The 115,343-nt window shown below is 48.2% G+C and carries 92 protein-coding genes (1 of these 92 only partly in view); 47 read left to right on the plus strand and 45 right to left on the minus strand.

Translation table 11 applies throughout. The features are described from left to right. Positions 1-450: 450 nt before the first annotated feature. Both ACYVF1_RS08095 and ACYVF1_RS08100 read right to left on the minus strand, forming a co-directional pair. On the minus strand, positions 451-1,392 hold the full coding sequence (locus ACYVF1_RS08095; RefSeq protein ID WP_461077383.1) for an NAD(P)-dependent alcohol dehydrogenase: 942 nt from the start codon (positions 1,390-1,392) through the stop codon (positions 451-453). A gap of 65 nt (positions 1,393-1,457) precedes the next feature. After that, complete coding sequence (locus ACYVF1_RS08100; RefSeq protein WP_461077385.1) at positions 1,458-2,543, minus strand: alkene reductase; 1,086 nt, start codon at positions 2,541-2,543, stop codon at positions 1,458-1,460. Between the two features lie 253 nt (positions 2,544-2,796). Between ACYVF1_RS08100 and ACYVF1_RS08105 the strand changes: the two genes are divergently transcribed. Further along, on the plus strand, positions 2,797-3,297 hold the full coding sequence (locus tag ACYVF1_RS08105; RefSeq protein WP_461077387.1) for a cupin domain-containing protein: 501 nt from the start codon (positions 2,797-2,799) through the stop codon (positions 3,295-3,297). A gap of 8 nt (positions 3,298-3,305) precedes the next feature. Here ACYVF1_RS08105 and ACYVF1_RS08110 read toward each other — a convergent pair whose 3' ends face one another. From ACYVF1_RS08110 to ACYVF1_RS08130, 5 genes are all read right to left on the minus strand, one after another. Further along, positions 3,306-4,286, minus strand: a complete 981-nt coding sequence (locus tag ACYVF1_RS08110; RefSeq protein WP_461077389.1) for a helix-turn-helix transcriptional regulator — start codon at positions 4,284-4,286, stop codon at positions 3,306-3,308. A 130-nt stretch (positions 4,287-4,416) separates the two neighbouring features. Next, positions 4,417-5,793, minus strand: coding sequence for a DUF3748 domain-containing protein (locus ACYVF1_RS08115; RefSeq protein WP_461077391.1), 1,377 nt, complete (start codon positions 5,791-5,793; stop codon positions 4,417-4,419). 22 nt (positions 5,794-5,815) lie between these two features. Continuing rightward, positions 5,816-6,463 carry a gluconate 2-dehydrogenase subunit 3 family protein gene (locus ACYVF1_RS08120; RefSeq protein WP_461077393.1) on the minus strand — a complete coding sequence of 216 codons (648 nt, stop codon included), beginning with the start codon at positions 6,461-6,463 and terminating at the stop codon, positions 5,816-5,818. Beyond that, positions 6,460-8,205, minus strand: a complete 1,746-nt coding sequence (locus tag ACYVF1_RS08125; protein ID WP_461077395.1) for a GMC family oxidoreductase — start codon at positions 8,203-8,205, stop codon at positions 6,460-6,462. The genes ACYVF1_RS08120 and ACYVF1_RS08125 overlap by 4 nt, the downstream gene beginning before the upstream one ends. A gap of 534 nt (positions 8,206-8,739) precedes the next feature. After that, on the minus strand, positions 8,740-14,889 hold the full coding sequence (locus tag ACYVF1_RS08130; protein WP_461077397.1) for a putative Ig domain-containing protein: 6,150 nt from the start codon (positions 14,887-14,889) through the stop codon (positions 8,740-8,742). A gap of 616 nt (positions 14,890-15,505) precedes the next feature. Between ACYVF1_RS08130 and ACYVF1_RS08135 the strand changes: the two genes are divergently transcribed. Next, the gene (locus tag ACYVF1_RS08135; RefSeq protein WP_461077399.1) at positions 15,506-19,492 is read left to right on the plus strand and encodes a hybrid sensor histidine kinase/response regulator transcription factor; all 3,987 of its coding nucleotides are present in this window, start codon (positions 15,506-15,508) and stop codon (positions 19,490-19,492) included. Positions 19,493-19,600: 108 nt separating this feature from the next. On the opposite strand, the gene ACYVF1_RS08140 is transcribed toward ACYVF1_RS08135, so the two are convergent. Beyond that, the gene (locus tag ACYVF1_RS08140) at positions 19,601-19,918 is read right to left on the minus strand and encodes a hypothetical protein (protein WP_461077401.1); all 318 of its coding nucleotides are present in this window, start codon (positions 19,916-19,918) and stop codon (positions 19,601-19,603) included. 445 nt (positions 19,919-20,363) lie between these two features. Between ACYVF1_RS08140 and ACYVF1_RS08145 the strand changes: the two genes are divergently transcribed. The 4 genes from ACYVF1_RS08145 (at position 20,364) to ACYVF1_RS08160 (ending at position 26,062) form a co-directional block, all read left to right on the plus strand. Further along, positions 20,364-22,997: a PAS domain-containing sensor histidine kinase gene (locus ACYVF1_RS08145; protein WP_461077403.1), complete on the plus strand. Its 2,634-nt coding sequence runs from the start codon at positions 20,364-20,366 to the stop codon at positions 22,995-22,997. Positions 22,998-23,036: 39 nt separating this feature from the next. Next, a complete protein-coding gene (locus tag ACYVF1_RS08150; protein WP_461077405.1) occupies positions 23,037-23,738 on the plus strand; it encodes an MBL fold metallo-hydrolase in 702 nt (233 codons plus the stop codon). 309 nt (positions 23,739-24,047) lie between these two features. Next, positions 24,048-25,316 carry an MFS transporter gene (locus tag ACYVF1_RS08155; protein WP_461077407.1) on the plus strand — a complete coding sequence of 423 codons (1,269 nt, stop codon included), beginning with the start codon at positions 24,048-24,050 and terminating at the stop codon, positions 25,314-25,316. Positions 25,317-25,435: 119 nt separating this feature from the next. Next, entirely contained in the window at positions 25,436-26,062 is a 627-nt protein-coding gene (locus ACYVF1_RS08160; RefSeq protein ID WP_461077409.1) for a DUF4142 domain-containing protein, read from the plus strand. Between the two features lie 219 nt (positions 26,063-26,281). Here ACYVF1_RS08160 and ACYVF1_RS08165 read toward each other — a convergent pair whose 3' ends face one another. Then, a complete protein-coding gene (locus ACYVF1_RS08165; RefSeq protein ID WP_461077411.1) occupies positions 26,282-26,917 on the minus strand; it encodes a fasciclin domain-containing protein in 636 nt (211 codons plus the stop codon). A 201-nt stretch (positions 26,918-27,118) separates the two neighbouring features. On the opposite strand from ACYVF1_RS08165, the gene ACYVF1_RS08170 reads away from it, so the two are divergent. Together ACYVF1_RS08170 and ACYVF1_RS08175 are read left to right on the plus strand one after the other, a co-directional pair. Beyond that, positions 27,119-27,289 carry a RagB/SusD family nutrient uptake outer membrane protein gene (locus ACYVF1_RS08170; RefSeq protein ID WP_461077413.1) on the plus strand — a complete coding sequence of 57 codons (171 nt, stop codon included), beginning with the start codon at positions 27,119-27,121 and terminating at the stop codon, positions 27,287-27,289. 346 nt (positions 27,290-27,635) lie between these two features. After that, positions 27,636-28,199, plus strand: coding sequence for a DUF308 domain-containing protein (locus ACYVF1_RS08175; protein ID WP_461077415.1), 564 nt, complete (start codon positions 27,636-27,638; stop codon positions 28,197-28,199). A gap of 99 nt (positions 28,200-28,298) precedes the next feature. On the opposite strand, the gene ACYVF1_RS08180 is transcribed toward ACYVF1_RS08175, so the two are convergent. The 4 genes from ACYVF1_RS08180 to ACYVF1_RS08195 all read right to left on the minus strand — a co-directional run bounded on the left by ACYVF1_RS08180 (position 28,299) and on the right by ACYVF1_RS08195 (position 30,909). Beyond that, positions 28,299-29,078, minus strand: a complete 780-nt coding sequence (locus ACYVF1_RS08180; protein ID WP_461077417.1) for an FRG domain-containing protein — start codon at positions 29,076-29,078, stop codon at positions 28,299-28,301. Between the two features lie 122 nt (positions 29,079-29,200). After that, complete coding sequence (locus ACYVF1_RS08185; RefSeq protein ID WP_461077419.1) at positions 29,201-30,064, minus strand: manganese catalase family protein; 864 nt, start codon at positions 30,062-30,064, stop codon at positions 29,201-29,203. A gap of 13 nt (positions 30,065-30,077) precedes the next feature. Beyond that, on the minus strand, positions 30,078-30,428 hold the full coding sequence (locus tag ACYVF1_RS08190) for a hypothetical protein (protein ID WP_461077421.1): 351 nt from the start codon (positions 30,426-30,428) through the stop codon (positions 30,078-30,080). A 121-nt stretch (positions 30,429-30,549) separates the two neighbouring features. Continuing rightward, positions 30,550-30,909, minus strand: coding sequence for an SPW repeat domain-containing protein (locus tag ACYVF1_RS08195; protein WP_461077423.1), 360 nt, complete (start codon positions 30,907-30,909; stop codon positions 30,550-30,552). Positions 30,910-31,160: 251 nt separating this feature from the next. Between ACYVF1_RS08195 and ACYVF1_RS08200 the strand changes: the two genes are divergently transcribed. The 5 genes from ACYVF1_RS08200 (at position 31,161) to ACYVF1_RS08220 (ending at position 34,443) form a co-directional block, all read left to right on the plus strand. Next, entirely contained in the window at positions 31,161-31,931 is a 771-nt protein-coding gene (locus ACYVF1_RS08200) for a hypothetical protein (RefSeq protein WP_461077425.1), read from the plus strand. A gap of 145 nt (positions 31,932-32,076) precedes the next feature. Next, entirely contained in the window at positions 32,077-32,418 is a 342-nt protein-coding gene (locus tag ACYVF1_RS08205; RefSeq protein WP_461077427.1) for a hypothetical protein, read from the plus strand. Positions 32,419-32,465: 47 nt separating this feature from the next. Then, complete coding sequence (locus ACYVF1_RS08210) at positions 32,466-33,620, plus strand: zinc-dependent alcohol dehydrogenase (RefSeq protein ID WP_461077429.1); 1,155 nt, start codon at positions 32,466-32,468, stop codon at positions 33,618-33,620. A 12-nt stretch (positions 33,621-33,632) separates the two neighbouring features. After that, entirely contained in the window at positions 33,633-34,139 is a 507-nt protein-coding gene (locus ACYVF1_RS08215; protein WP_461077431.1) for a hypothetical protein, read from the plus strand. Positions 34,140-34,176: 37 nt separating this feature from the next. Beyond that, the gene (locus tag ACYVF1_RS08220) at positions 34,177-34,443 is read left to right on the plus strand and encodes a hypothetical protein (protein WP_461077433.1); all 267 of its coding nucleotides are present in this window, start codon (positions 34,177-34,179) and stop codon (positions 34,441-34,443) included. Between the two features lie 143 nt (positions 34,444-34,586). Here the strand turns inward: ACYVF1_RS08220 and ACYVF1_RS08225 are convergent, their stop codons facing one another. Further along, positions 34,587-35,063 (minus strand): response regulator, encoded by a 477-nt coding sequence (locus ACYVF1_RS08225; protein WP_461077435.1) that lies wholly within the window; start codon positions 35,061-35,063, stop codon positions 34,587-34,589. Between the two features lie 167 nt (positions 35,064-35,230). Here ACYVF1_RS08225 and ACYVF1_RS08230 point away from each other — a divergent pair, with 167 nt between their 5' ends. From ACYVF1_RS08230 to ACYVF1_RS08245, 4 genes are all read left to right on the plus strand, one after another. Next, entirely contained in the window at positions 35,231-35,644 is a 414-nt protein-coding gene (locus ACYVF1_RS08230; RefSeq protein ID WP_461077437.1) for a hypothetical protein, read from the plus strand. Then, positions 35,641-36,096 carry a hypothetical protein gene (locus tag ACYVF1_RS08235; protein ID WP_461077438.1) on the plus strand — a complete coding sequence of 152 codons (456 nt, stop codon included), beginning with the start codon at positions 35,641-35,643 and terminating at the stop codon, positions 36,094-36,096. Before ACYVF1_RS08230 ends, ACYVF1_RS08235 begins: the two co-directional genes overlap by 4 nt. Positions 36,097-36,200: 104 nt before the next feature. Beyond that, complete coding sequence (locus ACYVF1_RS08240; protein WP_461077440.1) at positions 36,201-37,631, plus strand: S41 family peptidase; 1,431 nt, start codon at positions 36,201-36,203, stop codon at positions 37,629-37,631. A gap of 528 nt (positions 37,632-38,159) precedes the next feature. Continuing rightward, positions 38,160-38,906 (plus strand): 3-keto-disaccharide hydrolase, encoded by a 747-nt coding sequence (locus tag ACYVF1_RS08245; RefSeq protein WP_461077839.1) that lies wholly within the window; start codon positions 38,160-38,162, stop codon positions 38,904-38,906. Positions 38,907-39,008: 102 nt separating this feature from the next. On the opposite strand, the gene ACYVF1_RS08250 is transcribed toward ACYVF1_RS08245, so the two are convergent. Both ACYVF1_RS08250 and ACYVF1_RS08255 read right to left on the minus strand, forming a co-directional pair. Beyond that, positions 39,009-39,869 carry a polysaccharide deacetylase family protein gene (locus ACYVF1_RS08250; protein WP_461077442.1) on the minus strand — a complete coding sequence of 287 codons (861 nt, stop codon included), beginning with the start codon at positions 39,867-39,869 and terminating at the stop codon, positions 39,009-39,011. A 67-nt stretch (positions 39,870-39,936) separates the two neighbouring features. Further along, positions 39,937-40,986 carry an aldose epimerase family protein gene (locus ACYVF1_RS08255; protein ID WP_461077444.1) on the minus strand — a complete coding sequence of 350 codons (1,050 nt, stop codon included), beginning with the start codon at positions 40,984-40,986 and terminating at the stop codon, positions 39,937-39,939. 247 nt (positions 40,987-41,233) lie between these two features. Between ACYVF1_RS08255 and ACYVF1_RS08260 the strand changes: the two genes are divergently transcribed. Further along, a complete protein-coding gene (locus ACYVF1_RS08260; protein WP_461077446.1) occupies positions 41,234-42,517 on the plus strand; it encodes a DoxX family protein in 1,284 nt (427 codons plus the stop codon). Between the two features lies 1 nt (position 42,518). On the opposite strand, the gene ACYVF1_RS08265 is transcribed toward ACYVF1_RS08260, so the two are convergent. Genes ACYVF1_RS08265 through ACYVF1_RS08275 form a run of 3 tightly spaced genes read right to left on the minus strand, consistent with a single transcriptional unit; the run spans position 42,519 to position 44,724 of the window. Next, on the minus strand, positions 42,519-43,319 hold the full coding sequence (locus ACYVF1_RS08265) for a TIGR02757 family protein (protein WP_461077448.1): 801 nt from the start codon (positions 43,317-43,319) through the stop codon (positions 42,519-42,521). Positions 43,320-43,334: 15 nt separating this feature from the next. Then, positions 43,335-43,553 carry a hypothetical protein gene (locus ACYVF1_RS08270; protein ID WP_461077450.1) on the minus strand — a complete coding sequence of 73 codons (219 nt, stop codon included), beginning with the start codon at positions 43,551-43,553 and terminating at the stop codon, positions 43,335-43,337. A gap of 10 nt (positions 43,554-43,563) precedes the next feature. Then, positions 43,564-44,724, minus strand: a complete 1,161-nt coding sequence (locus ACYVF1_RS08275; protein WP_461077452.1) for a septal ring lytic transglycosylase RlpA family protein — start codon at positions 44,722-44,724, stop codon at positions 43,564-43,566. Between the two features lie 287 nt (positions 44,725-45,011). Between ACYVF1_RS08275 and kdsB the strand changes: the two genes are divergently transcribed. Both kdsB and porX read left to right on the plus strand, forming a co-directional pair. Beyond that, positions 45,012-45,752, plus strand: coding sequence for a 3-deoxy-manno-octulosonate cytidylyltransferase (kdsB, locus tag ACYVF1_RS08280; RefSeq protein WP_461077454.1), 741 nt, complete (start codon positions 45,012-45,014; stop codon positions 45,750-45,752). A 135-nt stretch (positions 45,753-45,887) separates the two neighbouring features. Next, on the plus strand, positions 45,888-47,453 hold the full coding sequence (porX, locus tag ACYVF1_RS08285; protein ID WP_461077456.1) for a T9SS response regulator signal transducer PorX: 1,566 nt from the start codon (positions 45,888-45,890) through the stop codon (positions 47,451-47,453). A 99-nt stretch (positions 47,454-47,552) separates the two neighbouring features. Here the strand turns inward: porX and ACYVF1_RS08290 are convergent, their stop codons facing one another. The 3 genes from ACYVF1_RS08290 to ACYVF1_RS08300 are packed head-to-tail and all read right to left on the minus strand — an operon-like array spanning position 47,553 to position 51,826. Further along, complete coding sequence (locus tag ACYVF1_RS08290) at positions 47,553-50,015, minus strand: carboxylesterase family protein (protein WP_461077458.1); 2,463 nt, start codon at positions 50,013-50,015, stop codon at positions 47,553-47,555. Positions 50,016-50,049: 34 nt separating this feature from the next. Continuing rightward, the gene (locus tag ACYVF1_RS08295) at positions 50,050-50,592 is read right to left on the minus strand and encodes a thioredoxin-like domain-containing protein (RefSeq protein WP_461077460.1); all 543 of its coding nucleotides are present in this window, start codon (positions 50,590-50,592) and stop codon (positions 50,050-50,052) included. A gap of 7 nt (positions 50,593-50,599) precedes the next feature. Further along, entirely contained in the window at positions 50,600-51,826 is a 1,227-nt protein-coding gene (locus ACYVF1_RS08300; protein WP_461077462.1) for an ROK family protein, read from the minus strand. A 540-nt stretch (positions 51,827-52,366) separates the two neighbouring features. Here ACYVF1_RS08300 and ACYVF1_RS08305 point away from each other — a divergent pair. Continuing rightward, positions 52,367-55,690 (plus strand): SusC/RagA family TonB-linked outer membrane protein, encoded by a 3,324-nt coding sequence (locus ACYVF1_RS08305; RefSeq protein ID WP_461077464.1) that lies wholly within the window; start codon positions 52,367-52,369, stop codon positions 55,688-55,690. 19 nt (positions 55,691-55,709) lie between these two features. Beyond that, positions 55,710-57,311 (plus strand): SusD/RagB family nutrient-binding outer membrane lipoprotein, encoded by a 1,602-nt coding sequence (locus ACYVF1_RS08310; protein ID WP_461077466.1) that lies wholly within the window; start codon positions 55,710-55,712, stop codon positions 57,309-57,311. Between the two features lie 101 nt (positions 57,312-57,412). On the opposite strand, the gene ACYVF1_RS08315 is transcribed toward ACYVF1_RS08310, so the two are convergent. The 3 genes from ACYVF1_RS08315 to ACYVF1_RS08325 all read right to left on the minus strand — a co-directional run bounded on the left by ACYVF1_RS08315 (position 57,413) and on the right by ACYVF1_RS08325 (position 59,738). Next, on the minus strand, positions 57,413-57,838 hold the full coding sequence (locus ACYVF1_RS08315; RefSeq protein ID WP_461077468.1) for a response regulator: 426 nt from the start codon (positions 57,836-57,838) through the stop codon (positions 57,413-57,415). Between the two features lie 20 nt (positions 57,839-57,858). Beyond that, on the minus strand, positions 57,859-58,680 hold the full coding sequence (locus ACYVF1_RS08320) for a sensor histidine kinase (protein ID WP_461077470.1): 822 nt from the start codon (positions 58,678-58,680) through the stop codon (positions 57,859-57,861). Between the two features lie 683 nt (positions 58,681-59,363). Continuing rightward, positions 59,364-59,738, minus strand: coding sequence for a hypothetical protein (locus tag ACYVF1_RS08325; protein ID WP_461077472.1), 375 nt, complete (start codon positions 59,736-59,738; stop codon positions 59,364-59,366). Between the two features lie 638 nt (positions 59,739-60,376). On the opposite strand from ACYVF1_RS08325, the gene ACYVF1_RS08330 reads away from it, so the two are divergent. Further along, on the plus strand, positions 60,377-60,919 hold the full coding sequence (locus ACYVF1_RS08330) for an RNA polymerase sigma factor (protein ID WP_461077474.1): 543 nt from the start codon (positions 60,377-60,379) through the stop codon (positions 60,917-60,919). 159 nt (positions 60,920-61,078) lie between these two features. After that, positions 61,079-61,561, plus strand: a complete 483-nt coding sequence (locus tag ACYVF1_RS08335) for a DUF1440 domain-containing protein (RefSeq protein ID WP_461077476.1) — start codon at positions 61,079-61,081, stop codon at positions 61,559-61,561. A gap of 23 nt (positions 61,562-61,584) precedes the next feature. Here the strand turns inward: ACYVF1_RS08335 and ACYVF1_RS08340 are convergent, their stop codons facing one another. Next, a complete protein-coding gene (locus ACYVF1_RS08340; RefSeq protein ID WP_461077478.1) occupies positions 61,585-64,692 on the minus strand; it encodes an ATP-binding protein in 3,108 nt (1,035 codons plus the stop codon). 214 nt (positions 64,693-64,906) lie between these two features. Between ACYVF1_RS08340 and ACYVF1_RS08345 the strand changes: the two genes are divergently transcribed. From ACYVF1_RS08345 to ACYVF1_RS08355, 3 genes are all read left to right on the plus strand, one after another. After that, positions 64,907-69,211, plus strand: a complete 4,305-nt coding sequence (locus tag ACYVF1_RS08345; protein WP_461077480.1) for a beta strand repeat-containing protein — start codon at positions 64,907-64,909, stop codon at positions 69,209-69,211. Positions 69,212-69,520: 309 nt separating this feature from the next. Then, entirely contained in the window at positions 69,521-70,078 is a 558-nt protein-coding gene (locus ACYVF1_RS08350) for a type VI secretion system tube protein Hcp (RefSeq protein ID WP_461077482.1), read from the plus strand. A gap of 34 nt (positions 70,079-70,112) precedes the next feature. Next, positions 70,113-73,874: a cellulose binding domain-containing protein gene (locus ACYVF1_RS08355; protein WP_461077484.1), complete on the plus strand. Its 3,762-nt coding sequence runs from the start codon at positions 70,113-70,115 to the stop codon at positions 73,872-73,874. Between the two features lie 199 nt (positions 73,875-74,073). Here ACYVF1_RS08355 and rodA read toward each other — a convergent pair whose 3' ends face one another. The 3 genes from rodA to ACYVF1_RS08370 form a co-directional block, all read right to left on the minus strand. Then, entirely contained in the window at positions 74,074-75,354 is a 1,281-nt protein-coding gene (gene rodA, locus ACYVF1_RS08360) for a rod shape-determining protein RodA (RefSeq protein WP_461077486.1), read from the minus strand. 64 nt (positions 75,355-75,418) lie between these two features. Continuing rightward, positions 75,419-77,368, minus strand: coding sequence for a penicillin-binding transpeptidase domain-containing protein (locus tag ACYVF1_RS08365; RefSeq protein WP_461077488.1), 1,950 nt, complete (start codon positions 77,366-77,368; stop codon positions 75,419-75,421). 170 nt (positions 77,369-77,538) lie between these two features. Then, positions 77,539-78,582, minus strand: a complete 1,044-nt coding sequence (locus tag ACYVF1_RS08370; RefSeq protein WP_461077490.1) for an SMP-30/gluconolactonase/LRE family protein — start codon at positions 78,580-78,582, stop codon at positions 77,539-77,541. A gap of 138 nt (positions 78,583-78,720) precedes the next feature. Between ACYVF1_RS08370 and ACYVF1_RS08375 the strand changes: the two genes are divergently transcribed. The 3 genes from ACYVF1_RS08375 (at position 78,721) to ACYVF1_RS08385 (ending at position 81,113) form a co-directional block, all read left to right on the plus strand. After that, positions 78,721-79,119 carry an iron chaperone gene (locus ACYVF1_RS08375; protein WP_461077492.1) on the plus strand — a complete coding sequence of 133 codons (399 nt, stop codon included), beginning with the start codon at positions 78,721-78,723 and terminating at the stop codon, positions 79,117-79,119. 1 nt (position 79,120) lies between these two features. After that, positions 79,121-79,561, plus strand: a complete 441-nt coding sequence (locus ACYVF1_RS08380; RefSeq protein ID WP_461077494.1) for a DUF5990 family protein — start codon at positions 79,121-79,123, stop codon at positions 79,559-79,561. Positions 79,562-79,673: 112 nt separating this feature from the next. Next, positions 79,674-81,113 carry a Gfo/Idh/MocA family protein gene (locus ACYVF1_RS08385; RefSeq protein ID WP_461077496.1) on the plus strand — a complete coding sequence of 480 codons (1,440 nt, stop codon included), beginning with the start codon at positions 79,674-79,676 and terminating at the stop codon, positions 81,111-81,113. Between the two features lie 58 nt (positions 81,114-81,171). Here ACYVF1_RS08385 and ACYVF1_RS08390 read toward each other — a convergent pair whose 3' ends face one another. After that, positions 81,172-83,634, minus strand: coding sequence for a TonB-dependent receptor plug domain-containing protein (locus ACYVF1_RS08390; protein WP_461077498.1), 2,463 nt, complete (start codon positions 83,632-83,634; stop codon positions 81,172-81,174). A gap of 72 nt (positions 83,635-83,706) precedes the next feature. Here ACYVF1_RS08390 and ACYVF1_RS08395 point away from each other — a divergent pair, with 72 nt between their 5' ends. From ACYVF1_RS08395 to ACYVF1_RS08410, 4 genes are all read left to right on the plus strand, one after another. Beyond that, complete coding sequence (locus ACYVF1_RS08395; protein ID WP_461077500.1) at positions 83,707-84,357, plus strand: oxidoreductase; 651 nt, start codon at positions 83,707-83,709, stop codon at positions 84,355-84,357. A 37-nt stretch (positions 84,358-84,394) separates the two neighbouring features. Beyond that, a complete protein-coding gene (locus tag ACYVF1_RS08400) occupies positions 84,395-84,850 on the plus strand; it encodes a GNAT family N-acetyltransferase (RefSeq protein WP_461077502.1) in 456 nt (151 codons plus the stop codon). Further along, positions 84,850-85,776: a serine hydrolase gene (locus tag ACYVF1_RS08405; RefSeq protein WP_461077504.1), complete on the plus strand. Its 927-nt coding sequence runs from the start codon at positions 84,850-84,852 to the stop codon at positions 85,774-85,776. Before ACYVF1_RS08400 ends, ACYVF1_RS08405 begins: the two co-directional genes overlap by 1 nt. Before the next feature lie 235 nt (positions 85,777-86,011). Further along, a complete protein-coding gene (locus ACYVF1_RS08410) occupies positions 86,012-86,587 on the plus strand; it encodes a dihydrofolate reductase family protein (protein WP_461077506.1) in 576 nt (191 codons plus the stop codon). Positions 86,588-86,807: 220 nt separating this feature from the next. Here ACYVF1_RS08410 and atpH read toward each other — a convergent pair whose 3' ends face one another. From atpH to ACYVF1_RS08435, 5 genes are all read right to left on the minus strand, one after another. Then, positions 86,808-87,347 (minus strand): ATP synthase F1 subunit delta, encoded by a 540-nt coding sequence (gene atpH, locus ACYVF1_RS08415; RefSeq protein WP_461077508.1) that lies wholly within the window; start codon positions 87,345-87,347, stop codon positions 86,808-86,810. A gap of 5 nt (positions 87,348-87,352) precedes the next feature. Next, complete coding sequence (atpF, locus tag ACYVF1_RS08420; protein ID WP_461077510.1) at positions 87,353-87,847, minus strand: F0F1 ATP synthase subunit B; 495 nt, start codon at positions 87,845-87,847, stop codon at positions 87,353-87,355. Positions 87,848-88,061: 214 nt separating this feature from the next. Beyond that, positions 88,062-88,310 carry an ATP synthase F0 subunit C gene (atpE, locus tag ACYVF1_RS08425; protein ID WP_394355941.1) on the minus strand — a complete coding sequence of 83 codons (249 nt, stop codon included), beginning with the start codon at positions 88,308-88,310 and terminating at the stop codon, positions 88,062-88,064. Between the two features lie 133 nt (positions 88,311-88,443). Then, positions 88,444-89,559, minus strand: coding sequence for a F0F1 ATP synthase subunit A (gene atpB, locus ACYVF1_RS08430; protein ID WP_461077512.1), 1,116 nt, complete (start codon positions 89,557-89,559; stop codon positions 88,444-88,446). 436 nt (positions 89,560-89,995) lie between these two features. Continuing rightward, on the minus strand, positions 89,996-90,367 hold the full coding sequence (locus tag ACYVF1_RS08435; RefSeq protein ID WP_461077514.1) for a CoA-binding protein: 372 nt from the start codon (positions 90,365-90,367) through the stop codon (positions 89,996-89,998). A 255-nt stretch (positions 90,368-90,622) separates the two neighbouring features. Here ACYVF1_RS08435 and ACYVF1_RS08440 point away from each other — a divergent pair, with 255 nt between their 5' ends. Continuing rightward, complete coding sequence (locus tag ACYVF1_RS08440) at positions 90,623-91,207, plus strand: HNH endonuclease (RefSeq protein WP_461077516.1); 585 nt, start codon at positions 90,623-90,625, stop codon at positions 91,205-91,207. Between the two features lie 139 nt (positions 91,208-91,346). Here ACYVF1_RS08440 and ACYVF1_RS08445 read toward each other — a convergent pair whose 3' ends face one another. Beyond that, a complete protein-coding gene (locus ACYVF1_RS08445) occupies positions 91,347-95,195 on the minus strand; it encodes a sensor histidine kinase (protein ID WP_461077518.1) in 3,849 nt (1,282 codons plus the stop codon). A gap of 114 nt (positions 95,196-95,309) precedes the next feature. Further along, a complete protein-coding gene (locus tag ACYVF1_RS08450) occupies positions 95,310-95,609 on the minus strand; it encodes a HesB/IscA family protein (protein ID WP_461077520.1) in 300 nt (99 codons plus the stop codon). A 202-nt stretch (positions 95,610-95,811) separates the two neighbouring features. Between ACYVF1_RS08450 and ACYVF1_RS08455 the strand changes: the two genes are divergently transcribed. Next, complete coding sequence (locus ACYVF1_RS08455; protein ID WP_461077522.1) at positions 95,812-96,336, plus strand: DUF7935 family protein; 525 nt, start codon at positions 95,812-95,814, stop codon at positions 96,334-96,336. Positions 96,337-96,380: 44 nt separating this feature from the next. On the opposite strand, the gene ACYVF1_RS08460 is transcribed toward ACYVF1_RS08455, so the two are convergent. The 3 genes from ACYVF1_RS08460 to ACYVF1_RS08470 form a co-directional block, all read right to left on the minus strand. Then, positions 96,381-97,223, minus strand: coding sequence for a hydroxymethylglutaryl-CoA lyase (locus tag ACYVF1_RS08460; protein WP_461077524.1), 843 nt, complete (start codon positions 97,221-97,223; stop codon positions 96,381-96,383). Beyond that, entirely contained in the window at positions 97,220-97,573 is a 354-nt protein-coding gene (locus ACYVF1_RS08465; protein ID WP_461077526.1) for a transmembrane 220 family protein, read from the minus strand. Before ACYVF1_RS08465 ends, ACYVF1_RS08460 begins: the two co-directional genes overlap by 4 nt. 80 nt (positions 97,574-97,653) lie before the next feature. Then, the gene (locus ACYVF1_RS08470; RefSeq protein WP_461077528.1) at positions 97,654-98,493 is read right to left on the minus strand and encodes a tetratricopeptide repeat protein; all 840 of its coding nucleotides are present in this window, start codon (positions 98,491-98,493) and stop codon (positions 97,654-97,656) included. 259 nt (positions 98,494-98,752) lie between these two features. Between ACYVF1_RS08470 and ACYVF1_RS08475 the strand changes: the two genes are divergently transcribed. The 4 genes from ACYVF1_RS08475 to ACYVF1_RS08490 all read left to right on the plus strand — a co-directional run bounded on the left by ACYVF1_RS08475 (position 98,753) and on the right by ACYVF1_RS08490 (position 103,105). Further along, positions 98,753-99,922 (plus strand): galactokinase, encoded by a 1,170-nt coding sequence (locus ACYVF1_RS08475; protein ID WP_461077530.1) that lies wholly within the window; start codon positions 98,753-98,755, stop codon positions 99,920-99,922. A gap of 162 nt (positions 99,923-100,084) precedes the next feature. Next, positions 100,085-100,753, plus strand: a complete 669-nt coding sequence (fsa, locus tag ACYVF1_RS08480) for a fructose-6-phosphate aldolase (RefSeq protein WP_461077532.1) — start codon at positions 100,085-100,087, stop codon at positions 100,751-100,753. A gap of 106 nt (positions 100,754-100,859) precedes the next feature. After that, positions 100,860-101,537, plus strand: a complete 678-nt coding sequence (locus ACYVF1_RS08485; protein ID WP_461077534.1) for a cell division ATP-binding protein FtsE — start codon at positions 100,860-100,862, stop codon at positions 101,535-101,537. Positions 101,538-101,800: 263 nt separating this feature from the next. Beyond that, positions 101,801-103,105, plus strand: a complete 1,305-nt coding sequence (locus ACYVF1_RS08490) for a bZIP transcription factor (RefSeq protein WP_461077536.1) — start codon at positions 101,801-101,803, stop codon at positions 103,103-103,105. A gap of 53 nt (positions 103,106-103,158) precedes the next feature. Here the strand turns inward: ACYVF1_RS08490 and ACYVF1_RS08495 are convergent, their stop codons facing one another. From ACYVF1_RS08495 to ACYVF1_RS08515, 5 genes are all read right to left on the minus strand, one after another. Next, positions 103,159-103,470: a hypothetical protein gene (locus ACYVF1_RS08495; protein ID WP_461077538.1), complete on the minus strand. Its 312-nt coding sequence runs from the start codon at positions 103,468-103,470 to the stop codon at positions 103,159-103,161. 18 nt (positions 103,471-103,488) lie between these two features. Continuing rightward, complete coding sequence (locus ACYVF1_RS08500) at positions 103,489-104,139, minus strand: DUF3298 and DUF4163 domain-containing protein (protein ID WP_461077540.1); 651 nt, start codon at positions 104,137-104,139, stop codon at positions 103,489-103,491. 258 nt (positions 104,140-104,397) lie between these two features. Further along, a complete protein-coding gene (locus ACYVF1_RS08505) occupies positions 104,398-105,132 on the minus strand; it encodes a LytR/AlgR family response regulator transcription factor (protein ID WP_461077542.1) in 735 nt (244 codons plus the stop codon). 122 nt (positions 105,133-105,254) lie between these two features. Next, positions 105,255-106,373 carry a sensor histidine kinase gene (locus ACYVF1_RS08510; RefSeq protein WP_461077544.1) on the minus strand — a complete coding sequence of 373 codons (1,119 nt, stop codon included), beginning with the start codon at positions 106,371-106,373 and terminating at the stop codon, positions 105,255-105,257. Positions 106,374-106,481: 108 nt separating this feature from the next. After that, positions 106,482-107,117 (minus strand): histidine phosphatase family protein, encoded by a 636-nt coding sequence (locus ACYVF1_RS08515; RefSeq protein WP_461077546.1) that lies wholly within the window; start codon positions 107,115-107,117, stop codon positions 106,482-106,484. A 139-nt stretch (positions 107,118-107,256) separates the two neighbouring features. Here ACYVF1_RS08515 and ACYVF1_RS08520 point away from each other — a divergent pair, with 139 nt between their 5' ends. The 7 genes from ACYVF1_RS08520 to ACYVF1_RS08550 all read left to right on the plus strand — a co-directional run. Further along, positions 107,257-107,676, plus strand: a complete 420-nt coding sequence (locus ACYVF1_RS08520; RefSeq protein WP_461077548.1) for a hotdog fold thioesterase — start codon at positions 107,257-107,259, stop codon at positions 107,674-107,676. Between the two features lie 113 nt (positions 107,677-107,789). Further along, positions 107,790-108,581 carry a 16S rRNA (adenine(1518)-N(6)/adenine(1519)-N(6))-dimethyltransferase RsmA gene (gene rsmA, locus ACYVF1_RS08525; protein ID WP_461077550.1) on the plus strand — a complete coding sequence of 264 codons (792 nt, stop codon included), beginning with the start codon at positions 107,790-107,792 and terminating at the stop codon, positions 108,579-108,581. Positions 108,582-108,649: 68 nt separating this feature from the next. Next, on the plus strand, positions 108,650-110,002 hold the full coding sequence (mgtE, locus tag ACYVF1_RS08530) for a magnesium transporter (protein WP_461077552.1): 1,353 nt from the start codon (positions 108,650-108,652) through the stop codon (positions 110,000-110,002). A 99-nt stretch (positions 110,003-110,101) separates the two neighbouring features. Beyond that, positions 110,102-111,031, plus strand: a complete 930-nt coding sequence (locus tag ACYVF1_RS08535) for a nucleoside hydrolase (RefSeq protein ID WP_461077554.1) — start codon at positions 110,102-110,104, stop codon at positions 111,029-111,031. Between the two features lie 62 nt (positions 111,032-111,093). Next, complete coding sequence (locus tag ACYVF1_RS08540) at positions 111,094-112,581, plus strand: capsule assembly Wzi family protein (RefSeq protein WP_461077556.1); 1,488 nt, start codon at positions 111,094-111,096, stop codon at positions 112,579-112,581. 196 nt (positions 112,582-112,777) lie between these two features. Further along, the gene (locus ACYVF1_RS08545) at positions 112,778-113,812 is read left to right on the plus strand and encodes a ScyD/ScyE family protein (RefSeq protein ID WP_461077558.1); all 1,035 of its coding nucleotides are present in this window, start codon (positions 112,778-112,780) and stop codon (positions 113,810-113,812) included. A 212-nt stretch (positions 113,813-114,024) separates the two neighbouring features. Further along, a protein-coding gene (locus ACYVF1_RS08550) for a serine hydrolase domain-containing protein (protein WP_461077560.1) crosses the window boundary here: on the plus strand, positions 114,025-115,343 show its 5' portion. It continues 238 nt past the right edge of the window; only the first 1,319 of its 1,557 coding nucleotides appear in the window; the start codon lies at positions 114,025-114,027; the stop codon falls past the right edge of the window.

Below are 115,343 nucleotides of genomic sequence, written 5' to 3' on the forward strand. Positions count from 1 at the left end.
TAATTACTTGATTTGCAGGTATTAATCACAAGGGCATAATTTGTAATAAAGAGTAGTGATCATTTCCTTTGAGTAGCATCTCGCTAATGCGACTGTTGCAAATAGAAAGGTGGCGGGGCACAATTATTTTGGTGCAAGGTTTGATTTAAATAGCTGCGCTAGCAAACTTAGAAACCCCTAATTCAACTGAATTTATTACACATATGACCCTAAAAGGATTGTAGGTTGTCCAATAATTTGAGTTGTCCAGTAGCCACAATCCTTTTCTATTATCTAGTCAACGTTCGCCTGCTTGCTGTCTAAAATACGAAACCAAAATATCAGGACTATTATAACTCCTGAAGTCGTAGCTTATATCTATGTTTTGTGAAGATACCTTTAATGGGATTACTTGCTGATTTATTCTTCAGAACATTATAGTTGATTAGTAATCAGCCATGAAGGATAGCTTCAGTCAAGAACAATTACTGACTTTCCAATAAGTTTACCCCGACGGGCTTCTCTATAAGCCTCTCTAATGTTGGTGAAGGAATACGTCTTGTCCAGCTCGATCTGCAGATCGCCTTCTGCTAGCTTCGTTAACGTATTGAATCCTTCAACGGATGGTTTCAAGATCAGGATCTTGAATTTTTGCCCGGAAAATAGATTATTAACAAACGAGTAAGCCAGCGACATTGGGGAAGGAAGCGTACTGACAAAAACAGCTTTTGATTTCATCAGACCCTTTGCATCGCTAAACGAAAGTTTAGTCGATAGGTCAATAACTACGTCGAACTGTTGGTTGAGCCGCTTGATATCCTGCTTATTGTAGTCGATTACCGTTTCGGCGCCCCATTTTGCTGCCTCGGTAACGCCTTTCGTACTGACAACCGCGGTCACCTTGGCACCACGTTTTTTGGCAATCTGCACAGCAAACAGGCCAACTCCGCCGGTAGCACCGTTAATTAATACGTCCTGGTCAGCGCCAACGGCCGCCAGTTTGTCAATAATCTGTAGCGCTGATAGTCCGGTTACGGGTAGTGCGGCTGCCTGCTCAAATGAGCGATTGGCTGGTTTAGGGGCAATATCGCTTTCGTTTACGGCAACATAATCGGCTAAGGCTCCGCCTTTAAATACGTCCAGTAGGCCGATTACTGCGTCGCCCACTTTAAAGCTGGTAACGGAACTACCGGTTTGTTCTACAATTCCGGAGAAATCGATGCCAACCGATTTGGGGAATGTAGAGCCTGACATTAATTTCATTTCTCCACCATAAACTTTCCAATCCAGCGGATTAATAGAGACCGCTTTTACCCGGATCAGCAATTGATCTTTCTGTATACTTGGTATTACCTGCTCAGTTAATTCCAATACGCTTTCGTCGCCAAACTGGTTGTACGTTACTTTTCTCATGTTAGTTGAATGTTTGAGTTGAACAATAGGATCGGTCGCAAATAAGAGGTAGGCACGATGGCCGTTTATGCGATTTGTGTCACTTCTTCTAATACAGGATAATCCGTGTAACCTTGCGCATCAGGAGTGTATAGTGTCATGTAGTCTACCTCATTGAGAGAAGCGTTTTTCTCGATTCTGCTCATGAGATCTGGGTTAGACAGGAAGCTTCTGGCAAAGGCCACCAAATCGGCCGATCCATCCTGTAATTTTGCTTCGGCGGTTTCCGCAGTTAATCCGTTACAGTAAATAATTGTATTGGAAAAAGCGTTGCGAATGGCCTGATGCGTTTTTTGAGGTATCGAAGGACTGTCGGAAATGTGGATGTACGCAATGTTCAGGCGACTCAATTCGCTACTCAGGTGTGCATAGGTCTGGTGTACGTCGGCCTCGTCGTATGCAGGCATATCGCTCAGGGTTGAGTACGGCGATATGCGTAGACCCACTTTTTCAGGGCCGATACTAACGGCAATCTTTTCGACGATCTCCAGAATTAAACGGCTGCGATTTTGTATACTTCCACCATAATTATCGGTACGGGTGTTGACATGAGGATTTAGTGATTGTTCCAACAGGTAACCGTTGGCGCCGTGAAGTTCTACACCATCAAAACCAGCTCGAATAGCATTCTGGGCAGCTTTGACAAAGTCATTGATCACATAGGTTATACCTTGTTCATCCAGGGCTACAGGCTTGGAATATTCTTGCAAGCCTTCTTTGTCTGTGTAAATTTCTCCAGTCGCTTTACGATCAGAAAGACCTACCGGCTGATAGCCCACTGGTAGGTTTGCGACATGAGCTATCCGTCCAGTATGCATCAACTGAACAAATATTTTAGACCCATTCTCGTGCACGCCTTTCGTAACCTCCTTCCAGCCTTCAATCTGTGCTTCGGAGAAGATACCCGGAATGCGAGGATAGCCCAATCCTTCCGGACTGGGTGAAGTCCCTTCAGTTACGATCAACCCTGCCCCAGAACGTTGTTGATAATAAGTAGCCATCAACTCATTAGGCAGATTATGCAGCGCCCGACTGCGCGTCATCGGAGCCATTACAACATGGTTTTTTAATTGGAGTCCGCCTTTCGTATAAGGCATTGCTAATTTTTTCATTGCCGTGTGATTTACTTTTGATACGGCAAAGTAGGCGTTAAAAAAGAGCTGAAAATAGCGCTTAAAGCCGGAAAAATAGTCGAATCCGACAGAGTGAGTTTTTCGCTACTTTTTGTGTCATGTTCTACTCTTATGATAACATAGATCTGAAGGCTGTATATTTCGGTTTGCCCGATGCGACTGTTTTATGGTCTTATTGAGATATTTTTCGGCAAGACAGCTCCCGAAATTTGCCTAGTATTTAAATCGAATCATGATGGAAAATCATAAAAAACCAATCGCCGTTGGCGCTGAAGAGGGGAGAAGCGTTTCAGTTGGTGGGAGTACCTACCGAATTCTGGTTGGCGGAAAAGATACAGCAGGCGCTTTCGCCACTATTGACATGCTGGTACCGCCCGGTAGTGGACCTGGGCCACATGCCCACGCGGATTTTGAAGAATCCTTTTACGTAATTGAAGGCGAAATTGAAGTTAAATCAGAGTTTGGTAACTACGTAGCGACAAAAGGGACTTTTATTACTATTCCCAAAGGGGGCGTTGTGCACGGCTTCAAGAACAAGGCTGAGCAAACGGCACATTTGCTTTGCACCGTAGTACCGGCCGGTCTGGAAACGTTATTTGAGGAAATTGGTCAGCCCGTTGCACCTGGCCATTTCCTTCCTCCGCCAGTGCTGGATGCCGCTACCATACAAAAATTACAGACAATCGCCGAAAAGCATGGTCAGCAGGTATTCCCACCTGATTATCTGGGGTGAACTAGTCCCTACGAATTTGAGTATCGCTTAGGATTTAAGCCATAATGCTTTTCAAAAAGTCGGCTAAAGTGACTCAGATTGGAAAAACCTAGCTCATAGCCCACCTCACTAACGGAATGCTTACCCTGTTTCAGAAGGAAGGCCGCTTCTTCCATTCGGGCTTGCTGATAATAGTTGTAGATGGTGGTGCCAAATGTTTGCTTAAACAATTGTTTTAGTTTGGTTTCGCTCATGGCTGCGACCTGAGCCAGCTCACGGATTACCGGTGGCACACTCAGGTCGCTGATGACTTCATTACGTATGTACAAGAGCCTTTCCGCATCGGCGCTGTTGATCGCTTGATGGGCAGCATTTTCGCGTAACGACAATTTATGGAAAACCAGATAGAGTAGTTCCTGCACCTTGATCTGCATGTAGAAATGACTCAAAGGGGCAGTTGTATCGACGGCAGTCAAGTTTTTCAGCAGCAATTTGGTTTCTGCAGTCATACGTTCAAAAAAAAGAAAGGAATTACCGCTGCCAGTAATGGTTTGTAGTACCGAATTAGGCTCGTTGATGGCTAATAATTCGGTTAAACGCGGTGGTTTTATGGCGACAACCACATAATGAATCGTTTGATGGGCAGGAAAACGGATGGTTGAGCTGAGATCGTTAGAGGTCACCTGGATTGCCGACTCATCGCGTTGCGAAAAAAGGACCTGGGGAGCATCATCGTAAGCAATCTCGAGCGTTTGCTCGTTGTTGTAAAAAAAAACGGTGATCAAGTCATTTCCCTGCCCTGATGTATTACGCTTTATGATCAGATCTTCGTTGAGCAGATAGCTGTGAATGGTGATCTTGAAGTCCGCTCCGAATGTTAACTTACGTATGTATCCCTGACCTAAATAATCCGGTATTACTAACAGATCGTTCTGCACCCTTGCTTGTACATGCCGGGCAAAATAAGTCATAAAGTCAAAATCAGGCGAAGCGGAAAAGCTGAATATCATTTGGATGAATCTATTTCGGCAAAACTTCGGCAATATACAGACTGAATATTAACTTCGGTTAACAATTAACCTATTGTAAATGAGTTTATTAGATGGATTATTCTGGGCGCTTATTCATAGGATTAACAGTCTAAAAGCCAGTTAACTGGAATAATTGGATATATCGCCCGGCATCGGTTGAAACGTAGCGGTTGTAAACGATTCGATCCCCTTTGTTGGACCATACTACGCCATTGATCGGCCGCTGCTCATCAGTCGATCTAGGAGTAAGACGCTGGAATTTCCCACGAGCCAAATCGCTCACGAAAATGCTGTTATCAGCCGCATAAGCAACCTGTTTTCCGTCTGGACTGAAGTTGAAGGTTGTTTGGATGGAAAATGGTTGGTGGGTCAGTTGCCGGATCGGACCACCGTTGGGCGATACCCCAAATAGTTGGATCAGACCAGCCGTGTCTTTTGCCAGGAAGCCAATGAGCGAGCCATCGGGCGAGCTTCGTAACCAATGCCGGGGACCTTCAATCCCGTGTTCCGTGAATGTAATCCGACGTTGATGTACGCCAGCGGGCGGATTCGGGCGGGTCGTCGCGGTACCTTCCAGCGGTTGACCAGATACGGCCTGAGTCAGATCCTCCGGCAAATCAACCACAAACACTTCTGTGACGAGTTGATTTTCCTTGTTCCGAACATTCCCCTGAAAGGCTATAGCTCGTTTTTGCCTGCTTCCATCGGCTTTGTGGTACCCATCATTGCCAATCCAGGTCTCATCAAATGCCCGCTCGATCTCGTCGCTACCCTCTTTGGGCTGTTCGGTCACTTGGGCAATAACGGTAGCAAACCACTCGCCATCAAAACTATCCGCATTATTGGTATTATGCACCTTCACGGGGTGAGCCGGCGTTAAAACGCCCACCGTGCGAAGGTCTTTTACCGCTGGGTTCGTTTGGGAAAGCCGTTCCATAACTTCATCGTTATAGGTAAAACTGATTCGCTGCCCGTCGGCGCTCCACTGATGCGCGTGAGTGCCGCCACGTAACGCCCCCGGTACAAACGGAGACGTAACGCATCGACCATCCAGAAAATGAGGATTCTGTGGCTGATCGACAGCAACCAGCACACCAGTTCGTCGGCTCATGGAATACGGGTAGCGGGCATCGGCGTTTCTGAGTCCATGTAAGAACAGAACCTTTGGCTCCGTGGGCGAGAACGTAGCAGCGCCCGCTCCGGGTCCGTATTCGGTCTGATTGGGCGTTCGATAAAGCAGACGGGTTTCTTTCGTGTTCACATCAACCAACTCTATTGAATTGGTTTGGCCCAAACCCGTATCGACATTACGTGTATCATACACAATCCAGCGATCGTCCGGCGAAAAAGCCTGGTTATTGTTAAGGGTATGACCTTTGGGCCCGAAAGTCAATTGTGTTTCGATTGGCATTTTCTGTTGTTCACCAGCGAGCAGAAGCCCTAAAATAAGAGGCCAGCCGGGTATCAAATCTTGAAGAGTGGGCATGCAATTCCTGAAATTTTAATCATCAGCCCATATCCGCATAGTGCACATCTGAGTCAAAGCTTAGACCAAACTGATTCAGTACGTCATTTGGAGGACCGGCCCATTGATGAGGAGTGTTTCCCATGTAACCGAGAGCTGCAATGCCTGCTTTGCTGGTGAAATATCCGGCTGCCGTTAGGTTACGCATGCGCGAAAAGAACGCTACGCCCGGCGAAAATTCAGGTTTGGCTTTAGCCGGGTAAGCAATATCATCCACGATGGCGATACGTTGGGTCGCCGTACATTCCGTAAAAGGTTTTTCGAAACGATGACGACACTCGTGATCCAGCCAGTTCAGTCCTCCACGAACAGGAGTCTGCATATCCGGCTGATCTTTCAGCATAAACTCAATAAACTGTGGAACGCCTACCTGCGAAGCACTGGGTGAGCGGGCATCAGCGGGTAGAATAATATCGCACAGCAACGTAACGGTAGCTAATTCATGGGCTGTCAGGAATTTTGCCGTTTGCAAAGCGCTGTCTCTACGTTGCTCTTCGGGCGACTTACCACCCTTGAACGTAGTGGCAACTGCTTTAGGCAACGGCGCTGCTGGTGAAGCCTCGGGAGAAGCTGCGGCCGGTAAGCTCAACGTAGTGAGAGGAATTGCTTTTAGAATGTCCCGGCGGTTCATAGGGCTTTCGTTTTAATTTGATCGATGATATAGTCTGAGGTACGCATGGATGTAGCCAGAATGGTCCAGGTCAGGTTTTTATCACCCTGCGATGGGAATGCAGCTGCATCGACAACAAACAGATTTTTTACATCATGCGCCTGTTGAAACGGGTTGAGAGCCGAGGTTTTGGGGTCTTTACCCATACGTATCGTTCCGGCTTCATGAATGATACGTCCTGGGGCTTCCAGTCCATAGTTTCGATCCGCACCGGGAGCCGGACCAATCCGATGCCCACCCATCGCGTGAATAATTTCATCGAAAGTTTGCTGCATGTGTTTGGCCTGTTTTATTTCATAATCAGACCATTTGTAATGAAACCGCAACGTAGGAATTCCATATTGATCAACCCGGTTTGGATCAATTTCGCAGTAGTTACTTTCCAGGGGTACCGGTTCTCCCCGGCCTGACATCGAGACAAATGCACCGTAGTATCGAAGGTAATCCTCCTTTAAACCAGCGCCATACCCACCTGCTTCTTTCTTCTTGCCACTGGCGTCGGCAACAAGGCCATTATAAGCTTCTATGCCGGGCATGAAGTTATAATCGGGTATGCGCATACCGCCCCCATATTCGATATGGTACCCTCGCGGGAAATCCAGTTTTTTGTTGTCGAGCCACCAAGGCGTATAAATATGACAGCCTTGAGCTCCATCTTCATTGTAACGTTTGCGATTCATCAGGGCAGGCACGAAACCGGACAGAGACGCTCCGGTTGAGTCATTCAGGTACTTACCGACCACGCCCGAACCATTGGCCAGACCCTGCTGAAATTTGGAAGACTTTGAGTTCAACAGGAGCCGCGCCGATTGGCAGGTACTGGCGGCCAGAACCACAATCTTGCCCTTGACGGTGCGTTCCTGTAAACTGACCTTATCGACGTAGGAGACACCCGTACACAGGCCACTTTGAGAATCCGTCAGTATTTCGCGGGCCATGGCGTTGTTGATGAGCGTAAGCTTGCCCGTTTTCAACGCTGGAATAACCAGCGCCGACGATGACGAAAAATCTGCATACGCCGAACAGGCTCGACCACACTGGGCACAGTAAAAACAGGTTCCACGTTCCTGATTGATGGGTTTGGTCAGTACCGCCAATCGGGAAGGAAAGACCGGTACGCCGATGCTACGTGCTGCTTTGGTAATCAGCATTTCGTGCAGGCGAGGTTTGGGGGGCGGCAGAAAAAAGCCATCGGGCTCATTCGGCAATCCGACATTGGTGCCAAACACGCCGATGAGTTTATCGACCCGGTCGTAATAGGGCTTCATATCTTCGTAGCCAATGGGCCAGTCGACACCAATCCCGGAAAGACTATAGCGCCGAAAATCATCCGGGCCAAAGCGCAGCGAAATACGCCCCCAGTGATTGGTACGTCCGCCCAGCATTTGGGAGCGAAACCAGTGGAATTCAGTACCGGATTGGGCGGAATAAGGCTCGCCATCGATTTGCCAGCCTCCCCAGGCCGCATCGAAATCGCCAAACGGCCGAACCGTATTGGCACCTCGTCTTGGCGACTCATAAGGCCATTTGAGCTGCGTAATGTATTTGGGATCAGCGGGGTCAAAATAGCCTCCTGCTTCCAGCAGACAGACATTGGCACCCGCTTTGGTGAGTTGGTGGGCCGCCATGCCTCCGCCAGCCCCGGAGCCTATGATGATGACATCGTAGGTTGATAATTCTTTGCCGTTCAGATTACAAGACATAAATAATAAGGGCCTCGATAAGGAAAGGCCAGGTTTAGCACAAGCGTGGTTTTAGTTTAAATGCCTCAGTCTCTGGATTTTCAGACTGATTAGTTTAGAATATTGCGGATGTGTAATTCATCGGTTTGCAATATACTACTCAAGAATGGTTCGATCGGGCCTTCCTTTTGCCGAAAAAAATCGTCACAAGTGATTGCAGAACAGGCCGCACGTTCCGGATAAAATCGTTAAGCAACCTGGTGGTGGACGTACTAATTTCTTCTGAATGCTACGTTATGATTGAAGTAGATACCTATCATGATGCTACAGCTAGTCCGTGTTCATTACGTGTGGTGCAGGAAGTACATTGGGAAGGATTACAAGTCTTCTTGAGTAGCATTGTTTGATAAGAGTGTTGTCAAACCTGCCAACGTAAGGATCTAATGCGCCTACGTTAGAACGTACTGGCGTATTCGAGGGCTTGTTTATAACCAGCAAAAACGCCCAACTCTGCCAAGAGTTGGGCGTTTTTACGCAGTATAACTAATCAACACACTATTTGACTAGCACTTTGAGTTGCTGACGCTGGCTTGTTGTCTGTATATCAAGCAGTAACAGGCCACGGCTATTGTTAACGGGCATGCGTAACCGCTCTACCAGTCCGGCCTGTGGAATACGTTGCTGAGCGACCTGCTTACCCTGCTGGTCTACAAGGTAAACCATGACCGATCCTCCTGCCACGCCGTGTATCTCCAACTCCACCTGATCACCGTCAACCGGGTTGCCCAAGACACGTACTTGCAAACGATTCGCCAATTCACCTGTACCGATTCTGGCTGGGGTTGAACAGGCTGCCAGCCAGTTGTAATCATAACTAGCCTGAGAGCCGCCCTGCTGAGCCCGCAACCGCAATGTTGAATTATCGGTATACAACTCCAGGGTGTAGGGACCAGATGCCGTGGTGGGCAATAGCTCATTGACAATCGAGAAGCTCACCGGGCTACTATCCAAACCACTGTACTGCGGAATAAAGGTAACCGACCGACGACCCGCACTTAAACTCACGCAACTCAACGTCTGCACCCCCGTGATGGCAAAGCCTACCGGCGCATTGGCCGGCAACACCGTCAGCGAGAAAGTGGTGCTTACACTCAAGCCCGCCGGGTCTGTGGCCGTCACTGTCACACTGCTTACGCCACTCACACTTGGTATGCCCCCAATCTGAGTCGGTGGACTGAAACTCATGCCCGCTGGTAAGCCGCTCACACTGAGTACCAAACTTTGCGGTGTTTCATTATCCGTAAAGGTCAGCTGCGGAATGGTGTAGCCAAATGCCTGACCCACCCGCGCCGTCTGATTCGTCAGCGGAATGTTCACCCGTGGGGCTGAATTGGGTTGAGGGGGCGTACCGCAACTTGCCAGCCAGTTGTAGGTGAAACTAGATTCGTCCGCACTGCCCTCCTGACGAGCCTTCAGTACAATGGTCGGATTGTCGTTGTAGAGTTGCAACGAATACGGGCCCGGCGCTGTCGTGGGTACCAACTCATTCAACACCCAGAAATTGATCGGCTGACCATTAACACCTGAATAGCGGGGTGTAAAGCTGATCTCATAGCGATTATTGGCCACTTGGGTACAGGTGATTGGGCTTACCCCCGTGATAGCAAAAGGCGCACTGGCCGTCACTGATGTGGGCTGGATGGTCAGCATAAAGCTGGTCGTAGCACTGAGTCCCCCTGGATCGACCGCTGTCAGCGATACCATCGAGGTACCACTCACCGACGGTGTACCCGAGATAAGCGTACCCGCCAGCGTCAACCCAGTCGGCAATCCACTAGCTGTCAGCACCAGGGCATTGGGTGTCTGGGCATCCGTGAACGTATTGGATACATTCAGACTAAAGGGTTGCCCCTGAATACCCACCTGAGCCGAAATGGGATTCACCAGCGTGGGGGGCGTGTTTACGGCGTTGGGCTCAACAACCGTTAGGATAAAGCTGGTGCTGACGCTGAGACCCTGGGGATCGGTAGCCGTCACGGTTACCGAACGAACGCCCGCTACGGTGGGCACACCGCCAATCTGGGTGGGTGGCGTGAAGCTGAGTCCGGCTGGTAAACCACTTACCGTCACGACCAGGCTTTGGGGCGACTCATTGTCAGTAAAAGTCACCTGGGGTAGGGTGTAGCCGAAACCTTCTCCCACTCGAGCTATCTGATCCGTCAGTGGCTGATTCACGCGGGGAGGAGTGTTGGGCTGGGGTGAGCTACAGGCCGCCAGCCAGTTATAGACATAGCTCACTTCACCCAGTGTTCCAGCTTGCTGCGCTTTGAGGGTAATCACCGGGTTATCGGTGTAGAGTTGCAGCGTGTAGGGCCCCGGTGCGGTGGTGGGGAAAAGTTCATTGACCACCGAGAAGCTGATGGGCTGCCCATTGGTACCGACGTAAACCGGCGTGAAGCTGATCACGTAGCGGTTAGCCGAAATCTGCTGACACGTATTGGCTGTCACCGCCGTGATGGCAAATGGGCCAGCCGGAGGAGTATTCTGGATGACCATGACCGAAGCCTGCGCCGAACAGTTACCCGTCGTGCCCGTCACCGAAAACGGACCAGCGGAATTCACCACAATTGAGGTAGTAGTGGCGCCCGTAGACCATTGATACGTAGTGGCCCCATTTGCTGTAAGCGTAGTACTCTGCCCGTTAGCAATTGTCAGCGACGGATTTGCACTAATGCTAACCGAAGGTACTGAGTTGTCCTGACTCACCTGTGCTGAAGCCGAAGCCTTACAGCCATTTATTGCCGTCAACGTAACGGAATACATTCCGGCCGCCGTGGCCGAAATCGAGGACGTAGTGGCACCCGTATCCCACAAGAACGTACCAGTACCGATGGCACTCAGACTCGCCGACGACGTAGCACAGTTTAACGTAGCAGAGCCTGGACTGATGCTGACCGTAGGCTGGGTAGTATCCTGACCCACGGTGGTCGTCGCCGTTGCTGAACAGCCGTTGCTGGCCACCACCGTCACTGAATACAGGCCTGTCTGGCTGACAAGAACCATGTTGTTAGGGCTGGCAATAGGACCATTGGGCCCGCTAAAGCTGTAGGAGCTCCCCCCACTGGCGGTTAAGGTCACGCTGGTCTGGGTACAACTAAGTGGACCATTGTTTTGCAAATTTGCGGAAGCAGGAAACAGTACATTCACCACCGTAATATTGTTAGCCTCTAGCCCGTTTGCCCGAATAAATAGTCGGTAAAAGTCATTCTCGGAAGGGCTTGTCGGTATGAGGGTCTGACTGAAGAGGGGATTGCTGGAGGTGCCCATAACCGTTCCAGCGCCAGCATTGGTCAGCGTGTAGTTATACGTTCCGGTTACATTGCCAATCAGGGCTGTAAAGGTCAAGGGACTACCGGTGCATACCGAGCTGGAAGTAGCTGTAAAGCCGGTTATGGTGAGGGGCAAGACATCAACCACCAGCGTATAGGTAGCACTCACCCCTGAACAACCATTGGCATCGGTGGCCCGAACAGTAACGGGGAACGTACCGCTCTGGGTAGGCGTTCCCGACACCACACCGGTAGCCGGGTCCAGACTCAGCCCATCGGGTAAGTAACCCGTGGCCAGCGTGAAAGTGAGGGGCGATGCGCCACCAACTGCGGTAAAGGTCTGACTGAAGGGGGTGGATAGGGTGGCCGCTGTGGTGGCAGGGTTGGCAACCAAGATAGTAGCCGTATTACTGCTCACTGCGGTGCTGGTGGTGCTCACGCCACAGCCATTGGCATTGGCCACGATGACCGAATAGGTGCCCGGACTATTGACCACCAGGGTATTGGTACTGCCTGGGGTGCCTAGGGTGCCGCTGCCATTCACAAAGGTATAGCTGGTGCCTCCCCCTGCCGTCAGGGTCAGCGATGGATTTGCGCAGGTCAGGGTGCCCCCCTGACTGGCTGATAAACTGGCCGTGGGGGGGGCATTGACCGTCAAACTAGTCGATGCCGAAGATATTTGTATACCTACAGTAGCCACAGACATCGTAAACGTCTGTGGTCCCACCACAGTCGGGGTCAAGTCCGCTTCGATCGTCGGATTACCGGCCAGCACGTTAACTACGCCAATACGTGTGTCGGTGCCGTTGGTTAATTGATAGTTAACGAGACCAAGCACACCGGTGGGTAGGGTATAGGTAAAATGAACGGAACTTCCCAAACAGACGATGCTGGGGGTGGCTGTCAAGCCAGAGCCGGTGGGGGGGACCGCCTGAATTTCCAACGTAGTGGTTGTCGTAAACTGGGGGCAGGCTCCACTAACCGCTACGGTGTAGGTCACCGTGTAGTTGCCCGGTGAACTGCTGGCAGGCGTAATCTGGCCCGTGCCAGGGTCGATGCTCAACCCCGATGGAGAGGCTGTATACGTACCACCTGCCGTACCTGTGCGCGTTACGTTGATCGGTGCGGCTGTGGTGGAGAATGGTGAACCGGCATAAGCAATGGTGGCGCTGGGCGGAGTCGTACTACCCGCGATGACCTGCGAATCGGTGGCGGTACAGCCATTAGGCGCAGTGACAGTTACGGAGTACGTACCAGAAACCGTAACGCTACGTACTGCGGTCGGTACGTTATCGTTCCACCGGTAGTTTCCTCCACCCGTCGCCGTCAGACTGAGACTCGGCGTACTACAACTCAACGTAGCACTGGCCGGGGTGAGAATGCTGGCGGTGGGTGGTGCAGTATCGCTATTGATTACCTGAGAATCACTAGCGGTACACCCATTAGGCGCTGTTACCGTCACTGAATAGGTACCTGCGGCCGTGACGCTACGTACTGCTGAGGTGGTATTATTGTTCCACCTATATGTTCCCCCACCCGTCGCCGTTAAGTTGAGAGCAGTCGTAGTACAGGTCAACGTAGCACTGGTCGGAACAAGAATATTGGCCGTGGGAGCCGTATTATTAATGGAGATAACCTGAGAGTCAACCGCCGTACATCCGTTGGCATTGGTGACCGTCACCGAATACGTACCGCCAGTGGCAACGCTACGTACTGCGTTTGTAGAGTTGTTGTCCCAGCGATACGTTCCCCCACCCGTCGCCGTCAGACTTAAACTCGGGGTGCTACAGGTCAGCGTAGTGCTGGTCGGAGTGAGAATGTTGGCCGTAGGCAGTGCATTCACTGTTACGTTAACACTGTTCGTTGCCAGACAACCAATCGCATCACTGACCAGAATACTAAAACTGGCTATACCTGCTGTTGTGGCTGTGGCTGTTGTTGGGTTAAGATTGGCATTGCTCAGAAAAGTACCAGTTGGGGCTGTCCAGGTATAGCTGTAGGGAAGATTTAGGGAATTACTGGCGGTTGCCTGCAAACGAGTTGGGGTGAATGCACAAACCGGATTGGGCGTTGCCGAAGCACTAACCGCAACAGTATAGGGAGTACCATCAAACTCAGCCGCCCCAATATCAATGGTACGTGCTTTACGAGGTTTGCCCAGTACGTCGGTTGCGGTTGAATTGGCGGCATTATTGCCTGCATCAATGGCCGTGGCGCAGGGCAACAGTTGAGGTCCCGTAGCATTAGCAAAAGGCGTGCGGCTGATGATCTGGTTGTTACCGCCATCAGTATAATCGCTCACTCCCGACTGCAAAACCGAATAGCGGACGTTAATTATAGATGTAGAAGGATATCTAAGAAGAGCCCCTGCTCCCGCATTATTCCACAGAATACAGTTTACGAAATTGAACGTAGCATAATTACTAATTACTGCTCCTGCCGGGTTACTACGAAAAGTACAGTTAGTCAGGTTGAGTGTATTGTTAACTGAACCTATGGAGAACGAGCCCCCTGAACCACCCGTAAAATAGCAGTTAACTATATCTACATCAGCCAAAGCTGTATAAATATCCTTACCAAAGGAAGAACTGTTATCGATAAACTGACAGTTGATTAACTTGGTTGGTTGTGTCTGCTCTTGCTGAAAGAAGGCCCCGCCACCGTTGTTGTTTTCGCTGGCCGAGTTCCGGATAAATATGCAGTTTAAAAAACTAGGAGAGGCCAGCCAATTAAATACGCCACCACCACGGACGTCATAGACAGTCGATCCATTATAACCATTCGCATTCCCTCCTGTTATTACGACCCCATCCAAGATAGCGGTATTATCAAGGCCATTTAAAGAATGGTAGAAAACATGATAACAATTGTCGCTTGGATCGTTGGGAGTTCCAATATCACCCGATAACGTCGTTGAAGAAGGCATGGCCGTGCGGGCATTTGTATTTCCTTCCGTACCGCTTACACCAGTAAAGCCGCCCAGTACGCTCACGCCGTTCTTGAGCGAAAAAGAAGATGATCGTGTCGTACCAGGCTTATAGGTACCGCCAGCAATCCAGACCTGATCACCAGAAGCCGACGCATTGATCATAGCCTGCAAATTGCCGGATGCCTGACTCCAGGAGGAGCCATTACCCGTTGCCCCTGCCTTTACGTAGCGAATGGTGGCCGCCAGCGCTCTGGCTGAGCCCGTGCTGATCTGATGTTGTTTACTCGTAATTCCGGAGGGGGTTGGGAGTAGAGACGGAAATTTTAAAGTGCTGGATTGATTGGACTGAGCCTGACTTGACAAACTAGCCCATACTATAGATAGGAAAAGAACAAAGCATTTTTGCATATCCTGGCGGATGGCCAGGAATAGTAGAAAAGGTTTCATAAAAAATCAGTTTTGTTGAGGGAAAGAGGACTAAATGGGAAAATCAAGAGCGGCTGAACGCTAGCCCGGAGGATGGCTGGCAGCCATAAGCAAAGTAGAATAGATGAGACATGAAGGGCTACAAAAAAGAAGAGCTGGGCGAGGCATCTGTGAGCAGAAAACGTGTTTCATAATCGAGTAATTAATGGTAGGAATGCTTAAACAAGCGAACTAGAATCCCTGACTGGCATGCTCATTGCTAGTTGTATTCGTGGATGATAAACAGGTGTTAGTCAACATCTGGGTGACCTGTTCGTAAGATGGATATCTAGCGAGTTTGTTTTCAATTAAAAACTCACTAGTTTATATGTTATTAAAATTGAAAACACAGTATATTCAATATGACAAAAGTCTTAACTATAGATTATGTGCACTGTTAATTCCGTCTCAAATGTTGTTAATCCTGTCTCAGATTGTCGATATTAGCCACAAATGCTGCCATTTTTTCAGCACAACATTTGTAGGAAAGCTCTTTACAGTGTCGATGGTGTCACCGCTTTGATTGCCTGCTAACACCGAATGACCGACCAAAACCCGTTAACTTTTCTCTTCGTAACTCAACATAATCAGACCTGGCATGGGCCTGTATAACCTAACTCGGCATTGTCTTTTACTACTGGTAAGTTGGTCTATCAATCTAATTGGCAATTCTTCTTTAGCCCAGTCGTCGGCTTTACCTCCGCCCAGGGTAATTAATGATCGGCAAGGGTTGCCCCAGGCTTACATCACGGGCATCGTTCAGGATCGGCAGGGGTTTATCTGGATCGCTTCCCGCGACGGACTTTGCCGGTACGACGGCCGGACATTCCGGATTTTCAGGCCAGCCGCTAATGGAAAGCCATCACTTTCCTATCCCGGATTGATCCGGCTCGTACTGGACCATCATGGTATGATCTGGATCGTGAGTGAACGAGGGGATCTGGATCGATTTGACCCACGTACCGAAACGTTTACTAATGTTTCTCAACTCCCTGCCTACAAGAAAGCATTCCAGCAGCCGGGCACGATCTGTCTGGACCGGAAGGATCGACTCTGGATTGCTTTCGTTAATCAGGGAATTGGTTTATATGACACTCGTACTGGACGATGTCAGCTTTTTCGTCATCAGAAAGATCAACCGAATGGATTGCCTAATAACGAGGGAATTGGTGTTGCCGAAGACAAGCAGGGGCGCATCTGGGTCGCCACTCGGCTAGGGCTTAGCTATTTTAACGAAGCCCAGCAGCGTTTTGTGTCTCCTACCTTTCCGGTGCCTCACGATGACTTAAATGGCCTCTACCGAGCTCCGGACGGGCAGTTTCTGATTGGAACCAGCCAGCATTTGATCCGGCTCAATCCGCTCACGGGTCAAACGCAACAGTATCCCCTTCCCCGCTTGCAATACATATGGAATCAAATGCAGTTCGCAACCGATAGCAAGGGCGTGATCTATTTTCTGCGAGAAGGTTTCTTGTACCGATATACCAATCAGGAGGGAGTCCAGCCGCTTAGCTCTCCCGCCACGCTCTCTCATATTGAGCATGGTAGAAGTTTGTGGGTCGATCGCTCAGATGTGCTTTGGGTAGGGACGAATGGGGGAGGTATCCAAACGTATGATCTGCGGGGAAACCCTTTTCAGACAGCGCCTTATCAAGTTTCCTTTCATGTTGATTTGCTTCGGCGTTGGTTAGGTGTTCAGCAGCCCCTGCCGCCCTCCTTTGTGGCTAACCGCACTAGTTACGACTTTCGGTACACCATCGATCAACATCAACGACTTTGGTTTAACGTAGCTCGTGAACCATTTCAACGGATGGACTTAGCCAGTGGTCAGCTAACAACTATACCAGCGCCCGCGAAAGGAGCCAACCCCTATCCGATGGCCACCGATCCAGCCGGGCAGGTATGGGTTGCGCATGATTCGTTAGCCTGGTATTACCAGCCCGAGACGAATAAATGGATTCCGTTTGGGCATAAGATACGTATTCCAGGTGCTGGAGTTCAATTACAATTGGTGGTTGATCAACAGGCACTGTGGATTGCTAGTTTAGCCAGGGGCCTGATTCGGGTTGACCGACGAACGGGCGTTCATCGGCAGTTTACACATGTGCCTGCCGACCCGGTATCGATTAGTAGTAATACGCTATTTTGTTTGTCAGCCGACCCGACCGATCCGAATCGTTTATGGATCGGTACGTTCGGTGAAGGTCTCTGCGCCTTTGACAAACGTACTGGTCAAAGTCGACGTATTACCGAAGCCGACGGGCTTCCCAATAATGTAATTTACTCGGCCATCCCGGATCAGCAGGGGTATCTTTGGATCGGGACCAACAAAGGATTGGTACGTATGCATCGAAAAACCTTTCAGATGCGCACTTACACGCACGAAGATGGGTTGCTGGCCGACGAATTTAACCGCTTTCATTTTTTGTACCTTCCCAAACGAGGTACTGCTGATGAGCAAATTTATACGGGAGGGCTGGAAGGCATTACGGCTTTTTCGCCCCGTCAGATTCAGGATGACCGCTTTTCGCCTTCCGTTGAAATCACTCAGATTCAGGTTAATAACCAGCCATTATCGCTGAATAGACAGGCTGATAGTGTGGCTACACCCTTCCTGCCCGTTCAGACATTACAAGAATTAAAACTGCCTTATGACCAAAATTTCCTGACAGTTCAATTCGCGGTTGCCCAGTACAACAAACCTGAAAAGAACCGGTTTCGGTATCAGCTAGAAGGGCTTAAAAATCAATGGGTTGAGACGAATCAACCGCTGGCTATTTATACGAATTTAAGCCCCGGTCACTACGTCCTCAAGCTGAATGCATCCAATACGTCGGGCCAATGGAGTTCGCACGTACGTACCCTGTCAGTAATTATTCATCCGCCATTCTGGGCAACCTGGTGGGCGTATATACTATATGGACTCATCATTTTTGGCATAGCCTACGTAGTGCTACGTTCCTATACCAACCGATTACGCTTACAGCAGCAGCTTGCTCTTCAGCAGCAAAATCTGGCATTTCAGGAACGCGAAACGCAGCAGCTGCGCCAGATTGATGAGATAAAAACGCGTTTTTTCTCGAACGTAACGCACGAATTCAGAACTCCATTGACGCTGATTTTAACGCCTGCTCAGCAGTTAAAACAAAAACACACCGATACCGACGATCAGCGACGGCTCGGCGTTATTGAACGTAACGCTTACCAGCTGCTGGAGCTCATTAACCAACTGCTCGATTTGTCGAAGCTGGAAGCGAACGCCATGCCGGTCCAGAAGTCGGTCGGGAATTTAAGTGAGTTTATTGATGAAACAGTACGTTCATTTGGGGAGGAAGCCGAACGGGTGGGTGTTACGTTAAGCTATCAACCCCAACTCACGGGCGATTTTTTGTTTGATCGGGCTAAATTGGAACGTATCATCTATAATCTGGTGTCCAATGCGATCAAGTTCAGTCGAGCGGGCGGTCAGGTGATGGTTACGTTACAGCAAACCGCTGATGAACTGGTTCAGATCATTGTGGCTGATACCGGAATAGGTATTGCCCCGGAGCAATTGCCCTTTATTTTTAATCGCTTCTATCAGGCTGACGACTCCCCAACCCGTTCGCAGGAAGGAACCGGCATTGGTCTGGCCTTGGTTAAAGAATTAGTAGACGTACAGGCAGGTACTGTTCTGGTTAATAGTGAGCTTGGTGTAGGAACGACCTTTACAATTCGGCTTCCGTATCAACCCGCTTTCCGTGAGCAGCCGGCACAGGAAACTACCCATGACCAACCAACCGGCCAATTACTTACTACCTCTCAACCGAACATCGAATCGCCACTTATCCTGCTGGTGGAAGATAATAACGATCTGGCCGATTTCATCAGCGAAAGTTTACCAGCCTGGTATCAGGTAGTACGTGCCAGCGACGGTGTTCAAGGACTTCGTATCGCTATCGAGCGGATGCCCGATCTGGTTCTCAGCGACGTACTGATGCCCGTTATGGATGGCTATACATTGTGTGAAAAACTGAAGGCAGATCCGCATACCAGTCATATCCCAGTGATTTTACTGACGGCAAAAAGTTCGCTGGCTAATCGGGTCAACGGGTTGAGGGTCGGTGCTGATGATTACATCGCGAAGCCTTTCCATCTGACTGAACTACAGCTTCGAGTTGGAAATCTACTGGATAATCGGCGCCGACTGCGCGAATGGGTACAACAAAGTTTTACCCAGCCAGATAAGGTTTTATCCGATGAGGAGTTGAGTGAAACCGATCCGTTCCTGACCCAGTTTTATACTATACTGAATGAAAATCTGGATGACTCAGAATTTGGGATCAACCAATTGTCTCGTAAGATCGGTATGAGCCGGGCTAGTCTCTACCGCAAACTGGAAGCACTATCGGGTTTAGGAGTGAATGAATTGATTCAAAACTACCGACTGAAGCGGTCAACGGAGTATTTGCGGCAAGGCCAAACCATAACTGCAACGGCGTACCTGGTCGGTTTTTCGAACCCGTCTTATTTCTCGCAGTGCTTTCGTAAGCTTTACCAGCTCACTCCCTCTGAATTCATGAACCAGCGCCAGCAAATAAATTAGTCTGCTCTTGCAAGACATACACTAAAAGGGCCAGCATAACTATACTACGTTTCGCCAAGGTTCAGTATTTAGCACAAACGGTACGTAAAATATCGGGATTCCGGACCTTTATTTACTCCGAAGGGTAACTTCTGGACTAGCATGATCGTCCTGACGCGGTTCTTTTCCCACATCAAGCACCAACTTTATCAATTTAGCCTGCAATTCGGTATCTACCTGGTCAATATATTGCGTAGCAACCATAAAGACGTAGTGTTCTAAAAGGGCTTCAACGGGTTGATTTTTGTCAGTCATTAACATTGAATCAGACCTGAGTAAAAAGGTTACAGTACTAAAAGCGCTATCATCCCTGCCTGTATTTATAAAAACAAGCAGCCTTTTAAAAATCAGAGAATTACTTAGCTGAATATGTAATCCCGTTAGCATCGTTTTTAGCGCCGTTTTCGCTATCCATAACTAAAATAGCCAAGTTGCTGAGCGCTTATTTGTTGAGCAAATGAGATAACCTCTAAGCGTATTACCGTTGGCAACATAGTGCTTTAAGTCCACCAAAGGTCGCGGCTCCTTATGAAGTGGACTGTCAATTCTGTCTCAAAAACTATTCATTCTGTCTCAAATTAGTCAATCAACCCCCTAATTTTAGTTCCAGGCGTTACGAAATGCTTTACTAGTCTTCTTAGCCCGTCTGTTAATACTCAACGGGCGTCACCATTTTAAGACCATGCGCTTACACGCTAATTTCTCTAGATAACTTCTACTATTTTCAACGACGATCCGTTACTTAACATAGTTAGGCGCTTATTTTTAATAAGTGTTTTTACGCTTATTAGTAACTTCGCTTCCCTTGCCCCAACGGCCTGCTACCAAGCTTGTGAACTTCCTTACGCAACCCAATGCTGGTCAGCCAGCCGATGTACCTGCCGGAATCAATAATGCAATTCTGGTGCTCCAGATCACCACTGACCTTGTTACCACGTATCAGGTAATACAGGCGAATGAAGCGGCCCAGCAACTAGCAGGGTCTGTTTCGTTGCAGGGCGCTTGGCTTGAGCAATTACCATACCCGTTCAATTCGGCTGAAATAGCCAGCCAGCTTAACCGGCTTGATGAGCAAAAAAGCAACACTAGCTTTCAATTGCAACCTTTCGACCATCCGGCCTCTGGTGCCGCCTGGTATGAGTGCCATCTGGTAAAAGCTTCCTCAGGAATCGTTGTCCTTTCGCTGCTTTGGCAAAAGCCGAATACTGATCAGTTGGGTTCTCTCGAGCAGGTGATTAATGCTATGCCTGCTGGGTTGATTGTGTTTCGGGCGATACGTAATTCAGTCGGGCAAATTGCTGATTTCCAGGCTGTGCTGTGCAACCCCGTGGGCGCTGCCATTACGAATCAACCCCGAGATTATATATTAACCCAGCCTATCAGTGAGCGTTACCCTAATATGCAGGCGTATGATTTATTTCATCGCTACGTAGGAGTAGTAACTACAGGGCAACCTCATCAGCAACTGCTTTATTTGCCAACCAGAGAACTCTGGCTCGACGTATCGGTCGCCAAGTATAATGATGGCCTGCTGGTTTGTTTTCAGGATGTAACAAGAGGGCAAAAAACGACCGCTCTGCTGGAAAGTGTAATGAGCAGTTCGCCAGCCTCTGTTCGCTATTATGAGGCCATTCGGGATTCAGGCGGCCGTATTGTGGATTTCATGACCAGTACGGGTAATGAGCTGGCTGCTTATCGCCCCTTTCGGCCCGCTGATTCGACCGTCGGCAAGCGTATGCTGGAACTTTACCCTTACCTGAAACACAATGGCTTGTTTGAACGCTACGTAGCCGTCGTTGAATCGGGTCAGCCCGATCAGTTCGAAACCACGCATCAGTTGGCTGCCCGTACGATCTGGTTCGACTGTCGGGCGGTGCGGCATGGCGCTGGGTTTGTGTTGACCACACTGGACATTACGGCGCAGAAAGAAGCGCAACAAGCGCAGCAGCGGGAAGCCGAGCGGTTGCAACTGGTGCTGGACCATTCGCTAACTGGTATTGCCTGGTTGAAAAGTGTGTTTAACACTGATGGGCAACTGGTGGATTTTATCCTGGAAAAAGTCAATGCTACCCTGGCGCAAACACTAGGTTACCCTGCCGAAGCGCTGGAAGGCAAAAGCTTATCCGTGCTCATGCCGCATCAGTTGGTCAATGGGCTATTTGAAAAGTACGCGACTGCTGCGCAAACGGGTGTCGATCAGCGCTTTGAGTGGAGTAACAAAGCGGCTACCATCTGGTATGAAATAGCGGCCGTAGCTGTACCGGGCGGGGTGATTGTTACGTTTATGGATATATCCGCCAGTAGAAGGGCGCAATTGGAGGGTCAGCGTCAGGCGGACTTAGTTCAGGGCGTACTCAACAGCTCGGTCAATAGTATTGTGGTTATGGAACCCGTAGTTGATGAGATGGGGCAAGTTGCTGACTTTCAAATTCCGCTGGCTAATCCAGCTACCATGGGTTTATTTTCGCCATTTTTTGACCAGGCTATTACGCAGGAAACGATAAATGGTCAGACATTACTGACCCTTTTTCCGGCTGTCAAACAAAGGGCGCTGTTTGCGGCACTGGTTTCGGTGGTGAATACGCAAGTTCCCATCCACACCCCCGTCGAGTATCCAGAGTTGGGTCTGACTTATGAGTATGACATTCAACCCTTCCGGGGGGGTATTCTGATGATTACCACCGATATTACTCCCCTGAGGGTTTATCAACAGAAACTGGAAGCCAACAATAGGGCGCTAAGTCGATCCAATGCTTATTTGCAGCAGTTTGCCTCCGTAGCCTCGCATGATCTACAGGAACCCTTGCGAAAAATCGAAGCCTTCGCCGATTTGCTGCTCAGTCATCATGCCGAAAATCTGGATGAAACCGGACAGGATCTGCTACGTCGTCAACAGAACGCAGCCCGACGTATGCAAATTCTCATCAGGGGTCTGCTGGATTACTCCCGGCTATCGACCCCGTCGCTTCCGATCGAACCAGTATCGCTTCAAACGCTGTTTGCAGACGTATTGAGTGATTTGGAAGCTACTATTCAGCATACAAACGCTCAGGTAAGCAGTACGCCCTTACCAACATTGATGGGTAATGCGATTCAGCTTCGCCAACTGCTACAAAACTTACTGGCGAATGCGTTAAAGTTTACCAAGCCAGGGCAACCGCCCCAGGTTCGGGTAGATAGCTTCCCGGTTTCTGCTGATCAGTTACCTCAGCCCCCCTCAATCGTCAAGCCCGAAAGTTGGATTGCTATACGGGTTGCCGACGAAGGGATAGGCTTTGATGAAGCATCGCAGGAACGCATCTTTGAATTATTCCATCGGTTGCACGGGCGTAATCAGTACAGTGGAACGGGCATTGGCCTGGCGATTGTCAAAAAAGTCGTGGAAAATCATGGGGGACAGATTTCGGTGAGTAGTCAACCCGGAGCGGGGGCCGTCTTTACCATCTATCTGCCAGCTCACGCATAGACGTTCAGTATTACCGCAGAAACGCTAACAAAGAACGGTATGGCTAGTATACAGCGCATTACCTCTCGGCTGTATCAACTACGGCTGGGCGCCGTCAATGCATTCGTGATCAAAGATGATGGACTAACGCTGATCGATACGGGTTACCCCGGCAGCCTGGCAGCGATATTCTCTCTGCTGCAAAAGAATGGCGAAAATCCATATGCCATTAAACAAGTGATTCTGACTCATGCCCATCCCGATCACGCGGGCAGCGTGTCGGCCATAAAAGCCAAACTGGGTGTACCTGTGCTGGCACACCAGTTAGAGGCTCCTCTGCTGGAAGAAGGATCCAGCGGCCATTCACCAGTTTATCCATCACCGGGAATCGTCAACTGGCTGATTTACCAGTTGTTGATAAAAGGAGGGAGCGGGGCGATTCCGCCCGTGAGCGTTGACGAGCGACTGGGCCATAACGATGTGATCCCTGTAGCCGGTGGTCTTCAGGTGCTCCATACGCCAGGGCATAGTATCGGCCACATCGCTTTATGGCTTAAGGAAGAAGGCGTAATGATTGCGGGCGATACCTGTGCCAACATACTGGGTTTGTCCTTTAGCATGGTCTACGAAGACCGGTTGTTAGGCCTTCGGAGCATTCTGGAGATGGCCGATTACAGTTTCGACCAGGCTGTCTTTGGGCATGGTACCCTTTTGAAACCGCAGGCTAATCAGAAATTGAAGGCCAGATTCAGCACTTTATAAGCCTACCGTCAATTTGCTATAAACAGAAAACAGGCCATGGAGACACGTAGCCGGTGTTACGTATGTTGCTAGTCAATCCGTAGCCAGAGTTGTTGAACTGTGCCAGTTAACCAGTAGACCATTGGCTTACTTTCATAACATGCCCTATTGTTGGTGAGTTAAACCTTCACCACAAAAAACACTACGTCAGGGCAGAAACGGTAACTAGTGCTTCCTAAGTTGCCGAATAGCCCACATCTTGATAAACAGATTTGTACTAAAACGACGTAGTAAGCCGGCTTCTTAAAAGAGAATTGACAAATTAACGTAATGAGCAAGGGCTTTTCTTTACTACTTATTTTCGCAATTACCCTGTTTGACATCATTGCCGCGAATGGCTTAGGCGCTTTAATTGCCGATTACGTTCGAGACTTACCCGCCCAGCCCGTTCTGCTCACGGCCGGAACAGCCTTAATGCTGGGTATACAACTCGCGTTTGCACCTGCCATCGGTCAATGGTCCGACAAGCGTGGTCGAAGACCGGCCGCTATTGCCACTACGATCGCTTCCTGGTTTACAACTCTGCTGTTGCTGCCGGTGCAAACCTGGGGATACGTAGCCAATCGATGTTTAAAAGGAGCAACCAACGGCTTGTATTCGGTGATGCGTTCTTCGATGGCCGATCTTGCGGAAAAAGATGAATTGCTCAGATACTCAGGTATTTTAAGCTTCATTGTAGGGGCAGGCCCGATCATTGGGCCGATGGGGGCGGGTGTGCTCTTGTTGATGACAGATACCGGACAAATCACGCCGTTACGTACTGTCATATTGCTGTTAATACTAGGCCTTCTGAGTATTGGCATGGCTCTTCTGTTCAAAGAGACCAACCCGAAAAAAGAACCGGTTGAAGTGAAAGAGCTGGCTCAGAAATCGCTTAATTCCCTGAAAATAGTTTCGCTGTGGCAGCAGCTTGCCGATGCCGAGAAAGAGCTACCGGGGATCAAACCTGTTTTTATTATGAACATGCTGGCTACGCTTGGCATGGGTTATTATTCTTTTTTTGTTGCTTTCCTGACAGATAGCTACCTGACGATGACCCCCCGCGAGACGGCCCGTTTCTTTCTTTTTTTTGGCGGGTTGGCCCTGATAGCCAATATCGTTTTCTTCACGTTTATTGCGCACCGTGTCAATAAACGCAAGGTCATTCTTTTTCTGGCTCTGCTCAGTGTGGTGTTGCAGGGGTTTTATATTTTCTCTGATAAATCTGAAACGCTTCTCTACGTAGTGGCGGGAGTGGATGCGCTAACAGTGTCGCTAATGACAGGCGTAACGGGTAGTCTACTTTCCATCATGATTAAAGAAGGAGGGAGTCAGGGCGAGATGTTCGGCAACATTCAGGCGCTGGGCGGACTGGCCAGTTTTGTATCGGCGTTGGTGAATAGTCTGCTTTCGGGTATAAGCACAATGGCTCCTTTTATCTTTTGTGCGCTGAGTATGATTGCCGTTTTTGTCTGGACAAATCGCTTACCCAAAGAAGCCCAGAAGTTTACGGACCGTAAATCAGCCAACGACTCAGAGGCTGAACCGGCTAAGTCCTGATCCGTAAGGACTCGTTACCTAACAATATCTGGAATACCGCAGGAGTGGACAAACACCCCATTTAGACAAACCGTTAAAATGATCTAAGCTTAATTTGTTAAAAGAAACAAGTTCACGTTATGAAAACGAAATCGATTACAATGGGCCTGATGATGGCTCTGATGACAGCCGGCGCTACGTTCGCGCAGCAAAACAGCGGCAACATGAACTCGGGTACGACGATGGTCGGCAAAGAAACCAAAGCCGAGTTTGATAGCCAGAATCAGAAAGGGGCTGCAGCGGTGGGAGCCGTATCGGCCACTCCGGCAAAACTATCCAGCGCCGACCAGAGCCTGATGATGGAAGTAGCCAAAGGTGGCATGATGCAAATGGCTGTTAGTCAGGTGGCTGTGCAAAAAGCTACTAGCCCTGAAGTGCGCGAATATGCGCAGGCCGAAGTAGATGAGCAAACGGGTTTGTCTACGAAATTAAAAGAGATTGCCAGCGCCAAAGGCATTACGTTGCCTTCTAGCCCCGACTCCGAAACACAGGCGATGGTTTCGAAACTACAGGGCATGTCGGGCGCGTCGCTTGATAAAATGTACATGGATGAAATCGGTGTGAAAGGTCACCAAAAACTCGACGGCGTTATGTCGAAAGTGGAGTCCAGCGCATCGGATCCAAGTCTCAAAGGTGTAGGCAGTGCGGCTCATCCACTGGTGAAAACGCACCTGAACGTAGCGAAGGATATTAAAGGTAAAATGTAGAACTCAATAAAAACCAGGCTATTATCAATTGATAATAGCCTGGTTTTTATTGAAACTATTTGCTTAATCAATCGTCGCGTAGCGACCCAATGTTTATAGCAGAAACGCCCAAAGTCAAATCTTCGTCGCGTAGCGACCTAACCAATTTGAGTTTACTGGTTAGGTCGCTACGCGACGATTGGCTAAGAGAAAAATTTGGTCTGACTTAATCAGAAGTCATTATCGAAAATCAGTAGCTGCATTTTTGGGCAGCAAAACCGCAGCTACGCCATACACAACTCCGTTTGCCTGTCGCTTTTCGGTCGAGTTGACAGACATCGATTTGCCCTGTTCATCTTTGAGCGTCAGTTGGCCATCTGCGCCAAGTTGAGCGGTAAGAACACCGCCCCCTACCGTCTGGAGTTGGGCTTTACCGCCACCAGCTTTTACTCGTTTGGCCAACTCGGCTTTATCAACTACGCCGTTTAACAGGTGATAGGCCAATAATTGCTTCAATTTTTCGCGGTTCCTGCCTTCCAGTAAACTCGACTGCATGGCGGTCGGTAATTTCTTAAATGCCTCGTTCGTAGGAGCAAACAACGTGTAGGGGCCACTGCCTGCCAACGTAGCATATAGGTTTACGGCCTGAAGCGCATTTTGCAACGTAGTATAGTTTGGCGATGACGCAATAAAGTCGTGAATACTGCTATTCCGTTCGGTACTACCCGCAACTACGGCCGGCTCTGGCGATTTTCGGGCACCTCGTACGGCGGCTCCTGTTCCTGTTTTTGGAGAAGTGGAGCCAGATTCCGTTTGCGCCAGACTAATCGCCGGAATCGATAAGAAACTTAGGGTTATAATGGTAAGGACGCGCATGAGAAATAGAGTGTAAGTATTGCGTTAATCAACCAGTTGTACGGCCCTTTGATTAAGACTGCTCACCTAATTGTGAGGGAGTGGAACGTGAAATCCGGCCTCAAAAAGGCGCCGATCAATTCGCGAAATAGTAACCTCCATTAAAGCCAAACTGCGTAACGGCCCGGCCATACACAAAGCGCCCGACGCTGGTTCGATCTGTTGCGCTACGCTCGGCAAACCATAGCGACGCCAAACGTAATACATCCGGTTACGGTGCTGGACATTATTCAGCAAGTACGTAGCACGCGGGATATTAATTATTTACTGTTCCCCTTTCCTCAAACGGAGATCAATAACAACGCTTTATTGCAGCAAAATCCGGGGTTTTAATACTAATAAATTGATCTGTTTGCGATAGTGACAACGTAACGTGAACAACGGATAAGTTAACGTATTGCCGACGCTCTTGACGTAGGTAACACGTTAGCTTATTTGACAGGTTTTATTAACGTTGACCCATTTATGTGAAACGACGAATTTACCCAGCCACAGGTGTAGGACTTTAGAAGTAGGTATTACGTGGAAAAAGGGCATCTATAGCCAGATTTTATAGTGCCTAAGCATAAGGAAGTTGAGTCTTTTCATCTGAACCGAACCGCTTCCCAACTTCCCGATAAATAAATCAACCCACAGCTTCCAACAAGGTTCTACTCACAGAACAACTAAATACAACGTTATGGAAAGGACCGATTTTGCAAGGCAGCGGGGACTATTAATCAGCCGGGGAATTTTTTATGTCATTATTGGCGTCAGCCTATTTTTGTTTGCCAATTCATTTTCGAGTATGGCCGCTCAATTAATTGGCGGCTTCACGATCGTAGCGGGCGTTTTAGGTGGTATTTACGCCTTTCGCAACTTGCAAACAGACCGAAATAGCCTGTGGGAGCTTCTTCGTAGTTTGTTTGACATTGGTTTTGGTATTGCCTTTATAACGTATTCGCGGGGGTCGGTCGATTTGTTTCTGGGTACGCTGGGCTTCTGGGCGGTTCTATATGCTTTTCTGGAAGCGATACAAGCCATGTACATATTCATGCTTTCGACCAACAAACAACCCACTGCCTATTCCGGAAATTTCCTGCATTTTCTGTCTGTTTTAATCGCCGGAGCACTGGCTTATTTGCTGGTCATGGTACCCGGCTTTTTAGAGAACGTATCAATTCTGCTCGGGTTATTTCCTGTCGTCCTGGGGGCCATCATCATCCTGAGAGCCATACGGCAAAGTGATGCCAAGTCGGCCTGAGAAAGACTTTGAGAGAAGTTGTAGAGTTGTAGGGTTATAAAGTTGTAGAGTTATAGAGTTAGCGCTGCAACTAGTTCAACTCTACAACTTTATAACCTTTCATAGCTGGACGTACTGACGCTTTAACCATCGACTAAGACCGTCTAAACCCGGAAACAATACTCGTTCATTGATATTGGCCTGATCCAGCTTGTCGCGAATTTCCCATTTCAACTCGTTCGCAATATTTATTTTTCGATATAAATCGGGGCGCTTTTCGAGCCAGCTTGTCAGACCCATCGTCGGGTTGGAGACGACCGAAAATAGAGCGTATTGATTAACGATACGGTCATCTATAGACGGCGGCTCGAAGAACAGCGCAAACGGCTCTTCTGACTGACTATCAAATTCTCGTAACGACTGTAGGTGGCTCAACATCTCGATGGTAAATACATCTGCCCCTTCATTTTCAAGTAAATAACGTAGTGAATCAGGAAGCTGCTGATGTGCTTTTTTGTAATCCAGACACCAGATAACCCCGTCGCGGTCGTAAAACTCGGTCCGGGCTGTCACAAAATGCAGCGCTACATAGGGCGAAAACGTCCAGTCCATCAGCCGGGTAGGCAGGCCGTGATGCTGCGCTACGGAAAGCCAGTACCAGAATGAATCGCGCTCGACCACGTTACGTAGTGCGTACTTTTTGAAGTTACGTAGCAAATGCCCTTCAATTTGAGCGTAGTTGCCGCCCAACCGCATCAGGGACGTATTGAGCGTATACGTAGCATCGGGCAAACCCCGAAAGGCAAACGACGGACGAAATCGCTGGAGGGTTGGCATCCAGGCATTTTCATACAAACACTCCATCAATTGGCTCCATGTGGTAGCACGTATGGGATGCATAACGGATAATAAAAGAATGACTAATCGGGCCAACAATGGCCGGGTAAAATAAAACAGGTTGAGACCACAGATCTGTCCGAAGACCGACGAATGGCTCAACCTGTTATTGGACGCATGAACAGTTAGTATTTCTGCCCGGCCTTTTCAATCTGTTCCGTTTGCGCGTGGCCTTCCGGCATCGGCGGCCCCAACTGAGGCTCATCGCCCACTGGCTGCGCTTTCATCTCCCGGAATTCGCTACGTCCGTCCATGGATGGCCCTTGCGTCCAGCGACGATTCTGGCCGACAGATGGCGAATCGGGGTTGATGTTGGTATCGACAAATACGTAGCTGAACTCCTCACGCTCCTGACTCTGCGGGAAACTATTCGGAATGGGATGTACACCGCGTATATCGCCGTGCCCCAATTCTTCCAGTACGGCCAGCCATTGTTGCTGGTGCATGGTGTCGCGGGCAATCAGAAACGATAGCATGTCTTTCATTCCGGCATCGTCGGTCATTTCATACAGGCGCGTGGCCAGCGTTCGACCCGTTGATTCGGCCATGACGTTGGCGTACATGTCAGAAGCTATATTTCCTGAACTGACAACCCACGAGCCGTTAAACGGAACTCCGTTGGCATCGGCAGCCAAAGCCCCCATACCGCCCGACAGAAAGTGCCGTGGGTCGCCACCGCCCATGATTTTTTCCATAATTGGATCGTCGCCAACGATTGATTCGATGACACTGCTCGACGAACCTTCCAGGTTCAGACAAACGGCCGTAGCCAGCATCTCGATATGAGCAATTTCTTCCGTACCCGTATTTAGAAGCATGTCCCGGTAACGTACTGGCCCGCGCGAATTCCAGGCCTGAAATAAATACTGAAGGCAGACACGTATTTCGCCTTCAATACCGCCAATAGCCTGCTGTAAAGCCCTGGCAAACTGCGGGTTTGGCTTGTCAACTTTTACTGTATACTGAAGTTTCTTGTCGTGATAAAACATATGTACTAGGGAGTTATTGGTTTTGCTTTGGTTTGTTGGCACTGCTGCTACTCGATCCGCTGGTAGTTGGCACACCAGCCGCCTGTTTATTCATCGTTCCTGACTTATGACCTCGCTGGGGCGTAGCACCACCCAACTTGTTTCCTTCGTTGCCTGAGCCTGATTGTGAAGAAGTTGAGCCCGCGCTCATTGTCGATTTTTTACCTTGCCCCGACGTAGTAGGTTGAGAACCTGCTTTCGAATCCGGCGTACCTTCGGCGGTGGGTGTGGGGCGTCTGCCCGGTGTGCTACCATCCGATTGCGCCCATGTACTTCCAGTGGCTACTGCTACCAGCAGAGCGACCGTCATTACCATTTTTTTCATACGTTGATTGGTTTTAGTTGTACCTGTTCAACGGACTAATTCACGGCAGTAGCCCTAATAAAGTTGATGAAATGAGGTAACGGATGAGGAAGTGAGGAAACGGTTAAGCGTTACGTTTGCCTCATTTTTTGTTGCGAACGGGTTTGCGTTGCGTCAGAAAACCGGCTCCTACCTCAAGTAAGCCAAAGGCAATGTGCGGCCAGCAGATACGTTTCGCGAAGCCAAATAACCAGGGTGAAGCCGCTACCAGTACACCATTGACTTTATCGACAGTCAGGTGCGTAGTCATCGGAATTTGTTTTGATACACCGGCTTCATAGTTGGTAAGTGCCGATAGACCCAGCACGGCTACCCCCGTACCAACAGCTACCCGGCGAGCCGCGCCATCATTGGCAAAACCGAGCAGCCAGGGCGAAGCCAGAAATAATGCCCCGGTTGTGTAATCGAGCAAACCGTGGACTTTCGTTGGAATTGGTTTCATAACGTAGAAGAGTTTTTCAGGAGGGTCGTTCCTGCTGAATATGTTTCCATTAACCCCGCTACGTTCGTTCCGTCGCAACGTAGCGGGTATGAATTAGGCAATGGAGACGCAGCATCTGGAGGTGGGCCGTTCGCTTATAGTCAACAGGCCATATCCTCACAATAGCGACGTTTGACGTCGACAGCCGTGAAATCGTCAGTTATAAGTCCACTCAATCTGTCAATAAGCGACTAACTTTTTTAACTACGATTATGAAAAAATTAAACGTATTACTTCTGGGGCTGGGCCTGACGGCTTGCGCCAATCAGGAACGTGATGCAATGAGTACAGGTAGCGGAGCCGGCGAAGGCGATTCTCATTTAGGCCGACGGGTGACGGGCGTTTATTTACTCAGCACAGATTACCATTACGATGAACCCTGTAATTACCTGCCCGAAGAATTCGTGCGAAATCTGTTTCAGGTAAGCGAATCGGTAGAATTTGAAAAATCCAGTGAACTCCACAGCTGCGAATTTCGATGGGGTTCGAACCGAATCGGGTTTCATCTGGAAAGCGAAAAGCCTTTTGAGTCGGTCTTTCAGTCAGAATATCATTTTAACAAATTGTTTCAGCCCAACGCCAAACCGGTTACGCAACAGGATACCATAAAGAAACCCGTTCTTTCCGGCCCTGATCCGCAAGGTACTGGCGCAGAAGTATCGGCCCGCATGGAAGACACAACACCCAGGCAGGATTCGACCCGTGGCGCTGACCCATCCGGACCAATTGAGGGCATGACCAGCCCTGCTCCGCCACTGGTCGAACCGGCGAAAAACACCGCTACTGGTCAGGCGGTAAACCGGGTGGGCGATAAAGCCATCTGGGAACCTGGTAAGAAGTCGCTGCACGTATTGTTCAACAACCACGTATTCAGCGTAGTAGCCAATATGCCCGGTGATACGGCTAAAATAAAACAGGGGGCTATCGGTCTGGCCAGACAAGTTATCTACATGCTCAACGATAATCGGGACCCCAGAGAATAACGTAGCAACTTTCCGCTACGTTGGAAAATGGTTTCCAGGTACGTAGCGGGTGCCGTTTCCTTACTTCTTTCCGAAAGAAACGGCCTGTGTACGTCCTGATTTGTTACAGAGAGACGTATCATGATCAAAATCGATAACTCAACGTATGAAAAAGACCGTAGCTATTCTCAGTTTTCTTTTGCTGGCCGGAGTGGTCAGTGTGAACGCTCAATCCGACGGAGCAGGGAAAGGGCAGGAAGGTGCCGGACCCGTTAACAATGCCCGCAAAGCAAAATCAGGGCTGACAGAAGGGAAAGGCCTTCCTTATTCGAAAGAGGGTAAAAAACGTCCGAACTCAAACAAACCCATTCCGCCTTCGAAAGTGGGCACCGAATCGGACGTAACAGCCCGGGCCGCTGGCAAAATTTCGCCGGGTAGTCATAACCAGCAACGCGACCGGAAAGCAGGTGTCAATGCAACCAAGCCTACTAGTCAATCGACGAACTAGTCGTACTCTGGAACGTAACACAAGCATTTCACGCAATTCCAATTCTTATGTTAGCTATGAATTACCGGGGCCCCCGGCGGGTCCGCATCGATTCTAAACCCCTTCCCGAAATCAAACATCCGGAAGACGCCATTGTGCGGGTAACCCGTTCCTGCATTTGTGGGTCTGATCTGCACCTGTACAACGGCAACGTACCAGATACGCGCGTTGGCTCTACGTTTGGCCACGAATTCATTGGCGTGGTGGAAGAAGTTGGGTCCGATGTCCACAAACTTAAAGTAGGTGATAACGTACTGGTTCCCTTCAACATCGCCTGTGGTAAATGTTCGTTCTGCCAGCAGGGTCTGTACGGCAATTGCCACGAATCAAACCCGCAGGCTACGGCCGTAGGGGGCATCTTCGGCTACTCACATACGGCGGGCGGTTTCGATGGCGGGCAGGCTGAATACGTGCGGGTGCCATATGCGAATTTTGGCCCAACGGTGATTCCGCCAGACATGGACCCCGACGATGCTGTGCTCCTCACCGACGTAGTGCCAACGGGTTATCAGGCCGCCGAAATGGCGGGTATTCAGCCCGGCGATACGGTAGTAGTGTTTGGTGCAGGCCCGGTAGGAATTATGGCTGCCCGTTGTTCGTGGCTGTTCGGCGCGGGCCGGGTCATCGTGATCGATCATGTTGATTACCGGCTGGAGTTCGTCCGAAATTACGCACCTGCTGAGGCCTATAACTTCAAAGAAATGGACGATCCGGTGCTGTTTTTAAAGAAAGCAACTGATTGGCTGGGCGCCGATGTCTGTATTGATGCCGTAGGAGCCGAAGCGGCCGGTAGCGCTTTACAAACCATTACCGGACGCAAATTATTGATTCAGGCGGGTTCGGCAACGGCGCTCCACTGGGCCATCAACTCGGTGAAAAAAGGCGGAATTGTCTCAATTGTAGGGGTTTATGGTCCAACCGATAACCTGGTTCCGATTGGCAACGTAGTGAACAAAGGTATCACCATTCGGGCTAATCAGGCGTCGGTAAAACGGCACCTGCCCCGGCTCATCGAGCATATACAGAATGGTGTTCTCAATCCTAAAGCTATGGTTACCCATCGGGTGCCACTGGAAGAAATCGCCGACGCATATAACATCTTCGCCAACAAACTGGACAACTGCATTAAACCCGTTCTTATTCCGCCTTCAGCCAGGGCGTAACGTCAACGTAACATGGAAACAAAAGAAGCGCTCGCAGAAAAGTATTCGCATATTCTGGGCTGGGGGGTGGATATCGACCCCAAAAATGACCCGACCTATCCGTTAAAGGATCGTACCGATGCTGAACAGAAGGGCTATACCTGGGAGCGGCCTGTGCAGCAACCCGTTGATGTTGAAATACTTCACTCCAACGAACGTCCCAACGTAAGTGCGGTTTTCGGTACGTCTACTCCGCCATCCGGCCTCAGTGGTCAGATCCGTCGGTTTGCGTTTCGGTTTAGCGAATCGGAATACGGTCACTGGTTGCCGTTGCTGCTCGCCGACCGCGTCAACGTAGTAGAAGGCATTGTCGATGATATCAGGCAAGGGCATTTCCCCAATATTTTCGCGGAAAAGGGCATGAAAGCCGAGTGGAAATACAATCGTAAGGGGCTGTTAACGAAAGCATTGGTTGGCGTCGTGGTTACGTATGCTGTTGTAAAGCTTTTGTCCGGTAAGGACCACTCGGAGGAGGATTAGGCATTAAAATTAAGTATTCAATTTAATCAGTTCATTTATGACAACGTTAGAAAACATCAATCCGGAACACAAAGAAGGCCCTGTAGCTAAAGCCATTGAAAAACAGACTGCTAAACTGCCATCCGACATATTTCTGTGGGCAGCACTGGCTTCCATGGGCGTTTCTGCCTATTTGCAAACCACCAGCGACCGCAAAAGAAGTCTGTTCGTAGGTCAGTGGGCGGCTCCGTTTCTGCTACTGGGTCTGTATAATAAATTGGTCAAACTAGAAGGAAGCGATTCTAAAGATTCATCAAAGCGTTAATAAATCAGCAAATTAGTATATTTACGCACTTTCCTATTGGAAGTAACAAATGTTAATCAAAAACCCCCGGTCAGTTTCGTTGATCGGGGGTTTCGTTTATTCATCATTATTGGTTGTAGTCTTTCCTCAACCGACCTGCTAGTTTAAATTCTATAGTGCACTGGTGGCAGTGTAACCGTTTCCCACCAGTATGTACGTAACTCACGAAAACAAGCCAGCCAATCGTTAAAGTCAGTAGGCTTGACCATATATGCCGAAATGCCAAGTTGGTAAGCTTCCTCAATATCAGCAGCGTTGGTCGACGACGTGAGCATAACAATGGGCGTCCAGCTTATAGGTTCGGGCATCGCTTTAATCTGTTTTAGCAAATGCCAGCCATCAGCGTTTTTAGGCAGATAGAGATCCAGCAAAATCAATTTTGGGATCTCCCATTCCTGTTGTTCCCATTCATTTAACAAAGTGATAGCTTCTTTAATTGTAGCTGCCCGGAGGGCCTTTACCTCATTGAAATACTGACGTAAGGCCTGTTGAATAATCAGCCATTGATCGTCATTATCTTCGACAACGAGTAGTTTAGGGCTTTTAAAATTGGCGTTGATTGTATTTTGAGCACTTTTCATGATTATTAGGGAGGCTAGATTACTTAATAAACCACTTACAGCCAATCTTGATTAAAAGGTATGTACTTGTTTTACGTTTTTTTCAGATCGTACAACATTCGTGCAACCTTGGTTACTTTTAGCCTACATCGCAAAAGCAGAGAAACAGACAAAATCAACGGATTATTATGAAATCAGTGGCCGCTAAAATGGGTATCAAATCGGGAATACGTGCTTTTTTTATGAACGCGCCAGTTGAAGCTATAGCTGCTATAGAGCTGCCTGCGCTTGATAGTAAACCCGTGCTTGAAGGTACTTTCGACTACATTCACCTGTTTGTAACGTATCAGCGGGAGATGCACGAGCAGTTCGCTACCCTTAAAAAGCATCTCAACACGACGGGTACACTTTGGGTGTCGTGGCCGAAAGGAGGCCAGAAGGGAACCGATCTCACGCTAACCAAAGTCATTGAAATTGGCTACGAGTATGGTTTAGTTGAAAGCAAAACGCTGAGTATAAACCAAACTTGGTCGGCAATTAAGTTTACGTATACTAAAGAAGGTAAAATTTATAATAATAGTTACGGGAAATTGAAGCAATGAAATTAAAAACGCTACGTGTATTCATTGCCGCTATGTGCGGTTTAGTCGGATGTCAGACAAAACAAACCGACGTCCCCATCGTCGGAACCTGGGAATTGGTATCGGCAACCTCTACGGAGAAAGATAGTACGTTCTCTACGTACGACGCCAGCCACAAAATGATCAAAATCATCAACGATACCCATTTCGCTTTTCTGAATCATAAAATAAGACCGGAGAAAGATACGGCGTCGGCCAATGAGTTTTCGGGTGGGGGCGGTACGTATACCCTGGTTGACAGCAGCTATACCGAAAATCTGGATTATTACGTCGATAAAGCGTGGGAAAATCATAAATTCCAGTTCGTAGTTCGCTTTGCCGGTGATACGTTGATTCAAAAAGGGGTGGAACGATTAGAAAACCTGGGTATCGACCGTATCATTATTGAAAAGTATAAACGGGTAAACAAGTAAGTCGCTCGAATACGCAACGTAGTACCTATTTAACTCCAAGTAAATCAAGGACGTATCAAAAACGCTTTGATACGTTCCATTTTGCCGCTTTTGCGTAAACGTTCATGAAATTCAGTTCCTGTTACCAAGTTGTTACGCTTCTCTTTGCTCTTTTAATTAGCCAACAAACTTTTGCCCAATCGCCAGCGCCCTGTCGTTGCCCAGATGTTCTGGAGCAGGCGATTCGCAAAACGACTAACGTATACGCGGGTTTTGCCGATAAAGTGAATTCGAAAACACGCGCCCGGTACGACGTACTGGTAGACAGTTTGCATAAACAGGCGGCAAAAGCGCCAGACGGATTTGCCTGTTTCGATTTATTGAAACGCTACGCGACCTTTTTCCGGGATCTACACGTGAGCGCCGACTACGCCCCGCAATTATCGGCTTCTACGATACGTAGCATTTCCTACTCAGAAGCGCAGGCCCGGAGTTATCTTGCCAAACAACGAAACCCGAAACCGTTTGAAGGAATCTGGGAGTTATCCGATGGGAAAATGAAAATAGCGACCGTGCCTGATCCCAGCCGACCGGGTCGCTACGTATCGGTGGTATTGGCTACTACGTTGCCGAACTGGAAACCGGGTATGGTGCAGGCCCAATTTATCGGCAAAACCGGCGAACACGAACAGGCGCACTACGTATTCGACGATTTTAAAAGTCGGCTGATGGGTATTCTGGTTGATGGCAATAGCTTCCGCGTTTGGGGTAATACATGGCAACGAATAGTTCCGGAAACTGATGAGAAAGCACAGCGCCCCGTTGAAAAAGTAGTGGTGAAACAACTCAGCCCCGACGTAATGTATGTTCGTTTGCCGCATTTCAACACACCGGAAATGAACACACTAGACAGTCTGCTAAAAGCCAACCGGGCGTTGATCGGACGAACCCCTTCCCTGATTTTCGACATGCGAGGCAACGGCGGGGGCGATAGTGGTGCCTGGGCGTCGGAGGAGTTTATGCAGCTTTTTTACACCCAGCCCATTCCTATTGCCCGCTCGCTTACCCGTGCCTCCGACGAATGGATTGACAAGCAGGTGGCGTATATCGAGCGGCTTCGCAAGGAACGCAAAGCCGATGACGCCGAACTCAAATTAAATGTACAGTTTCTTGATTCGCTTAAAGCGCATCGTGGGCAGTTTGTAACCGATCTGAACGAATACGTAATTCGCTACGATTCGGTTCGTACCTTCCCGAAACGTATTGCCGTGCTGATGAATAAAGAATGCGGCAGTGCTTCCGAGTTTTTTCTGTCGATGGCAAAATACAGCCAGAAAATCACGCGCTTCGGTACCAATACTGGCGGATTCATGGATTACGGGAGTGCCAATAGATTTGGGTTAGCCTGTAATGATTATTCCATGTATCTGCCCGTAACCCGTATGCCCTGGGTAGATACCGATCCCATCGATAACATTGGTTACAAACCCGACGTCCCCATCCCTGCTGGCGAGAAAGACTGGATCAGGTTTGTTATGAACTATTGGGCAAAATAAGCGCGGTATAAACAGGCTTTAAAGCTCAGACGTAGCGAGAGCAAGAATTTTAGGATTATGGGGAAAAAATAGTTGACCGAAGAATTTTTTTTTGCCCTAATCTGATAAGTATTATTCACTAATACGGCAAAATAGGTGCCTAGTAGTTTAAAACAGAGCTTGAAATTAAGCATGTCAATTCCTATTCTTCACGCTGAATTTGTATTGCTTAAGTAATGCCTTTGTGCATTGGCAACGACTTAGGTAGAATTCCCAAACCCCTACTTTGAACGCCGTAAAACGGGCTATTAGAAGCATGAAAATTTGCTTTATATTGTGAGGAGGATGAGCAAATAAACTGCTTTCTAACGTAATAGACCTTATTTTTTAAGTAGCGTCAGAAAGTAAAATAGTGAATTGGTTGTTTAGTGAAACGTATTGAATCGTCTGGTCAATACGGTTTTTCGAAGCTTCTGATCGCGCGGTTGGTTCGTCTGACTGATACTATCCATTGATTTTATGAGAAGTTACCAATCCGCCGACAAAGGGATGGCGCAAACAATCGTATCCCTGGGTTTACTCTTCAGCCTTACCTGCGCAGATGTGTGGTCGCAGGCTGCCAATACGTTGTCGGCAGAGGAAAAGAAAAAAGGATGGAAACTCCTTTTTAATGGACACGACGTTTCGGGCTGGCATTCGTACGGAAGTAAGGACGTAGGAAAAGCCTGGAAAGTGGATCAGGGTACGTTGAAACTGGATGTAGCTAACCGGGGCAGCAATAAAGCCGAAAACGGGGGCGACCTGGTGACCGATGCTACGTTTACCGGCGATTTCGATTTGAAACTCGAATGGAAAATCACCCGATTTGCCAATAGTGGTATTTTTTTATTTGTTCAGGAAGAGCCGCAGTATAAAAACATTTCCAATACTGGCCTCGAAATCCAGGTATTGGATGATGCCATTTATGAAGGAACCGCTGAAAATAAGCATCGCGCGGGCGATTTGTTTTGCGTAGCTACCGCCAATGATCGCCAATTGCAACCAGTGGGTGAGTGGAATCAGGTACACTGCAAAGTCAGGAATAACAAGCTGATTGTCTGGCTCAACGGCACAATGATTCAGGAACACGATCTGACCAGCGACGACTGGAAACAACGTATCACGTCAAGCAAACTCAAAAACGCGCCCATCAGTAAAGGTCGTTTCTCCGGACGTATCGGTTTGCAGGATTGGGGTAGCGAAGTTTCATTTCGGAATATCAAATTCCGATCCTTACCGAAACGGGATTCGATGTAAAAGATCAGTGAAAATACCTTAGAAGCTGTTTGTGTCTGTCATACTTCCTTTAACAGCATGATAAAAACGGCTCTGAGTACTTATCTACGTAGCATAAAATCGCTACCTGATTTTGTTATAACCGATTAACTGAATTCCCTTTTCTTTAATTACCGCTTTCACCTGGGCGTTGGTCCACGCATCCGTTACGCCCTGCCGATCTTGTGCTACGTTCTCATAACCAATGTGATGGATGGCCTGTACTTCGGGTGTATCGAAGCCGGGGTGATCAACAAATAGGTACGTTTTGCCGGGTTCCAGGCTTTCGAGCATCTTAATGAAACTGTCAATTTTTTCCTGAGACGTTACGTGTGCACCGACGTAGCTGGCCCGACTCACGCCCGCATCCTGAAGATTGGTGTCGTAGAACGGGATCTTGTAGTCCTGAGCCAGCTTTTTAACCAGCGCCTTTACGTCGTTGTCGAATGAGGTGCATCCCATATGGCCCGAAAAATGGCTAATGCGAGGTATCTTCTTGATGGCCAGCTCGATTTGCGCCCGGAATTCCTTTTCTACATCGGCCAGTTTCCAGTCGTTTTCCACCACCGACCGCTTCGGATAATTTTTGTTCGGATACAGCATCGGATAGAAGTAGCCGTCGGCGTCGCGCAGGCTAGGACAGTCCGACAAAGGGCGCCATTTTATATTGTCCCATTCGCTGGTTAGCGTTAGGTGAAGTCCCACGTCCACATTCGGAATTTGTTCCAGATACGTAACGGCTTCCGGAAACCAGGGCGAAGGTACCAGCACTTCAATCGATGTTTCGATGCCTTCTTTATAACATTTAAGCAAGGCTTCGTTCCCAGCGTGCGAATAACCCATATCATCACCCCTGACAATGAGTCGGGGAGGGGAGGACTGAGCCTGAACAACGTAGTGAATCAGAAAAGCAGAAACCAGTGTGAAAAGCCGCGTTACGTTCATGGATATCTTGGAAATGGCGCTAAAATCGTTACGTTCTAAAGGAATTCACGTGGCGCCATTTACCTATCTAATCCAGTCGTACCCAGATGGTTCCCGACATTGTCTCCCAGGGTTCCAGAATGGTCAGCCCCTGCCCGTTGTTGAACGAATCGACATTGGCCGTAAGTGGTTCTATGGCAATATTGTTACGTCGGATGGGCGTGTAACAGACCAGATAATTGAATTTGCCCGGCCCCGTTTGTTGACCTAAAATCAGCCGAACGCCCGTTTTCATGGATGTTAAGATGGTTTCGGCGTATGACTCCCCATTGGGTTGAACGCCCGTTGGTTCAATCCGAAAGGCTGAATCCAGTTGAACCTCACGCAGCGGCAGGGCACCGGCTTCCTCAAACGCATGCTCGCCGGTAGGAATCATTTTCTCGTCCAGAACAATTGGGGTACGGCCGGGTAACGAGATAATCATATTATCAACCGATTCGGCGGAGTCTTCACTGTCCTCGATAAATGTAAAATACGGGTGCCAGCCAAAGGCCGCCGGACTGCGCGACGTACCGGTATTCTCGACCGAATAACTAACCCGAAGCGCACACATTTTATCGGCTTCCGGATTGCTGCCATAAAGCAACTGATTTGCCTGAATCAACTCATACGTAACGGTAAGTGCAAACGGAAATGGATACCCAATTGTATCGCCAGCGTGGTCATAACGCATTGTCAGGCGTGCGTACGATTCGGTTGCCTCCTGCTCAATTACTGAAAAAGGACGCCCGTGAACAAATCCATGAATGGCGTTGTCGCGATGAACTTCGTTCATTTTCAGTGCGTAATCTTCGCCTTCAAAATGGTAAACGCCGTGATGAATCCGGCTCGGGAATGGATACAGCAGGGCGCTACTGTAGCTCTCGTCAGCAAGCAATTCCTGGGGCGACACAGGGGCTTTTAGCAGGGCGAACAGATTTGGTCCCTTGCGAAGTACCAGCCGCCGAAGTACGGCTCCGAATTCAGGAATCACAGTGATGAATTCACCCGTTTCGGTATGCTCAAGTAAGTATTCAGTAAGCGGGGCAGCGCCGGTAGGAAGCGGGCCAAATGGTTGAGTTGTAATCTGAAAGGGCATATCTTAAACAAACAGGTAGGGAGTAAGCAATTAGCAATAAATAATAAATAGTTGGCTCATTGCCAGCGTTTTAAATAAATGGACCGTTCCTGATAAATGTCCAAAACACATAATTGTAATCGGTTCTGCTCTATTATTGTTTGTTAAAATTTATGAATACAATTTAAAGTAAGGATAATTCAATTGGGACTTGAGGTATTGGTCCTATATTTCCGATTCATATCCTAAACCTTCCTCTTGCTTTGCCATGCAGAATACCCTTGTTGAATCGCCAACTTGGTCGGCAGGACACAAACTAGCATTCCGGTTTTTCTGTGCCTATTTTATACTCTATCTATTCCCGTTTCCCATCGATATTTTGCCAGGGATGGGTTTGGAATTTTACACCTACATGTGGCATCTGATTGTGCCCTGGGTTGGTAAGGCCATTCTACATTTGCCGTATGAGATTACAATATTCCCGAACGGAAGTGGTGACACAATGTACAACTACGTTCATGTGCTTTGCCTGTTTGTTCTGGCCCTGCTGACGACCCTTATCTGGACGCTGCTGGACCGATACCGACCGAATTATAATGACGCGTTATATTGGCTTCTGGTGCTGCTTCGCTATTACCTAGCGTTCACGATGTTCGGCTATGGTTTCGCCAAAATATTCAAGACACAGTTCCCATTTCCCAACTTAAATCGACTGTTGGAACCGTACGGCGAATCGTCGCCGATGGGTTTGGCCTGGGCGTTTATGGGTTATTCGACTGGTTATAACCTATTTACGGGCCTTAGCGAAGTAATTGGTGGCACGCTGCTTCTGTTTCGACGTACCACCATGCTGGGTTGCATTGTGCTGATTGGCGTCATTGGAAATATCGTAGCGATGAATTTCTTCTACGACATTCCAGTCAAATTATATTCGTCGCATCTGCTGGCGATGACATTATTTATACTGGCTCCCGAAGCCGGCCGACTCTTCGATTTATTGGTCCTCAATCGCCCGGTTCCGAACCGGAAATTAACCCCATTTTTTACTGGTCGTAAGCAACGTACCGGTCGGCTTATTGTCAAAACTTTAGTGATTATGTATTCGCTTCAGGGTACGGTGCAGATGAGTTATTTCACTATGGAAAAGTATGGGGATGAGGCTTCTAAACCGCCCATGTATGGCCTATACCGGGTCGACCGGTTTGCCGCGAATGGAGATTCTGTTGTGGCCGATAGTACGCGCTGGCGTCAGGTCATTATTTCTGGCTATAAGGGTGCCCCAACTTTGTCCATCCGTTTCGCGAACGATACGTTACGTCGCTACCAGTTTGAACCCGACTCTGCTACTTCGAAAGCGGTGCTCTACGACCGGTTTGATACCGCCCATAAACTTCACCTGACATATGTCCGGCCCGATACAAATTCAATCGTTTTCCGGGGACGTATCAACCAGGATTCGATTTATGCCCGACTACAGCAACAGCCTCCTGGCAGTTTTCTGCTCGTGAATCGCGGTTTCCACTGGATTAATGAATATCCGTTTAATCGGTAAACTACAACTCTCCCTCAACTCCCAGTCCAAACAACGCAAAATCGTAACGTACCGGGTCAGCCGAATCAAACTGACGTAGCGTTTTGGTCAACTCGATGGCGGCTTTCCAGTCGGTTTGGGGGCGGGTCAGTAGACCCAGCTGCCGGGATACACGGTTCACGTGAACGTCAATGGGGATCACTAATTGGCTTGGTTTCAGGCGTGTCCATAAGCCAAAGTCAACGCCACGGTCGTCGCTACGTACCATCCAGCGCAGAAACATCAGCAGCCGTTTGCACGTAGCATTTCGGGCGGGCGTAGCGATGTGTTTGCGCGTACGTTCGGGAAAGAAATCAGTCAATCCGCAAAAACGATCATGGAACGTAATGAGCGACGCTTCGACCGTATCCGACGTAGTATCGGGCAAAAAAGCATCTTCCAGCGATTCGTGTTCTTGGTAGTAATGCCGGAAAAAATGCAGGAAATATAGCGCGTCCGTGGCATTGAACGTGCGGTGTTTGAACGCCAGAAACCGCTTCAAATCGCTTTCCTCGTGATGGCGGATAAAGTCGTAAGGAGTGCCATCCATGAGGTCGACCAATTCACTCGTTTTTCTCAGAATAACGGGCCGTTGTCCCCAGGCCAGCACTGCCGCCCAGAAACCCATGATTTCGATGTCTTGTTTTCGGCTGAAGCGGTGCGGAATGCTGATCGGATCGCGCTCAATAAATGAAGGCCGATTATACTGATCGGCCTTTGCATCTAAAAAATCCTTTATGGAAGAAAAATCATTAATGCTCACTAATTCACGCTCATCGCTCATAACTTAACACTTTCCTTACTTACTACGTCCTCCGCTAACAACCCAGGCCATTGCCCGCGAAATTCCTGAGAATATGGACAATAGTGTCGACATGATAAACGTGAAAACGGCAATAAACGGATAAGCAAGCGTGAACATAATGCTGAACGTAACGTAGCCCGGCGTCGATTTCATCTGCTCGTCGCGCTCACGGTGCCGACGGGCGATACGTTCTTCTTTGGTTTCTTTTTCCATACCTGATTGACTAGCGGGCCATGTAACTGACCTCAGCTCGAAAACGCTTATCCTCGGGCGAAAGTTTCGCGAAAGCCTGCGTCGATAACTTAATAAGAATCTTGTCATTGACACCCGTGTTCGGCAGTCGTCCAATCACTTTTACCCAAAGTGTCTGATTGTTAAACTCGTTACGTACGTTCACCAACGTACCAATCGGGGCGCTCCGATGCAGCGCCAGAAATTTCCCCGAATTATCATTGCTACTAATCATTTCGGCCACCCCACTGTCTGCAATACGTCGTCCTTCCGTAGGCATGGGAGCGTCGTTGCCGGGGCTGGGTTTCTCTATTTCCGGCTCGGCAGGTTTGTCATCTGAAGTTGTCAGGCTGGTTGGAACCGATGGACGACTGGCTAATCCGGGTTCGCTACGTGGTTTATTGCTACGTTGCTCGGCGGGTCGTTCAGTGGGGCGCTCAACCGGGCGTTGCGCGGGCGGAGACGTAGTGGTTGGCGACGTAGGAGCTGGCGTATTGGTAGGGCTTTTCTTAGCTGGCTTTGGGTTATTGGCGGCCGCTACCTGAGAGGCTGGCGTAAGATCCAGATAAGCTTTCTCCGACACGATAAGCGCCTGCCCAATCAGTACGTTGTTGCCAGACAGGCTATTCCATTTGCGAATGTCGGCCTGCGAGACACCATATTTATTAGCCAGACTGTAAAGCGTCTGACGAGGCTCTACGACGTGAATACCGGATTGATCGAGGGGTTCGCTTTTCTGAGCTTTTTTACTTTCAGCTTTTTTATCGTCAGATTTCGTAACGGCTTTGGCCGCTTTCTTTTCTTCTTTTTCCTGCTTGCGAATGGCCTTGTCCATCGCTTTTTCTTCCTTGCGGCTGAGTGCCCCATCGGGTACGGGAATACGTATCACCTGATCGTACTTTACCGCGTCTTTCATGTTCGGGTTAGCGGCTTTTATATCCGCAACGGAACGTTTGTATTTTCGGGAAATGGCGAACAAGGTTTGCCCTTCATCAACGCGGTGCAGGATGTAACGTTTGCCATCTTTTTTCTCGACACCAACGGAGTCGGCAAACGTGTTCCGATATGTTAAAAGCGGATGAGCCTGCGTGCGGTGAAGGAAAAGAAGACCTGTTACTAAACAAAAAACGGCGTACGCAAAATTCTTTTTCATGGGTTGATAGTCAGCCGAAAGCACTGGCATGATGCCTGTTCCGGCTTCAGAACGGCTTGCTCATAAAACGGCTCTCGACGTAAAATTAACGTAATTTACAGCGGATTTTTCACAAACGGGCCATAGGATAGTTTCCGGTTAGATTGCAAGCGCGTTTTGAAGTTTATTCCGGCAATTAATGTTTTGGGATATTATTTCATTTATCGAAATGCCAACGTAGCGCGTTTACTAAGGAGAGTCCAGATTTCATTATCATTTTACCCCACTAATTTCAACCAGTAACGATATTGACTATACTTGGAATTATCCCCGCCCGCTACGCATCGACCCGGTTCCCGGCAAAAGCTTTGGTAAGCATTGAGGGCAAAAGCATGATTCAGCGCGTCGTAGAGCAGGCTTCGCAGGCCCGCTCGCTGAGCCGCGTTGTAGTAGCCACCGACGATGAACGTATTCAGTCGCACGTAGCAGACTTCGGAGGGGAAGTCGTTATGACATCGGTGCACCACCAAAGCGGCACCGACCGTTGTCAGGAAGCGGTGGAACTGCTAGGTATGTCACCCGATTATGTGGTTAATATTCAGGGAGACGAGCCATTTATTAAGCCTCGTCAAATTGACTTGCTAACATCGGTATTAGATGGTTCTACTGAACTGGCTACGCTCATAAAAACCATCGACGACGTAGAAACGCTTTTTAATCCGAACGCTCCTAAAGTAGTAATTAATGCGTTGAATGAAGCGCTATACTTCAGTCGTCATCCGATTCCGTATCTACGCGGTGAGTTGGCCGAAAACTGGCTTGAGCATCACCGATATTACCGGCACATCGGCCTCTACGCGTACCGAACCGACGTCCTGGAACGTATCACGCAGTTGCCGCCTTCGTCGCTGGAACGGGCCGAAAGTCTGGAACAATTGCGCTGGCTGGAGAATGGATATCGGATACGTACCGTCGTTACTGATTTAGATAGTTTGGGTATCGATACGCCCGAAGATTTGGATCGTGTGGTACGTACTGAGCGAGGATAAACTGCTGAATTTGGGCTTGTTAAAAAACCTTAATTCTGAACCACCTGAACAGAACCGGTCGTTTGAAGTTAAACAAGTAACGAATGGCGGCTTATAATTCGACCATTCATTTAGTGAATAAACCCCGTTGAACGCATGCAAAATTATTCGATACTTTGGGCCGACGATGAGATTGATCTGCTGAAACCACATATTCTTTTCCTGAAAAATAAAGGGTACGACGTAACGTCGGTCAATAGTGGGGCCGATGCACTCGATCAGGTGGAGCAGGCCAATTACGACGTCGTGTTTCTGGATGAAATGATGCCCGGCATGACTGGCCTCGAAACGCTTTCGCAGATAAAGCAGATGCGGCCCAACCTGCCGGTGGTCATGATTACCAAAAGCGAAGAGGAACACATTATGGAAGAAGCCATCGGTTCCAAAATTGCGGATTATCTGATTAAACCGCTCAACCCGAATCAGATTCTGCTGTCGGTTAAGAAAATTCTGGATAACAAACGGCTCGTGACCGAACGTACCAACATCGGTTATCAGCAGGATTTCCGGAATATTTCCATGCAATACAACGACCGTATGGATTTCAATGAATGGACTGATGTTTATAAAAAGCTCATTTATTGGGAGTTAGAGCTCGATGGCTCGCAGGATAAAAGCATGGTGGAAGTGATGAACATGCAGAAAAGCGAAGCCAATTCGGAGTTCTGTAAGTTCGTGATCGACAACTATGAAGACTGGCTCAACGATCCAAAAGCCAGCAGCCCGGTCATGTCACATCAACTGATGCGCAAAAAAGTATTCCCTCTGTTGGATCAGGGCGGCAATTCAGCTCCGTTGTTTTTTATTCTGGTCGATAACCTGCGCTACGACCAATGGAAAGTGATTGAACCGCTTCTGGCCGAATACTTTACGGTTGAAGAAGAATCGTCTTACTATTCGATTTTGCCAACCACAACGGGTTTCGCCCGAAACGCTATTTTTTCGGGGATGATGCCCAGCGAAATGGAACGTAAACACCCTGATTTGTGGGTAAACGACGATAACGAAGACGAGGGACTCAACAACCACGAAGACGAGTTTATGCGTCGTCAGTTGGAGCAGAGCCGCCTGAATATCAAGATGTCGTACCACAAAATCCTGAACGTGAATCAGGGGAAATCGCTGGTCGATAACTTCAATAACCTGATGCAGAATCAGTTGAATATCGTGGTTTACAACTTTGTGGACATGCTCTCGCACGCCCGCACCGACATGGCCATGATTAAGGAACTGGCTCCCGATGAATCGGCGTATCGGTCAATTACACGGTCGTGGTTCCTGCATTCGCCCTTGCTGGAATTCGTTCAGAAGATTGCCGCAAAAGGTGGACGTCTCATCGTAACAACCGACCACGGTATGATTCGGGTGCAGAAGCCAGCCAAAATTGTGGGTTACCGTGAAACCAACACGAATCTGCGTTATAAGCAGGGCAAAAATCTCGGTTTCGACGATGACCACCTATTTGTTGGGCGCAAGCCGGAGCGGTTGTTCCTACCCAAACCGCACGTATCGACGGCCTATGTCTTTACGTTGGAAGATTATTTCTTTGCGTATCCGAACAATTACAACTACTACGTTAATCACTATCGTAATACGTTCCAGCACGGTGGCGTATCGCTCGAAGAAATGATTATTCCATTCGCTTACCTAAAAGCTAAATAATGTAGTAGCTTGATTTATAGATTATAACAAAAACGCACGACTCCGAGCCGTGCGTTTTTGTTTTGCTACGTTGTAAACGTTACGCCCTCTCTTGAACAATCAAGGAACCGTAGACTGGCTGGCGGTTTGTTCGTTCGATAAAGCCCAGTTGTTGTCGAAGAAGCCCGCTTGCCGGACGCCTTTTACCCCATCCTGAAGCATCGTTACGTCGAAAATCATAAAGTCAGGGAAACCGCTGCCGCCCGCAAAATATTGGTTAGCGTCAGTGGCTTTCAGTCCGGGTAAACCAGTTCCAGTGATGACAGCGACCGAGGCTGTTGGACTGTCGGGGCGGGGCCAGACAAAGTAAGCGCCAATGTTGCTGCCTGTGTGGCGTTGATTGCCTATTGTCAATACGTCGCGGCTTGCCTGAATGGGGCAATTGGCCAGCAGTTTGCTCCAGGCTCGATTGGTGGTCGAATTACCATACAGAATTACGCCCCGGTCGGCATATTGACCAGCCAGAAACTCTTTATCCGTTATAATATCGACAGCCCCGTTACCCCGGTAATACCAGGTTTCGGCATCGTAACGCGCTTTATTATAGGCCCAATTATTTTCGTCAGCAGTTCCCGACGTACCATACACGAACACCATTCGGTTGTTAAACGGCTCCTTGAACGTACCGCTCCGGTGTGGCCCTTTCTGGGTTAAAGTTGGTTTGGTGCCAACTTCCCATCCGTTTTTCCGGTTCAGGTACAATTTGTCATCAGAACCTTTCACCGTATGGCTGATAGCCTTTGTGCTATCGAGCGTAATGGTGACGGTTTCGCCCGGTTGAAAATCGTGCAGATCCATGGCCATCAAGCTTACATTTTCAGTTTTCCCGATAATGGTTTTTGCTTTCTTGTTCCGTTTCAACTGCACCCGACTAAGTTGCAAGGGCTGAAGTTGTTGCTCGATACTCGCCCAGCGCATTGTTGACGAAATGGCCGGATTAGACGTAGTGAAATCGATGGCATGCGCTCCACTGTCGGCCTGAATGCGGTGTGTTTGAAAGTAGTCGAATAAAGGCTTCCAGTCTACACTTTCGCTGCCGTACCAGTGCGATCCGCCGGGGTATTCATAGTACGAAAAATCAGGGTGGAACGTACCGAGTAATTTGCGCATCTGACGGGCGTATTCAACCGAAACAGTTGGGTCAGCATCGCCGTGTAATACGTAGACACCCAGCGGTTTGTAATTATTTGCCAAAGCCACTACGTTGCTGGGATTGCTGGCACGTAGCAGAATTTTTTCGACCGCCGAGCCGCCCTGCGTCGGGATTTTGCCGTCGTGGGAACCGTAGTCTGCCAGGGTAGGGTATCCGGCACAGGGCGCAATGGCCGCCCAATTGCCGGGCAACGTAGCACCGAGATACCACGTACCATGTCCACCCATCGAATGGCCAGTCAGATAAATGCGTTGTGGGTCAGGGTTATAGCGTTTTTTAGCGATGTCAAATACTTCCAGCGCATCCAATCGGCCCCAGTCCTCCCAGTTGAAGCCACGTGGACGGCGGTTGGTTGGCGCTACCAATACACCCCAGTCTTTGGGTTGATAAGCGCGGGCCTGTCCACTGGCTTCGACGCCAGCGCCGTGCACCGACAGAAATAGGGCAGGGGCTTTGCCATCCGGTTTTTGCTGCGGAGCAACTCCGTAATATTGAACACTGCCATCAATCTGACTAATAAACGTATGGTTCTGATGCCCAAGTGGTTCAACGGCCGTGAGGCTAACCTCTTTTTCGTCAGGGGTCTTATTGCCTTGTAGCAGACGTAGCTGCGCTTTAACATCGCCTTTCTGCTGAACGCCTGCTACGTTGATCTGAAAACCAACCTTACGGGTTGTCATAGGTGAGATCACTGGTACGTCGGTAACCAATGTGTTTCCAGCTAATTGCGCCTGAATTTGCAGACCAGTTAAAGGTTTGGACGTAGTGTTCACCACAACTATCGCCCCCCACAACGGATCGGCCTGGTTTCCCTGTACTACGTTGGGTAGCGTAGCGTCTTCGGTATTCAGGCTAATAGATTTTTCGGGGAAGATCAACTCAGCCATCAACCCCTGATAACGCGAGAAGGCTGACGTGCGCAAATAGAATTCGTTACGTCCTTTTTTTAGTGAGACAGGAATGTGTAGCCAACCGCTGGCATAAGGGTCACCCGCGTGCGGAGCCCCATTCACATACACCATATTATGGCCGGTGATGTGCAGAATGGCTGCTTGCTCCCGGTTCGCATCATACGTAAGGTACAGATAACCGTTGTTGAACGAGCGCCCTCGAAATTTTTTGTCTTTATCGGCACTAATTGCCTGCCACGTTACGTCTTTTGGGCTATTGTCGGATAGGGGACGACCTTCAGCAGGTGTCTGTAATTTATTTTGGTAGAGCAGGTAAGCCAGTTGGTCGGTGTAAAGTGCTTCCCGACCGTAGTGATGGCATGGACCAATACCTAATCCCGCAGAAAATGAGTAAACAGATTGGGCCTGCGTTGTGTAGCTGAGTAGTCCAATAAATAAAAGGATTAGTAACTGTTTCATTGTGAGGGTTGTATTATTCGGTCTGAGCATTCGGCTACTCTCGATTAATTAGACATCCAGTTGGAGTGGTTGTCGAAATAGAAACGGGTTTACCAGCTAAAGTTGCCTCAATCGCATCCTTCAGGTAAAAAGCGGTAGGTGCCGTTCGATGGCGGCCAAGTCGGTAAAACTGATCATCCACGCTGCCCCGATACAGAATTTGCCCTTTTTCTGCAACCAGAATGACTTCAGGTGTGGTTGTTACGTTATATTTTCTTACCAACTTATGCCTTGGATCGAGTTGGCGCGGTAGTGAAAACTGATACGTATCTTCGAACGCTTTTACGTCAGCCAACGTAACAGTTTCGGTCGGATAGACAGCTTCAAACTGAACCTGCTCCCGATATTGATTGGCCATTTCCTGCACCCGGCGGGTGGTTTTCTGACAAATCGGGCACTCGGTATCCAGAAAAATAAGGGTACGTAGCAAGTGAGCTGATTCCGGAGATTTTGGACGTAGCAGGCCATCTGGATGCGGGCTAAATGATAACATCAGCAGCAACATCCATCCTCCCCAAAAACCGGTCAGCCACCGCATAGATTGGTCAATAGTTCGCGAAAATATCTTCCATTACGTACGCGTGCGTGCCCAGCCACTTGGCCGTGCCATTCAACTGAGTGAGTTCAATGGTCATGTCGTTCCGAAAATCGCTCAGGCAATACTTGCTGATGGCCTGTTCAATCGTATTCAGGATGAACGCTGCGGCCCGCGTCAACACACCGTCGACAATAATCACTTCTGGGTTAAACAGGCTAATGGCTATGGCCAGTCCTTTGCCCAGTTGAAAGCCTGTTTCGTGCAGAATATCAATGGCATAGGAGTCACCGTAGTGGGCTGCGTTGATAATTTCATCAATATCAATCTGATCGACGCGATCTTTGAACGTAGCGAGTTTAGAAACCTGTCCGGCCAGAATGTCGCGCTGTACCCGCCGAACCAGCGCGGAAGCCGACGTAATGGTATTCAGGCAGCCAATTTTACCACAATAACATAACTCGCCTTCCGGATCAACCTGAATATGACCGAGTTCGCCAGCAAAACCGCTCGCTCCTTTGAAAACTTCGCCGTTGACGACGATCCCCAGACCAACGCCCCAGTCGATGTTGATGGCCAGTACCTGCTTTTTGCCCTGTCCACCGCCAAACCGACTCTCGCCCAGCACGGTAGCTTTGGTATCATTAATCACATAAACCGACTTCCCAAACTCTTCCGATAGCCATTGCTTGAGCGGCTTGTTCGTCCGGTTGAGATTTTTATACGTTAGGTTCTGGCCCCGGCGGGCGTCAATCAGTCCTGGCATCGATATGCCTACTGCAATTAACTGACTTTCTTTCAGTCCTGATTCGGCCAGCGCATCCGTATAATACTGCATCAAGGAAGCCAGAAACTCGGGATTGTCGGCCAGCCGCAGATCGTAATTTCCCTGAAAGACGACTTCGCGCTGTGTATTCATCAGCAGGATTTTGGTATCATGCGTGCTGATGTCCAGAACGGCTATATAATTCTGTTTAGGGTTAAGGCCAAATAAAACAGGGCGTCGGCCATTGCTGCCCGTAGCCGTACCGATCGGCGTAACCCATCCTTCGGCAGTTAATTCTTCAACAAGGCTTGTTACGGATGGAACGCTACTATGCAGAATACGAGCAAGATGAGCGAGTGTACAGGTGCCCTCAGAATACAGATGGGCTAAAATGATCTGCTGCTTTTGCCGCTTTTTGTAATCAACAACGGATTGCAGGACAGGTAATTCTTCGTCGATGGCAGGATTCATTTGAATTAAGTTAGGAAAGTAAACGAAGGTACAGAGTTAGGGTAAATTATAGCATGAACCACAAACCACAAAGTAAGCCTATGGATTGAACTACTTAGATAGTGAGTATTCATACATTTTAATAACAATCATTACTTTTAAAAAACTCGCCTTAAAAAGTGATTAATTTGTAAATTAAATTATTAATATTGTTTAAAGGATGAAATTTTATGGTTATATACGGTTAACTAACCATTTTGCTACATACCACTAACTTAAGGATACATACTTACCGCGAAATTAAGCCAATGCTTAACTAAAGGCTTGGTTTAGTGCATTTTAAATGTCAAAATATGATACTGATATAGAAAAACTCTATATCAATTAGAAGCAGAAGCTTGCTGAACGCCAATTTTCACTGAACAAGCTCTTATTGAATTCAGCCATATAGCATTTTAGTGATAATTAGTTAATTAAATTTTTTATTTTCTCTTTCAATTATTTAAAATAATAGTAATATTGTGGCAATATTAAAATTTTATTTTGCTTAATCCTTTCTATATGCTAAAAAATTTACTCAGGCTTATTGCCATGATTTTGGTGATAGCCACGCCCGCATTCGCGCAGTCGATTTCGGGGCGAGTCACAGCAAGTAATGACGGGCAGGGTTTGCCAGGTGTGTCTATTGTTGTGAAAGGTAGCAACGTGGGTACGATTACGGACGCCGAAGGCCGGTACAGCATTGCAGCCGCTGGAAACAAAACGCTGGTTTACTCCTTCATCGGTTACAAGTCTGCCGAAGTGGCGATCCAAAACAAATCGGTGATTGACGTTACGTTGGAGCAAAACGAAAATGCGCTTGATGAAGTAGTCGTTACGGCCCTTGGTATTACCAAAGAGCAACGGGCCATCGGCTACGCTACGTCGGTGGTGAAAAGTGACCAGCTCGTTAAAACGGCGAACACCAACTTTGCTACGGCCCTGTACGGAAAAGCACCTGGTGTGACCATCAATGCTACGCCCGGTGGTGCCACCAGTGGCGTAAGTATTAACATTCGCGGATTTGCCTCCATTACCGGCAATACGCAGCCACTGATCGTAATGGATGGGGTGCCCATTCGGAATGGTGAAGCCAGAAACGGCGATTATTGGGGCGACCAGCGTATTCGGGGCAATGGCTTACTGGATTTGAATCCAGCTGATATTGAGAACATTTCTATTTTGAAAGGTGCCTCGGCTGCCGCCCTATACGGGTCGGAGGCTGTGAATGGTGTCGTACTGGTAACCACCAAAAGCGGAAAAGGGAAGAAAGGATTAGGTGTTGATTTCAGTGCAAGCTATAACGTCGATAAAATTGCGTATCTGCCACGTTACCAGAACGTTCGTGGTCCTGGCTACTTCCTGAATTATGCCAATGGTGGACAGGATGCCAACGGCTTTATTTACTACGATACGAACGGCGATGGCAAGGGCGACACACGCGGGCTCCTGGGTGCTACGGTTAACTTCGGTCCTAAATTCGATGGGCAGCCAGTTATGGCGTTTGATGGCGTCATTCGGCCTTATTCGCCATCGGGCAACAGTTACGCCGACCTGTTTCAGAACGCCAGTACGTCGAATATCAACCTGGCCGTTTCTAAAGCGTCTGAGAATTCGAATTTTCGTTTCTCGTATACGCGGCAGGATAACGGTATGATCAGCTACGCGGCCAAAAATGAAAAGAACATCATGAACCTGAACGCCAGCTTTAACACGAGTAAAAAGCTGCGTACAGAACTGTTGGTGAACTACATTAATCAGTACACGCACAATCGCCCCTTCAAAGTTGACCGCATGATTAACAACTTTACGGGGATGATGAACCGGTTCGAATCGGCTGACTGGTACTTCAATACGTATCAGACCAGTCAGGGGTATAAGTTTGTGACGGGAACCAACCAAAGCTTGACCCCGAACGAGAATATTATTCGGAATGGCTTTAAAACCGACATCGGCGATTACGTCTGGAGTACCCGCGCCAATACGTATGATGAATACAGCAACCGCGTAATTTCGAGCCTCACGCAGCACTGGGATATTCTGGATAATCTGAAACTCAGAGGCCGGATTGCCGCCGACTTAACGTCTGAGCGTCTGGAAGATAAGCAACGTAGCGCCACTCCGCTGGTATTTGGTTATTCAGGTTCTTTCTCGATGTCGAATAATCAGTATAATAATACGTATGGCGATGTTATTCTGACCTACGACAAGTCACTGACTGAGGACGTAAAGCTCACAGCATCTGCTGGTTATACCGCCCGGAAAGAGCTAAATACCTTGGTGACACGTAGCACGAACGGTGGACTGAGCACGGAGAATTTCTTCGACGTATCGGCTTCTGTAAACACGGCCGGTGGCAGCAATTCCCGCATTCGTCTGATACGTGACGCGCTGTTTGGTACGTTGAATTTCGATTACAAAAACATCCTGTTCGTTGAAGGAACGCTACGTCGCGACCGGACTTCTACGTTGGCTCCGGGTAACAATACGTTCTATTATCCGTCGGTTAACTCGGGTTTTGTGTTTGGCGATTTACTGAAACTTCCTGCGTTTGTCAGCTACGCCAAGTTGCGGGCGTCGTGGGGCGTCGTGGGTAACTATCCGGAGATTTACCGGGCCAACAATGCGTATACGCAGGGCAACCTGAGCATTCAGCAGACGGGCGGAAGTTCGGTATTATACACGACAATCAGCAGCAGCTATGGTAACGATAAAATTCGGCCGGAGCAGAAGCGCGAATTCGAGTTCGGTCTGGAAACACGTTTCTTCAGAGATCGTTTGAGCGTCGATATTTCGTACTACAACGCCCAAATCGTTGACCAGATTCTGCCCCTGACGATTGCTTCCAGTTCGGGCGCCCGTTCGATTCTGGCCAATATTGGTACGTTACGGAACCAGGGTTTAGAACTGGCTCTGAACGTATCACCGATTAAAGCGCAGACGCCGAACGGACTGAACTGGGATCTGACTCTGAACCTGGCCAGAAACATTAACAAAGTTGAAAAACTGGCTAACAACTCAACCGAACTGCTGCACGCTGATTATGATGGTAACGCGGCTCAGATACGTTCGGTAGTGGGGCAGCCGATGGGCGACATCTACGTTCACGGCATCCTCAAAAACACGAATGGACAGAACGTAGTGGGTCCCAACGGCCTGTATCAGTTGGATGCCAATAACTGGATTAAGGCCGGTAACGCGATGCCGAAACTGACCGGCGGCTTATTGAATAGCTTCCGCTACAAAGGAATCTCGCTGGACATGGTTACGGATTTCCGGATTGGTGGCGACATTATGCCGACGGGTATCAACTGGCTGACTTCGCGCGGCCTGACCGAAGAGAGCCTAAACGCAATGGATAAAGAACATGGCGGCCTTAGCTACTACGTAAACGCAGACGGAAAAGGCGTTCAGACAACGGGCGCAGCTGGCCCCAATGGCGAAGTGGTTTACAACGACGGTATGCTGATGAATGGCGTACTGGCCAATGGTGAAGCTAATTCTAACGTTATCTCGCAGGCTGTCTACTACAATGCTACGTATAACTGGGGTGGCCCTCAGTACGGTAACGCTCGCTATGAGCTGTATGTGAAAGAAAACACGTACATCAAAATGCGGGAACTATCACTGGGTTACCAACTGCCAAGCAACTTGACTCGCAAAGTCGGCCTTCAGAATCTGACCCTGTCGGTATTCGGCCGGAACCTGTTTTTCCTGTACCGGACTATTAAAGATCTGGATGCTGAACAGACCAATACGAGTACGCGCTGGTACGAAAACATCAACAACGCAGGTAGCAATCCATCGTTCCGTACGGCAGGGGTAATGCTACGTGGCAGTTTCTAATCCTAACGACATCATAATTATGAAAAAAATAACTTTCCTGCTTTTGGGCGGACTGCTGTTCGGAAACATTTCCTGCAAAGAATCGGAGTTCACCGAAGCCTATCCTGATCCGTCTAAGATTGCCCAAACTACCGTCGAAAAGCAGTTTACGGGCGTTTTCTATGCTAATCGAGACTACGTATTACCGGGTTATCGGCACTATTTCGTTACGTTACGTACCTCGCTGAACCACTACAATCAGGCTACGGGCTGGATCAACGAATCAGGTCAGTACGTTCCGGGTTCGTCGGGCGTAGAAGATTTGTGGTATGCGTATTACGATATGATGGCGCAGTACCGGGAATTGCAGAAAATTAATGCGTCGAAACCGGCTGCTGAACAGAAGGACCGCCGAATTTTTATGCTGGCCGCTGCCATCTACGTGTACGATCAGACCCAGAAAATGGTCGATCTATTTGGCGCTATTCCCTTCACGGAAGCTGGTATGTTGAGTTCGAAAAATGGCGACTACGTTGCGGCCAACGCGAAATTCGATACGCCGGAGTCGATTTATACGTTCATGCTCGATGATTTGAATAGTATCGCTACTGAACTCAACGGTATTACATTGAATTCAGGCTATCAGAAATCATTTCAGACGCAGGATTATATAAACAAGGGCGATTTAACGGCCTGGAAACGTTACTGTAATTCACTACGTGTCCGGCTGCTGAATCGGGTTTCTGATGTGAGCAGTTTTCAGAGCCGCTCGAATAGCGAAATCGCTGAAATTCTGGGTAATCCCACTACGTATCCGATTGTAGAAACCAACGCTCAGAACATCCAGATCAACGTATTTGATCTTAATACGGACATAAACTCGAAAGGATTCAAGGACGGAATCGCTTCGACGGATGGTAACTGGTTTGGCAATACGGCTGGCAAAGCCATTATTGACAACATGAAAACCAACAACGACCCACGTCTGAAGGTGATCTTTGAGCCAGGAGCTAATGCTGCCGGTGACTACGTTGGCATTGACCCAACGGCTACCGAAGCTACCCAAAATGCTTTATATAACGCGGGCCAAGTAGCCATCTATAACCGATGGACCTTTAGCCACAATCAGTTTTTTCCGGGCATAATTATCAATGCTGCGCAAATGAACCTGATCAAATCCGAGTACTATTTGCGAACTGGTAATGATGCTTCAGCAAAAACGGCTTATGAAACGGCAATTTCGCAGTCGGTACAGTTTTATAATGACATTCTGGCGCTTACCAATGCTACCGGAGTTACTTCTGCGAAACCCACGCCGGCAACAACTGCTTCCGTTACTGCCTACGTAGCGGGTAAAGGAGTAAGCTGGAGTAGCGCAACTACGTCGGCGGATAAACTGAAATTGATTGCCACGCAGAAATGGCTGCATTATAACATAACTCAGCCTTACGAAAACTGGGCCGACATTCGCCGGTTAGATTACCCGGTGCTGAGCTTTCAGACGGATAATGCCAACAACCAGACGCAGCCGCCCGTAAAATGGACTATTCCGGGTAATGAAGTTACCTACAATACGGCCAATTATGAAGCAGTACGGTCAACGGATAAACTGACAACCAAGCTCTTCTGGGATACCAAATAAGCAGGTAACGGTTTACTAGTAAACGTGTTCAGGGGTAATCATTTGTTGTTAATACTAACAAATGATTACCCCTGAACACGTTTAACGATAAATAGTGATTATCACTGCAGATTTTTTGCCAGACAATTAACTACAAAATCAGTGTAATGGTAGCCTTTCTCGACAAGATCATCCAGCGCAGCTTTAAGCGCAGATGGTCGACAATCTTTTAATAAATAGCCAGTAGCGCCATTGCGCAACATGCCAAGTACTGACTCTGCTTTATCATTTACAGATAAGGCCAATATTTTTGTGGCAGGCATGTTATTTTTTAACCAGGAAGCCGTTTCAAATCCGTTCATTTCGGGCATATTAATATCGAGCAGAACAATATCAGGAACCCATCCAGACTGAACGTAGTTAATCATTTCTTTACCATTTGCTGCCTCAAACAGCACTGAATAATCATCGAAGCGAGAAACTAATCTAGATAATGCCTGTGAAACCAGTTGATGGTCATCGACAATGGCTAAGCTAACTTTTTTCATATTTTACCTTGGCTAACGCGTTAATCGTCTTTAGACGATTCCGCTGAAATTGGTAACGTAATGGTAATGGTAGTTCCTGCTCCAGCATCGGAATGAAATACGACCTTTCCGCCTAATAGATTCACTCTTCTATTAATATTTCGTAATCCCGAACCCCGTTGTTCTTCTGCATTATTTAATATGCCTGCATAGTCAAAACCTTTTCCGTTATCGTGAATGCTTAACTGAAAAATGTTAGGTTCATAAGTAAGTTGAATACTAATAAGCGAAGCCTGTGAGTGTTTGAGCGCATTATTCAGCATTTCCTGGCAGATTCTAAATAGGACTATTTCGATTTGAAAGCCCAGAGAAATGAAGTTGCCAATTAGTTGTAATTCAATCTGACATTTGCCAGTTTTTTGAATGCGTTGCACTTCGTTGGCCAGACCTTTTTGCAGACCAAAATCCTTAATAAAATCACCGTCTAAACTTTTGGAAATGGTTCGCAGATCGCTGATCGCGGTCCCTAAAGTTTCATTGGTATCTTTTATCGTTCGTATGTATTCCGGACTTAAATCTGACTCTTCCAGTATGCCTAGATTTAGCCTGACAATGGTCAGAAGCTGGCCAATATTGTCGTGAAGTTCCTCGCCTATATACTGTGATGTCTGATTCCTTACCTCCATTTGCGATTGCAAAATTTCCCGTTCATACGTAGCCCGGATAGCCACTTGTTCCTGTTGGTTCAACCGTTGTTTTCGTTTGAAGAAAAGCAAATAGAATACGATAAATCCACTCTGAACCAAAAAGAGTAATGTGCCTAAAAGCCCAAGAATTACTAATTTCTGACTTCCCTGTTGCATAAAAATCCGGCAATGAACGTACTGTAGAAAAACGCATTAAGGAGTGGATTTAGTAAAAAAATCTTAGCCATCAAAACCTTATCGGAATCTACAATAAGTGGCACAAGGCTCATGACGAAAAAAATGCCCGGCCAAAAAATGAAATTGCCAATACTTACCCAGAATAAAGGTTGATTTGATAATTTTAATAATTCATCTTTTTGGTAAAGTATTTTAAAATAAATTAGGGTTAAGATTATAGTTAAAACACCTCTTACATTAAACAGTAAATAATGATTTCGATTTTCGAAAAAAATAAGAACTATAATGCATAAGATAGTATATAGAATATTTGTAGAAAACACGAACTTTTTTAAAGTATTATTTTTGAATTTTTCAACGTATAACTGCGAAATGAAATAATACTCAAATGGGGCAAAGATTATATAAACATACAGGAAATTACCCCCTATGATATTTTCATAATGGGTATACATTTCGACGATTAATGTAAGTATAAGGTATATCCATAAAGACTGAAAAGCTTTTGAATGATTAGGTTTGTATTTTACTGAGAAGTAAATAGCTCCAAGTAAGCTACAGTAATACAAACCCATGAAAATACTTTGTAGTGTTTTTACTGTCATTCCTGTAAATTGATAGCCGTCATCCCGAATATATTTATCCGGAATGACGGCGAACCGTTAATCACATTTGTCCTTTACCTTCTCATTAACGAACTTGGATTCACCATTCTGACCGCAGCAGTCTATTTGATTTATCTTACCTTCATCATTCGTTATTTCACTATTTTCAGCGTTTTTCGCAACAATCATCACGTTCATTTTGCCACTTTTGTCGATTACCGGAAATATTCGGATTCCTGTGCACCCAGTTACATTGAGTGTTTCCTGAATTAAGTCTTTATCAAAATCAAAAAAAAGCGTGAAATCCTTATCAGATTTATGCGCATTCAGCCACCTGCAAATTCCTTCTTTTAGATATTTCTCATCATCGAGTAAACAGCCCCCAAATTTAAAAGGATTTGCAGCTTCTGACTCGCAAGCTGGGTTAGCCATAATTGTTTATTTAATTAAAGGTGGAAAATTTATTAACTGGAAAATAATTCAATGATTAAAGAGATAGTCTCTGCTTCAGGATAATGCCAATTTTTTTGTATCAATTCCAGACGAAGTTTATGAGAGAATACTATATGAATAAATAAGCAGGCGACAGGAACAGCCCAAACCTACGTGCAATTGCTGGCATCAGAAACGGGAAATTACCCGTTTCTAGAAGCTATTTCTCACCTTTTAATGGCTTCTGAAAAACGAATCATAAGGCTACGTATTAGCACAATGTGCTGTACCTGACATCAGTGTGGTTGCCTGTATTTACAGTATTTTAAGTAGTGAGAACGATCCAAAGACAATCAACTAAGCCGTATATTTTTGCAGAAATTACTACCTTTTAATAAATATATTTAAAAATTATGTTCTTGGAATGGCCCAAAAATATATTCCAAATTTTCACTTGTTCGATACTTTTATACTGTAAAAGTTCAAAATTGCGTGTATAAACAACATTTTTGTTATCATATTGGCAAATAGGTAAAAAAGAGCCTTATAATTGGGTAGATGTCACTATGTATGTACTCGTAAATCTGTAATATCTTTGTTTTCGTAACTATCCTGACTAACCATCATAAGCTACATTTATGTTGAAAAATTCACTTTCCCGAAAGCGAAGTAAGATTCCGGCAAGCGCAGATACGTTCGAATCCCTATATAGTCAGTACGTTAGCAAAGTCTATCAGAAATGTTTGACTATGACTAAAGACTCTGATATGGCTCAGGATTACACCCAAGACATTTTCGTTAAAGTGTTTTCGAAAATGGACCGATTTGAGAACAAATCGACTATGGCTACCTGGATCTATTCCATAACACATAACTACTGCCTGGATCAAATTCGGTTAAATAAGCGGCTGCCCTCCGAAACACTGACTTATGAACTAGCTGACAACATTGGTGGGGCTGATAATCAGGAATCTATTAGTGATCAGCTGCATTTGTTAGACTCCGTTTTGGGCCAGCTGCCTGCTGATGAAGTACAACTTCTTAAGCTCAAGTACGAACAGAATCTTTCAATAGCCGAATTGGGTGAATATTATCAGATTAAAGAAAGCGCCGTCAAAATGCGGCTGAAGCGTTCTCGTGATAAATTAGCATCGCTCTACGCGAATACTTATAATCAGTAATTTGTAATCGACCTACCAACCTTATACAAGAAGCCCAGAACCAAGATAGGTTCTGGGTTTTGTTTTTTACAGCTATCTGAAGAGCCAATACTCCAACTTAAAATAATCTTATCTTCACGATGTAGTTTGCTCCTTAACTCCTTGACAGTAAATAAGATTATGGCTCATTCAACTTCCTATACCCGTCCGAAATCAATACGTACCGTTTTTAGGGCTGGTCTTACCGCTGGCGTTCTCGATGCCCTTGCGGCAATGGCTATGACGATGATTCGAGGTGGTAAGAATCCGCTTGTCGTGTGGCCATACGTTGCCAGTGGAGCGTTTGGTCCGGAAGCGCTTACGGGAGGAACGCCAATGATCGTCTGGGGATTACTCTTCCATTTTCTCATTGCGCTGACGTTCGCTGGTTTCTTCGTTCTTATTTTTCCTGCCATCCGCCAATACATCAACCAGCCCGCAATTGTTGGGTTGCTTTATGGCGTTTTTGTCTGGCTGATTATGAACCGGGTTGTAATTCCATTGAGTAAGCTCCCCGCTTCTCCCTTCGACCTGAGCAGAGCCCTAATTGGTATGGCTATCATTATGGTATGCGTTGGCCTGCCTATTGCCCTCATTGTCAACCGGTACTACGTAGCGCGGTGATAGACCATGCTACGTTACCATAGCTAAACCCTCAGCTCGGCAGGCAGGTAGCCAAAATGTTCTCGAAATACTTTTGTGAAATGAGAAGGCGAACTGTAACCGACTGAATAGGCAACCTGTGTTACGTTTAAGTCGCCTGTTTGCAGTAATTCGGCGGCTTTTTCCAGACGAACGCGATGGATAAACCGGTTGGGGCTCAGCGCGGTTAGGGCTGTCAATTTTCGATTCAACTGGGTGCGGCTCATGTTTGCCTGCGAAGCCAGCCAATCGACGTCGAGCGTTTGATCCTGCAGATGATCGAGAATAACCTGGCGTATTCGGGCCAAAAACCGATCTTCTTTATCCAGGCGAGGGACGTCTTCTTTCGTTAGTGCAGACTCGACGGAAGGCGTTCGGCTGGTTAGCCATCGCTGCCAGTTCTCGCGGGTTTTCAGGCAGTTACCGATACGTAGCGCCAGCTCTTCCAGATTGAAGGGTTTGCCGATGTAATCGTCTGCACCGATACCCAGCCCTTTCATGCGACTGTCGTAGGAGGATTTGGCCGTTAGTAAAACAACGGGAATGTGGCTCGTACAGTCGTCTGCTTTCAGGCGTTCAACTAACGTGTAGCCGTCCATTTCGGGCATCATTACGTCGCTGATAATGAGATCAGGCACTCGTTCCTGCGCTTTCTCAAAACCCAGTCTGCCATTTTCAGCAACAATAATCTGGTACGTATTGGATAAGTAATCAACTACATATTCACGCAGGTCAGCGTTGTCTTCAACTACCAGTATAAGTGGTTGGCTGGCTTTTTCTGAGTTGTTACCGTTCAACATAGCCGCTCCCGACGTATCGAGGGCCTTTCCTGCGTTATGGACTTCTTTGCTGAAGGTTAATTCGACCGGTGCTGTCTGTTGGCTGAGAGGTTCTGTTGATTGATAGGTAGTTAATGGGATCTCTATCGTAAAACAACTGCCTTTATCAGTCGTACTCTCAACGGCGATACGTCCCCCCAGCCACTCAGTCAATTCTTTCACTAGCGCCAGCCCGATTCCCGTTCCCGAGTACGCGCGGGTAGAGGAGGAATCGACCTGATGAAACCGATCGAAAACACGTTCCAGCTGATTGGCTGGTATACCAATTCCAGTATCCGTTACCTGAATCATCAGCTGTTTTTCGGCTGTTACCAGGCTATCTACGCGAATTGAACCGCCCGATGGCGTGAACTTTACAGCGTTCGACAGCAGGTTGTAGACAATCTTTTCAAGTTTTTCCTGGTCGAAAAGATAGGATTCACAGTCGGGTTGCCCGTGCCATTCCAGCCGGATATGTTTCTGTTGGGCCAATCCCTGAAACTGATTAACTATCTGCTGGACAAAAGTTAGCGGCTCGCCGAGGTGCTGCCGATGATCCAGCCGGCCCGCGTCGAGTTTGGCCATGTCGAGTGTTTCGTTGATGAGCCGCAGCAGTTGATGCGCATTATACCGAATTGCACCAAGGCGGTCGGTGGCTCGCTCGGTAGTCAGCGACTCATTTCCCAATTGTTCGGTAGCATTTAGTATGATGGTCAGCGGAGTTCTGAACTCGTGCGTTACGTTGGCGAAGAACTGGCTTTTCAATTCATCCATCTGACGTAACGTAGCGGCTTCAAACTCCTTGCGGGCCAGCTCCTGTCGCAATTGTCGACGTCGGTTTACGCTACGTATCAGCCAGTAAATCAATCCAATAGCAATAATCAGGGCAATAGCCCGGAACCAGGCGGTTTTCCAGATAATGGGCTGCACTTCGATACGTAAACTGGCGGGTTGTTTTTTCCAGCCGTTGGGCGTTTCCCAGTTAAGCAGAAATTGATACGTCCCGGCCTCGGGCTGATACGTTGCCACGCCGACCCAGTCGTTATAATTTGTCCATTGGGGGCTATAGCCTTCCAGTTTGTAGCGGAGAGGAATCTGTCGGGAGTCTGCCAACGGCGAAAAGCGCAACTGCACAAAATCGCCTTCTTTGATTCGAATCACGGGATGCCCTGTTGAGTCGCGCTGAAATCGTTGCTCCTGCGTTTCTTCGTTTTCAATAAGCCGGGTTCCGTTGACGATAACATCCAGTATATTGAATGATGGATTGGGACGCAACCGCTTTAAGTCGTACAGGTCCAGCCGATTACTCACCACTTTCACCCATAACCGATCCGATGTTCCGTTATTATCCGGGGCAATGTACACGGCAATTATTTTTTCGGCCGGGTGCGAAAAATCGATACGTTCCAACTGACCCTGAGGATTTATGCGGCAAACCATAAGGCCCACCGAAAAATAATCGTTTCCGTGCCGGTCGGGTACGAACGTATTGGTCCACATCTGGCTGGTCGCCGTAGGTAGAGGCAGTTTAATGGTTCGGATCTGGCCTGAACGGGGCGTCAGAATGTCGATCCCGTTGACCTTTCCCAGCAATATATCGCCATTGTCGCGAACGCGGATGGCTGTTATCATCGTACCACTGCTAAGGTGAGCCGTTTTTTCCGGATTGTATGGATAATTCAGCCGTTTCCCGGTACGTGGGTCCAGTACGCTCAGGCCAGCAGACGTACTAAACCAGAGCCGCCCGTCTGGTCCTTCCTCCATCACATCAAAGGGCTCTGGACGTAATACCTGCTCAACCGCCAGTGTACGCGGATTTACACCCAGAACCTGCGTATCGGGCAAACTGACCCAAAGTTTGCCCGAACGGCCCACAAATAGCTCCTTAATTCCCCGTGGGCGGAGGTAATTACGTACGAGCCGACACGTATCGGGCAGGCTAACGAGTTTCCTGGTTACGGAGTCGGCGTAGAGCAGTTCCTTCGGATGGCCCGCTCGTGTGCGAGTGCCCCAGATTCTACTACCGGGACGCTGCTGAAAGAGCCTGTATCGATCGGGCTCTGTGTCGTTATAATTCTGAAAAAGATTGCCATCAAAAGACAGCGATCGGCCCTGGCTCGATTGCCAGATGAGCATCTGTTGTTCGTCGGTCAGCGGCTTTCCGAATAAAGAGAACGTAGTGGGCTGGGTTACCTGCCGGGAAGCGGGAGGGAGCATGAATTGCTGCGCTTTAAGCCCTGGTCCGCCAAGAATTGCCAGTATCAGAAAGAGCTCAAAACGCCTAACTCGCATCATGTTTTTCTATGGGTACACAAGGCCGAATTTACAACGCTATTTTCGGCTATCCAAGCGGCTTTCTGGGCCAAACAGAGGTGAAATGGTTCAAATGAGCTAGAAATGGTTCAATTGTGTTAGTTTCTTGAGGGGGTGAGATCGGAATTTTACGCATCGCGGGCAATGCTTTCGTATCGCTGCTCGGTGTCGTCTTTGACGCTTAACCCCATATTGTATGTTTTCATTACTACGTTATGTTTCTAAATCTGGCGGACCACTACGTCCGCACCAACTACGTTTTTTTAGAGCCATCCTTTTTGCCGGACTGCTGAGCCTGATTTCCAGAGGACTATTTGCTCAGAACCCGCGCTACGTAACGCCGAACGGGGCCGGTATCCGCAATGGTACTAATTGGAGTAATGCCCTGTCGGGGACGGCCCTGCAGGGCGCTCTGGCGTCTGCTCCTGCTGGCACTACGTTTCTGGTGGGCGGTGGTCTTTATAAACCCACTTCGACCACCGCCCGCACTGTCAGCTTTACTATACCCAGTGGCGTGGAAGTCTACGGGGGGTACATAGCCAACACCACCAATCGCACCACCAACCCCTCTTCCACTACCTTGTCGGGCGATATCGATAATGACAATACGCTGGACAACAACACCTTCAAAGTGGTGCAGACCAGCGGCAGCAACGTGGTGCTGGATGGGTTGCTGATCACTCAGGGCAATAACAGACCTGAAGCTGGTGGGGATGCGCTTGGAGGTGGCTTAGCCGTCAATGGAGGATCGTTAACCCTACGCTGGGTCCAGTTCATCAATAATTGGGCCTATGAAGGCGGTGGGATGTATGTGGATGCAGGTACCGCTAATCTAACCAATTGCTCCTTTAGCCAGAATTATGCGTCAGGCAGCGGAGGAGGGCTTCAATTTTATCGGATTGCATCCGGCAGCGTTGTGAACTGTAGCTTTACGGCTAACACAACTAGGGGGTTTGGGGGAGGGTTCTACATCAATCAGTCAAATCCTTCACTCACGAACTGTAGCTTTTTTGGAAATTCAGCAAACTGGGGGGGGGGCATAAGTATTTCTATTACAAGTCCTACACTTACCAATTGTAGTTTTAGTGGAAATTCAGCGAGCTTGGCAGCTGGAGCTGTTTATGCTACTGGAAATGCGAGCCGTCCCGTACTAACAAATGGCGTTATCTGGGGTAATTCAGGAGGTGGGATAGCTGAGAATAGTGGCGCAAGCGTCACTTACCGTTATACAGATTCACAGGATGGGGTGCAGCCCGGACCGGGTAATCTGTCGGTAGATCCCCTGTTTGCCAATGCGGCTGGCGGTAATCTGCAACTAACCAGCTGCTCTCAGCTGATTAACGCAGGCGATAACTCGGTCAGTGCCGGAACCACCGATCAGGCGGGTAATCCGCGCCGGTACAATGGCGGTATAATCGACATGGGGGCTTATGAGTATCAAGAAAATTCAGCCAGACTTGGTTTTACCCAACAGCCCGCCAGCCGTACGGTGGTCTGTGCGGGCACTACCGTCACGGCTATGGTCTCGGTCACCGGCAGCAGTGCTACTTATCAGTGGTACAAAGATGGCGTTTCGTTGGGAGCGTCTCAACGTAGTGCTACCTTAACCTTGCCCAGCGTCACTACGGCGCAGACAGGTAATTATTCGGTGGGCGTTACTAATACCTGCAACTCACTTACATCCAGCGCCTTCAGCCTGACTGTTAACCATAGGCCAACACCCACACTCACCAGCAGTGGTACGCTCACCTGTGCCCAGACCAGTGTTACGTTGACGGCGGGTGGCGGGACTAGCTACGTGTTTAGTGGTATGGGTATTGTGAGTCAGAACGCTACGTCGGGAACGGCGGTGGTGAACGCGCCGGGTACTTACTCGGTGGCTGTTACTGGCTCAAATGGCTGCTCCGGCAGCACGTCCGTTACGGTAGATCGGAACATCAACGCGCCACAACTCATTATCAATCCCTCGAGTGCTACGTTAACCTGCACCACACCAACTGTGAGTTTGAGTGCGGTGGGCGCTGGAACGTACCGCTGGAATACGGGCGCCACTACGTCGAGTATCTCGGTGAGTGTGGCCAATACGTATTCGGTGACACTCACTGGCGCCAATGGCTGTTCGTCTTCTGCCACTGCGCTTGTCAGCGACGATAAAACCTCTCCTTTGGCGAGTGTCAGTCCAGGTAGTGCTACGTTAACCTGTGCCACGCCAATCGTCAGTCTGTCGGCGGTGGGTGGTGGAACGTATCGCTGGAATACGGGGGCCACGACGGCTAGTATTTCGGTCAGTGTGGCCGATACCTATTCGGTGACCTTGACGGGTGCCAACGGCTGTACAAATTCCACTAGTATCAGTGTTGGTGAGGATCGAAATCCGCCTTCGCTGACCATTACCCCCAGCTCTGCTACGCTAACCTGCGCTACCCCTGTACTAAGTCTGACAGCTATTGGTACGGGAAGTTATCGGTGGAGTACGGGCGCTACTACTTCAACCATCAGTGTTTCCACCGCTGCTACATACTCTGTTACCTTGACTGCGGCAAACGGCTGTTCCGCTTCTTCCACTGCCACCATTTCTCAGGACTTCGCCCCACCCTCGATCAGTATTTCTCCCTCGAGTGCTACGTTAACCTGCACCACACCAACGGTGAGTCTGAGCGCGGTGGGCGATGGAACGTATCGCTGGAGTACTGGGGCTACCACATCCAGTATCTCTGTAAGTGTGGCTGATACGTATTCAGTTACATTAACTGGCGCAAATGGCTGTTCTTCAACCGCTAGCGTCAGTGTGAGCCAGGATCAGACCCAACCTTCACTAACGATTGCACCGATTAATGCTACACTGACCTGTGCTAGTCCAACTGTGAGTTTGAGTGCGATCGGCAGTGGAACGTATCGCTGGAATACAGGGGCCACTACGTCCAGTATTTCGGTTAGCGTAGCTGCTACGTATTCGGTGACGGTAACTGGGGCAAACGGCTGTACGGCCACGGCCCGTGCGATTGTCAGTGAGGATAAAACACCACCTTTGGTGAGTGTCAACCCAGGTAGCGCTACGTTAACCTGTGCCACGCCAGTAGTAAGCCTGTCGGCAGTTGGCAGTGGAACGTATCGTTGGAATACGGGCGCTACTACGTCGAGTATCTCGGTGAGTGTGGCCGATACGTATTCGGTAACGCTGACTGGAGCAAACGGCTGTACGGCCGCGGCCGGTGCCGTCATCACTGAGGACAAAACTCCGCCCTCGATAAGCATCAGCCCCAGCAGTGCTACGTTGAGCTGTACTACGTCCTCGGTGAGTTTATCGGCCGTGGGGAACGGTACGTATCGTTGGAATACAGGGGCTACTACGTCCAGTATATCGGTCAGTGTAGCCAATACGTATTCCGTTACGTTAACCGGAGCTAATGGTTGTACGGCCACAGCCAGCGCCACGGTTACGTATCAGAACTGTGCGCCTACGGTGGCTAGTGCCATTCCTCCCCAATCTGCTACGTTGGGTAATGCCTTTAGCTTCACTATTCCGGCCAATACGTTTGCCGATGCCGAGACGCCCAACAGCCTTACCCTGTCGGTGGCCGGGCTTCCCGCCGGACTGAGTTTTGTTTCGCCCAACACCATTACCGGTACGCCTTCTACGACCGTAGGCTCACCCTTCACCGTTACGGTGGTGGCGACCGACCCTGGTGGGCAGTCAGTTTCAACGACCTTTACGCTGACAATCAATTCCCGCAGTTTTGCCATCACCGGGGTGACCATGCTGGACTGTAATCTTATCAGTTATTACGAACGACGTATCAACTTCGTCGTTAGTTTCGAGGGCACCAATGGACAGCCTATTAGTCTTTCAGTGGTCAATGAGACCCGCTCCATTACCATTAATGAGCCGTATCAGTTGAACCTGTTTACCGACAACCCGGTAATTATCTTCAAAGCCCGTCAGCAGGGTACGCCGGGTGAGGCAACATTTAGTTACAACTGGCTGGCTTATTGTGCCAACGGCAATCCTCGGGTTGAGAATCCTATTCCCCCCCAGTCGGTGACGGTAGGCCAAGCGTTTAGTTATGTGATTCCAGTCAATACGTTCACCGATGCTGAAACACCTAACAGTCTGAGTTTGTCGGTGGTGGGTCTGCCGGCAGGGCTGAGTTTAGTGGCTCCCCGCACGATTACTGGTACGGTTTCGGCTACGGCTAGTTCGTTTTACAGCGTAACAGTAATTGCTACTGATCCGGCTGGTGGTTCGGTCTCTACGATTCTGCCGTTAAGTGTGATAAATTCGACTGGGTGCGCGAGTATGTATAGTGTGCAGGCTGGGAGCTGGAGTGACGCCAGTACGTGGTCGTGTGGGCGGGTGCCGCTGCTCAGCGATGTGGTGACGATCAATCATGCCGTCAGATTACCAAGCAGTTATCAAGGGCAGGCGTTGCGGATTATTTACACGGCGAGTGGTCGCCTGATTTTTGATTTGGCTAGTCGGTTGCGATTAGGGGGAAATTAGGGTTGATCAATGAAAAGCAAACAAGCCGGGTCCTTAGACCCGGCTTGTTTGCTTTTCGCCAAAATCGTTCCTGACAGTGGACCCTTGTTGTGACTGACTCGATGACTTAAAGTAAAACTTCACTAACAAAGAAAGTCCAATTACCACCTGAAAAGCGGGTTAGTTGGGTCATAATGGTTCAAAATTGATAGAATTGGTTCAAATGTGTTAGACCTGAAGCAGGTGTAAGCGCCAAATTTGCCATGTCAATCACCACGGTGTAGATGACCAAACTCTTTTTTATCTAACAACCAGTTAATTACAAAACTCATGAAAAATACGTTTACCTCCTTTTTAACTTTATTGCTTTTCTTCGTTGCCAGCGCATTATTCGCCCAGAGCCAGGGGCCGGGTATTTACATGGAGCTTACACCTCCCTTAGGCAGTATTCAGACACCCGGCGTTTTCAAGATCAGTAGTTTACAGAATACACTTGTAAATAAATCAACTATTGGCTCAGCAACGGGCGGAGCCGGAGGTGGCGCAATAGAGTTTCAATCCTTAGTGTTGACAAAACTGCCGGACATAGCCAGTAATTATTTACAATATGCGATGGTGCGAGGAATGCATTTCTCCCGCATAAAATTCAGCTATAAGAATGCCGCCGGAGAAGTAGTCTATGATTACATGATAGGCACGGCCTTTATAACTAGTTATTCTCCAAGTGCAACTGAGGCCTGTGAAAATGGGTGCCCAGGAATTGCTGAAACATTTTCTATCGCTTTTGGTGAAATTGCTATAGTAGATCGCACATTAAACCCAATCCGACCAATTATCTGGAGCCAGATAAAAAACATAGCTAACGTTTCCTTTCCGTATTTGAACTAATGATGGCCTTTTTCATCCGCTAACCGACAAGGCCATGAGCTATTTATTTCATACTACGTTGCTCGGACTGGTCATCGTTTGCTTGTTTACGTTGTCAGCGCTGGCACAATTAAGCCCTCCAGGTTTAGTTTCCAATCGTCGGGCAACGACACCCAGAGCCGTTACACCGGTTCAGCGAATTAAGCAAAAAGTTGACAGTCTGCAGCGACTCACCCGCCCTGGGTATTATAGCGCTCTTTTTGCGGCTAAAAAACGACTGCCGACATCGTCTGGCGCTCGTATCGCAGCCGAAGATTGTGGTACATCACTGTGTACTGCAGTCATTAACACATCATTGTCAGTAGGACTGTCGGACAGCGGCCCGCTGAATTGTTCGACAAATTCTGTTACGTTGACAGCGATCAGCAGCCAGACGACAACTGGTACATATACGTTTAAAGGCCCCGACGGTGTTGTTAGTACTGGTAACAGCAACACAGCGGTGGTTACTAAAGTGGGCGATTATACCGTTACGTTGAGCGTGTCGGGAGGGCAGTCGGTTACGGCTACAGCCAGTGTAACAGAAGATTATGCTGCCCCATCCATCGTTCTGACTGCTTCCAACAACGGCATACTGACCTGCGCTCAAACATCGGTAATGCTAACGGCGGATAGCCAGGTGGATACGCTACGTTTAGACGGTCTGGGCGGAATGGTTGTCGGCTCTGGCCGGGGCATTGCCGTTTCGCAGACCGGTACTTACTCGGTTACGCTCACGGGATATAATGGATGTACGGCAACGACCAGTACCACTATCGGGCAGGACATTGCCGCCCCATTGGTAAGCATCAATTCGCCGACTGGTGCTACGTTAACCTGTGCTACGTCGTCGGTAAGTTTGAGCGCCACAGGTAGTGGTACGTATCAGTGGAGCACGGGTGATACAACATCTGTCATTTCGGTAGACTCAATTGGAACGTATTCGGTAATTCTGACGGGAGCAAATGGTTGTTCTGCCACAGCCAGCATTTTGGTTGAGCAGAACGTAGTAACGCCTGCCTTGAGCATCAGTCCATCTAGTGCTACGCTGACCTGCGCTACGTTAGCGGTGAGTTTATCCGCCGTAGGTAGTGGTACGTATTTGTGGAGCACAGGCGATACAACACAGGCCATTTCGGTAACCGCTGCAGGGCCTTATTCCGTCACACTGACAGCCGCTAATGGTTGTACGGCTACTACAATGACCACCGTTGAGCAGAACGTAGCAACTCCTTCCCTAAGCATTACGCCCAGCACCACTACGTTGACTTGTGCGGGCCCTACGGCAATTCTATCGGCCATTGGAAGTGGAACGTATCGCTGGAGTACAGGGGCCACGACGTCCAGTATTTCGGTCAGTGTGGCCGCTACGTATTCGGTGACGTTAACATCAGATAATGGCTGTACGAGCTCGACCAGTGTTACTGTTGGGCAGGATACAAACGTAGCGTCGGTGAGTATATCGCCTTCCAGTGCTACGTTAACCTGCGCGGCTACATCGGTGAGCCTGTCGGCGGTGGGTGCTGGAACGTATCGCTGGAATACGGGGGCCACTACGTCCAGTATTTCTGTAACTGCTGCGGGGCCATACTCCGTTACGTTAACAGCGGCTAACGGCTGTACTACGACTGCTAGTCAGACGGTTGCGCAGGGTGGAGGTGCACCTACTGTGAGCATCAGTGCCCCGGCTGGTACTACGTTGACCTGTGCCACGACGTCGGTGAATTTGAGTGTGGTGGGCACTGGTACGTATAAATGGAGTACGGGTGAAACTACATCAAGCATCTCGGTAACCTCGGCTGCTACGTACTCGGTAACGCTGACCGCAGCTAATGGTTGTTCGTCTACGACGTATATTGTTGTAAGTCAGGATAAAACCGCTCCGGCTGTGAGCATTGCGTCGAGCAGTACTACGCTCACTTGTGCCAGCCCGTCGGCAAGTCTGTCGGTGATTGCGCCGAGTGCGGGTACGGTGCTATGGAGTACGGGCTCGACCAGTCGTGTTATTTCGGTGAGCCTGACCGGCGATTATACGGTGGTTTTCAAAGGATCAAACGGCTGTCAGGCAATTGCTACCGTTACCGTTAGTCAGGATAAATCTGCTCCGACGGTAAGCATCAATCCGGCTACTGCTACGTTGAGCTGTTCTACATCGGCAGTAAGCCTGAGTGCGGTGGGTAGTACGACGGGTACGTATCGCTGGAATACGGGGGCAACTAGCCAAATCATCAGCGCTACGTTAGCGAATACGTATTCCGTTACCTTGACCGGCGCAAACGGTTGTACTGCCGTCGCTAGCCGGGTAGTGAGCAGCAGTAGTAACGTAGCAGCCCCAACCTTACAGGCCAGTGCTCAGACAACGGTTAATCAGCCGATCTCGGTTACGGCCAATGGCTGTTCGGGCACGATTAACTGGCAGGCGCAGGGCGGAAGTGGCCAGGCTAACGGCAGTGTTTACACTTTCACGCAGCCGGGCAGTTATACGCTGTCGGCCACTTGTAATGTAGGTTCGTGCACCAGTTCAACCGCATCGGTGACGCTGGCGATCCAGACGGTGACCGCTGGTCTTAAAGTACTGCACCAGAACGCCGATTACAACCAGCCGCTGAACAATGCCATCAAGCCAAATCTCCAGCTTCAGAACGACGGATCAACGCCCATTCCCTACAGCGAAATTACAGTACGTTACTGGTTGACAGCGGAGCAGTTTGCGCCCATGACTAACCTGTCGGTTTACTACGCTCAACTGGGCACGGACAAGGTGAAAATGAAGTACGTCGAATTGCCGCAGCCCCGCCAGGGTGCCCTCGGGTATGTCGAGTACAGCTTCCTGGCCACGGCGGGTACTCTTGGTGGTGGGCAGAATTCAGGACAGATTCAGACCAGTATCGCCAAGCAGGACTGGACCAATTTCAGCGAAAGTGATGATTATTCGTTTGCCAATAACAACGGATATCTGGCAAATACGCGCATCACAGCGTACCGAAATGGAAACCTGGTTTGGGGGACTGAACCGCTGAACGTATCGCCGGTTCAGAGTCTGAAGTCGTTTACGGAAAACAAGAGCAGCGTTACGACCAACAGCATCGGTACGTTTCTACAGGTACGTAACGAAGGCAACGTAGCGGTCAACTATAGTGATGTGAAAGTGCGCTATTACTTCACGTCGGAAGGAAGCCAGACGCTGAACTTCTTTGTGGATTACGCAGTATTGAGTGCTTCAAACGTAAAAGGCCGTTTTGTGAAACCCAGTCCTCCACTAGCCAACGCTGATACGTATCTGGAATTAAGTTTCGTAAATCTCGGTAAGCTATACCCAATGAGCAGTACGGGTAACATTCAGTATCGAATAGCCAAAGCCGATTGGAGCAATTTTAACCAGAGCAACGACCATTCCTACCAGAATGGTACGAATCCGATGGCCGAAAATAACCGGGTTGTCATCTACGTAGGCAGCCAGCGGGTGTATGGCGTCGAGCCTGGCCAGGGGGCGCGGGAAGGTATCGGCGAGAACGTATCGGCTTTGCAGGTAACGGTGTTAGGTAATCCAGTGCAAGGTTCGGAAGTTGGTGTGGAGGTACGCGGGGCGGAAGGCCAGCCGCTGCAATTCCAGCTGACTGACGTAACGGGCCGAATCCTGAATATCACAAAAGTTGATGCAGCGGGGAACGTGGAACGGCAACGGCTGTCTTTAGGAGGGATTCCTGCTGGATCGCTGCTGTTGCAGGTGAGTACGCCGACTCAGCAACAAACGGTTCGGGTCATTAAGGAACGGTAATAGACAGCTAGTTTTTAACAAAACAGCCGATTTGACAACTTGATCAAATCGGCTGTTTTTTGCGAAATACTATCTCTGTTCAAAGAAATTGCCTAATTGAAAACCAACCTTTTCTTCTGTAAAAAATCATCCACACTCCACTGGCTCGCATTACCCTATGCTACGTCCAGACTAACCTGCTACGTTCCTGAGCAGGTTCTTACCGCCGGGTTAGCGCCGTTCGTCGGGAATCGAGTTTGAGGAAAATGAAAAGCAGAATTGAGAACGACCAGAGCGACGAACCGCCATAACTAAAAAACGGCAACGGAATTCCGATTACGGGCATCAGGCCAATAGTCATCCCGATGTTGACCATTACGTGGAAAAAGATGATTCCTGCCACACAATAGCCATATACCCGCGCAAATTTGGTACGTTGCTTTTCAGCCAGGATGACGATACGTGACAGCAACCCGACGAAGAGCGTAATCACGACCAACCCACCAATAAAGCCGTGTTCTTCACCGATGGTGCAAAAAATGAAGTCGGTACTTTGCTCGGGTACGAAGTCGAATTTGGTTTGCGTTCCCTCCAGAAACCCTTTCCCCTGAAGCCGCCCGGAGCCGATGGCAATTTTGGCCTGTGTTACGTTCCAGCCTACGCCAAGTGGGTCGATGGTTGGGTCAACGAGCACTTTGATCCGGTTACGCTGATGCTTCTGCAATACTGAATTGACAAAAAAATCGACGCCCGTCACGAAGATCATCATACCAATACCCAGCACACCGATGCCTATCAGATTGGGTATAGAACGATTGTGGCGTGGCATAATGAGAATGATTATGCCAAGCAGCGCCACAATACCGAGAAAAATATACAGCTTGGGAAATACTAGCGCCACGATGAATAAAGCAGCCGCTGTTATGCCCAGTGCCGGAATCCAGCTAGGCAGTCCTTCGCGATAAAGCATGATGACGAACGACGCAAAAACCAGCGTAGAGCCCGTTTCGTTGGATGCAATAATCAGGATACAGGGCAGCAGAATAATTCCTCCGACCCAAAGTAAGTCTTTCTGTTTCGAGAGGTTGATGCCCGGTACGTCCAGATACTTGGCGAGCGCCAGCGCCGTTGCGACTTTGGCAAACTCGGCGGGCTGAATCGTAAAAGAACCGAATTTGAACCACGACCGCGATCCGTTGATGTTGCTGCCGAGAAAGAGTACCAGAATCAGCAGAAAAATCATGAAGCCGTAAAATATAAAGGCAAACGTATCAAAAACCGTGTGATTGATTACCAGAATACAAATGACCAGTAACACCGTAGTACCAATCCACATGAGCTGTTTACCCGCGTTGGTCGACAGGTCGAACAGGCTGGTATGGGCTTCCGGGCTGTATACGGCAGCATACACATTAAGCCAGCCCATACCTACACAGCAGAAGTAAAGCAGCAGCGTGAGCCAGTCAATGTTTTGGGAAAATGGGTCGTTTCTGCGAGCCAAAGACGTAATGATTTATGAGGTATAGGCTATGACAAATGCCATAGCTGAAAAAACGTGCCGCAGATTAGTTTCCTGAGATACCCGTTCCTGTAGCCAATTTTGGCCGGTTCGCCATTAAGGGCTTAGCTTGTTTCTGAGTTGTATCTTTCTGGACTGGAGCCGGCTTTTTCGGTTTCGGAGCAATGAGCTGGCTGGCTGGTGGCAGGTAGTTCGAGGCTTTTACCTGAGCATCGAGCACCAGCGCTTCAGTTTTGCGTTTCAGGTAACGTTCGGCAACCAGCGCGGCAACCGAAGCGGCCGCCTTACCACCCCATCCTGCGTTTTCGACAAACACAGCCACGGCAATTTTGGGGTTGTTCATCGGAGCGAAACCAATAAAAATAGAGTGGTCGTATTTATGGCCATACTTGGCGTTTTGCGACGTGCCACTTTTACCGCATAGCTCGATATTCGTCGTGTTAACCAGAGGAGTTACGGTTCCGGCCAGCACGGCTCTGCGCATACCATCAATTACTGGCAGGTAATACTTGTAATCAATACCGGTTTCGTGCCGCTGATGATATTGATTCGGCACACCTGCTCCTGACTTGCCGAAGCCTTTGATGTAATGCGGTGTAATGTACCAACCCCGGTTAGCAATGGTAGCCGCCAGATTGACCAGCTTCATCGGGCTGATGAGCAATTCACCTTCCCCGATACTCAACGAATAAACATTCGAAAATTTCCAACGTAACGCGCCCCGGTACGCCTTGTCATAATATTCTGGTGTGGGCAGATTCCCTTTCAGTTCACTGGGCAAATCAATGCCAAGCCGGTCGGCCATACCGAATTTCTCCACCATATCGTGCCATTCATGCAAGCCAATCGCTGATGCTTTGAACGTGTTATGTTCGCCATTGTGGTAGATAAATTTCCGAAAAACATTGTAGAAATACGGGTTGCATGAATTCTGAACGGCACCCCGCAGATCGTTTCCACCCCGGCAGTGACACCGCATCGGTGAACCACCATGTCCGTAATACGTATTGGTAAAGAGCGAGCCTTGTTGCTGGGCAATCAGCGCCTGAATCAGCTTAAACGTAGAGCCTGGCCGATAACTCGCCATAACGGGTCTGTTAATGAGTGGCTTATACGGATTTTTGATTAGAGCCCGGTAATTTTTTGAGAAAAACCGGCTCGACAGCATATTGGGGTCATAAGTCGGGGCCGATACCGAAACCAGAATTTCGCCTGTCGATGGCTCAACGGCCAGAACGGCACCCACTTTGTTCTGCATCAGTGAATCCGCGTATTTCTGCACTTCTACGTCGATACCCGTTATGAGATTTTGTCCGGCGACAGCTAACGTATCAAATGCCCCATTTTTCCAGGAGCCTTTATTGACACCCCGAACGTTCTGCATCATGAACTTGACGCCCCGCTTGCCCCGAAGTTGTTCTTCATACTGCTCTTCCAGACCGTTGTGCCCTATGTAATCGCCCTGGCGATAATACATAATGTCTTGATCTTCAAGCTGTTTTTTGCTGATTTCGCTCACATACCCGAGTGCATTCGCCATCGTATGGGCCGGGTACGTCCGCATGGAGCTGATAATCGGCTCAAAACCTCGGTAATCGACCAGCGCATCCTGAATTCGGGCAAAGTCTTCTTTGGAAAGCTGGCGTAAAAACAGGGAAGGCTTAACCGGCGAGTAATTCACCGCGATACCCATAATGCTGTCGAAGTCAGCGCGGGTAATTTCCATCATCCGGCAAAAAGCCGCCGTGTCCGGAATTTTCACCTGTTTTGGCGTTACGTATAAATCGTAAACCGGTGTATTATATACGATTAACTGATTATTCCGGTCGTAAATCTGACCCCGATACGGTATCTCAACAACCCGCTTGATGGAGTTTTTCGACGCTCCCAGCGAATACGTATCATCTAAAACCTGCAAGTAAAACAGTCGAGCCAGATACGTCAGCCCGACCAGGCAGAAAACTGCAATAATAACCCACTTCCGATTCTCTAACATGAGAATTAACTCCTTACAATCAAGCTACGTAAACAAAGATAGTATATATTTTAGTGATGAACGATAAACAATGAGAGATGAGTCTGCTGACGTCAACTTATTTTGCAGGCGTCAGCAAACTGCTGAGGCAAACCGTTCATCCCTCATCACTTATAATTCATTACTAGCTATCACCATCCTTTGGCCGTTGTTCGAATTCGGCAGAGGTACATATCGGCGGTGATGTACAGCACGGTACCGTCGTCTCCCCAGGCACAGTTGGCGGTGGCCGCTCCGATTTTGATATGGCCTAAAAAATCGTACGGACCCGTGCCCTGCGTGGGAGCCAGCACTAATACGCCCCCGCTGCCAGTAACCCACAGATTTCCATCCCGGTCAACTTTCATACCGTCGAAACCGCCTTCCAAATTTTGCTTTTTCATGTTCTCAGGACCGAAAACAATACGTCCCTTCCCAACTGATCCGTCCGCCTGTATGGGGTAAGACATCACTACCGGACGTAGCGGGTCCGATTGGGCCACGAACAACGTTTTTTCATCGGGCGAGAGGGCAATGCCGTTGGGGCGGGATAAATCACTAACGACAATGGAGACAGCTCCCGCTACACCGTTACGTTCGGGGGCAATCCGGTAAACGCCATAACCGTCTGTTTCGCGACCCGGATCTTTCTCTTTTTTCGGCATGCCGTAGGGTGGGTCGGTAAAGTAATAACTCCCGTTGGAATGCACCACTACGTCGTTGGGGCTGTTGAAGCGTTTTCCATTAAAATTATCGGCCAGTGTGCGTTTACCGCCATTCCCGTTGATGGGCATAGCCGTGATACGTCGGTCGCCGTGTTCGCATGCAATCAGTCGGCCTTGTTTGTCAATGGCCAGTCCATTAGAGCCGGGTTCGTCGCCATACGTACCGACGCCGGTGTAGCCCGACGGCTTCAAAAAAGTTGTTACACCTTCCTTGTCGGTCCATTTGTAAATGGTGTTTTGTGGAATGTCAGAAAAGAGCAAAAACGCTTCGCTTTTCACCCAGACGGGCCCTTCGGTCCACATGAAACCGTCGGCCAATACTTCAATTTTTGATTCGGTTGGGATTAGTTTGTCCAGACGCGGATCGGCACGCACCACCTGGCCAATGGTGGGTAGAGGAGTTGTCTGCGCAAGCACCGGGCTCAAGGCCGTGACCAGCCAGCCGGATACCAGTAAAAGTTTTGTTTTCATAAATAGTGTCAGGAATTCAGGGTAATACGTAGCAAATGAGGAAAAGCGTATGGAAGTTAACTTTTAACGTAGTATGTGGACGGGTAACGTAGTGATACGTCATCTGTTCCCATTCGAAATAAAATACAATCATACCTAATGGACAACTCGACCAAAAAACAATTCGCTACTGTTGACGAATACATTGCCTTACAACCCGAATCGACGCGCGCTGCGCTGACTGAAATCAGGCAGATCATTAAGCAGGCCGTTCCTGACGTAGAGGAATCAATCAGCTATCAAATGCCGGGGTACAAATATCACGGCAAGCTTGTCTGGTTTGCGGCCAACAAAAATCATTATGGCCTCTACATACCACCCGGATTTATGATTCCATTTAAGGATGAACTGAGTAAATATGGACAGACGAAATCGGCCATCCATCTTCCGGTTAACCAACCGATTCCGGCCCAACTCATTACGAAAATCGTGCAGTATGGCGCTCAAAAGAATCAGGAGCAGGAATTAATCAAAAAGCAGGCAAAAAAGAAGAAGTAAAATGGAGCAGGAAATACGTTTGCAAATTGTGCTGGAGAAGCCAACTCCTGGCGTCGATTTTGGACTGCAAAAAGGGAGCGGGCATACCTACGAAACCATCCAGACACAGCGTTCTACCGGAGCCGATTTGTCGTTTACGTGTACGGCTCGGGTTAAGGGCAATTCTACAAATAATCAATCACTTATTTTACTAGGGCCATTCGTTCAGGGGCCGCCCGACGGTCGTTTTGTTTACCTCAATATTGGTAAGAGTGCGGGTCAGCATGATACCGAATGGAGTCGTCGGCTGAAAGTACCGCTAACAGGTTTAAGCTGGGAAATGATTCTGCAACTGGCTCAGAATCCCGATCAAATGCTGATAACGCAGGTTCCGGGAACGGGCAAAGACGGTAGCCCTAACTGCGCAACAGTTAAGCCGTTTGGTGGGTGGCGGATTAACTAGCGTAGTGCACTGCGTTCGCCCACGATTGAGAACTTCAGCGATTTATGGCTGCGACTTTGGGCAAATTATGTTATTTTTATTGGATTTTTTTCTTTCCCAATCCTAGTCGTACATGAAAAATAAAAAACAGGCAACGTCGCAGGAAAACGCCAATAATTCTTCCCGGCGATCGTTTCTGAAAACGCTTGGTCTGGCCGGAACGGCCGCAGCTACGGCCCCTGCCGCTCTGGCCGAAACTGCATCGAACACAACCGTTATTCCCCAATACCTCAACCTGGTACGTAGCCATAGCAGCACGGCTGCTAATGACAAGGTACGGATGGCACTCGTCGGAACAGGTGGTATGGGCATTGGCGACATGCAAACCGCGCTGATGGTTGAAGGCGTTGAAATGGTAGCAGCGTGCGATCTCTACGATGGCCGTTTGCGCCGGGCGAAAGAACTTTGGGGAGATAGCCTGCCTGTAACGAAAGACTACCGCGAAATTCTGGAACGTAGTGATGTTGACGCCATTATCAATGGCACCACCGACCACTGGCACGAAAAAATCTCGTCCGACGCCATGCGCAAAGGCAAACACGTCTATTGCGAGAAGCCTATGGTGCAGAAAGTTGACGATGGTCATACGCTGATTAAAGTGTCGAAGGAAACGGGTAAAGTGTTTCAGGTAGGTAGCCAGTTTGCCAGTTCGCTGCTTATTGCCAAAGCCCGCGAACTGCTGAAAGCCGGCGATATTGGCGAACTCGTATTTGCAGAAGCCATCTACGACCGACATAGCGCCCAAGGCGCCTGGCAATATTCGGTGCCTCTCGATGCGTCTCCGCAAACCGTCGATTGGGATACGTACCTGGGGTCGGCGCCTAAACGTGCCTGGGATCCGCTTCGCTTCTTCCGCTGGCGTAACTACACCGATTACGGTACGGGTATCGCTGGAGATTTGTACGTTCACCTGCTGACGTCACTTCACTGCATCACCGGTTCAAAAGGACCAACCCGCGTTTACTCAACTGGTGGACTACGTTATTGGAAAGATGGTCGTGATGTGCCTGATATTCAGTTGAGTATCTACGATTATCCAAAAACGGCCGAACACCCGGAATTTAACCTGACTACCCGTTCTAACTTCGTCGATGGGGGAGGAGGTAGTTATTTAGTACGCCTGGTCGGTACCGAAGGTGACCTGTCGATTGGTATGGACAGCCTGACCGTTCACCGGAATAAATTCCCGAAAGCACCCGGCATGTCGGTTGGCAATTTCCCGAAAGACCAGAAAGATCTGTACATCGCTGAATACCAGAAGCTATACCCACAGAAACCTGAATTGGTTGGGCCTAAGGAGTTTAAATATGCTTTCCCAACCGATTACAAAGGTGATCGTTACGAACACTTTGTCAATTTCTTCAACTCGATACGTACCGGTGCCCCAAACATCGAAGATGCTACGTTCGGACTACGGGCCTGTGGTCCAACCCAGTGCGGAAATATGAGTTACTTCCAGAAGAAAATTGTTGGTTGGGACCCCATCAACATGAAGATTCAGGGAGCCGTTTAAGCTGTGAGTTAATATTACCAACTCCCCGAAAACACTACGTTTCCGGGGAGTTGTTTTTTTACTCCACCCGCAACGTACTACGTCCCACGCCGGGCATCCCATTGAACGTAGCCCCTTCAGCCTGTAAGCGTACCGTTGTTTTTGAATCGGACGTGAAAAACGATACGTTGGCTTTTCCCTCGGCATTGGTCTGAATTAGGGGAGACCAGAACAGCGTTGTTCGATAATCGGGTCGTACGTGTTCGGGTTTGGACGTAGTGTATTCAGGTGCGTAAAATTCGCGAACAGCTGCGTAACCGGGCAACTTCGCCACCAACGTACCCGGTGCTACGTCTTTTGAATAATCATACGAAGAATTACCACGTTTGGTCAGAATCGAGATGACGCCCCCTGATGCTCGTGAGCCGTAAATTGCTGCCGATGCTCCTTTTAAAACATCGACCTGATCGACGTCCTGCACGGAAATGCTCATGGCTCCCTGAAGGTCGGTCGGCATACCATCGATAACAAACAGCGGTTCAACCGGGCCGCTGAAATTAACTGCACCGCGAATCTGAACGCGGGCGCTCATGCCCGAACCCGTGACCTGCAGCCCCGCTACCCGACCCTGAATTACATCCAGAATCGTTAATCGTCCGGCGGTGTTCATAGCGTCGAATTTTACCGTTGCGTCGGCATGGCTGTAAATTTTTCGAGAGTCAGTTGGTTCCTGTTTTTTCGCTTTTACCGTAACCGCTTGTAGCAATACTTCTCTGTTTTGGCGGATCTGCCTTTCAATCTCCTGGTATTCTTTGGCTCGTCTGATAAATTCAGCATACTCATCCCGATTGACTTCCAGCGGGTTATAAGGAACACGCAAAATGGTTAGGGGAGGGGCTACTAACTGATCAAGCGATATAACCAGATTTCGATTGTTCGATCCTTTTACACCCTGAATGAATACGGTCGTAGTGTCGGAAAAGTCTAGATTGTAAGCTCCGTAATTTCCTGCTTCGTCGGTTTCGCCCATCATAAACGCCCGCGTACTGTCGCGTCTTGATAAAACAAACGTCAAAGCGACTTTCCCACCAATATCTTTCTGATTCGGACGTACCACGCGCCCCGTGAGCGATAACCCTTCTTCAACTGGATACCTAACCGCTGGTACAGTTCCTGCCAGTACGTCCGGCCACGTGAAACGACGCCAACCCTGCGTCATCAACAATAAATCCAGTTGGATCCAGCGGTCGGTATTGGTCGGATTAAAATAATAATCGGGTTGTTCAATGGTGCCGGTCAGGTCTGAGGCAAGTAATAAATGGGAAACGATAGTCGCAGCATTTGAATCAGCTTCTGGCGATAAACGTGTGTCAACGGCCGCCAGTGATAGGTTGGCCGAAACGGGTTTGCCTTCAGCATTGGTGGTCGTAATGTCCAAATTAACCTGTTCGCGATTTTTAACTATTGCTTTGTTCGGCGCTATCTGGATACGTAGTTGTTCGTTTTTATTGATGAAAACCAAACGTTCGGCGGCCGGTTTGTTGGTTTCGTCGAAAATGGTAATCTGCGCGATTCCCTCAGGAAACTCTTTCTTCGGCAAACGTAGCGCCGACATTTTCTTAGTAATCGGAATTTTGGCAGCACTCACAACAAGCCCGCGCGTTTGCGCGACCAGCGTTAACGTAGCACCAATATCGGTAACCGGCTTATTGTGAATAACATAGACAATCACATTCTCTTTGTTGCTCAGATTATCAACCTGCATTATTACACCCTGGGCTTGCACCGACGGCATTGGATACGGTACTAATAACCCTTTATCCGTTTGCACAAAGGCCGTGTAGGTTTGGGCTGGTTCGGGTTTAAGCGTAAAGAATCCCATACCCAGGTAACGGCTCGAAAACCCGCTTACGGTATCTTTTTGCGCATTCAGCACGAATCCTCGCACCGGTATTCCCTGTCCGTTACCATCAATCGCTTTAAAGGCAACGCGGCTCTCAATTCCTGCTACCAACTGACCGCCCTCGGGCAAAAACTGCACGTCAAGCTTTGCATTGGACGTAACGGCACTACGTTTTCCTTTAACAGAAGTTTCGTCCGGACGTAGTATGGTGAGCGTCTTCGAGAAGTAATACGTGTCCGGGAAATTCTTCATGTAATTTGTGTAGGCCCGCAGCAGATACGTACCGGCCAGCAACGTATCGGGGAGGACAAGCTGGCCGGGGGCGTAACTATTTATGGCCCGCAACTGCATCCGCAATTTGGTACGTTTGGCAACCATATCTACCAGATCGACATATAGAACTTTACTTGACGTATCGGCATCGTGGGTGTTTCCGTTAAAAAGAGACCCTTTTAGCCAGATCGTTTCGCCGGTCAGATAAACATTCCGGTCGGTGTGAACATATACTTTTTCAGTTGGTCGTTGCCGGTTATACGCTTGCAGGCGTTCAAGCAACTGTTTGATGAAATCGTCGTCTTTGGGTCGGAAGGCGATACCTAGTGAGGCCGCCGTCAAAAAACAAAATAGTAGGAGACGCATAAAATAGGTTTTAAGTGGATAGATCATCCTAAATGGATGAAGCGACTAAATTAGCAGAAATTATTTCTCGTCATGACTGTACCTATGCATAAAACCGCGCTCGTAGTAGGCGCCACAGGCCTGATTGGCGACATACTTACTCATCGACTCGTTGAAGTTCCTGTATACGAAAAAGTAAAAGTTTTAGTACGAAAATCACTGAATTGGCAACACCCACGTTTGCAGGAAATCGTTTTTGACTTCGACCATCCCAATGGCTTACTCACCCAGGCCGATGATATATTCTGCTGCCTGGGCACAACCATGAAAAAAGCTGGCTCGAAAGCGGCCTTCCGAAAAGTCGATTATCAATATCCACTCGATGTTGCCCGACTGGGGCTGGCCAATGGCGCTCAACAGTTCGCTATCGTTACAGCCATGGGTGCAGACACTAGCTCTTCATTTTTCTATAATCAGGTAAAAGGCGAAGTTGAGCGAGATCTGACTGCTCTAAACTTCCCCACGTTACTCGTTTTTCGGCCTTCGCTTCTGTTAGGAAACCGTTCTGAAAGCCGATTTGGCGAACGTATCGGGGCTGGTTTTATGCGGTTGTTTAAGCCACTGATTCCTGATAAATACAAGGGAATTGAAGCCGAAAAGGTTGCCAACGCCATGCTTACCACCATGCAGCAGGAACTCACCGGCAAACATGTTTTTGAGTCCGATAAATTACAGGAATATTAGACGACGTTTTTCCCAATCGGTAACGCTCCACGAACGAATGCCCCATTCTTTATCGAATGCTCTGCGTATCCGGGAAGCCAGTCAGACCGACGTAGCGATTATCTACGACTTTCTGTGCACGCTCGAAGAAACACGCCTTGATCTGGATGCTTTTCAATACATTTTTGACCACAACTTGGCCAGTCCGTCAGTTCATTATCTAGTTGCCGAATTAGCGGGTGAAGTCGTAGGATTTGTTAGTTGTCATGTACAGCAACTGCTGCATCATGTAGGAAAAGTTGGCGAAATTCAGGAGTTATTCGTCCGGTCTGATGTCCGTAACCTGCGAATTGGTCATCAGCTTATCGAAGCACTTACTACGGTAGCCATTCAGGAAAACTTTGTCAATCTGGAAGTTACGACGAACCAGAAACGCGCTGATACCGTCCGCTTTTATGAGCGTGAAGCGTTCAAACTGACTCATTTTAAACTAGTCAAACAAATTAATACGTAATGCCTTTTGCTATACTCATTTTGGTATTCTTACTCTTAGCGAGTCCCGTTGTATGTCAGCCGTCAGCAATTGGTCAGCTACGTAATGACGCTAAAATAGAGCGTGAACTTCGGGCGGCACTAGCTGGTTTTCAGGGCGATGCCGGCATTTACGTGCGAAATCTTCGGACTGGAAAAGGCGTAGTTATCAACGCTGATACGTTATTCCCGACGGCAAGTACTATTAAAATTCCTATTCAGTGCGGTCTATTTGCGAAGATTCATCAGGGCGAATTAACGTATCAGCAGGAGTTGACGTATCAGGATTCGCTGCACTACGACGATGGTATTGTCGGTTCACTAAAAAATGAGGCTAAGATACCACTGAGTCAAGTAGTTATGCTTATGGAAACGATCAGCGATAATACGGGCAGTTTGTGGTGTCAAGCACTGGCGGGTGGCGGTCTGGCCATTAATACGTGGCTCGAAACCAACGGATTCCACAAAACCCGTGTTAACTCGCGCACGCCCGGTCGGGAGGCAAATCGAACACGCTATGGTTGGGGGCAAACTACGCCCCGCGAGTTGGCGGAACTGCTTGTATACATTCGGGAGGGAAAGGCAGTCAGTTCTGATGCCAGCGAAGAAATGTATCGAAATTTAGGTCGGCAGTTTTGGGATAGTCACGGATTGTCGCAGGTTCCGCCCAACGTAAAAGTGGTTACTAAAAACGGTGCGGTAGACCAATCACGCTCTGAAGTGGTGCTGGTAGAAGCTCCCCACGGCGCGTATGTATACTGCGTCATGACTAAAAATCAGCGAGATACGAGTTGGCAACGTAACAACGAAGGTTTTACACTATTACGGAACGTAGCGGCTATTTTATGGAAACATTTCGAACCAAAATCTGATTGGAAGCCAAGCGAAGGATATGAGAAATGGTACTAATTTCCCTGTCATTATTGATGTGCGAACATATTTGAAACGTCTTTTCTATGATATGTGCAGAGTGAATAAAGTTGGTCTTCAAGACATTTTCATGAATCTCTAACATTGACCGGAACGACCTCGTTTTAACAAGTATAATTGGTCGCAAAACGCCCTGATATTGTCAAGATTGCACCTCATATACGGAGCTTGTCTGGGTTAACTTTGTGTAAACAGTAAACCAATAATAAACACAATGAGAACGATCCGAATCATGGCGCATGTTACCCTGGATGGCGTAATTCAACACGAAAACAGTGAAGGTTTTGCGTATGGCAATTGGTCGATGCCTTATCTAAGTTCGGCGGGGCTAGAAGCCGTCATCAAGTCGCAGGGTAACTCCTTCGATCTGTTGCTAGGCCGACATACCTACAATCTCTGGGTTGGCTATTGGCCTAATGCTGGCGATACTCCGATAGCCAATGGTATAAATAATGCGACGAAATACGTAGCGACCCATCGACCTGATACTCTCGAATGGGGACCAGTTAAGGCCCTAGGCTCGGACATTCTAGCAAGTATTCGCGAGATCAAGTCAACGGAAGGTCCTGACTTGATCGTTTGGGGAAGTTCAACGCTGACATCAGTATTGCTCGATCAGGGATTGGCCGACGAGGTTGTATTGCTGGTCTACCCAGTCTTGCTGGGTCGAGGTAAACGCTTTTTTTCGGATAGTGTTGACCCATGCAAACTTTCTTTCGTCAGCACCCAAGTTACACCAACAGGAGTGCTCATAAACACATACCGGCCTGCAGGATCGCTACGGTTATAAGTCTGTTACCAGTCAGTCTTTTATCTGAGCTACTACGTAGCAAAATCAGTTGTGTGCCGTTGACTTTCAGGCTGAGCCTGTCTACGATCACATATAATAAGTCGCGTTTTGATAAACACGCTTCATTTGCTTAAATCTTTTGCCCTCTTCACGGTTCATACATAGAAAAGCCCCTGTTTAGGTAAAACAGGGGCTTTTCTATGTATGAACCGTGAAGAACTTAATTCAGGAACTTCAGACGTAGATCGTTTAGTTGACTACGAATAGACCCGTCAATTTGCTGATCACCGACACGTAGTACATAGCCGCCAATCAGCCGAGTATCAATTTTTTCGTCCAGTTCAACCAGTTTTGCAGCGGTTGTCTTAGCAACCATATCTTTAAATTTCGTACGTAGTGCGTCGGTAAGCGGCACGGTTGTGATAACAGTTGCCCGCTCAACGCCTTTCATCCGATCGTACTGATTGATGAATTCATTGGCGATCTCATCCATAATACCTTCGCGGTTCTTCTTCGCGATGATCTGAAAGAACGACATCGTGACCGGATCAACATGGCTGTTGAAAGCGGCCTTGATAATAGCGCTTTTCTTTTCAGCCCGTACAATCGGATTCTTCAACATCAATAACAGTGGGCGGCTTTGCTCTACTGTCTTTTTGAAAAACTGCATATCCTTATACAGTTTCTCCGTAATGCCCTTTTCCTGCGCCAAATCCAACAGCGATTTGGCATAACGAGCAGCTACTGTAGCAACAGCCATATCGATTAGTTGAGGTTTGAGGTAGCAACTAAATCAGTAACCAGTTTTTCCTGCGCGGTTTTGTCGCTCAGTTCTTTACGTAGCACTTTCTCCGCAATATCGAGCGATAACGTAACGACTTCTTTTTTCATTTGCTGCACCAGCGCCTGACGCTCATTCTGCATCGACTCGCGAGCCTGCTCCAGAATTCGTTTGCCTTCTGCTTCGGCTTTGTCACGCGAATCGGCAACCATTTTGTCAGCGGTTTCTTTAGCACCACGCAGGATAGCTTCACGCTCCGAACGTGCCTGAGCCAGCAGTTTTTCGTTATCGGCTTTCAGGGCTGTCATTTCCAGTCGGGTTTTTTCGGCCAGATCAAGCGCACTTTGAATGTTGTTTTCGCGCTCATTCAGGCTATCCGTGATAGGTTTCCAGGCGAAAGCGCGCAGAATTAGAAACAGGCCGAGGAAAACAACAACCTGCCAGAATAAAAGACCAAGATCGGGAGTAAGCAAATCCATGGATTTACGATTTTCGATGTTTGATTAACGACTTCACTTTTCGATGTATGATTATAAACCATCGTTCATACCCCATACATCACTCTTTTTTCAATCTTTTGCTGGAAGCTGTTTGCCCATCGGCAACCCCAAATGGACAAACAGATTTCCGAAATCGGGTGAGTAGGAGAGCCAGCGCCTAATGCAACCAGCCTACTCTTTTTTGAGTCGCTGCTTAGGCTGTAGCAACCAGCAGACAAATAACGGCTGCGAACAGAGCCACGGCTTCGATAAGAGCCGCGATGATCAGCATGGCGGTTTGGATACGACCAGCCGCTTCTGGCTGACGGGCAATACCTTCCATAGCACTACCACCAATCCGACCGATACCCAGACCTGCACCGATAGCAGCAAGGCCAGCGCCAACAGCGGCACCCATAACCGAAACACTACCAGTAGCTTCTAACAGCAGAGCAAATAACATGGACAACATAAAACTCAAACAATTTATAAGTGAAACAAAAGATTGCAATCGAGGAATGAATAGTGTAATGAGATATGAATAACGGGCAGATTGCGAACATTAAACATTAGTCATTCAACATTACTCATTAGAATTAGTGCGCTTCTGCGCCTTCGTAACCGATACCATGGTCAGCTTCGTGGTGTTCTTCCACCGCACTGCCGATGTACATGGCTGTCAGCAGGGTGAAAATGAACGCTTGAAGGAAAGCAACCAGCAATTCGATAATATTCAAAAACAAGGTGAAAAACATTACTACTGGACTAATGGCAACACTTGTGCCCATACCGCCCATGTGATTAGCCATGAAAATCAGGCCAAGCAAACTGAGAATAATAATGTGTCCAGCGGTAATGTTGGCAAATAACCGGATCATGAGCGATAAAGGCTTCATGAACACGCCCACAATCTCAACCGGAATCATAATTGGCAGCAAAGCAACTGGAACACCCGTTGGTTTCAGGATGTGCAACCAGTAATGCTTGTTGCCGCTGAACGTAACAATCAGAAATGTAATAACAGCCAGTACCAACGTAACAGCAATATTTCCAGTCAGGTTAGCGGCTCCCGGCAGCAGACCAAGCAGGTTGTTCGTCAGAATGAAGAAGAACAGCGTTAGCAGGTAGGGAAGATACTTCGTGTATTTTGGGCCAATGCTTGGTTTGGCAATTTCGTCCCGAACGAACAGGATAATAGGCTCCAGAAACGATTGAATTCCCTTAGGAGCTTTGCCTTTGTTTTTAGCATAGCCGCTACTCACCGCCGAAAACACCAGTAACATAATGGCTGCACTCAACAGCAGCGATGCTACGTTTTTGGTGATCGAAAAGTCGTAAACTTTCGCTTCGTGGCCTGATTCACCAGCTTCGTGAACACGGTGAATTTTACCATGCTCATTTTTGTAACCGTTGTAAACTTCGCCGTGTGCCAGCCGTGAAGAAGAGAAAATTTCAAGACCCCGGTCGCTTGAATAAAGAATAACTGGTAGTGGCAACGTAACGCCATGAGCGAACTCCCAGCCGTGGTCATCCTTAATGTGGTGCATAATCATGCTACCCACATCAAATTTTCCTTTCTTACCCGCTTCGTCTCCAGCGTGTTCTGTGTGTGGTTCTCCACCATGTCCGTGCTCCTGCGCACGAACGCCAACTAACGAGCTCAGAATGAGAGCCGTTATCAATAATAATCTATTAATCTCCGAACGCAACATATGATGTAACAGATCGTTTTTACGAATCGCGTCGCAAGTTACGAGTAAGCGCCCAAATCTCAAAGCCTGCGTAAAATATATATAGTACAAGAAAGTCCAAAATGAATGTTCTCCGCTGCTCGATATGACGGAACAGGAAAAAACCAACAAAGGCTAATCCCAATATCATTCGGGCTACGGTAGCTGCCAGATACAAAGGGATAAATCGGGAGCGATCTCCCTGTAAACCAGTCTCTACAAGTCGTTGCGTGAGTACGGATATACTACCAAAGAATACCAGTAATATGGTCCACTTCGGATGGAGCCACAAAACGGCAAAATATTGTTTGGCTACAAAAAATGCAATTGCTAAAAAGACAGTAAACAGAAAAGGGCGAAGCATGAAAATAGTATCGGTCGATACAGAGACTGTGCTACGTTACAATTGGTCACTCAATCAGTACGTTCCGATTGAAAGCATGACGAGCGTACAAGCTTCAATCGGCTCAATGCCTTCCTCCCGAAGCTGCTGCTCAAATTCGGGATTCTCAGCACCTGGATTGAAAATAACCCGACGGGGTTTAAGACTTTTGATGTATTCGTATAAATCGACTTGGTTGCGAGGGCCAACGTACATGGTTACCGTGTCAATATCATTGAGCGGAGGCTGTCCAGTCTGAATGGTATGGCCCTGAATTTGCCCTTTTTTCAAGCCAACCAGTTCAACCGGATGCCCATGACGTAGCAGGCTATTGGTGGCCAGATAAGCATACCGTCCCGTATTTTCAGTGGCCCCCATAACTAATGTTTTTTTACTGGTAGTATTCATGCTATTGACCGCCAGCCTGTTTGCATAATCTGGTCTTTTCTATAACCATTCTAAGGGTCTGGCAGTTTCGTAGACAAACATCATTACGTTATTCTGACGGGATATCGTATATAAATTAACGACTATACTGGGAGTGAAATGAGCTGAAAATTTGATGGGGAAATATCATAACCATTTCAATTTAAAATTGTTAAGCTCATACCTCCCTAACGTTTTGCTGCCCATAAAAAAAATCTATGTATAACTGTTGCGGTCATGGATACCAAAGGAAACCAGAGTTTTTGGAATGAGCACTGGGTGCCTATTCTATTCGAAAATGTACTAAATCCACCCCATTATGAAGTCTCAAATTACGGCAGGCTGCGGAGTTTCCAGAATGCAGCGTCGACCCATCCGGGTAGTAAGCCCAGTAGTACGCTCATTAAAGGGTCTGTGATTCAAGGGTATCGATCATTAAATATTCGTTCGGCTGGAAAGACGCTGAATCGCTACGTACATAAACTAGTGGCCGAACATTTTATTAAACGCGATCAGCCCGAACAGCTTTTTGTGATCCACCTCGATCATAACAAGCAGAACAATTACTTTCAAAATCTGCGCTGGGTGACTAAAGAGGAAATGATTGAGCACAATCGAAATAATCCTAATCTAAAAAATCGCCAGTTGCCCCGCCAAACTCGTAACTATAAATTAACTGAAAGCAAGGTGAAGATGATCAAAAAACTACTCCAGAATGATAAGAATCGGTTGAAAATGATCGCTAAGCAATTTGGCATCACACACACGCAACTCAATCGAATCCGGTCGGGGGAGAATTGGAAACACGTAACGATTGAGTAGTGAATCCTTGATTCTTATAGCTTTGAAATTTTTATCCTGCTGCTGAAGGATGCAACTTAAAGTGCTTAAACCTACGGGTAAAGAAAGTTAAAGATGCATCCCTCAGCAGCATAGTAAAAAAAGCGGAAGACAAGCAACTTTAATAATTAACTGGCTGGCTGGCAGGTGCTTCCGCAACTTTCTCAAGCGGCAGTGATATAAAAAATGACGTACCGACTCCTTCAACCGTTTCGAACCAGATCGTTCCTCCAGCGTGTTCTATGCCTCGTTTGGCAATGGCCAGTCCTAAGCCAGAACCTTCTTGTTTTGTGCTGAAATTAGGCAAGAAGACTTTACCCTGAATGGCTTCAGGAATGCCCGCTCCATTGTCGTGAATTTCAATCTGTACGTCATCATTATTGATGAACAACTTCAACTCAATGATGGGTTTGCGGCTTGGCGGCACCGATTGAATAGCATTGACAATCAAATTAGTAATGATACGTCCAATCATTTGTCGGTCGCCTGTAGTCCAGATTGGGCCTTTCGCAATCTGCCGACGTAGCGTTAGGCGCGGGTTATCGGCATACAAATCAGCGGTTTTGTTTAGCACGGCCGTCACTTCAAACGTTTCCCGCTTGGGAAGTGGCATCTTAGCGAAATCAGAAAACGACGTAGCAATATCACTTAACGTATCAATCTGGTCGAGCAGAGAATCAAACGTTCGTAAAATGATACGTCGGGCTGGATCGTTGTTGCCATTCGCTGAATTACTCTGATTCGGCAATGTACGTTGCAAATGCTGCAACGTCAGTTTCATGGGTGTCAGTGGGTTTTTGATTTCATGCGCCACCTGTTTAGCCATCTCCTGCCAGGCCGATTGTTTTTCGGTCTGCGCGAGCGCCTGTTTATTTTCTTCAAGCTTCACCAGCATCCGGTTATACGCCCGAATCAATAAACCGATTTCGTCGTCGGTCCGCCAGGGGAGGGGGTCGTTTCGGTGCTCTAGGTTGGTTTTTCTGATTTTCTGCGTAAGTAGTTTTAACGGCTTTATCAGGAAGTGCAGCGCGATATACGACAGGACCAGGAAGATCAGGAACAGAATTGAGAATACGCTCAGCGCCGACGCCATTACTTCAATAATTTGTCGGTCGAGTTCAGGCTGGGCGTAGAAATACGGAATACTAAGCACACCTAACAAGCGTCCATCGTAGGTTTTTACGCCCACGTAGGCTGTCCGATACTGCTTATTCCCTAGCGATTCATCGAGCAAACGTTCGCTCTCTTTGTCCTCAATGACGTGAATGTATGCCTCCGGATTAATCTGCTTGGAGAGATAGCCACTTTCATAAATTAACGGCCGGGTCGATGTGTACAGGTGGCCTTTGGTATCGAATAGATTGATATCGAGGTCGGCATCACGCGCAATCTTAGCCAGTTCTTCCTCCATCGACGCCTTACTACGTTTCTTTTGGTTGAGGTGTTCATCCAGGTACGCCAGAAAATTGGTCGCGATGTTACGTGTATTACTTAGATACGTACTACGTTGATTGTCAATGTAGTTAGAGCTGATATCCTGCGAGATAAGTAGAATGACCAACGCCAGTGGCAAAAAGAACGCAAAATTCAGCAGCATCTGAATTTTGGTCGAGTAGTTAATGCCGTACTGCGAAAAGAAGTATTTAATGGCGTAACCGATGATAACCAGAATAACCGTTACCACCAGCAGTAAATACAGGAATGAGAAGTTGGAAAAAATATTCTTGAACGGATAAGCCTCCGACGATACGACGATGATACGTCCGTCTTGCCCACGCTGTGCTACGTGGTGGTATCCGTTGCTGGCTAATCCGGTGGTAAACAAGGCCGGATTTGTCAGCATGGCCAGGTTGAATTTACGGTCGTAATTGTAACTGCCTGTGCTATAAATCTTTCGAGGCTGCATCTGTCCCAACGTCCGGCCGCCTAACATGGGGCCGCTAAATAAGGCATAGCTATATTTTTGAATGTCAGGGTTCTGGGTAAATTTAGTGTCAACTAATAATTCGGGATATACGCTTTTGGGAAGTTCGTTACGTAGCCGAAGATCGAGTACTACGTAGCCAACCGTATCGCGGTGGCTTGCCGAACGCCCATCACTAAATGCCGAAGCGGGCCTGTTCGATGGAATTCCAATAAAGCAGAGGTACTGCTTGACAAATTCATTACCGACTTCATTGACAAAATAAATTCCTGGGTACGCTGTTTTGTAGGTTGGCTGACGATAACGACTGGTCAACGTAGCAAGCGGTACCGCGTTTGGACTTATATCGACAGGAAGTCCGTTGGCCTTGAACGATAAAACTTCGATGTCATATTTGTCAAAATATTTATCGAGGTGTATGTTTTTTACCCGGTGCTGGATACGTTCCCGAACGAACAACGTATCGGTTTGGAGCGACCGGCTTATATCAGCATCTTTTTGAATCAGTTCCTGCGCTTTACTCATCAGAAATTCGCCCAACTGATCATTCTCGGCCAGAAGCTGCGTCGCAAATTCCTGTTTATGAACCAGTTGTTTTCTAATTTCCTGTTTGTATACTACGTAGGAAGTCATGACAGCGCATATCAGAGCGGCCAGAAACAGATAAGACGACGTTTTATACCGAAAGGAATAAAGGCTTCTGGGAAGCTCTGAAATATAGATGAGCACCAGATAAAATCCATTCAGCAGAAAAACACTGTCCATCGATCCCCCAAGGGCGAGCCACATACCTGCACTCAGAATGGTGCCTGCCATAATCAGTGCTAAACCGATCAGCAAAGGTTTGTTGCGGTTGAATCGCAGAAACAGACTGGCCAGTACGTGGATAATCAGAAAATAAATGGAGGAAATGGTGATGAATACCACCAGACACACCGTTTTTAGAAACGAAAAATGTATGCTGAGGGTAATGTCGAGCGTGAACTGTGACTTCTCATAAATGTTGTTTAGCTCCCCGTAACAAAGCGCGAAAACAACGTAGCTAAATACAATACAGCCTACAGAAAGCACCAGTTGCAGCCATGAAGGCAGATGCAGCAATGCCATGTACGACCGTGATCGGTAATAATGACGAACCCAGTAAAAGGCCAGAATAACCACGAAGACAGCATTCACCAGCAAGTCGCCTAATGAAGGCACCAGCACCGACGAGGCATAATACTTTGGATTAAACAGGTCGATATCATAAAACAGGAACGGTACGCTGAAATAAAGCATAACCGCCCGAAGGATTACCAGATAACCCGCAAGGCAGAGAAATCCCAATTCATACCGACGCTTCCGCATTAGCCGAAGCATTAGTTGCATCAGATAAATGCCCAGAAAGACAATCCCGACTGTTGCCAGGATTACCGTATTCGTCGGTGTATTTTGATTTCGGTAGGCATCTACCACGGGTGGTATTACCGAGAATAGAAAAGCCGACGAATTATCATATATGGACTGAAAATCCTTTTGGCGCTCAGAAACAACATCCTGCGGGTCCTGGCTGAATAAATCAGGATTGTAGCCCGACTTCAGGTAAGTATTGTTGGAATGATAATACCGATATACATTCACTAGTGAGAACACATCTACCTGATCGGTACCTGAACGTACTCGTTGGTGGCTGACAATATATCGACTCTGCTCAAAATCAACCAGTTTTGGGTTGGTAATACTTTCAACAGTGGAATAATCCGGAATGAAGCGATAGTCAGACCAGTATTCGAGTTGTTTGTTGCGGAAAACAAAATACGGATAGCGAGCGTCGATACGTAGGTCGGCGAACGTAGGATTGGCTTTGGTTTTCAGGATAGCCACCACTTTGGCCAGCTCGTTGTTGCTGACCTGCATTTCTTCCTTTACCCGCTGCTGAACCGAAAAAATGTATTGCTCGTCGGTGGCTCCAGGGGAATTCTGTTCCAGCAGCGAGTAATACAGAGCTGACATGCTAATGAACACAACAGCCAGCAGCAGGAAAATATGTTCTACGATACGTTTCACTAAAGGGTGTATTGTCGTCTCTAAAAACTACCCTAAAATCATGCCAACTTTTCAGCTTCCGGCTGGTATTTTGCGACTTCGGGATAACTATACGACGAGTGTGCTAACGGTGATTTAGGGCTGATTTTCACCAGCTTTCTCGATAGTAAAGCCTCCTGTTTCGTAGCCAATTTCGGCACCGAGCACATATAGTAAATGTTTCCGATCAATAATGACACGTACATCTTCTACGTTATACACTTCGTCGGTGGGACCGGGCAGGTCGAACCCTAATAACCAGGATGAACCACAGCCTCCGCCCCGTACGCCAATACGTAACCCATAATCGCCAGGGATCTTATTGGCTTGTAACGTATCCAGAATTTGTTGGCGTGCTTCCGGTCGGACACGAACGGGATTATCAATTAATAGCATGATGATTAAGTTGTACAGTCGTAAGAGAATAGGGGGTGTAGAGTTTTGAATGCGTCAATCCCGGCGGTGGTCCGGCATTCCGGGAACCGCAGTGGCGGCCCAGCGCAACCTTACAACTTTATAATCTTACAACTCTACGACTCTTAAGTGATGTTGTCTTTATCAAAGTTACTTTTTTCCGTTTAATAAATTTATTTCCTGCATGGACCTTCTCAGTGATTTTCTGAAGCTGCTCGTACCCGCCGGTTTAGTGCTTTATGGCATGTATCTGTCTGTCAAATTATTATTGCAACGGGAGGCCGATCGGCACCGCTACGACGTACAGGGGCGATATACCGAGACTGTTGTACCCATTCGTTTGCAGGCGTATGAACGGATGGTTCTGTTTCTGGAACGTATCAGCCCCAACAATTTATTGCTACGTCTGGGCGGAAGCTCCACTACCGTACTCGAACTCCAACAGCGTCTGCTTCAAGAGATTCGTGAAGAATACAACCATAATCTGTCGCAGCAGGTATACATGAGTCAGGCAGTTTGGGATCAGATTCAGGCTGCCATGAACGAAGTCATGACGCTCATCAATCAGGCTTCAGGCGACACCCGCCCCGACGCTCCTTCGCTCGATCTCTCGAAACGGATTTTCGAACGTATCATTCAAAAAGACAAACAACCTACCGCCGACGCGCTTAAAGCCGTTAAGGAAGAAATCCAGGCAATGTTTATGTAGGGATAAGGGCAGAGGGTTCGGGCGTAAGAGTTACATCCTCTTCCCTAAAACACGCCCGCCGACAGGGTCATGGCTTTTTGAAGAGCTTCTTTGTTGATAGTCAAAGAGACGCCGGACTCGGTTAGGGTTTGAATAATTTCTTCGGTAGGAAGATTACCGGTGAGGTCGTCGGCCGCCATTGGGCAACCCCCAAAACCACGTAGTGCGCCATCTATTCGCTGAACGCCCGCCCGTAGCGTTGCTCGAACTTTGTCGGGAGCTTCGCCAGGTCGAGCATGAAGATGAGCGCCAAATTCAATAGCCGGAAATTCGGAAATCAGATGCTTGAAGAGCGTTTCGATGGCGTCGGGTGTCGACGTACCGATGGTATCTGAAGGGGCAATGTTACCTACGCCAAGTTGCATGAGTTGCGCCGTAAAATCACGGACCAGTTCGGGGCTATACGTATCACCGTAAGGATTACCAAAGCCCATCGAGAGGTATACGACCAATTCTTTACCTGCTTTCTGGCACAGGCTCTGGATAGTTGCTACGTCGGCAAATGCCTGAGCGATAGACTTGTTGGTGTTACGTTGCTGAAACGTTTCAGACACTGACAACGGGAAACCAACGTAGCGAATCGGGTCATACGTAACGGCCTGCTCAGCCCCGCGAACATTCGCCACAATAGCCAGTAAACGAGTTTTTGTGGATGCTACGTTCAAGCCAGCCAATACGTCCGCCGTGTCGCGCATTTGCGGAATGGCTTTTGGCGAAACAAAACTTCCGAAATCCAACGTATCGAAGCCAACTTGCAGGAGCGTATTCAGGTACTCGATTTTGAGCGCGGTCGGCACAAAATGCGCCAATCCCTGCATGGCATCGCGGGGGCATTCAACCAGTTTCATCGACGTAGGGGTTGACGACGTACCAAAAACGCCAGTATGATCATTACTAGGGCACAAATAGCCAGACCACCAGATTCCCGGGCCATCTCGATATTCATGCTACGCATTTTCATTTCACCGAACAAAAATCCTTCGAACTCTGGTGGCCATTGATACACAGCGGCTACGATATACATTACGGCCATAGCCGCAAAAAACCACCACCGACCCACACCAGCGTAAGCCATGAAACAGGCAACAGCCGCCATGCCATAAATAGGAATCCAGACTTCCGGATCGGGGTCGTTGTATTGGAAGGCGGCAAACAAAATAAACAGCAGCCCGAAAATAATAGAGAGTATTTTAAACATGTTAGTCAATAGTCATCAGTCTTTAGTCATAACCACTTACCGCATCAACGGACTGTGACCAATGGTTGTTGACTTACGACTCATTCACAATATTCCGTCACAGCGTTTGCCGCATCGGCATAGCCCAGTTTTTGGGCTTGTTTCAGATTCAGGCAACCCTGCTCCCGCTGATCCTGCAAAATCTGGGTGATACCCAGTCCGTAAAAAGCTTTGCCAAATCGAGAGTCGGCTTGCGCGGCTTGCTGAAAATCAGACGTAGCGCCCGCCAAATCTTTTTGCTGAAACCGCAGATTTCCCCGATTGTACAAAGCCTGCGCATTCCGAGAATCTAACGTAATTGCCTGCGAAAAATCGCTGAGGGCGGGCTGAATCTGACCCTGTGTTGCAAATAACTGTCCCCGATTCAGAAATAGTTCGGCGGTGATGCGTTTGCTGGTATCGGGAGCAAGTCGAATGGCGTCAGAGTAATCTTTCAGCGCACCGGTTAAGTCATTCTGCGCTACTTTCAGTAAGCCCCGGTTGTAATAAGGGCGGTAAAAACGGGGATTAATTTTTATAGCCTGTTCATAATCGAGCGCGGCATTGGCGTATTCTTTCAGTTCAAAATAAGCGACGCCCCGCGAGTTGAAGGCTTCTTCGTTAGTATCGTCTGCTTCAATCGCGCGGTTCAGCGCCTGAATTGCATCCCGAAATTTTCCTTCTTTCAAATAGGTGCGCCCTAATTCAACATCTTTATCGGCAGAACCACAGGCGATTATAAAGGTTAAAAGGATTAAACAGGAGCTTATAGAGCGAAAGAGTGAAAGAGTAAAAAAGCGGAAGGGTACCGCGACTGATGGGAGATTAGCAAACAAATAGTCGAGCAAACTAGCTGTATTGCTTCGCTCTTTCGCTCTTTCACTCTTTCGTTCTTTAAACATCTTGAATTGATTTTTCCTGCAAAGGTATGCGTGAAATTTGGTCGTTTAATCAGGAATTGTGTAAGTTTGCATCGGCAAATCGGTGCTACCAGCTCCTGCTGAATCCCCCAGGTCTTGACCGAAGCAAGGGTAGGTGGTTGTAGCGGTGAGACATTGGTTTGCCATTTTTTATTTCTACTCGGCCTGTTTTCCAGTCCTTTGGCTACGATTATTTAGTGGCTATGCCCTTGCTTCGCCCGCTAAATTTGCTGAACCCACTATGAATCTACTGACCCAGCTAACGTCTGTTTTTCGGGATACATTTCAGGCAGAGCCGCTACTCATTTGCTCTCCCGGCCGCGTCAATCTCATCGGCGAACACACCGATTACAATAACGGCTTTGTGCTGCCAGCCGCTATCGACAAAGCGATTTACCTGGCCATTGGCCCGCGCGATGACAACAAACTCCACTTTATCGCGAACGACCTCGATAAAACGTATCAGGGTGAACTTTCGAATTTTGTCCCAACGAATACCTGGGCCGATTACCTGTTGGGCGTGGTCGCTCAGTTTAAACTGGCTGGGTATGCAATTGGTGGATTTAATTGTGTGTTCGGCGGTACCATTCCGATGGGCTCTGGTCTGTCATCATCAGCCGCACTCGAAAACGCCGTTGGTTTCGCCCTGAACGAGCTTTTTGAGCTGAATCTGGACCGTATCGATCTGGTAAGAATATCGCAACGGGCTGAGAATGACTTTGTTGGCGCCAAGGTAGGGATTATGGACATGTTTGCCAGCATGATGGGCAAAGCTGATCACGTAATAAAACTCGACTGCCGCTCACTCGATTACACCTACGCGCCCTTACGTATGGATGGCATCAGCATTGTCCTCTGCGACTCGCGGGTGAAACATTCGCTGGTGACATCCGAGTATAACACCCGTCGGTCCGAATGCGAATCTGGTGTTCGGTTTCTGCAAACGTTCTACCCGGAAGTTGAAAGCCTGCGCGACGTAACAATGACTATGCTTGATCATCACCTGCGCGAAACCAACCCTCTGATTTACCGTCGATGCGCTTATGTCGTGCAGGAAAACGAACGGCTGCTTAGTGGCGTCGCTGCCCTTGAAGCGGGCAACGTATCGGCCTTCGGGCAGCTCATGTATGGCTCACATGAAGGACTAAGTAAGTGGTATGAAGTGAGTTGTCCTGAGCTGGACCTACTGGTCGATATTGCCCGGCAGCAACCGGGTGTGCTGGGGGCTCGTATGATGGGTGGCGGTTTTGGTGGTTGCACCATCAATCTGGTTCGTGAAAACGCGCTCGATGCTTTCTCCGAACAGATTACAAAACAGTACAAGGCGCAAACCGGGAAAGAAACGTACATTCACATTTGTAAAATTCAGGACGGTACGAACCTCATTGCAGAATCCCTTCCGGTAACGTAGCATAGGTTGGGGTGGGTATATTTTTAACGTAGTGGCTTATAGGTAAATGGGTAATCAATAATGCACGATGAAGAATAGCTACTAATCTGGATTTTGTTGATTATTCATTAATCAGTATCCATTTACTTACAGATTGACTCAATAAATTAACTTACAATTAACATGAAATTTTTCATTGATACGGCTAATCTGGCCGACATACGTGAGGCCCAGGAAATGGGAATTCTTGATGGTGTTACTACCAACCCATCACTGATGGCGAAGGAAGGCATTACAGGTAAAGACAACGTAATGCGCCACTATAAACAAATCTGCGAAATCGTAAAAAACGACGTTAGCGCAGAGGTTATCTCTGTTAAATTCGACGAGATGATTAAAGAGGGCGAAGAACTTGCCGAACTCGACGAAAATATCGTGGTGAAAGTGCCCATGACGGGTGACGGTGTGAAAGCTATTAAATACTTTTCTGAGAAAGGTATTCGCACCAATTGCACACTGGTGTTCTCGGCTGGACAGGCATTGCTGGCCGCAAAAGCGGGTGCTACGTACGTATCACCTTTTGTTGGTCGGCTGGATGATATCTCGACTGATGGTACGGCTCTGATTGAACAAATTGTTACTATTTATACCAATTACGGCTATACAACAGAGGTGCTTGCCGCTTCAGTACGTCACCCAATGCATATTATTCAATGTGCTGAAATTGGTGCCGACGTAATGACGTCTCCTCTGAGTGTCATTAAAGCCCTTTTAAATCACCCGCTGACTGACAGTGGTTTAGCCAAATTCCTGGCCGATCACGAAAAAGCAGCTCTCCCTGTGAAAAAATAAATATCAGTTATTAGTCGCTAGTCGTTAATCATCAGTCGCCAGGAAGAATGTACCTGATGAGTGATGATTAACGACTAGCGACGTAATACCAACGACTAATTCGTCCATGTTTTCCTCCGAACCCGTTCTGACCCTTAACCACGCTGACATTTATCAGGGAACCAAGCTGATTTTAGGCGACGTATCGTTTCAAATCAATAAGGGCGATTTTGCGTATCTCATTGGCCGAACGGGAAGTGGGAAGACCTCGTTACTCAAAACGTTATACGCCGACCTCTGGCTCCAGAATGGGCAGGGACAGGTAGCTGGCTACCCTCTTCAAACCCTCAAATCGCGTGATATCCCGCAGCTACGCCGGAAAATTGGCATCGTTTTCCAGGATTTTCAACTCTTTTTTGACCGTTCCGTTGAAGACAATCTGAAATTTGTTCTCAAGGCTACCGGCTGGAAAAAGCAAGATATGAATAATCGCATCGCCGACGTATTGATGCAGGTAGGATTAGGCACGGCTCAGAAAAAGATGCCGCACCAACTCTCAGGGGGGGAGCAGCAGCGCGTAGTGGTTGCCCGTGCCATGCTCAATGAGCCGCAAATTCTTATCGCCGACGAGCCAACGGGTAATCTTGATCCCGTTGTATCTGACCAGATCATGCAGGTTTTTCAGGCCATTAACAACGCTGGCACTGCCGTTCTGATGGCCACACATAACTACGATTTACTCAACAAATACCCTGCCCGCGTGCTACGTTGCCAGGAGGGACAGGTAATTGAATTAAAAGGATAATAGGTCGGTGAGTAGATTGAAATACGGATTGATATTACTTTATAATTTATAAGCTATCTATTGATAATCAGCCAATTATTTGGCGGTGATAGGCGCATATATTACTTTTTTTAGGTTAGTGAAGTTTACAATTAAGAGTATCGTCGAAACAATACTTTTTGGGTAGAGTATTAGTAACCGATAACTAATTCTTCGATAGTGTATATTGCTAATTGCTTGATAGTTATTTACATTTAAACATTCTTCTTAGACCGACTTTCCGTATGAAAACACTTTACTTGCTTTTCGCTGTTTTTTCGAGTCAACTGCTGATGGCTCAAAACAATACATTTTTAGGAAGAGGGGCTGGAGCTAGCAATACAACAGCTACTAATAACACATTTATTGGGCACAATGCTGGCCGAAACACGACTACAGGAGTTAATAACGCGTTTGTGGGTGAACAGGCTGGAGCAGCAAATACGGTTGGTCAGGCAAATGTTTTTGTTGGATATCAGGCAGGTGTTGCCAACACTACTGGCTTAGCTAATATGTTTGTAGGGCAATTAGCAGGAGCTAACAACACCACTGGATCTTATAACCTGTTTATTGGCAATGGGGCGGGTATAAATAGTACTATAGCTTTAGGTAATACGTTCATTGGAGACGGCGCTGGCGTGGGCAATGGTACCGGGCAGCAAAATACCTACATCGGCCGGGCGGCTGGCTACGCTGGCAATGCCTCAGGGAATCAGAACACATTCATCGGTTTTCAGGCTGGGGTGACTTCGGCTTCAGTCGTCGTTAATAATTCAACTGCTATTGGTGTTAACGCCTTTGTTTCGGCAAGCAACTCGGTTATCCTGGGGGCTACTAATGCTAATGTAGGTATCGGCAACACAGCTCCGACCAGTAAGCTGGAAATTACAACGGGTACCTCAGGTCAATCAGGGTTGAAGTTTACCAATTTATCCAGCAACAATTCAGCTACGATGCTTAATGTCAGCAAGTTTCTGACTGTAAACAACAATGGGGAAGTGGTTTTAGCGAGTTTAAATGGTAATGCCCGTGAAGGCGTAGCAGACTCGTTCTGGCAACGTAAAGGCTCGTTCCTGCAAAGTACCCAGGATGATGCGGTGATTATTGGTTCTAACGTAGCACGTACTCCTGCCGGTTACAAACTATTCGTTGAACAGGGTATTCTGACCGAGAAAGTAAAAGTAGCCGTGAAGAATACCTCCGAATGGAGCGACAAAGTATTTGACGATACGTATCAGCTTCAGGGGCTGGGTGAAGTGGAAAGTTTTATCAAACAGAACAAGCATTTACCAGGTATTCCTTCGGCGCAGGAGATGGTGGAAAAAGGGAACGATCTACACCAGACGGATGCCAAACTATTAGAGAAGATTGAAGAACTAACGCTTTACAGTATTCAACTGGAGAAAGCTGATCAAATCAAACAACAGAAAATTCAACAATTGGAAACCGAAGTTGGCGAGCTCAAGAAACAGCAACAACAGTTTCAGCAACAACAGGCAGAAATAAATCAGTTGAAAAAGTTAATGAAGCAATTAGGCGCCAAGGAATAAGACCTAATAAATGATTAGTAAAAAATGCGTACCGAATAAATCCTTAAAGGTCATTATTCGGTACGCATTTTTTGTTCACTCAGCTCCTGCTGAACCAGTACTTTCCATTCTTCGGCCAATGTACCTTCGAAAAAAGGGGTTTTGGCACGTCGATACCAGTATCCAGCATTAAAACGGTCGCCTTCTTTTCGGTGCAGATAGGCGTGAAGCCGGTCGTAACGCTGCTCACCCTCCCGGCTCTGGGCAATGTTATGGGCCTTTTCCCAATCGTCGTTGGCGTCATACCACAGGCCCTGTAAAACAGGGTGGAAGTCGACGGGCGGTTTGCTTTCGGAAAGTGAAGTATTGAATTGCTCGAACGTCATAACAGGCAAAATGTAAGTTTATAACCAGTCGTCACGTAGCAGACCATTCAGCTGTTCATAAGGAATCATTACCTGAATCGGTCCTTTGCTGTAGGCAGCAATCTCGTACGGGTTATAATAAAAAATTACTCCCTCTCGGTTAAGTCCTACATTTTCAGGGAGAAAGAAACGGCCTTCGTGCAAAAAATACCCTTCTACTTCCAGATTGTCCTGGGGCAGAAGCGATTGCTGTTTCCGGAACGCTTTCTCCACGACACCCAGCAACGCCGTTGTATCGGCAACAATGTCGTTTAACGTAAGACGACGCCCCGTATCCCGGTCGAAGGTGTAATAAGTCAGGTTGCTGGTTGGATGAGCCCCGCCCGTGTAAGCATACGTTTCAAACTTGATAGTCAATGCTTTAGGCCCCGCGTGAACGGTATCAGCTGTGGTCTCGAGTTCCCAGCAGCCATTCAACGAACCCATATCTTTTCGGACATCTTCATAATCGGTCGCGAATAGTGTGGCTGCCTTATTCAGATTGGTTCGGGCGTCGGGGCTCTGAGCTACCGTGCTGCTATCGAGTAAGTTAACAATACTGTTGACCGCCAGAAGGTGCAGACTGTCATTGATTTTGCGAGCCACTTCAGTATCTTCTTTCAGTAATACGTAGGTAACAGATACTGACACGCCTGTATTTTTGGTTGTATCACACCGGGTAGAGCCGGAAAAAATAAAACGGTGTCTATCCAGAGCGGGTGGTCCCGAACGTGTTGACTGGCACGCTAAAAAGAGATGGATAGTAAAGAGAAAAAATCCGGCAAAAAAATACTTCATGCAAGAGGGGACGTACTGGCTAACGATGAGAACTAGAAGTAATTAAACAAGTGCAGCGGCTCGCTCTTGTTACGTATCATTACGGTTCCGCCCCTTCCTGTTCACTCCCTATTACAAACTTAACAAATCTTTAAACCGAATAGCCTGCCGACGGCTAATTTCGATTTTATCGCCCCCACGTAGTGTTACCAGCAATCCACCACTAAACCAGGGTTCGATTTTCTCAATCCATTGAAGATTAATGATGTGTTTTCGGTTGGCCCGGAAGAACGTAGCCGGGTTTAAACGGTCTTCCAGCGCATTCAATGACTTAAGAACCAGTGGTTTCTGATCGTCGAAATAGAGCCGGACGTAGTTGCCCATCGACTCGAATAACCGGACTTTTCCTAATTTAACAAACCAGCATTTCTCGCCATCTTTCACAAAAACCTGATCATTTTCACCCAGTATTTTTCCCGACGAGCCCGACACGGTTCCGGTTGAGTCAGGAATGTGCTGTTCTTCTTCGACCCGGTGAATCGCTTCCGACAAACGGGCCAGTTCGACAGGTTTGAGCAGGTAGTCCAGCGCATTAAACTCAAACGCTTTGATCGCATATTCGTCGAAAGCGGTGGTGAAAATGACTTCCGGGGTTTTGCCTTCAATCGACTGCAATAACTCAAAACCGTTTTTACCCGGCATCTGAATATCCAGAAATAGCAGTTCTGGTTGCAAGTCTTCAATCATCGGCAAAGCTTCATCGGCATTGGCCGCTTCACCTATAATCTGAATTTTGGGGAAGTTTTCCAGTAGCCTACGTAATTCATTGCGAGCCAGCCGTTCGTCGTCGATAATAATGGTTTTCATCGTGTACTGTTAAGAGTCAGCGGTGTTGAGGTCCCGACAGGCTCCGGCTGTCGATATTCCGCTAGCGACTGATAAAGAATTATTGTGTAGCCGACAGCCGGAGCCTGTCGGGGCTTCATTAATCATTCTTCACTCCTGACACTTACCTCTTTTTTGCGAAAGATGCCTTCCGATTGCGCAGGGATAGTTATTTCGGCACAAACCACCGGACCGCCGTTACGTATGGCGAGCGTTTCTTCGGACTGATTGTGAGTATTTTCTTCCTGAAAAATTCGGAATTCGGCTTCAGGGCCGTAGAGCAATTCGAGCCGCTGAGCAGTATTTGCCAGCCCAAAACCTCCCGATGCTTTCTTGTCGCCAAGCACACCCGTATTGCGGATGAGAATATGCAGTTTATCGGCGTCGACCGATGATTTTACTTCCACAAAACCGCCACCAACAGCCGTCGATACACCATGCTTAATGGCGTTTTCAACCAGGGTCTGAAGCATCATGGGCGGCACTTGCCAGTACAACGTCCGCCCATCGAGGTCAATGTGCGAGGTGAGTCGATCTTCGTAACGTACTTTTTCGAGGGCCAGATAATCCTCCACCGTTTTAATTTCCTCGCGCAGTTCAACGGTTTTACGCCGGTCGGCCAGCAGCGAATTACGGAGCAGATTCGAAAGTTGCGTAATACCTTGTTGGGCTTTGGTTGGGTTTTCGTACACAAGCGCCCGGATGCTGTTGAGTGCGTTAAAAACAAAGTGCGGATTCAGTTGCGAACGTAGCACTTTAGCTTCCGTTTCCCGGATACTGGTTTTCAGTAGAATACGCTCAATTTCAGCGTTTCGGTTTTCTTCGACGTAGTGATAAACGGTATAACTCAATACCCACGCCAACATGATTTTCCCCCAGGAGATAATATATCCCACGAAGAGAAAGGGCTCATTGGCAAGCGTTTGGGGAATAATAAGCTGATCCAGGGGAAGATTTACCATGGTCATAATCAGGGCCATGACAAATACCGAAAACAGTACACGTGGTGCTAGCCGGAAAAAAGGAAGCAGTACCCAGTTCCAGCGACGTATCATGAGTCGATACAGATGAGTGAGGGTTACACCCAGAAAAATATTGGCAATGGCCAGATAAAATGAATCGTACTCAAATCCATTTTCGAGCACGTAAGTCAGATAATCGACCAGAATCAGGAGCGACCATCCAAAAAACTGACAAAACCAATATATTCTCTGCTTAGACATAGGCAATCCCATTTCCGGATAATAAACGAATATATGGGATTAAACGCTAGAAGTGCAAGATATATACACTAATGGAAGATACGGATGAAGGATGGAAAAAAGAAGTGGTCAGGCTAGCGCCAGCGAAAGCAGGTGGGCCGTGTCGTTGGATGATTCGATGGTAAACAGTTGCGTATCGTAATCGTAACGTAGCGTGTAGAGGCAAAGATTGCTGTGCTCGAAGTGGTCCATATCCGACAATGGATGATTGGTGAGCCAGCAAAGCAGAATGCGTATGGCCCGCCCATGCATGGCAATCAGGATGGTTTCCTCCTCAGGATGAGAAAGAATCGTTTCGAACGCTTCTTTCTGACGAACCACTACCTGATCTGGGCTTTCGCCCCCGTCGGTAGACAGCGACGTATTGCCCGCTGCCCAGTTTTCGATAAGATTGCGGTAGTATTCATTGTCCAGATTACCCGGGACTTTACCTTCCATAATCCCCCAGCTAATCTCATTGAGGCCCGTTAATTTCTCAAACGGTATGCCTAGCTCAATAAAAAGTTCTGCGGTCTGATACGTTCGTTTAAGCCCTGAGATATAAACTTTGCTGAACGGTACGTGCTGATACGCCTGAAAAAAAGCCAGCGCCTGCGCCCGTCCCATGTCGTTTAAATCAGCATCGACACCGCTTCCCTGTACTACGCCCCGTCGATTAAAGTCGGTTTCGCCGTGGCGAATTAGATAGATTAACTTTTGTCCCAAACTTATACGCTTGCCTATTGGCAATTTTTCCCGATTTTGAACCGCAAAATTACATAAAAAATAGTTTATACGCTCGCATAGGCAAGGGCGAAGTGTCGATCCTGTAAGGCTTGCTGATTTGCATTTATTTTCTTCTTTTATGAAAGCCAATTTTGATCTGAATGCGCTTGATTTTATTCATACCGATTCGCTCGGTAAACACCTCGGTATTGAGTTTACCGAAGCAGGCGAAGGCTATCTGATGGCTCGTATGCCCGTCGACAAGCGAACGCAACAGCCCTTTGGCATTCTGCACGGCGGAGCATCAGTCGTACTGGCCGAAACATTAGGCAGCGTAGCCTCCTATATGCTGCTCGACAATCCAGAAAAACAGCGCGCCGTTGGCCTGGAAATCAACGCCAATCACCTCCGGTCGGTACGGGATGGCTGGGTGTATGGACGTTGTACGCCTATTCATACGGGACGTACCACGCACGTCTGGGACATACGTATCACCGATGAACAAGGTAAAGCGGTGTGTGTCAGTAGACTAACGATTGCCATAATTGGAGCTCAATAAACCGTCCCCGCTACAACTTTTTTATTGAATTGAGTTATCAGGTTTAGTTGCTCATTTGCGCTGATTTATCAGACGTAGCGGCCTACCTTTGCGGACGCAAAACCATACGTAGCATGTACGTCAAACCGAAAAAAGCACTTGGTCAGCATTTCCTGAGAGACCTGAGTATTGCTCAGGATATAGCAGCACTCCTTACCGGGCATGGCGGATATGAGAAAATCCTCGAAATTGGTCCCGGCATGGGCGTGCTGACTCAGTTTTTGCTGAAAGATAATCGGTTCACGACGTATGTCATCGAGATCGACCGTGAATCGGTTGATTACCTGAAACAGTACGTTCCGGCGCTGGAAGGTCGTATTCTACCCGCTGACTTTCTAACGATTCGGCCGGATTTACTGCCTGACAAACAGCCTGATAACGTAGCGCCGTTTGCCGTCATCGGTAATTTTCCGTACAACATTTCGACGCAGATTCTTTTCAAAGTGCTCGACATGCGCGACCGGGTTCCCGAAGTGGTCGGAATGTTTCAGCGCGAGGTGGCGCAACGTATCGCGTCGGGGCCGGGCAATAAGGATTACGGAATTCTGAGTGTATTGCTACAGGCCTGGTATGATATTAAGTATGAGTTCACCGTAGAGCCGCACGTCTTCGACCCACCGCCTAAAGTGCATTCTGGCGTTATTTCGCTCCGCCGAAATGCGGTGACCGATCTCGGTTGTGATGAACGAAAGTTTACCCAAGTCGTTAAGCAAGGCTTCAACCAGCGCCGAAAAACACTACGTAACGCCCTAAAACCCTTAAATCCATCGGAAGCTGCCCTAAACAGCCCTTTTATGGACAAACGCGCCGAACAGCTCAGCGTGGCACAGTTTGTGGAACTAACTCGGTTGATGTATGATGTATGATTTAAGATGTATATCAGTGTTAAAAACAGCCACTCATATAACATACATCTTACATCATACATTAGAAAATGACGTTCGAACTCACCAAAGAATACCTTGAGCAGATTCAGACGGCTATTGAAGCTGGTAACGAAGCCTGGCTACGTACCGAAATGGAAGAGCTGTTTCCGGCCGATATTTCGGGGATTCTGAATGAGTTGGAATATGAGCAGGCGCATTACCTGCTGAGTTTGCTGGATAAATCGGTTGGAGCCGAAATTCTGGCCAATCTCGAACCAACAGAACGGGCTAACCTGCTGAAACTCTTTCCATCGACAGAGATTGCACCATTCATCAATCAGATGGATTCGGACGATGCCGTGGATTTGCTGAACGAACAGCCGATTCAGGTGCGCGAAGAAGTGATCGGTCTGCTCGAAGACCGCGAACAGGCGCGCTTCATTCTGGATTTGCTGCATTATGAAGACGGCGTGGCGGGTAGTCTGATGCAGAAGGAGTTGATACGTATCAACGTCAACCTGACGGTGAATGCCTGCGTCGAAGAAATACGTCAACAGGCCGAAGACGTCGAAAACGTGTATGCGGTATACGTAGTAGACGACGTCGGGAAACTCCTCGGGTTGGTATCGCTGAAAAAGATTGTGCTGGCCCGGAAAAACACCAAAATTGCCGACATCTACGACGAGGACGTAGTGTTTGTTGAAACGTATCGACCGGTGGCGGAAGTGGCCGAAGTGATGCAGAAATATGACCTTGACGCCGTTCCGGTCGTAAATGTCCAGCAACGGTTACTAGGACGTATCACCATCGATGACGTAGTAGACGTAATTACCGAACAGGCCGAAGAGGATATTCAGGCGATTTCGGGTCTGTCGGGGGAAGTAGAGGAATACGATAGCGTCTGGAAGCGATCAAAAATTCAATTACCGTGGCTGATCGCGGGTGCCGTTGGTAGTCTGATGGCAGCCACAGTTATTAACGGATTTCAGAGCGAGCTGGGGAAAATTGCGGCCCTGGCCGCTTTCATTCCCATCATCGGTTCGACGGGCGGCAACGTAGGTATTCAAACTTCCTCGCTGATTCTGCAAAGCCTGACTGATACGTCGGGCTTAAGCATGACGATGGCCAAGCGGTTGCTACGTACTCTATTGGTAGCGATTATTAACGGGCTGGTTGTCGGGCTGATAGCGGGAGTTTACACGTTCATCATCGGTGAACCTCGACTGTTCTTTGTGGTTGCTACGTCGTTGCTGGCGGTTGTATTGCTGGCTTCTTTTATGGGTACTGTTACGCCTTTGTTACTCAATCGAATCGGTATCAATCCAGCCGTAGCATCGGGACCATTTATCACCACCGCAAACGACTTGATCGGCATTGGCGTGTATTTTCTGATTGCGCAGTGGCTGCTGGCCGAAGTGTAACGTAGCAGTATATGAGCCAGGCTCCAGCTTGGTCCTTGAGTAAAGCGATAGAATTTTACACGGTCCAAGCTGGAGCCTGGGCCAGACACTACCACTCCTATGCCTAAACTTGTCTTAATGGACCACGATGGAGCCATCGACGATTTGCTCTCGCAACTGCTCGTGCTGACAATGCCTGATACCGAACTGATCGGCGTTAGCGTTACCCCCGCCGATTGTTATATCGAACCCGCCCTTGAATCGACCTATAAACTGCTTCAACTGATGGGGCAGGAGAAAATTCCGCTGGGACGAGGTGATTACTATGGCATCAACGCATTTCCGAACGAATGGCGCGCTCGCCCCGAAATTATCAATGCGCTGCCGATGCTGATTAACCTGCCCAAATCGCCCGATCCGTATACGTACCAAAATGCGCCCGAACTTATCATCGACCGGCTATCGGCAGCTACTGACAACGTAACGGTTCTGATGACAGGCCCCTGCTCGAATCTGGTGCTGGCGCTGGAACAAGCCCCCGAGTTAAAATCAAAAATTGCCGAAGTGGTCTGGATGGCGGGCGCTTTCCGGACGTCGGGTAATGTGCAGATGTTCCAGCACGATGGTTCTGCCGAATGGAATGTGTTCTGGGACCCAGTCAGTTCGCAAAAACTGCTGACGCTTGGCTTGCCGTTAACGCTGATTCCGCTCGACGTAACGAACCATGTTCCAGTAACGAAACAGTTTCTCCGTACGTTAGCCACCCAAATCGATTACCCACTGTCGAATCTGACGGGTCAGCTCTGGGCTCTAACGCTCGATACGATACCGAGTTATCATTACACCTATTTCATGTGGGATATTCTGGCTACCAGCTATCTAGCCATTCCCGAACAGTTTAAAACCGAACGGGTAAAAGTTTCTGTCAGTACACGCCCGCCAAACGCCGGTCAGACGTATCTCGATGAAAATGGCTATGAATTAACCATTGCCACGGATGTTACTACGTCCTACTTCTACGATTATTTGCTGAAACAGTTTAAGCGATAGGAAGGTGGTCCCTTGATTTAGACTATCTTCGGCAGAATTGATTCATTTGCCCAATCGCCCTTATGCCGAAACTGCTCTTTTGGATAACAACGGGCTGGATTATTAGCCTGTCTGCATTGGCGCAATCGCCGGGGCGGGTTAACTATTCGGTAGAACTGGGCGGAATTATCACAACGAATTCGCAAATACCGTTTTGGTTGCGGGCGAATCAGTATGGCATCGTACCACTACGTGGGTCATTAGGTATCGGTCGATTCGGTGCGATGAAAGACTACCAGCCAAAAATCGACTCAGCCACTCAACAAAAATCGCGTTTCGACTGGGGCTTTGGTTTGAACGCAGTTGTTAACGTAGGGCAGCAACCCGGGCCTTATAACACGAATGTACTGCTGCCCGAAAGTTTTGTAAAAGTGCGATTCGGTAAAGTTGAATTGTACGCGGGGAACCGTAAAGAAACGTTCGGCCTGGGCGACACTACGTTGACGTCGGGCAACGTAGCATGGTCGGGAAATGCACTGCCATTTCCAAAAGTTCAACTGCACACGCCCGATTTTGTATCCTTAGGTTTCACCAAACACCTCATCGCGTTTCGGGCGGGTTATGCGCATGGCTGGCTGATCAATACGTATATTCAAGGAAGTTACCTGCATCAGAAATACCTCTACGTTCGCCTTGGTAAGCCGCACTGGAAGGCCCACTTCACCGCTGGCTTGAACCATCAGGTGCAATGGGGTGGGCACGCTGACTATCTGATTGGAACACCCTACGCAGTCAATGGACATCTGCCAACGGGCTTCCGGGACTACCTTTCCATGGTGATCGGCCAATATCCCGACGCCCTGCAAACAGATCAATACACCGATTTTGATGGGACCAATCGTATTGGTAATCACGTAGGTAGTTACGATTTAGCGCTGGAATTAAGAGGAACTGGCCAGCAGTGGTTAATTTATCATCAGCATCCCTACGAAGATGCCTCTGGATTAGCCCTGCAAAACGTACCGGATGGTCTGACCGGCTTGCGCTACGTTAATCAAAAACCACGTTTGCCGAAGGGTTTTAGGGTACAAAAAATCGTTGCGGAATTTCTTAGCACCATGGACCAGAGCGGCCCTAAATTCGACCCGACGGCCCGGTATCAGGGTGCCGATAATTACTTCAATCACAGTCAGTACCGACAGGGTTGGACGTATCGGGGTAATACGTTGGGAACGCCCTTTATCATGCCTAATACGGATCTTGTTCCGGCCGTAGCTTATCCGGCAGGCCCTTTGTTTCCTAATAATCGGCTAATAGCCTGGTATGCTGGCTTGGAAGGAAGTTTTCGCCAGAGACATATCCTTCGGCTTAGAGGATCATACAGCCGCAATTTCGGTACGTTCAACGAGCCCTATCCCAGGCCGCTCTATCAGGTTTCGGTCCTGGCGTCGATGCAATGGGCGCTTTCAAAACGCGGCAATACGTTGCTCACAACTTCAGTCGCCTACGACCGTGGGGAACTGCTTCCCGATGGTTTCGGCGGTTTCCTCAGCCTCCGACACTCCTGGTAATAAATTTGTGACCGATTACTCAATATTTGGCTGATTCGCAGGGTAAGATATAATCGATTGAGAGGTTGGTAACTTAATTTGCCAGCGTCTACCTAGTTGGATGCTATGTCGTGACCTCAATAGTAACTGACGTTGAGGTGCAGCTAATTCATTTGGTCAGCGCTTTTATCTTTTCCAAACAATCTCAACCATTTTTATGAAACGATCTACCCTTTACTCCCTGCTGCCGATGCTTCTGATTGGCAGTTGCCTGCTTATTGTTGTTAGTTGTCTGGACCACCGTATCCCAAGCCCATTGACTCTGACACCCGCGCCAGGGCCTCCGTTTGCAACCGGTCTGCGTTCGCCAATCGGCCTGACCGATGACCCGAAAGGAAATGTATGGGTCACCGAAGCCGGTAGTGGTACAGTCAATGATGGTCAGGTTACCGTGATCACACCAGCGGGTGCTAAATACCCTGTTATTACCGGTTTTGTATCGGCGATCAGTCCCGAAAATTCACCCGAAGGGCTAAACCACCTGATTTACAAAGACGGTAAACTGTATATTTTGAATGGGGTTCAGGAACAGCTTTTCATTGCCGACGTATCGAATTTCGTTCCGGGTGTTACGGCTCCCATTCCGGCTAGTTCGTTGCTGGGTATTGACATTGGCACATTTGTCAGAAATGCTCGTCCGAATGCACCGGATGCCCCCGATTCGAATCCATACAACCTCACATTTGGGCCTAACGGTGATCTGTTTATTGTCGATGCGGGCGGTAATGCAATTATTCGCCGAAACCAGGCAACCGGAGCGTTGAGCGTTTTTGCGGTTTTCCCGGATACGCCGAATTCCACAACCGTGGGCCCTCCCTCGCTCGATCCTGTACCGACCGGTATTGTTTATGATGGCACCAATTTTTATGTAAGCACCCTGATTGGTTTTCCTTTCCCGACAGGTTTAGCCAAAATTTATCAAGTCAATGCTATGGGAACGGCTCCGGTTACACCTACGGTATACAGATCAGGTTTTTCGGGCCTTACAGATATCACATTGGCGCCTAACCGTCAGCCACTTGTAACCGAGTTTGGTTTCGCAGGGCCGGGTCGTGTCGCCAATGATGCCGGAGCTACTTTATTTTCGCCGGCTATTACGGCGGTAGATATTCATCCGAGTACAACAAGCCTTGATACGTATTACGTATTGTCGTACGGGCCGGGCATCATCACGAAATTCACCGCGCAATAAGCGTTGGTTTTCTTAAGAACTTAAACGACGCTACCTTTTGTGTTTCTAAAAAATGGCTGCAACCCTTTGGACGTAGTCAGCGTATGGGAAAATGCAAGGTTAGAATAGTGTAATTAAAAACGCTGGGCACATCAGGGCTCAGCGTTTTTTGTGAATAGTGGCGGCTGAATGCAGTTATCTCGTAAGTTAGCACGATTGAAAACCACCTGAAAATGAAACATCTTCTCTACGTAGCGCTATTCAGTACGTCGTTTGCCTTTGCTCAGCAAACTGCAAATCGGAACGTAGCACACATCACAACGTATCAACCGCCCGTTTTTACGGATGCTGACCAGTTGAAAAAACTGGAAGCCGCTTTTCCCATCGTTGAAAAATTATATAAAGACGCAGCCGAAAAACGACATTTTCCAGGACTCGCGTTTGGTGTTGTGATGAATGGAAAACTGGTGTATTCGGGCGGATTTGGTTTTACCAACGTAGCGAAGAAAATTCCGGCCAACACTAAATCGCTGTTTCGGATTGCGTCGATGACCAAAAGCCTGACGTCGATGGCCATTCTGAAACTCCGCGACGAAGGGAAGCTACGTCTCGACGACCCCGCCGAACAGTACATCCCGGAACTGAAAAACCACAAATACCTCACTGCCGACGCGCCACGTATTACGGTACGCAACCTGATGACTCATTCGGCCGGTTTTCCCGAAGATAACCCCTGGGGCGACCGTCAACTGGCTGACTCTGAAGCCGATTTGCTGAAACTGATTAAAGACGGTATCTCCAATTCGAACGTACCGAGTTTTGCGTATGAATACAGCAATCTCGGTTTTGCCATGCTTGGACGTATCATTACGGTGGTTTCGGGCAAACCGTATCAGCAGTATATTACCGAAAACATTCTGAAACCACTAGGCATGAACGACACTCAGTGGGAATACACCAAAATCCCAGCTGAGAAACTAGCCCTAGGCTATCGCTGGCAGGACAACGACTGGCTCGAAGAACCGCTGCTGCACGACGGTTCGTGGGGTGCCATGGGCGGGCTCATTACGTCCATCGAAGATTTCAGTAAATACGTAGCATTACACGAATCGGCTTGGCCACCACGTAGCGATGCTGATACGGGGCCAGTAAAACGAAGTTCGATACGTGAAATGCAGCAGCCCTGGACATTTTCGGGTTTGTTCTCCCAGGCGAGAAATGCAGCAGGACAGATTTGCCCGGTTGCCAGCGGATACGGATATGGGTTGGGTTGGAGCGAAAACTGTAAAGGTCAGAAAGGAGTGGGGCACAGTGGTGGATTGCCGGGCTTCGGTAGTCAGTGGCGCATCCTTCCCGACTACGGCATCGGTGTTATTGCCTACGCGAATTTGACCTACGCTGGACTGGGTTCGGTGAATACGGCCGTGCTCGATACGTTGGTGGCGATGGCTAAATTGCAACCCCGCCAGCTTCCGGTATCGAACATCCTCGCGCAACGAAAAGCTGAACTAATAAAGCTGCTGCCCGACTGGACAAACGCCGAACAAAGCGG

This window comes from Spirosoma flavus (genome assembly GCF_054778555.1).

What these genes read in the sequence shown, in the direction of transcription:
- ACYVF1_RS08160 (WP_461077409.1), top strand. Translation starts at nt 25,436, where the DNA reads ATGAAAACGAAATCGATTACAATGGGCCTGATGATGGCTCTGATGACA.
- ACYVF1_RS08305 (WP_461077464.1), top strand. Translation starts at nt 52,367, where the DNA reads ATGCTAAAAAATTTACTCAGGCTTATTGCCATGATTTTGGTGATAGCC.
- ACYVF1_RS08110 (WP_461077389.1), bottom strand. Translation starts at nt 4,286, where the DNA reads ATGATATTCAGCTTTTCCGCTTCGCCTGATTTTGACTTTATGACTTAT.
- ACYVF1_RS08140 (WP_461077401.1), bottom strand. Translation starts at nt 19,918, where the DNA reads ATGCTAACGGGATTACATATTCAGCTAAGTAATTCTCTGATTTTTAAA.
- atpE (WP_394355941.1), bottom strand. Translation starts at nt 88,310, where the DNA reads ATGTTATTTGCTCTGCTGTTAGAAGCTACTGGTAGTGTTTCGGTTATG.
- ACYVF1_RS08245 (WP_461077839.1), top strand. Translation starts at nt 38,160, where the DNA reads ATGGCGCAAACAATCGTATCCCTGGGTTTACTCTTCAGCCTTACCTGC.
- ACYVF1_RS08535 (WP_461077554.1), top strand. Translation starts at nt 110,102, where the DNA reads ATGCCTAAACTTGTCTTAATGGACCACGATGGAGCCATCGACGATTTG.
- ACYVF1_RS08380 (WP_461077494.1), top strand. Translation starts at nt 79,121, where the DNA reads ATGGAGCAGGAAATACGTTTGCAAATTGTGCTGGAGAAGCCAACTCCT.
- ACYVF1_RS08195 (WP_461077423.1), bottom strand. Translation starts at nt 30,909, where the DNA reads ATGAAACCAATTCCAACGAAAGTCCACGGTTTGCTCGATTACACAACC.
- ACYVF1_RS08355 (WP_461077484.1), top strand. Translation starts at nt 70,113, where the DNA reads ATGAGCTATTTATTTCATACTACGTTGCTCGGACTGGTCATCGTTTGC.
- ACYVF1_RS08320 (WP_461077470.1), bottom strand. Translation starts at nt 58,680, where the DNA reads ATGCAACAGGGAAGTCAGAAATTAGTAATTCTTGGGCTTTTAGGCACA.
- ACYVF1_RS08095 (WP_461077383.1), bottom strand. Translation starts at nt 1,392, where the DNA reads ATGAGAAAAGTAACGTACAACCAGTTTGGCGACGAAAGCGTATTGGAA.
- ACYVF1_RS08485 (WP_461077534.1), top strand. Translation starts at nt 100,860, where the DNA reads ATGTTTTCCTCCGAACCCGTTCTGACCCTTAACCACGCTGACATTTAT.
- atpB (WP_461077512.1), bottom strand. Translation starts at nt 89,559, where the DNA reads ATGTTGCGTTCGGAGATTAATAGATTATTATTGATAACGGCTCTCATT.
- ACYVF1_RS08295 (WP_461077460.1), bottom strand. Translation starts at nt 50,592, where the DNA reads ATGCGGTGGCTGACCGGTTTTTGGGGAGGATGGATGTTGCTGCTGATG.
- ACYVF1_RS08210 (WP_461077429.1), top strand. Translation starts at nt 32,466, where the DNA reads ATGTTAGCTATGAATTACCGGGGCCCCCGGCGGGTCCGCATCGATTCT.
- ACYVF1_RS08315 (WP_461077468.1), bottom strand. Translation starts at nt 57,838, where the DNA reads ATGAAAAAAGTTAGCTTAGCCATTGTCGATGACCATCAACTGGTTTCA.
- ACYVF1_RS08330 (WP_461077474.1), top strand. Translation starts at nt 60,377, where the DNA reads ATGTTGAAAAATTCACTTTCCCGAAAGCGAAGTAAGATTCCGGCAAGC.
- ACYVF1_RS08260 (WP_461077446.1), top strand. Translation starts at nt 41,234, where the DNA reads ATGCAGAATACCCTTGTTGAATCGCCAACTTGGTCGGCAGGACACAAA.
- ACYVF1_RS08130 (WP_461077397.1), bottom strand. Translation starts at nt 14,889, where the DNA reads ATGAAACCTTTTCTACTATTCCTGGCCATCCGCCAGGATATGCAAAAA.
- ACYVF1_RS08220 (WP_461077433.1), top strand. Translation starts at nt 34,177, where the DNA reads ATGACAACGTTAGAAAACATCAATCCGGAACACAAAGAAGGCCCTGTA.
- ACYVF1_RS08455 (WP_461077522.1), top strand. Translation starts at nt 95,812, where the DNA reads ATGGACCTTCTCAGTGATTTTCTGAAGCTGCTCGTACCCGCCGGTTTA.
- ACYVF1_RS08345 (WP_461077480.1), top strand. Translation starts at nt 64,907, where the DNA reads ATGTTTTCATTACTACGTTATGTTTCTAAATCTGGCGGACCACTACGT.
- rsmA (WP_461077550.1), top strand. Translation starts at nt 107,790, where the DNA reads ATGTACGTCAAACCGAAAAAAGCACTTGGTCAGCATTTCCTGAGAGAC.
- ACYVF1_RS08475 (WP_461077530.1), top strand. Translation starts at nt 98,753, where the DNA reads ATGAATCTACTGACCCAGCTAACGTCTGTTTTTCGGGATACATTTCAG.
- atpF (WP_461077510.1), bottom strand. Translation starts at nt 87,847, where the DNA reads ATGGATTTGCTTACTCCCGATCTTGGTCTTTTATTCTGGCAGGTTGTT.
- ACYVF1_RS08510 (WP_461077544.1), bottom strand. Translation starts at nt 106,373, where the DNA reads ATGTCTAAGCAGAGAATATATTGGTTTTGTCAGTTTTTTGGATGGTCG.
- ACYVF1_RS08200 (WP_461077425.1), top strand. Translation starts at nt 31,161, where the DNA reads ATGAAAAAATTAAACGTATTACTTCTGGGGCTGGGCCTGACGGCTTGC.
- ACYVF1_RS08310 (WP_461077466.1), top strand. Translation starts at nt 55,710, where the DNA reads ATGAAAAAAATAACTTTCCTGCTTTTGGGCGGACTGCTGTTCGGAAAC.
- ACYVF1_RS08350 (WP_461077482.1), top strand. Translation starts at nt 69,521, where the DNA reads ATGAAAAATACGTTTACCTCCTTTTTAACTTTATTGCTTTTCTTCGTT.
- ACYVF1_RS08270 (WP_461077450.1), bottom strand. Translation starts at nt 43,553, where the DNA reads ATGGAAAAAGAAACCAAAGAAGAACGTATCGCCCGTCGGCACCGTGAG.
- ACYVF1_RS08190 (WP_461077421.1), bottom strand. Translation starts at nt 30,428, where the DNA reads ATGAAAAAAATGGTAATGACGGTCGCTCTGCTGGTAGCAGTAGCCACT.
- ACYVF1_RS08125 (WP_461077395.1), bottom strand. Translation starts at nt 8,205, where the DNA reads ATGTCTTGTAATCTGAACGGCAAAGAATTATCAACCTACGATGTCATC.
- ACYVF1_RS08440 (WP_461077516.1), top strand. Translation starts at nt 90,623, where the DNA reads ATGGATACCAAAGGAAACCAGAGTTTTTGGAATGAGCACTGGGTGCCT.
- ACYVF1_RS08400 (WP_461077502.1), top strand. Translation starts at nt 84,395, where the DNA reads ATGCCCCATTCTTTATCGAATGCTCTGCGTATCCGGGAAGCCAGTCAG.
- ACYVF1_RS08390 (WP_461077498.1), bottom strand. Translation starts at nt 83,634, where the DNA reads ATGCGTCTCCTACTATTTTGTTTTTTGACGGCGGCCTCACTAGGTATC.
- ACYVF1_RS08215 (WP_461077431.1), top strand. Translation starts at nt 33,633, where the DNA reads ATGGAAACAAAAGAAGCGCTCGCAGAAAAGTATTCGCATATTCTGGGC.
- ACYVF1_RS08450 (WP_461077520.1), bottom strand. Translation starts at nt 95,609, where the DNA reads ATGCTATTAATTGATAATCCCGTTCGTGTCCGACCGGAAGCACGCCAA.
- ACYVF1_RS08545 (WP_461077558.1), top strand. Translation starts at nt 112,778, where the DNA reads ATGAAACGATCTACCCTTTACTCCCTGCTGCCGATGCTTCTGATTGGC.
- ACYVF1_RS08155 (WP_461077407.1), top strand. Translation starts at nt 24,048, where the DNA reads ATGAGCAAGGGCTTTTCTTTACTACTTATTTTCGCAATTACCCTGTTT.
- ACYVF1_RS08120 (WP_461077393.1), bottom strand. Translation starts at nt 6,463, where the DNA reads ATGAACCGCCGGGACATTCTAAAAGCAATTCCTCTCACTACGTTGAGC.
- ACYVF1_RS08225 (WP_461077435.1), bottom strand. Translation starts at nt 35,063, where the DNA reads ATGAAAAGTGCTCAAAATACAATCAACGCCAATTTTAAAAGCCCTAAA.
- ACYVF1_RS08465 (WP_461077526.1), bottom strand. Translation starts at nt 97,573, where the DNA reads ATGTTTAAAATACTCTCTATTATTTTCGGGCTGCTGTTTATTTTGTTT.
- ACYVF1_RS08505 (WP_461077542.1), bottom strand. Translation starts at nt 105,132, where the DNA reads ATGAAAACCATTATTATCGACGACGAACGGCTGGCTCGCAATGAATTA.
- ACYVF1_RS08375 (WP_461077492.1), top strand. Translation starts at nt 78,721, where the DNA reads ATGGACAACTCGACCAAAAAACAATTCGCTACTGTTGACGAATACATT.
- ACYVF1_RS08335 (WP_461077476.1), top strand. Translation starts at nt 61,079, where the DNA reads ATGGCTCATTCAACTTCCTATACCCGTCCGAAATCAATACGTACCGTT.
- ACYVF1_RS08490 (WP_461077536.1), top strand. Translation starts at nt 101,801, where the DNA reads ATGAAAACACTTTACTTGCTTTTCGCTGTTTTTTCGAGTCAACTGCTG.
- ACYVF1_RS08185 (WP_461077419.1), bottom strand. Translation starts at nt 30,064, where the DNA reads ATGTTTTATCACGACAAGAAACTTCAGTATACAGTAAAAGTTGACAAG.
- ACYVF1_RS08100 (WP_461077385.1), bottom strand. Translation starts at nt 2,543, where the DNA reads ATGAAAAAATTAGCAATGCCTTATACGAAAGGCGGACTCCAATTAAAA.
- ACYVF1_RS08290 (WP_461077458.1), bottom strand. Translation starts at nt 50,015, where the DNA reads ATGAAACAGTTACTAATCCTTTTATTTATTGGACTACTCAGCTACACA.
- ACYVF1_RS08105 (WP_461077387.1), top strand. Translation starts at nt 2,797, where the DNA reads ATGATGGAAAATCATAAAAAACCAATCGCCGTTGGCGCTGAAGAGGGG.
- ACYVF1_RS08325 (WP_461077472.1), bottom strand. Translation starts at nt 59,738, where the DNA reads ATGGCTAACCCAGCTTGCGAGTCAGAAGCTGCAAATCCTTTTAAATTT.
- ACYVF1_RS08205 (WP_461077427.1), top strand. Translation starts at nt 32,077, where the DNA reads ATGAAAAAGACCGTAGCTATTCTCAGTTTTCTTTTGCTGGCCGGAGTG.
- ACYVF1_RS08340 (WP_461077478.1), bottom strand. Translation starts at nt 64,692, where the DNA reads ATGATGCGAGTTAGGCGTTTTGAGCTCTTTCTGATACTGGCAATTCTT.
- ACYVF1_RS08175 (WP_461077415.1), top strand. Translation starts at nt 27,636, where the DNA reads ATGGAAAGGACCGATTTTGCAAGGCAGCGGGGACTATTAATCAGCCGG.
- ACYVF1_RS08235 (WP_461077438.1), top strand. Translation starts at nt 35,641, where the DNA reads ATGAAATTAAAAACGCTACGTGTATTCATTGCCGCTATGTGCGGTTTA.
- ACYVF1_RS08365 (WP_461077488.1), bottom strand. Translation starts at nt 77,368, where the DNA reads ATGTTAGAGAATCGGAAGTGGGTTATTATTGCAGTTTTCTGCCTGGTC.
- ACYVF1_RS08405 (WP_461077504.1), top strand. Translation starts at nt 84,850, where the DNA reads ATGCCTTTTGCTATACTCATTTTGGTATTCTTACTCTTAGCGAGTCCC.
- ACYVF1_RS08275 (WP_461077452.1), bottom strand. Translation starts at nt 44,724, where the DNA reads ATGAAAAAGAATTTTGCGTACGCCGTTTTTTGTTTAGTAACAGGTCTT.
- ACYVF1_RS08265 (WP_461077448.1), bottom strand. Translation starts at nt 43,319, where the DNA reads ATGAGCGATGAGCGTGAATTAGTGAGCATTAATGATTTTTCTTCCATA.
- ACYVF1_RS08255 (WP_461077444.1), bottom strand. Translation starts at nt 40,986, where the DNA reads ATGCCCTTTCAGATTACAACTCAACCATTTGGCCCGCTTCCTACCGGC.
- ACYVF1_RS08150 (WP_461077405.1), top strand. Translation starts at nt 23,037, where the DNA reads ATGGCTAGTATACAGCGCATTACCTCTCGGCTGTATCAACTACGGCTG.
- ACYVF1_RS08540 (WP_461077556.1), top strand. Translation starts at nt 111,094, where the DNA reads ATGCCGAAACTGCTCTTTTGGATAACAACGGGCTGGATTATTAGCCTG.
- mgtE (WP_461077552.1), top strand. Translation starts at nt 108,650, where the DNA reads ATGACGTTCGAACTCACCAAAGAATACCTTGAGCAGATTCAGACGGCT.
- ACYVF1_RS08250 (WP_461077442.1), bottom strand. Translation starts at nt 39,869, where the DNA reads ATGAACGTAACGCGGCTTTTCACACTGGTTTCTGCTTTTCTGATTCAC.
- ACYVF1_RS08240 (WP_461077440.1), top strand. Translation starts at nt 36,201, where the DNA reads ATGAAATTCAGTTCCTGTTACCAAGTTGTTACGCTTCTCTTTGCTCTT.
- ACYVF1_RS08470 (WP_461077528.1), bottom strand. Translation starts at nt 98,493, where the DNA reads ATGTTTAAAGAACGAAAGAGTGAAAGAGCGAAAGAGCGAAGCAATACA.
- ACYVF1_RS08520 (WP_461077548.1), top strand. Translation starts at nt 107,257, where the DNA reads ATGAAAGCCAATTTTGATCTGAATGCGCTTGATTTTATTCATACCGAT.
- ACYVF1_RS08135 (WP_461077399.1), top strand. Translation starts at nt 15,506, where the DNA reads ATGGGCCTGTATAACCTAACTCGGCATTGTCTTTTACTACTGGTAAGT.
- atpH (WP_461077508.1), bottom strand. Translation starts at nt 87,347, where the DNA reads ATGGCTGTTGCTACAGTAGCTGCTCGTTATGCCAAATCGCTGTTGGAT.
- ACYVF1_RS08385 (WP_461077496.1), top strand. Translation starts at nt 79,674, where the DNA reads ATGAAAAATAAAAAACAGGCAACGTCGCAGGAAAACGCCAATAATTCT.
- ACYVF1_RS08460 (WP_461077524.1), bottom strand. Translation starts at nt 97,223, where the DNA reads ATGAAACTGGTTGAATGCCCCCGCGATGCCATGCAGGGATTGGCGCAT.
- ACYVF1_RS08300 (WP_461077462.1), bottom strand. Translation starts at nt 51,826, where the DNA reads ATGAATCCTGCCATCGACGAAGAATTACCTGTCCTGCAATCCGTTGTT.
- ACYVF1_RS08370 (WP_461077490.1), bottom strand. Translation starts at nt 78,582, where the DNA reads ATGAAAACAAAACTTTTACTGGTATCCGGCTGGCTGGTCACGGCCTTG.
- ACYVF1_RS08230 (WP_461077437.1), top strand. Translation starts at nt 35,231, where the DNA reads ATGAAATCAGTGGCCGCTAAAATGGGTATCAAATCGGGAATACGTGCT.
- fsa (WP_461077532.1), top strand. Translation starts at nt 100,085, where the DNA reads ATGAAATTTTTCATTGATACGGCTAATCTGGCCGACATACGTGAGGCC.
- ACYVF1_RS08395 (WP_461077500.1), top strand. Translation starts at nt 83,707, where the DNA reads ATGACTGTACCTATGCATAAAACCGCGCTCGTAGTAGGCGCCACAGGC.
- ACYVF1_RS08495 (WP_461077538.1), bottom strand. Translation starts at nt 103,470, where the DNA reads ATGACGTTCGAGCAATTCAATACTTCACTTTCCGAAAGCAAACCGCCC.
- porX (WP_461077456.1), top strand. Translation starts at nt 45,888, where the DNA reads ATGCAAAATTATTCGATACTTTGGGCCGACGATGAGATTGATCTGCTG.
- ACYVF1_RS08165 (WP_461077411.1), bottom strand. Translation starts at nt 26,917, where the DNA reads ATGCGCGTCCTTACCATTATAACCCTAAGTTTCTTATCGATTCCGGCG.
- ACYVF1_RS08180 (WP_461077417.1), bottom strand. Translation starts at nt 29,078, where the DNA reads ATGCATCCCATACGTGCTACCACATGGAGCCAATTGATGGAGTGTTTG.
- ACYVF1_RS08115 (WP_461077391.1), bottom strand. Translation starts at nt 5,793, where the DNA reads ATGCCCACTCTTCAAGATTTGATACCCGGCTGGCCTCTTATTTTAGGG.
- ACYVF1_RS08435 (WP_461077514.1), bottom strand. Translation starts at nt 90,367, where the DNA reads ATGAATACTACCAGTAAAAAAACATTAGTTATGGGGGCCACTGAAAAT.
- ACYVF1_RS08410 (WP_461077506.1), top strand. Translation starts at nt 86,012, where the DNA reads ATGAGAACGATCCGAATCATGGCGCATGTTACCCTGGATGGCGTAATT.